The sequence below is a fragment of the Isoptericola sp. b408 genome (assembly GCF_030588085.1).
GTDB classification, from domain to species: Bacteria; Actinomycetota; Actinomycetes; order Actinomycetales; family Cellulomonadaceae; genus Isoptericola; species Isoptericola sediminis.
The window spans coordinates 55,923-164,898 of sequence record NZ_JAUQYQ010000005.1; the positions used below are offsets into that span (position 1 = coordinate 55,923).

The following is a 108,976-nucleotide window of genomic DNA, read 5'->3' on the forward strand; positions in this document are numbered from 1 at the left end:
CGGCGGGGTGACGTTCCTGTCCCTGGAGGACGAGACCGGGCTGCTCAACGTCATCTGCACCCCCGGGCTGTGGCGCCGGTTCCGCACCGTGGCGCGCGGCGCCCCGGCGCTCGTGGTACGCGGACAGGTGGAGCAGGCCGACGGCGCGGTCAACCTGCTCGCCGAGCACCTGGCGCCGCTGCGCCTGCCGGTCACGACCCGGTCGCGCGACTTCCGCTGACAGCGCTCGGCGCCGGTCCGCCCGCCGCCTCAGGCGAGCGGCACCACGACGCAGACCTCGAAGGTGCCCCGGGCCCGCCGCAGCAGGTAGCGCACCCGCCGGCTGGAGCGTTCCGCGGCCAGCTCGTCGCGCAGGCTCCAGCGCACCTCGACCCACAGCAGCGCCCAGCCCAGCTCGGCGGAGTCGGTGACCTGGGGCACCAGCGCGACGGCGTCCCCCGGGTCCGGCGCCCCGGCGTGCTCGCGCAGCATGTCGTGCACCCGCTCCGGGGTCGACAGCGCCACCGTCTCCTCGGCGAGCACCAGCACGGCGGTCGCGTCGAACCGGTCGGCGACCGCCTCCAGGTCGCCGGAACCCAGTGCCAGGCCCTGCTCGACGAAGTAGGTGCGCAGCGCCTCGTGGTCGTAGTCGCCGGTGTCGGTCGCCATCTGCCCACGGTAGGCCGGGTGCCGGGTCCACACGAGCCGACCGCCACGGCACGGCCCGGCGGCCGACCTTTTGACACGACCGGTCCGGTCACGTACTGACTGGAGGGTGCGCGTGCTCGCCCCGTCGGCCCTGACGGCGCGGGCACGCTGCGTGCATGAGACGCCACGATCCCGGGACGACCCGGGAGAAGGGAGACCCATGACCGCCATGGTCGAGACCACGACCGACCTCTACCCGAGCCGTCTGGCCCAGCCCGGCGCGTTCGTCGAGCGTCAGCACCCCACGGTGTGGGGCACGGCCGAGGACGGCCCGTTCGACGCCGACACCCTCGCGGCGCACGAGCAGCGGGGCTTCACCGTCCTCGAGGACTTCATCACCCCCGACGAGGTGACCCGGTACAGCGCGGAGCTGAGCCGGCTGTCCTCGGACGATTCGCTGCGGGGCGACCCGCGGGTCGTCACCGAGAAGAGCTCCGGCGAGGTCCGCTCCGTCTTCGAGGTCACGAGGCTCAGCCAGCAGATCGACGCGCTCGCCCGGGACCCGCGGCTGCTCGACCGTGCCCGCCAGCTGCTCGGCTCGGACGTGTACCTGCACCAGACGCGCGTCAACTACATGCCCGGCTACAAGGGCGCCGGCTTCTACTGGCACTCGGACTTCGAGACCTGGCACGCCGAGGACGGCATGCCGGCCCCGCGCGCCGTGAGCTGCTCGATCGCGCTGACGCCCAACTACCCGTACAACGGCGGCCTGATGGTCATGCCGGGCTCGCACGGCACCTACGTGCCGTGCGTAGGCGAGACCCCGGAGAACTACCACCAGGACTCCCTCAAGGAGCAGCGGATCGGCGTGCCCTCCGAGGACGCCATCACCGAGCTCGCCCGGAGGTACGGCATCGACCAGTTCACCGGTGCGGCCGGCTCGGCGCTCTGGTTCGACGCGAACATCATGCACGGGTCCGGCAACAACATCACGCCGTTCCCGCGGTCGAACATCTTCCTGGTGTTCAACAGCGTCGAGAACGCGCTCACCGAGCCGTACAGCGCGCCCGCGCCGCGGCCCGAGCACATCGGCAGCCGCGACACCACGCCGCTGCGGTAGTCCGGGAGCCGGGCTGGGCCGGGCAACACGGTGCCCGGCCCAGGTCGGCCGCCGGTCTGCCGGCCCGAGCGCCGGTGCGCTCGCAGCGCACCGGCGCCCGGTGCCGTCACCAGGCCTGCGCCAGCAGGTCGGCGAACACCTCGTCGGCGTCCACCGCGAGCCCGCGCGCGGCGAACCAGCGGCAGACCGTGCGGCAGTCGCGGTGCAGCAGCTCGGGGCCCGCAGGGTTGGCCACGAGGTCCACGACCTGGGGCACGTCGATGACGACGATGCGCCCGGCGTCGACCAGCACGTTGTACGGCGACAGGTCCCCGTGCGCCCAGCCGAGCCGGGCCAGCACGCTCATCGTGGCCAGCAGCTGCTCGAACCAGTCGGCGAGCTCGTCCGGGGCCGGTCGGCTGCGGTCCAGCCGCGGCGCCGCGACCGCCGTGCCGTCGTCGTCGACCGTGCCGACGAACTCCATGAGCACCTCGGTGCCGTCGACCTGCACCGGGTAGGGCACGGCCGCCCCCGCGTCCCACAGCCTGCTCAGCGTGGTGAACTCGGCGTCGGCCCACTGGGTCGCGCGCACGGCGCGCCCCCACGCCGAGCGGCGGTCCTCGACGGCGCGCTGGTCGCGCGTGCGGCGCACGCGGCGTCCGTCGGTGTAGGTGCTGTCGCGGTGGAACTGGCGGTGCTCGGGGGTGCGGTACCGCTTGGCGGCCAGGAGCGAGGCCTGGCCGGGGTCGGCGGGCACGGCACGTTCGACGAGGAAGACGTCGGCCTCCTTGCCGGTCTTGAGGACGCCGAGCTCGGTGTCCAGGGCGGCGGCCGCGGTGACGACCCAGTCGGGTCGTGGCGCCGGGCCGCGCTGACCCTTGGCGACGGTCGGCCAGGTCGACCAGCGCTGGTCCGGGCCGGGGCCGTCGTGGTCGGCGGTGGTCAGGGAGAGGGAGAGGTTCGGGGGCACGGAAGGATCCTTCGGGTGGTGAGGGCACGAACGGTCCGGTGGGTCAGGGTCATCGCTCGGCCTCCTTCCGTGTCGGCCCGCGCAGGTCGCGGGTGCGTGCTCTGGCGCGTGCGGTGCCAGTCTGGGCCCGCCGGCGCGCGGGACGCACGGGATTTTCCGCGGCCTAGACTTGCACGGTGCGTCTGCTGTTTGCCGGAACCCCCGAACCCGCCGTGCCCGCCCTGCGGGCCCTGATCGACTCCGACCACGAGGTCGTCGCCGTGCTGACCCGCGCCGACGCCCGCGCCGGCCGCGGTCGCCGGCTGGTGCCCAGCCCCGTGCGCGTCGCCGCGGAGGAGGCCGGCATCGAGGTCATCACCGACGTCCCGCGCGGGGAGGAGTTCGTCGCCCGGCTGCGCGCCCTCGAGGTGGACGCCGCCCCCGTGGTCGCCTACGGCCACCTGCTGCGCCCCGACGTGCTCGCCGTGCCCCGGCTGGGCTGGGTCAACCTGCACTTCTCCGTGCTGCCCGCCTGGCGCGGTGCCGCCCCCGTCCAGCACGCGGTGCTGGCCGGCGACGACGTCACCGGCGCCACCACGTTCCTGCTCGACGACGGCATGGACACCGGCCCGGTGCTGGGCACCTCCACCGAGACGATCCGACCCAGCGACACCTCCGGCGACCTGCTCGGGCGTCTGGCCACCTCCGGCGCGGGGCTGCTCGTGGCCACCCTGGACGCCCTGGAGGCCGGCACCCTGTCCCCGCAGCCGCAGAGCCCCGACGGCGCCTCCTACGCCCCCAAGATCACCGCCGAGGACGCCCTGGTGCGCTGGGACGACCCGGCGCTCGCGGTCGACCGGCGCGTGCGGGCGGTCACCCCCGCGCCGGGGGCGTGGACGACGCTGCCCGCGTCCGAGGAGGGCACGCCGGGTGCCCGGCTCGGCCTGGGCCCGGTGCGCCCGCGACCCGACGTGGTCGACCTCGCCCCCGGCCAGGTGCGGGCCGGCAAGTCCGAGGTGCTGGTGGGCACCGCCACCCATGCCGTCGAGCTGGGCGAGGTGCGGCCCGTGGGCAAGAAGCCCATGGGCGCGGCCGACTGGGCGCGCGGCGCCGGACGGGACGTCGTCGAGTCCGGCGCCCCGCTGGGTGGTGCCCGATGAGCGAGGACCGTCGCGACGAGCGCCGCAACCCCCGGGGACGTCAGCGGGGGGCCGCCCGCTCCCGCGGGCAGGGCCACCGCAGCGCCCAGGCGCCCTCCGAGCGCCGCCGACGCACCGACCCGGCGCGCACCGCCGCCTACGACGTGCTGCGCGAGGTCGACACCTCCGACGCCTACGCCAACCTCGTGCTGCCCCCGCTGCTGCGCGAGCGCGGCCTGAGCGGGCGCGACGCCGGGTTCGCCACCGAGCTCGCCTACGGCACCCTGCGCCTGCGCGGGCGCTACGACGCGATCCTGGCGCGCTGCGTCAGCCGCCCGCTGGACCGCCTCGACACCGAGGTGCTCGACGTGCTGCGCCTGGGCGCCCACCAGCTGCTCGGCATGCGGGTGCCCGCCCACGCCGCGGTCTCCGAGACGGTCGCCCTGTGCCGCGACCGGGTCGGCGCCGGACCCGCCCAGATGGTCAACGCCGTGCTGCGTGCCGTGGGTCGCCGCCCGCTGGACGAGTGGCTCGACGAGCTGCGCGCCGACGCTCCCGACGCCGTCACGGCCCTGGCGCAGGTCGGCTCGCACCCGGTGTGGGTCACCCGCGCCCTGCGCGAGGCCCTGCACGGGTCCGGGCGCGACGTCGGCGAGATCGGCGACCTGCTCGACGCGGACAACACGCCCCCGCGGGTGACCCTCGTCGCCCGGCCCGGGCTCGTGGACGCCGACGCCCTGGCCGACGGCGCCGGGCACGACGTGCGCCTCGAGGCGGGCCGCTGGGCCCCCACCGCGCGGGTGCTCGGCGCCGGCACCGACCCCGCCGACGTGCCCGCCGTCGCCGACGGGCGGGCCGGCGTCCAGGACGAGGGCAGCCAGCTCGTCACCCTCGCCCTGGCGGCCGCCCCCCTGGAGGGGCCCGACGCGCGCTGGCTCGACCTGTGCGCCGGCCCCGGGGGCAAGGCGGCCCTGCTGGCCGCGCTCGCCGCGCAGCGCGACGCCCGCCTGGTCGCCAACGAGGTCCAGCCGCACCGGGCGCGCCTGGTGCGCCGCGGGCTGCGGGCCGTGCCCGAGGGGGTCGTGGAGCAGGTGCGCACCGGGGACGGACGCGAGATGGGCTCCGAGGAGCCCGGCGCCTACGACCGCGTGCTCGTCGACGCCCCCTGCACCGGCCTGGGGGCGCTGCGCCGGCGTCCCGAGTCGCGCTGGCGACGCACCCCCGCCGACCTCGGGGTGCTCACCCGGCTGCAGGGCGAGCTGCTCGACTCCGCCGTGGACGCCGTCCGGCCCGGGGGAGTGGTCGCCTACGTGACCTGCTCGCCGCACCTGGCCGAGACGCGGCTCGTGGTCGACGACGTGCTGCGCCGCCGCGACGACGTCACCCGCCTGGACGCCCGCGCCGCCGTGCGTGACGTGCTCGTCCCGGGGGCGCAGATCGACCTCGGGCCCGACGACGGCGGCGCGGGCGGGCTCGACGTCCAGCTGTGGCCGCACGTGCACGGCACGGACGCGATGCACCTGACGCTGCTGCGCCGGACCGGCTGACCGGGACCGGCGTCAGCCGTCGACGGGCGTTCGTCGACGTCGTACCAGGCCGGTGACGGCAGCCGGGACGAGGATGGCCGTCACCACGAGGCCGGTCGCCGCCAGGACGGCCGCGGACCGCTCGGACGTCCCCCACACGCCCGCGCCGGCCTGGGCGACCAGGGAGGGGTCCTCGGGGTCGACGACCACGTCCAGGATCTCGTCCCGGGCCGGTACGCCGTGCCAGTGGCTCAGCATCGCCCGCTCGTACCCCTCGACGTCCACGACGAGCCGGTGGCCGACCGGTCCCGCCCAGTCGGCGTGGACGACCGTCGCGTGGGCGGGAACACCCTGCAGCTCCAGAGTGCGCGACCGCTCCCACGTGGCCACCACGAACCCTGTCGCCGCCACGGTGACGTCAGCGGAACGACGAGCAACGCGATCACGGTGCGCGTGACGGGGGCGTGCTGGGCGTGACGGGCGATGTGCCCCAGCACGTCGGTACGCCACCAGCCACGGCGTCGGCATGACCAGAGCACCGAGACGCCGTACCCGGAGGGGAACCAGAGGATCAGCGCCAGCACGTCGAGGGCCGTGACGAGGAGGATCTCCGCGTCCACCAGGGGCTCGTCCACGGCGATCGCCCGGGCGGGGTCGTCGGGGTCGTAGACGACGTCGAGGACCGATCCTTCCCGCTTCCCTCCGGGCGGGTGCGCGATGCGCACGGTTCCGCCGGTACCGTGGAGCAGCTCGACCGTCACGGCCCCGACGAGGTCCCGGCGCCCGCCCTCCACGTGCACGACGCGTGCCCGGGACTCGACACCGTCCTGCGCGAGCGCGATCCGCGTACCGACGTGGTCGACGGACAGACCTGCCAGCACGAGCGAGAAGATGGTCATGAGGGCCAGGACCAGGGCGATGTGCCCCGTGGAGCTCGCCTCGACCCTGCGGAACGCCTGCTGCCACCGGGCCGGCGGGGGATGATGACCGGCGTGGTTCATCGGATTCTTCCGGGGCTGCCAGTCGGGATGTGTCCTGCGTGCCAACGGTCCGCCTCCCCGGAGTGTGTCGCCGCAAGGTAGCGCAGACGCGGCCCAAGACGCCAGGTATTCCTTGCACAGCGAGGGATGTCGGGATACTCTGACAGAAAGGTCCGTCAGAGAAACCTGACATCGGAGGCGACATGACCACCACCGACCGCTGGACCCGCGCCCGCGGCGCCCGTGACCTCGGTCGCTTCGTGCAGCAGGCCCGCAAACGCCGCGGACTCAGCCAGGCTGCGCTCGCGGACGAGCTCGGCCTGACGCGCCAGTACGTCTCCGAGGTCGAGTCGGGTGTCGGGAACCTCTACATCACCCGGCTGTTCGAGATGTTCGACGAGCTCGGCATCGACGTCCGGCTCGAGGAGCGGGGCACGGATGACCGCGTCTGAGCTCGACGCCTGGCTCTACGGCAGCCGCGTCGGCCGGTTCTCCGCGCGGGACACCGGCCGGGGCGCCCTGCGCGTGGAGCTGGAGTGGGACGCCGCGGCGATCGACCGCTGGGGATACGGGTCGCGCGTGCTGTCCCACCTGCTGCCCATGGACGCCGACGCCCCGCCCGCACCGGCCCGTGTGAACGCCTGGCTCGACGGACTGATGCCCGAGGGTCGCGTCCGTGACCACATGGCGATGGACGTCGGTGTCGACCCGGACGATCCGGTCGGCTTCTTCGGCGCCTACGGCGGGGACACCGTCGGGGCGCTCCAGTTCGTCGCCGTGGGCGCGGACCTCCGCAGCGTCGACGGTGATCCCGTACCGCTGGACGAGTCCGGTGTCGCCGACCTGCTGCGCGCGAGCATCGCCCGCGCGGGCGGGACGGCGCGCAGCCAGCGGCTGACGAGCTCGCTGCCGGGCATGGAGCCGAAGATCGGTCTCGTCCGGGACGCCGGCACCTGGTGGCGCGCCGCCCCGGACCGGCCGACCACCCACATCCTCAAGGTCGCCCGGGACGCCGACTCGCCGACTGCGGACCTCGTCGACACCGAGGCGGCGGCGATCGAGCTCGCACGGCGTATCGGCCTCACCACGATCCAGGCGCACGTGGAGACCTTCGAGGACGTGCGCTGCCTCGTGGTGTCCCGGTACGACCGTGTCCCCGACGCCGAGGCACCGGGCGGGCTGCGGCGGATCCACCAGGAGGACGCCGCCCAGGCGCTGGGCATCAACACCCGCGACCCGGAGCGCAAGTTCCAGCACGGACGGACCATCCCGTCGCTGCGGGCGATCGCCCAGGTGCTGCGCGACGACGGCTCCCGCCCGGACCGCCTCCTGGCGCTGACGACGCTCAACCTGGCCCTCGGCAACACCGATGCACACGCCAAGAACATCTCGATGCTGCGCCGCGCGGACGGGACGGTGTCCCTCGCCCCGGCCTACGACATCTCCATGCACCTGCACCACGAGCACGCCTCGCGCGTCTTCGCCATGGACGTGGCGGGCACGCGGGACATGGATGCGATCACCGGCACCGACCTCGTGGACGAGGGGGTCGCGTGGGGGCTGCCGCGTCGCCGGGCGGAGCGGGTCGTCACGACCACGCTGGACGGCCTGCGCACGGCGCTGGGGGAGGTCGACCGCGACGCCCACCCCGGCGTCGGCGAGGCGGCGTGGCGCACCGTCGAGGCCTGCACCGACCGTCTGCGCGCTGACCTGCGCTGACCGATCAGTGCAGCGTGCGCTGCATCAGCATCGTGCTGACGTCGCGTCCGTGCTTGCGCCCGACGTCGCGCAGCACCCCGACGACCTCGAACCCGAGGCGACGGTGCAGGGGCACCGACCCGGCACCCGCCGGGTCGTCGGCGACGACCGCGACCACCTGGCGGATGCCGGCCACCGTGCAGGCGTCCAGCAGCGCCGACAGCAGGCGGGTCCCCACGCTGCGCCCCTGCGCGGCCGGTGCCAGGTAGATCGTGTCCTCGACGGTGTGGCGGTAGGCCGCCCGCGGACGCCAGGGTGTCACGTAGGCGTACCCGACGACCGCGCCGTCGAGCTCGGCGACGAGGAAGGGGAGTCCGCCCGCGTCCGCGTCCTCCAGCCGGTCGGACCAGTCGGCGGCGCTCGGCGGGTCCTCCGCGAACGTCACCGCCGTACCGGTCACGTACGGCGCGAAGATCGCGGCGACCGCCGGGAGGTCGGCCGGGACCGCGCGCCGGATCCGGGGACGGTCCACCGCACCGGGCGGCCCGTCGCCGGGGGAGGGGAGTGGTGCCACGGGGCGAGCGTAGACCGACCGCGGCCTAGGCTGAGGCCATGCCTGCACTGATCAACCCGAGCATCCTGTCCGCCGACTTCGCCAACCTCGAGCGTGACCTGCATGCCATCGCGACGGCGGACGCCGCCCACGTCGACGTCATGGACTACCACTTCGTGCCGAACCTGACGCTCGGCCTGCCGGTGTTCGAGCGGCTGGTGCAGGTCTCGCCGGTGCCCGTCGACGGCCACCTGATGATCGCGGACCCCGACCGGTGGGCGCCCGCCTACGCCGAGGCCGGCGCGGCGTCGGTCACCTTCCACGCCGAGGCGGCACAGGCCCCGGTGCGGCTGGCGCGCGAGCTGCGACGCCTGGGAGCCCGCGCCGGGGTGGCGCTGCGCCCGGCGACGCCGGTGGAGCCGTACCTCGACCTGCTCGCCGAGGTGGACATGATCCTCGTCATGACCGTCGAACCGGGCTTCGGCGGCCAGTCCTTCATCGAGGGCACGCTGCCCAAGATCCGCCGCGCGCGGCGCGCGATCAGCGAGCAGGACCTCGATGTGCACATCCAGGTCGACGGGGGAGTGTCCCGCGACACGATCGAGCGGGCGGCCGAGGCGGGGGCGAACGTCTTCGTGGCGGGCTCCGCGGTGTACGGCGCCGAGGACGTCCCGGGGGAGATCGAGACCTTGCGGGCGATGGCCGAGCGCCACGTGCACTGAGCGGCACGGAGCCGGGGCGGCGAGCGAGGTCGGCGCCGTCATCGCTCCCACAAAAATAGTGTGCCAAGCACCGAACGGTGATCAGATCGACGTCCGCACCACGGACCCCAGCAGCGAGGACGCGAGGGTCTCCGTCTACGCTGGGGATCGTGAAGACCTTCGACTCCCTGTTCGCCGAGCTGTCCGCCAAGGCCGAGTCCCGTCCCGCCGGGTCGGGGACCGTCGCGCAGCTGGACGCCGGCGTCCATGCGATCGGCAAGAAGATCGTGGAGGAGGCCGCCGAGGTGTGGATGGCCGCCGAGCACGAGTCGGACGAGGCGGCCGCCGAGGAGATCTCCCAGCTGCTCTACCACCTGCAGGTCCTGATGCTGGCCAAGGGGCTCACGCTGGAGGACGTCTACGACCATCTCTGAGCGCTCGGTCGTTCCCGGCCCGGCGCGCTCCGACGTCTCCACCGATCCAGACCAGAACGAGGTAACCCGTTGCTCCGCATCGCCGTCCCCAACAAGGGGTCACTGTCCACACCCGCCACCGACATGCTGCGCGAGGCCGGGTACCGCCAGCGTCGCGACGGCCGTGAGCTCGTGCTCACCGACGCCGACAACGACGTCGAGTTCTTCTTCCTGCGCCCGCGGGACGTCGCCGTCTACGTCGGCGCCGGCACCGTCGACGTCGGTATCACCGGCCGCGACCTGCTGCTCGACTCGGGCGCCGCGGCGGTCGAGCACCTTCCGCTCGGCTTCGCAGGGTCGACGTTCCGCTACGCCGCACCGGCCGGGACCATCACACAGGTGGAGGACATCGCCGGCAAGCGCGTCGCCTCGTCCTACACCCGGTTGGTCGCCGACCACCTGGCACGCAAGGGTGTCGAGCCCTCGGCGATCGTGCACCTCGACGGTGCGGTGGAGAGCTCGGTCCGGCTCGGCGTCGCGGACGTCATCGCCGACGTCGTCGAGACCGGGACGACGCTGCGCGCCGCCGGCATGGAGGTGTTCGGCGAGCCGATCCTGCGGTCCGAGGCCGTGATGATCCGCCACGCCGACGCATCGGAGCCCGCCGGGCTCGACGTCCTCACACGACGCCTCCAGGGCGTGATCACCGCCCGGGAGTACGTCCTGCTGGACTACGACGTGCCGATGGAGCTCCTCGACGCCGCGGTGGCGGTGACCCCGGGCTTCGAGTCGCCCACGGTGTCCCCGCTGCACAACGGCCAGTCGGCCGCCGTGCGGTCGATGGTCCGCCGGGCGGACACCAACCGCGTCATGGACGTGCTCTACGAGGTGGGGGCGCGCGGCATCCTCGTCACGTCCATCCACGCCTGCCGCCTCTAGACGATGGTCGACGACGGCACCGGTCGGGAGTTCCGCACGTTCCGCCCGCTCTGGGCGAGGGTGGCGGTCGTCGTGACCGGTGCCGTCGCGGCGGGCGGCAGCCTGCTCGTCGGGCTCTTCGCCCCCACGGGCGTGCTGCTGGGCGACGGGACCAGGCTGTCCTTCGTCGTCTTCGCCGCGTTCGTCGTGTGGCTGCTGTGGCGCCTGGGAGGCGTGCACGCCCGTCCGGACGACGACGGCCTCACGGTGCGCAACGTCGTGCGGACCCGACGGGTCACCTGGCCCGAGATCGTCGCGGTGCGGATGACGACGAACGACTCCTGGGTGGTGCTCGACCTGGCCGACGGCGGCACCCTCGCCGTCATGGCGATCCAGCGCGCCGACGGCGAGCGGGGGATGGCCGAGGCCCGTCGGCTGCAGTCTCTCGTGCAGCGCCTGGGCGAGGCGCCCGACGTCGACTGACGCCGGGCGCCCCGTGCTCAGGCGGTGTGGGCGGGGTGCCGCTCGCTGCGCGGGGCACGACCCTGCGGTGCGCCCTTGTCCGGGGCGATGCGCAGCTGGCGGCCGGCGACGTTGGCCCGGCCGATCTTGTTCATGGCCGCGTCGTCGAGCGGCTTGGTGATGTCGACGAGCGAGAAGCTGCCGAAGATGTCGATCTTGCCGATGTCCGCGCCGCGCAGACCGCCCTCGTTGGTCAGCGCCCCGACGATGCCGCGGGGCTGGGCGCCGTGCGCGTGGCCGACCGCGACCCGGTACCGGGTGCCCTCGGCGGGGCGCCGGATGCCGCGGGACCGGTCCTCACGACGGTCGGCCCGGGGGTGGCGGTGCGTGCGGTCGCCGTCACGGTCCGACCGCTCGGCACGCTTCGTCTCCCGCGTGCGTCCGCCGCGGACCTCGGCGCGCTCCTTCTCGTGCTCGGCCTGAGCGGCCAGGTGCTGCGGCCCGTCGTCTCCCACCGCGAGCGCCAGCAGGGCTGCGGCGACCTGGGTGGGGTCGGGGGTGGTGCCGTCCTCGCCGGGGGTGAGGTGCTGGGTGAGCAGCTCGGTGTACAGGTCGAGGCGGCCGGCCTCGAGCCGGGTGGGCACCGTGGACAGGATGGTGCCGGCCCGGTGGGCGGAGACGTCGCGGGGCGAGGGGATCTCGGCCTCGGTGAGCCTGGTGCGGATGGTGCGCTCGATGTGCTTGAGCTTGCCGCGCTCGTGGGGGGTGACGAAGGACAGGGCCTTGCCGGTGCGGCCGGCGCGACCGGTGCGGCCGATGCGGTGCACGTAGGCCTCGGCCTCGCGGGGCAGGTCGAAGTTGACGACGAGTCCGATGCGGTCGACGTCCAGGCCACGGGCGGCGACGTCGGTGGCGACGAGCACGTCGAGGGAGCCGTTGCGCAGGCGCTCGACGATCTTCTCGCGCTCCTTCTGGGCGACGTCGCCGGAGATGGTGGCGGCGGAGACGCCGCGCTCGACGAGGGCGACGCCGACCTCCTCGGCGGCGGCGCGGGTGCGGGTGAAGACGATGGTGGCGTCGGCGTCGGAGGTGGCCAGGACGCGGACCAGCGAGCCGACCTTGTGCCGGAAGGGCACGACGGCGTAGGTCTGCTCGACGGTGGTGACGGTGCTGGACTGCCGGCTGACGGCGATCTGCACCGGGTCGGTCATGTGGGTGTCGGCGACGTGGCGGATCGCGGCCGGCATGGTGGCGGAGAACAGGGCCACCTGCCGCTCGGCGGGCGCCTGGCCGAAGATCTTCTCGACGTCCTCCGCGAAGCCCATGCGCAGCATCTCGTCGGCCTCGTCGAGGACGAGGAACTTCACGTCCTCGAGGGTGAGAGCGGAACGCTCCATGTGGTCCATGACGCGCCCGGGGGTGCCGACGACGACGTGCACGCCGTCGCGCAGGGCGCGCTGCTGCGGCTGGTAGGGGGCGCCGCCGTAGACGGGCAGGACGTGGACGCCGGGCAGGTGGGCGGCGAAGGACTCGACGGCCTCGGCGACCTGCATGGCGAGCTCGCGGGTGGGGGCGAGCACGAGCGCCTGGACGCGGCCCCGGGCGACGTCGGCCGCGGGGTCGAGCGCGGCGAGCAGCGGCAGGCCGAAGGCGGCGGTCTTGCCGGTACCGGTCTGGGCGACACCGGTGATGTCGCGTCCGGCCAGCAGGGCGGGGATGGCCTCGGCCTGGATGGGGGAGGGCGTGGTGAAGCCGAGGTCGTCGACGGCGCGCTGGAGCGGGTCGGGCAGGCCGAGCTCGCTGAACGCGGGCTGCACGTCGGTGGGCAGGGTGGAGTCAGGGGTGCTCATGGGGTTTGACCATTCGTCGGGTGCGGGGGAGTCCTGCGTCGCCGTGGCGGCGAGGCGGTCGCTCTGTCCCGTACACACACCTGCCCCGCCGCTGGTGGCGGGGCCCTTGAACACGCGGGAGGACGACGAACTCCGAGGGAATGCCCCCATGCTACGGGGCGTGCGGTCACCGGGGGAGGGCGGGGCCCGGTGAGTTTGCCCACTACGTCGTGGACGGGCCGCGGGTGCGTAGGATGTGCGAGGTAGCAGCCCGGTGGACGCAGGCGGTGAACGTGCAGGCAGGTGGGCAGGCCGACTCGGCGGTCTGGACGGTCCCGAACGTCGTCAGCATGCTTCGTCTGGCGCTGGTGCCCGTGTTCGCCGTCCTGATCGTCGTGGGCGAGGACGTGTGGGCGCTGGTGGTCCTCGCCGTGTCGGGCGCGACGGACTGGCTGGACGGCGTCCTGGCGCGACGGCTGAACCAGGTCACCAAGCTGGGCCAGATGCTGGACCCCGCGGCGGACCGGTTGTTCATCCTCGTGACGCTGATCGGCCTGACCTGGCGCGGCGTCATCCCGTGGTGGGTGCTGGCGGTCATCGTGGCGCGCGACGTGATGCTCGCGTTCCTGGTGCGCCCGCTGGCCCGGCGTGGGTACGGTCCGGTGCCGGTCACGTTCGTCGGCAAGGCCGGCACGTTCGCGCTGCTGTACGCCTTCCCGCTGCTGCTCCTGGCGGCGATGCCGGGCGGCGTCGGTGCGGTGGCGCACGTGATCGGCTGGGCGTTCGCCTGGTGGGGCATCGGGCTGTACTGGCTGGCCGGCTTCCAGTACGTGCGGCACGTGCGCCGACTGGTGACCGACGACCGTGGTGAGGCGCAGACGGAAGGTGCGGCATGAACGTGGCGACGGGTCGGCGCCCGGACGAGTCGATGACGCTCCTGGTCGAGGTGATGGAGAGCCCGCTGGACGCGGGGTACGCCCAGGCGGCACGTCGCCGCGCGGCGGGGGAGCGGAGGCACCGGTCCACGCTGGCGCTGCTCGGGCTGCTGGCGGTGCTGCTCGGGCTGATGACGGTCGCTGCCGCCCAGCAGCTGCGAGCGCCCGTGGAGGGTGTCTCGGCGCGCGAGGTGCTCCAGGAGGAGATCCTCGCGCGGCAGGCGACCGCCGAGGACCTGCGGGAGCGCTCGGCGGCGCTGTCGGCGGAGATCACCGCACTGAACGAGGAGACGTTGGCCGCCCAGGACTCGGAGCTCGTGGACCGGCTGCGCCTGGACGGGGTGACCACCGGGTCGGTGGCGGTCTCGGGGCCGGGACTCGTGGTGACCCTGAGCGACGGCGCGGTGGGGACCGCCCAGGACGGTTCGGCGACGTCGGCGCCGGTGCAGGCGATCGACCTGCAGCGGGTCGTCAACGCGCTGTGGGCGTCCGGCGCGGAGGCGATCAGCGTCGGCGGGGAGCGGCTGACGTCGGTGTCGGCGATCCGGCACGCCGGCCAGGCGATCATGGTGGATCTCGTGCCGCTGCCCGGGCCGAGCTACGCGGTCGAGGCGATCGGTGACCCGGAGGCGATGCAGACCGCGTACGCTCGGACCGACGCGCCGGCGTACACGCAGCTCCTGTCGTCGCAGTACGGCATCGGGTCCTCGCTGGAGACCGCCGACTCGTTGGAGCTCGCCGGGGTGGGCAGCCAGCTGTTGCGGTATGCGGAGCCGGTGGAGGCGGACGTGAGTCCGGACGAAGACCAGGAGGGGAACCCATGATCGCCGTCGTCGGGCTCGTGATCGGCGTGGCCGCCGGTCTGCTGCTGGAGCCGACCGTGCCCGTGGCGCTGCAGCCGTACCTGCCCATCGCGGTGGTGGCGGCGCTGGACGCGTTGTTCGGTGGCCTGCGCGCGAAGCTGGACGGGCTGTTCGACGACAAGGTCTTCGTGGTGTCGTTCCTGTCCAACGTGCTGGTCGCGGCGTTCATCGTGTTCCTGGGCGATCAGCTCGGTGTCGGTTCGCAGCTGTCGACGGCCGTGGTGGTCGTGCTGGGCATCCGCATCTTCTCCAACGCGGCCTCGATCCGCCGGCACCTGTTCAAGGCATGAGGATGAACGACGACGAGCGCACGGACTCCCCGGACCGGACGCCGGGCGAGGACGACACCGCACCGCTGACGCCGCCGGACGCGGCCGCGGAGCCGCCCGCGCCGGGGGGCGGGGACGTCGAGCCGACGCCGGTCGCCGAGCACCCCGACGAGCCGGTCGGGGAGACGGCACCGCTCGAGGAAGCGACCCCGCTCGGCGAGGGCCTCGACGAGCCGACGCCGCTCGAGGAACCGGCACACCCGGACCTGCCCACGGACGCCTCCGGGGAGTCCGCGAGCGGCCACGGGGCGCGCGTCGCGGCGGACCCCCTGGACCTGTCGGTCCCCGTCGAGCAGCTCGACACCGGCGACGAGCCGGTGCCGGGCCACGGGGCGGCCGCGGCCGAGGACCCCGCCCCGGGGACGGGCGAGACCGACGACGGCGCGCACCGGACGCCGGAGCCGGTGCACACCGGCCCGTTCCCCCCGACGGGTGCCCAGGCCCTCCCCAGCCGTGCCGACGACGAACCGGCCGGCTCCGCCCCGAAGGGCACCGGTGCGCACGAACCGCCCCCGGCGACCGGCTGGCGGGCGCTGGGTCAGATGCTGCGCCCGCGGGGCACCCGCTCGCAGCTGCTGGTCGCGCTGCTGCTCGCCGCGCTCGGGTTCGCGCTCGTGGTCCAGGTGCAGCAGTCCGCCCAGGACCCGCTGTCCTCGGCGCGCCAGGACGACCTGGTGCGTCTGCTGGACGAGGTGACCCAGCGCTCGGAGCAGCTCGGCGACGAGGTGCGCGAGCTGACGGAGACCCGGGACGAGCTCGCCTCCGGTTCCGGGCAGGCGCAGGCGGCGCTCGAGCTGGCGGAGGAGCGGGCGACGTCCGAGGGCATCCTGTCCGGCAGGCTCCCCGCGGTGGGGCCCGGTCTGGAGATCGTCATCAGCGACCCCGACCGGGTGCTGGCGGCCTCGAAGATGTTCAACATGCTCGAGGAGCTGCGCAACGCCGGGGCGGAGGTCATCGCGGTCAACGACGTCCGCCTGGTGACCTCGACCTGGTTCCTGGACGGCGCGAGCGGCATCATCGTCGACGACCAGCTCATCGAGCCGCCGTACCGCTGGCAGGTCATCGGTGACCCCGCCACCCTGACACCCGCGCTGGAGATCCCCGGCGGCGCCCTCGCCGCGGTGCGCAACGACGGGGCCGACGCCCGCACGGAGGAACGGGACGAGGTCCTGATCGACGCCGTCCGCGTGCCCAGCGAACCCGAGTACGCCACCCCGAGGCGCCCCGCGGAGTAGACCGCGGTCGGAACCTCACGAAGGCTGCTTCCCGACGCAGGTGGTGAGAAGGTAGGTTGAGCGGACGACGGCGCACGTCGCCCGCGTGATTCAGCAGGAGGACGAATGACGGACCCGCGCTCCACGCCGCGCCACGAGGCCGGCGCGGACACCACCGCGCATCTCGGTCGGATCGGTGGTTCCACCGAGGAGCAGACCCCGCGCGTCCCGCTGACCGCGGAGGAGTCGGCCGCCGTGTCCGCGCTGCCGCGACACTCCGCCCTGCTCGTGGTCCAGTACGGGTCGGGTGCCGTCGGCGAACGGTTCCTGCTGGACACCGACCGCGCCGTGGCCGGACGCAGCGAGCACGCCGACATCTTCCTCGACGACGTCACCGTGTCGCGCAAGCACGCGGAGTTCGTCCGCGAGGGCGACCGCTTCGTGGTGCGCGACATCGGCTCGCTCAACGGCACGTACCTCAACCGCGAGCGCATCGACGCGGCGGTCCTGACCACGGGCGACGAGGTCCAGATCGGCAAGTTCCGGATGTCCTTCCACGCCAGCCCGCAGGCGCCGCGGGACCTGCAGGCGCCGGCATCGTGACGGCCGGTTCCGGGGCGGCCTCGGCTTCGGAGCCCGACGCGCCGGAACCCTGGCCGCGGGGGATCTCCCGCCACGCGGGCATGCGGATCTCCGACGTGCTCAACCACCTGCGGGGCGACTTCCCGCACGTGTCCCACTCCAAGCTGCGGTTCCTGGAGGACCAGGGCCTGATCACCCCGGTGCGGACACCGGCGGGCTACCGCCAGTACAGCCCCGCGGACGTCGAGCGGCTGCGGTTCGTGCTGTCGGAGCAGCGGGACTCCTACCTGCCGCTGAAGGTCATCAAGGAACGCCTGGCCGCGATGGACGCGGGGGAGCCCGCGCCCGGTCCGTCGCCGCGCCCGGCACCGGACGGTCCGGGCGAGGACTCGCGGCGACGCTGGACCGTGGAGTCGGTCGCCGGCACGACGGGCACGAGCGTCGAGTTCGTCGAGTCCCTGGTCACGGCCGGGGTGCTGCAGCCCAGCGGCGACACCCTGGACGGGTCGGCGGCCGAGGTGGTGCGCATCGTGCAGCGCCTGACCGAGCACGGCATCGAGCCGCGGCACCTGCGTCCGCTGCGTGCCTCCGCCGCCCGCCACGTGGCGCTCGTCGACCAGGCGGTGGCCCCGTACCGCAGCCACCAGAACGGCAACGGCGGCACGGTCGCCGGGGAGCTCGCCGCCGAGCTGGGCGACCTGCTGGCCCGGCTGCACACCACCTGGATCCGCCAGGGCACCGACGGCACCGTCTAGCCGGCCCGGCACGCGCGGGTGGGCCCACGTCGTCGTACCGTGGACAAGGTGGGAAGAGACGAGGGCGCCGAGGCGCCCATGGTGCCCGTCGAGGTGCTCGGGGTGCGTCAGCAGCAGAACGACCAGGAGATCGTCGTGCTGCTGCTGGACACCTCCGCGGAGCTCGCCGTCCCGATCGTCATCGGTGCCCGCGAGGCGTCCGCCATCGCCATGGCGCAGGCGGGGGTCGCCACGCCGCGCCCCATGACGCACGACCTGCTGCGCGACCTGCTCACCGCCGTGGGGGTCGAGCTCGAGCGGGTGGAGATCGTCGCCCTGGACGGCGGCATCTTCTTCGCCGAGCTGGTGCTGTCCAACGGCACCCGCCTGGACTCGCGGGCCTCGGACGCGATCGCCCTGGCCGTGCGCACCGGCAGCCCCGTGCTGTGCTCGGCCGAGGTGGTCGCCGCGGCCGGCGTCGAGATCGTCGACCTCGCTCAGCAGCGCGAGGTGGAGAAGTTCCGCGACTTCCTCGACCACGTGAACCCGGAGGACTTCACCAACCCCGAGTCGGGCGACGACGTCGAGGACGGCGGCAGCCCCGACACGCCCCCTTGACCCTCACCTCGACGGTGAGGGTTCGCGCGTATCCTCGACAGCACCCGTCGGCCGCGACCGCAGGTCGCGGCTCGGCACCGCCCCGCGACACGCCACGTCCCGCGAAGGCGACGTCGTTGACGATCCCCCGGGGCCGCCATAGCGTGGAAGCGACAACTCAGGAGGCACAGTGGACAGCAGCAGCGAGGCCAGCGCTTCGGTCGGTGTCACCCCGGCGGGCGCCCAGGGCCTCCTGTTCGGCGCGAACCTCACGGAGCAGGACGCCGGGACCGGGTACCGGGGGACGACGGCGTGCCGCGTCGTCGGGATCACCTACCGGCAGCTGGACTACTGGGCCCGCACCGGTCTGGTGGAGCCGTCGATCCGCGCCGCCACCGGGTCCGGCACGCACCGTCTCTACAGCTTCCGCGACGTGCTCGTGCTCAAGATCGTCAAGCGGCTGCTCGACACCGGCGTCTCCCTGCAGCAGATCCGCAGCGCGGTGACGCACCTGCGGGAGCGCGGGGTGGAGGATCTCGCGCAGATCACCCTGATGAGCGACGGCGCGTCCGTCTACGAGTGCACCTCGCCGGACGAGGTCGTCGACCTCGTCCAGGGCGGTCAGGGCGTGTTCGGCATCGCGGTCGGCCGCGTGTGGCGCGAGATCGAGGGCACCCTGTCCCAGATGCCGACGGAGTCCCTCGAGGACCACGACCCGGAGGGCGTGCACGCCGACGACGAGCTCGCCGCCCGACGCCGGGCCCGCACCGCGGGCTGAGACATCGACCGGCGGGACCGCCGGCAGGGTCCGGCCGGGGCGAGCGGCGCGGCTCAGAGCAGGGGCTCGAGCGGCTCCAGGGCGCGCTCGGCGACCTTGTTGACGAAGGAACGGCCCAACCACTCCTCGTAGGTCAGCTCGCGCGCGTTGGACTCGTCCATCCGGAAGATGTCCTCGAGCCGGCCCGCCAGGCCCCGGTCGACGATGTCGAGGTTGATCTCGTAGTTGCCCGTGAGGCTCAGCCGGTCGATGTTGGCCGTGCCGACCGTGGCCCACCGTCCGTCGATCGTGGCCGTCTTGGCGTGCACCATCGCACCCTGGTAGAGCATGATCCGCACGCCGCCGCGCAGCAGCTTGGTGTAGCGGCCCCGGGCCAGCCAGTCCGCGAGCGCGTGGTTGGACCGTTCGGGCACCAGCACGCGCACGTCGACGCCGCGGGCGGCGGCGGCGAGCAGCGCGCGCAGGATGTCGCGGTCCGGGATGAAGTAGGCCTGGGTGATGTAGATGTGGCTGGTGGCGCGGTCGATGGCGTCGAGGTAGATGCCCCGGATGGGGAACACGAGGTCGCTGGGGGCGTTGCGGGCGGCGCGCAGGGCGGGCTGCCAGTGCTCGGCGCCGACGTCCTGCAGCACGGGGTGCTTCGGGCCGCGCCACCGGTTCCAGAAGTCGACGAAGGCGTTGCGCAGCTCCCACACGGCCGGGCCGTCGATGCGCACGTGGGTGTCGCGCCACTGGGTGGCGTACACGTCACCGATGTTGTAGCCGCCGACGAACCCGACCCGGTCGTCCACGACGAGGATCTTGCGGTGGTCCCGCCCGGACTTGCGGATGTTGAGCGTGAGCAGCCCGGCCCGCACGACCGGGAAGCGCAGCACGTGCACCTGCGGCGGGAACACGTAGAAGGAGGGGGGCACGACGAGGTTCGCGAAGCCGTCGTAGATGACGTAGACCTCCACGCCGCGTTCGCACGCGTCGGCGATGGCCTGCTTGAAACGTTCGCCGATCCGGTCGCCCTTCCAGATGTAGGACTCCAGCAGGACCGTGTGCTCGGCCGACTCGATGGCCTCGAGCATCGCGTCGTACAGGTCGGCGCCGTAGGTGTACAGCGTGGCGTGCGACCCCTCGACGTCCGTCGTCGTCGGTTCCGCGGTGGGGAACTTGGCGTCCAGCGGATGGCGTTGACCGCGGATCTTGTCGATCGTCATCACGGCCGCGCCCGCGGTCAGCGGGATCGCGGCGGCGACGGCCGCGGCACGGCCGGCCAGGCGCAGGACCCTGCGCCAGTCGACGTGGACGTCGATGGGGAGCGTGGAACGGAAGGAACCATCGGGCACAGGGTCACCGTAGCGACGACTCCGGCGATCTGCGCGGCGAGCCGCTCGCCGCGGTCGGCGGTGTGCCCTGCAACGACGTCGCCAGGGGGTGGGTGCGCAGGGCGGCGGCGAGCTCGCCGTCGATGCGGTCGAGGTAGACGTCGGTGGTCGCGATCGAGGAGTGGCCGAGCAGCTCGGCGACGACCTTGACGTCCCACCCGTCGGCCACGAGGAGCGTCGCGGTGGTGTGGCGCAGGGCGTGCGGGGTCGTGGGTCGCCGGTAGGGCTCGGGCATCCGGGCCACGGCGCGCGCCAGCAGGGCCCGCACCGCCTGGGTGTCCAGCCGTCGGCCGCGCCAGGACAGCAGCAGGGCGCCCTGGGCGTCGGCGTCGTCGGGGCGGCGGGCGGCCAGCCGGGGGCGCAGGGTGCCCAGGTAGGTCTCCAGGGCGTCGGCCAGCGGCGGGCTGAGCGCGACCGTGCGGGTGCTGCCGCCCTTGCCGAGGATGCGCCAGCTCGTCTGGTCGGGTTCGCGCACGAAGTCCGCGACGTCGGCGCGCACCAGCTCCGAGACGCGGGGGCCGAGCACGATCAGCAGCGCCACGACGAGCCGGTCACGGTCGGCGAGCGCCTGGTCGGCCCGCGTCGGCGGTGCGGTGGTGGCGGCGTCCGGGTGGACGGTGCCGAGCAGGGCCTGGGCGGCGGACGCGGACAGGGCGGTGCGCTGGACGCGCAGGCGTTCGCGGACCTTGGCCGGGGGAGCGGCCCACTGCATCGGGTCGGCCTGGACCCAGCACTGCCGGGTGGCGTGGGAGAAGAAGCGGGTCACGGACTGGCGGAACCGGTTGACGGTGGCGGTGGAGCGGCCGGGGCCGGCCTTGCGGGCGGGGTCGGTGTACCGGCCGTCGGGGCCGGCCTGGTAGCGCACCAGGGCGTCGTCGACGTCCTCTCCGGTGACGTCGTCCAGGACCCGGTCCGGGCCGAGCAGCTCGACGAGCTCGCGCACGTCGCGACGGTAGGAGCGTTCGGTGGCGGCGGAGAGCACGCCCCGCACCGTCTCCACACGGACGGCGGCGAGGTAGCGGTCGCCGGCGTCGGCGACGGTGACCCGTTCGGGGCGGGGTGGGGCGACCACGGCTGCAGAGGATCCTTTCGCTGCGTGACCTGCGACGACCCCGTGAGACTAGTGCCGGGCTCCGACACCGCCACGGGTGTCCCGCGCGGGGGCGGACGTGCTTGGATGCCCGTGATGCCCCACATGTCGGTGAAAGCCCGGTTGATCACTCTTCTCGTGGCTGTGGTGGCCCTCGCCGTCACCTTGTCGTCGCCCGGGCACCCCGGGCCGGTCCCGTACGCCGAGGGGTTGGTCGAGCGTGTCGACGTGGGCGACGTCCAACCGTGGCCGGACTCGGTGCAGGGCGCGCCGGTGGACGTCGCCGACGCGGTGGTGGTCGGGAGGTTCACCGCGCAGGTGCTGCTGGTCGGATTCTTCGACCAGCGCGAGCTCGCCGACGTGGCCGACGAGCTCGTCGCCGTCGAGCGTGTCGCGCTGTTCCTGAACCGTCCGGTGTTCACCGAGCGCTCCGGCTGGGCCGTCAGCCTGGACTGGAGCCTGCTGGGGGAGGTGTCCGCGGACGAGGCGGTGACGTGGCCGGTGCTGGACGCGGCGCGCGCGGCGGAGGAGGAGCGCCGCGACGGGGAGGCGCTCCCGCCCCAGCGGCAGGGCAGGACGCCGGGGAGCCTCCCGGTCGACGTGTTCACGCTGGAGGATCTGCGCTCCGGAGCCGGGTGAGGGGTTCGACGTCAGGACGGTCGACGGTCGCGCATCTCGGCACAGACCACTGTGTTGCCCTATACACAATGGTTTGGGCCTCATGTCCGTTTCATGATAGCGCGGACGGCCCGGTGGTGCCCGACGTCACTGGGCCGGCGGCGCGCGGGGGTGTCCGGGGGTGACGCCCGGTGCTAGCGTCCGGCGCAGAGTCCGCGACCAGGACTCCCGGACGAGGGGTGCCGTACCCGGAGCGCGACAAGACGGCATCGGGGAGTGGTGGTCATGTCCTGGATCCTGCTGGTGGTCTCCGGCGTGCTGGAGGCCGTGTGGGCGACCGCGCTGGAGCGCTCCGAGGGCTTCTCGCGCCCGGTGCCGTCGATCGTCTTCGCCGTCTCGCTGACCGCCAGCATGGCGGGCCTGGCGTTCGCGCTGCGTGAGCTGCCGGTCGGCACGGCCTACGCCGTCTGGGTCGGCATCGGCGCCACGCTGACCGCCGGGTACGCGATGTTCACCGGCGCCGAGCCGGTCACCGTCGTGCGCGTCCTGCTGATCCTGGGGATCGTCGGCTGCGTCGCCGGCCTGAAGTTCGCCGGCCACTGACGTCGGTGACAGAACGCCGGCAGGAGGGGACCGGCTCCCGTGCCGCGGGCCGGCTCCCTTCGCTCAAAATGACATAATGTACATTATCGGCCCCTTACCGGATCGGCCGGACGACCGCTGCGAGCCCCCGAGATCCGCGCCTCTCGTGCTGGCTAGCCTGGTGCGCGTGACCCTCCGCCCACGTCGGGACGCCGACCTGCCCGAGCTCGTCGAGCGGCTCGACGAGACCCACCGGCTCGACCGGTACCCGGTGCGCCCCGCCAGCGTCCGCGTCGGCTGGCTCACCGCGCACGACGGGCCCGCGTTCGTGGCGCTCGTGGCCGGACGCCCGGTCGGCCACGTCGCCGTCCATGGCCACGGTCCGTGCGAGATCGTGCGCTTCTTCGTCGCGCCGACGGCACGAGGCCGTGGTCTGGCGGGTGCGCTGCTCGACCGTGCCGTCACCGCGGCGCGGCTGCGGTGCGACGACGTCGTGCTGCAGGTCATGGAGCACAGCACCGCCGCGATCGCGTTCTACGAACGGCACGGCTGGCGACGCACCGGTGCGTCCACCATGGACTGGGACGACGCAGGCCGGTCCTGCCACTGGTACACGGCGCCGTGACCGGCTCCCGGCCGCGGCCGGCCGGGCGGGGGTGACACGTGCCCCTGCCGGCCCCGGCGCCGATCTTTCATGACACGGCGTCCTCTCCCCCGGGATCCGGACAGAAATTCTGTGAATTCTCCCAATTGACGCTCAATTTACGTGAGATTGATGCGCAGGAAGCATTCACCTGATATTCAGGTTCTGCAGTCCGTCCAGCACGATGACGTCGTCGGAGGTAGCAGAATGCCAGGCAAACGGATCATCAGCGGGGCCGCGGCGGCCGCGCTCGTCGGAGGGCTCCTCGTCGGAGGGGCTTCAGTGGCCGGGGCGCACCCCGGCCACGACTTCACCGGAGACAGCAAGCCGCTCAAGGAGCGCTACTTCGACAACGGCGTCGTCGGCGACGTCAGCCCCGGCGGGGTGCCCATGGAGGCGATGTCGGGCGAACGGTGCGAGGACGGCATGGCGGCCGACCTCTTCCCCTGCCAGAAGGTCGACCTCGCCTCGTTCACCCCGTTGCAGGACCTCGGCGCGACCCACCTCAACGACATCTGGGGCTGGGAGGACGACGAGACCGGCATGCAGGTGGCCATCGTCGGCACCTTCGAGGGCACCGCGTTCGTCGACGTGACCGACGGGGAGAACCCGGTCCTGCTCGGCACGCTGGGAGCCGTGAACCCGGACGACTCCGGGAACATCTGGGGTGACGTGCGGGTGTTCGAGGACACCGCCTACATCGTCACCGAGTCGTTCGACATCAGCACCTACGACCGTGCCACGGGCTACCTGGAGGGCAACGGCATCCAGATCGTCGACCTGACCCAGTTCCGTGGTGCGACCGGCGAGATGGAGGTCGTCGAGGAACCGCGGATCACCGACTTCACGCAGAGCCACAACGTCTCGATCAACACCGACACGGGCCGGCTCTACGTGGTCGGCGCGGTCTACTCGGTGAAGAACGAGTGCGCCGTCGATCCCCCGGCCGGGTACCCGGCCGTGTACAGCGGCAGCGGTGGCGCGATCGTCTACGACCTCAACGGCGACCCGACCTCCCCGACCCTGGTCGGCTGCCTCAACGACGACGGGTACTCCCACGACATCCAGTGCGTGGTCTACCACGGCCCCGACGAGGACTACCAGGGCCGTGAGGTCTGCATCGGCTCCAACGAGGACACCGTCACGCTGTACGACGTCACGGACATCGACGACCCCGTCGTGCTGTCCCGCCTGCCCTACGACGCCGCGGCCTACACCCACCAGGGCTGGCTCAGCGAGGACCACCGGTTCTTCTTCCTCGGCGACGAGATCGACGAGCTGGCGGGCACCGTCAGCGAGCGCACCACCTACATCTGGGACTTCACCGACCTGGACGACGCCGAGCTCATCGGCATGCACAGCGACGGCAACACCTCGATCGACCACAACATGTTCGTCAAGGACGGGCTGCTGTACCAGTCGAACTACACCTCGGGCCTGTGGATCTACGACGCCTGGAAGGCCGAGCAGGGCCGGGTGACGTCGCGCGGCTTCTTCGACGTCTTCCCCTCGGACGACCGCACCGACTTCTTCGGCACCTGGGGCAACTACCCCTACTTCGGTGACGGGAAGGTCGTCGTGACCAGCAGCGACGAGGGTCTCTTCGTCCTGCAGTCGCGGGCGAAGAGCTCCTCGCAGAACAACGGCATGAAGCCTGCGATGTAGCAGGCACGCTGAACGAGCGTCGCGCGGGTCGGACCGGTCACGGTCCGGCCCGCGCGGTCGTTCCACCCGCACCTCTCCCCCGGCGGCCGCGACGGCGAAAGGTCGGATCCCGGACCAAGGTCCCGGCCGGGAGGGACGAACGCGGGTACCGCTGCATGCGCCGCACTCCTAGCGTGGACGGTGTCCGTCGGGGCGCCTCCACGAGGAGGCGCCCGGCGGGCACGGGACCGGGGAGAGCCACATGCGTACCGTCGTCGTCACGGGGTCCGCGTCCGGGATCGGGCGCGCGACCAGAGATCTGCTGCAGTCGCGCGGGCACCGGGTGATCGGGGTGGACGTGCACGACGCGGACGTCGTCGCCGACCTGTCGACCACGGACGGTCGCGCGCGGCTGGTCGAGGGCGTCCGCGAGCTGGGCGACGGACGCCTCGACGCCGTCGTCGCCAACGCGGGCCTGGCCCACGAGTCCCCGGCGACCGTGGCGGTCGACTTCTTCGGTGCCGTGGCGACGCTGGACGGGCTGCGCGACCTGCTGACGGGTTCCACGGCGCCGCGCGCCGCCGCCACCGCCTCGATGGCGGGGCTGCTCGGCGCGGACGACGAGCTCGTCGAGCGGTGCCTCGCCGGCGACGAACCCGCGGCGCTGGAGCGAGCCGAGCATCTCGTGACGTCCGGGCGGGGCGGCATGCTCTACCCGAGCGCCAAGAGGGCGCTGTGCCGGTGGGTCCGGCGGCACGCCGCGACGCCCGAGTGGGCCGGCGCCGGCATCCCGCTGAACGCCATCGCCCCGGGCATCGTGCGGACGCCGATGGTCGCGGACCTCATCGCGACGCCGGAGCAGCGTGACGCGATGGCGCAGGCGGTCCCCATGCCGTTGAACGGCTACATGGACCCCGAGGTCCCGGCACGACTGCTGGCCTGGCTCGTCGACGAGGAGAACTCGCACCTGTGCGGACAGGTCGTCTTCGTCGACGGTGGCTCCGACGTCGTCCTGCGCGGCGACACCACCTGGTAGCGAGAGAGGGCATCACCATGACCAAGGACGACAGCACGGGCGCCGTCACGCCGGCGTCGGACAACCCGGCGGCCGCCACGGTACGCCGCACCTGGGAGGACATGACCCGGGACCTCGGTGCGCTGTGGCCCGCACGGTGGGACTGGCCGTTCGGCGAGGGGACGTCGCCCCGCGACACGTCCCCCGTGAGCGGGTTCCCGCTGCGGGTCGAGGAGTTCCGTGAGGACGGCGACCTCGTGGTCCGCGCGGAGATCCCGGGCATCGACCCGGACGAGGACGTCGAGGTCACCGTCGACAACGGCGTGCTGAGGATCTCGGCGCACCGCGAGGAGCGCACCCGCCAGGAGGGCGACGAGTTCCGCAGCGAGTTCCGGTACGGCAGCTTCGAGCGCCGCATCCGGCTGCCGCAGGGCGCGGACGTCGCAGACGTGGCCGCCACCTACCGCGACGGTGTGCTCGAGGTGCGTCTCCCCCTGCCGGCGGAGCGTCCTGAGACCCGGTCGGTCCCCGTTCAGCGCACCTGACCCGCGGCGGTCCGACGCAGCGCCTGCTGCGCGCGGGCCAGCGTCCGGGCGACCTCGTCGTCCGGACGGGCACCGAGGACCGCGAACGCGACGATCTGCAACGGGATCGTCCCGCGGAACGCGTCGGCCCGGCGCACGGTGCCGGGGTCCGCGAGCGCCTCGACGTGCGGCCACAGGCCGAACGAGGTCGCGACGGTGGCGACGTCCTCGGCGGGGTCCTCCCGGGCGGTGAGGTCCCAGTCGATCACTCCGCTGACGCGGTCGCCCGACCACAGGACGTTGCTCGCCCCGAGGTCGCCGTGGTTGAGCGCGCGGGGGGCGTCCTCGAGGGCGGCGAGGGCGTCGATCCGGTGCTGGGCGTCGGCGCGCAGGTCGGCGTCCAGCAGGGGCACGACGCGCTCGCGCAGGGTCTGCTCCCAGGCCTCTCCCCCGCAGAACGCCCGTCGTGGTGCCAGGTGCTCGGTGACGGGCGCGGTGTCGACGGCGTGCACGGCGTCCAGCAGCTCGCGCAGCACGCCCGGGTCCGGCGTGGCGGCCGGTGCCGTGCTGCCGTGGAGGCGCCGGGTGGCGACGGCGGTGTAGCCGTCGATCTCGACGGCCTCGCCGAGCGACCGCGGCACGGCGAACGGCAGGTCGGGCAGCGCGTCCACGAGGCGTCGGGCCCGCAGCACCTCTCCCCCGGCCTGGCGCTGCCGGGCGACGCGCACGGCGACCCGGTCGGTGAGCGCGACGACGGTGGCCGAGCCGTGCTCGACCCAGGTGACCTCGGTGCCGGGCGGTTCGTCGGCGGCCGCGAGCGCCGCGGTGGCCAGGGCCTCGAGGGTGGTGCGCGGGGGGCGCGGGTAGCGGGTCTCCCAGGTCATGGCGTCAGGTCGGGGTGCGGGTCAGGCGGATCTCGGTGACGCCGTCGTCGTCGACGGTGTCGGCCCCGTCGGGGGTGAAGCCCTGCTTGCGGTAGAACGCCTGGGCGCGGGGGTTGGGGTCGGCGACCCACAGCGCGGCGGCCTCGTCGGGGGCGAGGACGGCGTGCAGCAGGTCGGTCCCGGCGCCGGAGCCGTGGTGGGCGGCGTCGAGGTAGAGCACGTACAGCTCCCGGGCCCAGGCGGCGTCCTCGTCGCGGGGGATGCCGGCCAGCGCGATGCCGACGACCTCCCCGTCGGCGGTGGCGACGGCGGTGCGGTGGCCGCGGTCCTCCGGGGCGGTCAGCACCTGGTCCCACAGCCGCTGGCGGGCGGGCACGAAGCCGGGGTCGTCGAGCACCCGGTCGGGCATCAGCCCGCGGTAGGTCTGCTGCCAGCAGCGCACGTGCACGCGGGCCATGGCGGGGGCGTCGGCGGGGACCGGGGGGCGGACGGTGAGCGCGGGTCCGGGGACGGGCATGCGTCATGCTCCCACGTAGTCGGCCAGGTGCTTCCCGGTCAGCGTGGCGCGGGCGGCGACGAGGTCGGCGGGGGTGCCCTCGAAGACCACGGTGCCGCCGTCGTGCCCGGCGCCGGGGCCGAGGTCGATGATGCGGTCGGCGTGCGCCATGACGGCCTGGTGATGCTCGATGACCACGACGGTCCTGCCGGCGTCGACGAGGCGGTCCAGCAGGGCCAACAGGTGGGCGACGTCCGCCAGGTGCAGGCCGGTGGTGGGTTCGTCCAGCACGAGCACGCCGCCGTCGTCGCCCATGCGCATCGCGAGCCTCAGGCGCTGGCGCTCGCCCCCGGACAGGGTGTTCAGCGGCTGGCCGAGCCGCAGGTAGCCGAGCCCGACGTCGTGCAGGTGTCCCAGGATCGTGCGGGCCGCGGGGACCTCGGCGTCGGTGGTGCCGAAGAAGTCGTGGGCCTGCGCCACGGAGAGGTCCAGGACGTCGGCGATGTTCTTGCCGCCCAGGGTGTACTCCAGGACGGCGGCCTGGAACCGGCGGCCGCCGCACTCCTCGCAGACGGTCTCGACGGTCTCCATGAAGCCGAGCTCGGTGTAGATGCGGCCGTTGCCCTGGCAGGTGGGGCAGGCGCCCTCGGAGTTGGCGCTGAACAGCGCGGGCTTGACGCCGTTCGCCTTCGCGAAGGCCTTGCGCACCGGGTCGAGCAGCCCGGTGTAGGTGGCGGGGTTGGACCGGCGCGAGCCCTTGATGGAGCCCTGGTCGACGACGACGACGCCCTCGCGCCCGGCGAGGTTGCCGTGGATCAGCGAGCTCTTGCCGGACCCGGCCACGCCGGTGACCACGGTGAGCACCCCGGTGGGGACGTCGACGTCGACGGCGCGCAGGTTGTTCTGCCTCGCCCCGCGGATCTCCAGCGCCCCGGTGGGTTCGCGCACGGTGTCCTTGAGGCGGGTGCGGTCGTCGAGGTGGCGGCCCGTGAGGGTGTCGGCGGCGCGCAGCCCGGCCACGTCGCCCTCGTAGGTGATCGTCCCGCCGTCGCTGCCGGCGCCGGGGCCGAGGTCGACGACGTGGTCGGCGATGGCGATGGTCTCGGGCTTGTGCTCGACCACGAGCACGGTGTTGCCCTTGTCCCGCAGGTCCTCGAGCAGGGTGTTCATGCGGGCGATGTCGTGCGGGTGCAGGCCGATGGTGGGCTCGTCGAACACGTAGGTGACGTCGGTCAGGGCGGAGCCGAGGTGGCGGATCATCTTGACCCGTTGCGCCTCTCCCCCGGACAGCGTGCCCGCGGGTCGGTCCAGGGAGAGGTAGCCCAGGCCGATCGCGACGAAGGCGTCGAACAGGCGCGCCAGGTTGGCCACCAGCGGCGCGACGCCCGGGTCGTCGACCTCGCGCACCCAGTCGGCGGCGTCGGTGATCTGCATCCGGGCGACCTCGGCGATGTTCCTGCCGTGCACGGTGGCCGAGCGGGCGGCGTCGTTCAGGCGGCTCCCCTCGCAGGCGGGGCAGGGCGCGAACACGGCGGCACGCTCGACGAAGCGGCGCACGTGCGGCTGCAGCGCGTCGGGGTCCTTGGAGAAGATCGACTCGCGCAGCTTGGGGATGAGCCCCTGGTAGGTCATGTTCATGCCCAGGGCCTTGATCTTGCCCTTGTCCCGGTACAGGAAGTCGTGGCGCTCGGTGGCGGTGTAGTCCTTGATCGGCTTGTCGCCGTCGAGGAACCCGGACTCGGAGAACCCGCGCACCATCCAGCCGTCGGCCTTGTAGCCGGGCACGAGGATCGCGCCGTCGTTCAGCGACCGCGACTCGTCGACGATGACGGACAGGTCGAGGTCGGAGACGGTGCCGCGGCCCTCGCACTCGGGGCACATGCCGCCGAGATAGACGGCCTCGCGCACGATCTTGGTCGTGGTGCCCCCGCCGGCGGCCTCGGTGCGCATCACCCCGGAGGCGCGTGAGGTGGGCACGTTGAAGCTGAACGCGGCGGGCGGGCCGACGTACGGGTCCCCGGCGCGGCTGAACAGGTGGCGCAGCATGGCGTGGGCGTCGGTGACCGTGCCCACGGTGGAGCGCGCGTTGGCGCCCAGGCGCTCCTGGTCCACGACGATCGCCGTGGTGACGCCCTCGAGCTCGTCGACGTCGGGGCGGGGCAGGGACGCCATGAACCCCTGCAGGAACGTCGGGTAGGTCTCGTCGATGAGGCGGCGCGACTCGGCGGCGATCGTGGCGAACACCAGCGAGCTCTTGCCGGACCCGGACACGCCGGTGAACACGGTCAGGCGGCGCTTGGGCAGCTCGACGGACACCTCGCGCAGGTTGTTCTCCCGCGCGCCGACCACCCGGATGCGGTCGTGGCGGTCGGCCGGGTGCACCGCGGCGCCGGGCGCCGGGCGCGGGGTCGTGGTGGTCATCGCGCCGGCCCGACCTCGTCGATGCGGACCATGTTCCCGGCCGGGTCGCGGAACGCGCAGTCGCGCACGCCCCACGGCTGCTCGGCCGGCTCGGACACGACCTCGGCCGCGGCGCCGGCGACCCGGGCGAAGGTCGCGTCCAGGTCGGTGGTGGCCAGGATGATCGACTGGTAGGCACCCTTGGCCATCAGCTCGGCGATGGTGCGGCGCTCGTCGTCGGTGATGCCCGGGTCGGCGGCCGGCGGGGCCAGGACCAGACGCACGCCCCGCTGGGTCGGCGACATGAGCGTCAGCCAGCGCATGTCCCCCGAGCCGACGTCCTGGACGAGCTCGAAGCCGAGCAGGTCGCGGTAGAACGCCAGCGACGCCTCGGGGTTGGTGTGCGGCAGGAACGTGGTGTGAATGGCGATGTCCATGCCGACCACGCTAGGCATCACCGGGGGGCGACGCTTCTCGATTCCTGATCGGTCGGCGCACCTGCTTGGTCACGCAGGACGGCAGCTCGGCCGCTCCGGCGGTGCGGGCCCGACGCCGGTACTCCCCCGGCGGCATCCCCACCAGCTCGGTGAACCGCGTGGTGAACGTGCCCAGCGAGGACGCGCCGACGGCGAAGCACACCTCGGTCACGCTCAGGTCGCCGCGGCGCAGCAGCGCCATGGCCCGCTCCACCCGGCGGGTCATCAGGTACCGGTACGGCGGTTCGCCGAAGGTCTCGGCGAACCGGCGGCTGAGGTGCCCGGCGGACATGCCGACGCCGGCCGCGAGCGCCGTCACGTCCAGGGGTCGGGCGTGCTCGCGGTCGATGCGGTCGCGCACGCGGCGCAGCAGCACCAGGTCGTGCAGGTGCTGGTCGTGGGCGCTGCGGGCCATGGCCCCGATGGTGCCACCGTCGGGGCGGGTGTGCGCGGCACGGGCGGCTCAGTAGCCGGTGTAGCGCCCGGGCCGGTGGTTGAGCGCCACCAGGAAGTTCAGCAGCACCGCCCCGAGCGCGGACAGCAGCACCGTGGTGGCGGGCACGGCCGCGAACGCGGACAGCACCACGGCGGTGTCCAGCACCATCAGGACGTACCCGGCGCGCCAGCCGAGGCGGTCCTGGGCGATGAGGGCGGCGATCATGAAGCCGCCGAGGCTGGAGCGGTGCCGGAACAGGATGAGCAGGCCGACCCCGCACAGGATGTTGCCGGCCAGCACCGCGTACAGCGGGGGCAGGTCGAGGGTCCCGAACACGAGCGGGTGCAGCTGGGACAGGCCGGCGACCAGCGCGATGGACAGGCCGGTGCGCAGGGTGAAGTCCCAGCCCTTCTTGCGGATGGCCAGCAGGAAGAACGGCAGGTTCACGGCGGCGAACAGCACGCCGAAGGGCACCGGGGCGACGTAGCTGACCAGCAGCGACAGCCCGGCGGTGCCGCCGGTGACCGCCGAGACCGAGCGGAGCAGGAACAGCCCGAGGGAGACCACGAAGGTGCCGGTCAGGATGCCGAGGGCGTCCTCGACCGGGGAGTGCTTGACCCCGGCGGGGGCGACGGGCTGGTCGGCGGGGGCGGGCGGTGTGGCGGTCATCGGCGGGTCGGGTCCTCGTGGGTCCGGTGCGGCGGGCGGGGCACGGGGTCGCCGTGCGCGTGCCATGGTGCCACGTCGCCGGTGCGCCGAGGGTGACGGCCGGGCCGCCTCAGGGGGAAGGCGGTCCGGCCGTCGGGGTCGCCGGGCGCGGGAGGGGAGGTGCGCCCGGCGGGCTGCGCGGTCCTCAGGCGCGCATGTCCATCACGACGCGGCCGTCGATGGCGCCGGCGAGCATCTCGTCGAAGATGTCGTTGACCTCGCCCAGGGGCCGCACCGTGTAGGTGGGCTCGACCTGGCCGCGGGCGAAGAAGTCCAGCGCCTCGGCCATGTCGGCGCGGGTGCCGACGATGGAGCCGCGCACGGTCAGGCCGAACAGGACGGTGGAGAAGATGTCCAGGCCGAACTCCTCCGGCGGCAGGCCCACCAGCGCCACGGTGCCGCCGCGGCGCAGCCCGCCGACGGCCTGGCCGAAGGCCTTGCCGGCCACCGCGGTGACCAGGCCGCCGTGCGCTCCCCCGCCGGTGATGTCGACGATGCGGGCGGCGGGGTCGTCGGTGGTGGCGGCGTTGACGGTGGCCTCGGCGCCGTGCCGGCGGGCCAGGGCGAGCTTGTCGTCGGCGACGTCGACGGCCAGCACGCGCATGCCCATGGCGCGGGCGTACTGCACGGCGAGGTGGCCCAGTCCCCCGATGCCGGAGATCAGCACCCACTGCCCGGGGCGCACCTCGGACTGCTTGAGGCCCTTGTAGACGGTCACCCCGGCGCACAGGATGGGGGCGGCGGCGGCCAGGTCGACGCCGGTTGGGATGATCGGGGCGTAGCGGGCGTCGACGAGCATGTACTGCCCGAAGGAGCCGTCCACGCTGTAGCCGCCGTTGGTCTGGTCCGGGCAGAGGGTCTCGCGCCCGGTCTGGCAGAACTCGCACTGGCCGCACGCGCTCCACAGCCAGGCGTTGCCCACGGTGTCGCCGACGGCGAGGCGGGTGACGTCCTCGGCCACGGCCACGACCTCCCCCACGCCCTCGTGGCCGGGCACGAACGGCGGGGCGGGCTTGACCGGCCAGTCACCGTGCGCGGCGTGCAGGTCGGTGTGGCACACGCCCGAGTAGAGCACCTTCACCAGCGCCTGGCCGGGGCCGGGCTGCGGGAGGTCGACGTCGGTGACCTCCAGCGGGGCGCGGAACGCGGTGACGACGGCTGCCTTCATGCTCATGGTGACCTCCTGGGTCCGTGTGGTAATACCATGCTACGCCTTGTGGTCGGACCTCACCGCCGCCGGCGATGTGGCGTGCGTCATCCCTGGCCTGCGGGCATCAGTTGCTGTAGAGTAACGGTTACTGATGAGCAACATTGTTGATCCCCACAGCGCGCTCGACGCCCTCGGCGACCCGACCCGGCGGCAGATCGTCGAGCGCCTGCGGCACGGACCCCTCCCGGTCGGCGACCTGGCCGCCGCGCTGCCCGTCGGGCGCCCCGCGGTGAGCAAGCACCTGCGGGTGCTGGCCGACGCCGGCCTGGTGCGGCACACCGCGGTCGGCACCCGCCACCTGTACTCCCTGGCCCCCGCCGGCCCGGACGCCGTGCGCTCCTGGCTGGCCGCGCAGTGGGGCGGGGTGCTGGAGGCGTTCGCCGACCACGTCGAGCACACCGAGCACAGGAGTCAGCCATGAGCGTCGAACCGAGCCTCGCACCCGTCGAGTGCGAGGTCCTCGTCCCCTGTCCCCCGGCGCGGGCCTACCGCCTGTTCGTCGACGACCTCGGCACCTGGTGGCCGCTGGGAACGCACAGCGTCTTCGGGGCCGAGGGCACCGTGGCCGTGACCGACGGCCGCCTGGTCGAGACCGGCCCGGACGGGGCCACCGCCGTGTGGGGCACGATCACCGAGGCCGTCGAACCCGAGGTGCTGGAGTTCACCTGGCACCCCGGCGCGGACCCCGACACCGCGACCCTGGTGCGGGTCACCTTCGCCGCGGCCGGGCCGGGCGGCACCCGCGTGCGGCTGGTGCACACCGGCTGGCAGGCCCGGCCCGACGGCGCCGCGGCCCGCGCGGGCTACGACCGCGGCTGGCCGGGGGTGCTGGACGCGCTGGCCGCGGCCGCCTGAACCGGCCGGCCGGTGCCGTCGCCACCGGCCCGCCCGCGCGCGTCGGCGTCGAGGCGGGCGCGCAGGTGGGCCGCCAGGCGCACGGACGCCTCGATCTCCGCGCGCCGGATCGAGACCGACTCGACGTTGAAGCCGTACGGGATGCGGTGCCGCGTGCAGAACTGGGCCAGGTCCTCGGCGATGGCGACGCACTGGTCGTAGCTGGTGGAAAGCGGGTCGTCGGTGTGCCGCAGGTCGTTGCGCATCCAGCCCGGCACGTGCACGCCCAGCCACTCCAGGAACGCCAGCGTGCGCGCCGAGCCGCACACGGACAGCGTGAACACCACCGGCACCGTGGCGGTGCCCGCGTCGCCGCAGGCGTAGTGGTAGTCCGAGACCATCGACTTGGCGGCGCCCACGTCGTAGACGACCTGGGTGACGAAGAAGCTCACGCCGGCGGCCTGCTTGGCGCGCATGCGCTCGTGCTCGTCCCCGCGCGAGGCGTGCCGCTCGGGGATCGCCACCCCGCCCAGCGGCAGGTCCGGGGCGTGCTCGCGGCGCAGCCGCTGGGCCTGGGACAGCGTGGTGCGCACCGCGGCGTCCGAGGAGGAGGCCCCCACCAGCACGGTGCGCACCCGCTGCGGGTCCTGGGCGGCGAACCAGTCCGCGAGCGCCGCCGGGTCGTGCTTGCCGGCGCTGCGGTAGACGATCACCGGCCGGTCCCAGGCCTGCAGGTGCCGGGCGTGGAAGTCGCCGGGGTCCAGGGTGGGCAGGTACGGGAACGGCCGCTCGGCGCTGGTGCGGTCGGACTCGTCGTCGATGTCGTAGATGACCAGGGCGTCCAGGCCGAGCCCGCGCAGCCGGGCGCAGGTGCGGTCGGCGATGCGCTGGGCCTCGGCGGGCTCGGTCGAGCGCCGCGGCGGCGTGATCGCGAACAGCAGCCAGGGGCGCGGCGGGTCGGGGGCGGCCATGCGTCCACGCTAGCCGCGCCCGCGCCGGGGTGCCGGGCGGTGCGGCACTTCTGCCGATCAATGTCACTCTTCTGCCTGCCTGGTGCTGACAAGTGGCGCGCCCGGCGTATAAGTTGAGCGGACGTACACAATGTCGTCCGCGCAAGGGAGCGCCATGACCACCTCGACCCGTCCTCGCCGCCTCGTCTCCGCGCTGGCCACGTCCGCCGTCGCCGTCGGGCTCTGCTCGGCGGCCACCGCCCCGGCCGCGGCCGCCGAGCCCGGGCTGGAGGAGATCCTCGTCGTCGGCAAGACCCTCGGGTTCCGGCACTCGCACATCGACGAGACCACCCACGCCCTGATCGACCTCGGTGCCGAGCACGGCTACGAGGTCGACGTGTGGGACCCGCCCAACGACTCCGGCGGCTGGTGGGGGCCTGGCTCGCCCGGCCAGCCGGACCTGACGATGGACAGCACGCCGTTCACGACCGCCGCGGACCTGGCCCGCTACGACTCGATCGTGTTCGTCTCCCCGGTGGACAACACCAACAACCTCGACCCCGCCCAGCCCCGGCTGCTGGACGAGACCGAGCTCGCCGCCCTGCAGGGCTACGTCCACGCCGGTGGCGGCGTGGTCGGCCTGCACGCCGCCACCGACACCATGCACACCTCGAGCTGGTTCACCCGGCTCATCGGCGGCGGGGCACGGTTCGCCGGGCACCCGCGCCAGCAGACCGCCACCATGCGCGTGGAGAACCCGACCCACCCCTCGATGACAGACGTGCCCGCCACCTGGGAGCGCTGGGACGAGTGGTACAACTACACGCTCAACCCGCGCGGCGAGGTCCAGGTGCTCATGACCCTGGACGAGGACACCTACGACGGCGGCACGATGGGCGACGACCACCCCATCGCGTGGTGCCAGAACTTCGAGGGGGGCCGCTCCTGGCACCAGGGCGCCGGGCACGTCGACGAGGCGTGGTCGGACCCGACGTTCCTGACCTCGGTGCTGCGCGGCATCCGGTGGACGGCCGGGACGGTCAGCGGCGGCGGCGACTGCGTCACCTTCGGCGAGGTCGACGCCCTGGTGGCCGACCTGCCCGCCGCCACGGCGCGCGACCGGGTCGCCGTGGACCAGCTCGAGCGGCGGCTCGCCACCGCGCGGGCGCAGGCCGAGGCCGGCGAGCACGGCGCCGCGGTGCGCACGCTGCGCCCGGCCACGGCCCTGGCCGACGCGCTCGTGGCCGACGGCGCCACCGCCGGGCACCTGTCCGGCAAGGTCGCCGACCTGGTCACCTGGCAGCAGGCCCTCGCCACGACGTCCTGACCCGCCGCCCGCCGGCGCCCCGCACCCTGGGCGGGGTGCGGGGCGCCGGCGCGGTCAGTCGCCGGCCGCGACGGTGCGCACCGCCTCGGCCACGGACTCGGCCACCCGGTGGTCGAACACCCCGGGGATGACGAAGGCGCTGTTGAGCTCGTCGTCGGCGACCACCCCGGCGATCGCCAGCGCGGCCACGCGCATCAGCTCGTCGGTGATCTCGGTGGCGCCGGAGTCCAGCAGGCCGCGGAACAGCCCGGGGAAGGCCAGCACGTTGTTGATCTGGTTGGGGTGGTCCGAGCGGCCGGTGGCCACCACGGTGGCGTGCTCGGAGGCGGCCACCGGGTCGACCTCGGGGGTGGGGTTGGCCAGCGCGAACACGATCGCGTCGTCGGCCATGCGGGCGATGTCGGCGCCGGTGAGGATGTCCCCGGCGGAGACGCCGATGAACACGTCGGCACCGGCCAGCCCGTCGCGCAGGGAGCCGGTGAACCCCTCGGGGTTGGTGTGCTCGGCGATCCAGGCGCGGTGCGGGTCGCCGTGCTCCTCGCCGGGGTGCAGCGCCCCGGTGCGCCCGAAGGCGACGATGTGCCGGGCGCCCTGGGCGCGCAGCAGCCGGATGATGGCGTTGCCGGCCGCGCCCACCCCGGAGACGACCACGCGCACCTGGGAGATGTGCTTGTCCACCACCTTCAGGGCGTTGACCAGGGCCGCCAGCACCACGATCGCGGTGCCGTGCTGGTCGTCGTGGAAGACGGGGATGTCCAGCTCGGCGCGCAGCCGGGCCTCGATCTCGAAGCAGCGCGGGGCGGCGATGTCCTCGAGGTTCACCCCGCCGTACACCGGGGCGAGCGCCTTGACGATCGCCACGATCTCGTCGGTGTCGGTGGTGTCCAGGCACACGGGCCAGGCGTCCACCCCGCCGAACTGCTTGAACAGCGCCGCCTTGCCCTCCATCACCGGCAGCGCCGCGGCTGGGCCGATGTCGCCCAGGCCGAGCACCGCCGTGCCGTCGGTGACCACCGCGACGGTGTTGCGCTTGATCGTCAGCCGGCGCGCGTCCTCGGGGTTGTCGGCGATGGCGGTGCACACCCGCGCCACGCCCGGGGTGTAGGCGCGCGACAGGTCGCGCCGGGTGGTGATCGGGGACTTGACCGCCACCTCGATCTTGCCGCCCAGGTGCAGCAGGAACGTCGAGTCCGACCACTTGAGCACGTGCACGCCCTCGAGCTCCTCGAGCCGCGCCGCGATCCGGTCGCCGTGCTCGGCGTCGACGGTGTCGCAGGTCAGGTCCACGACCAGGCCGTGCGCGGTGGAGTGGGCGACGTCGACGCCGGTCACCGCCGCCCCGGTGTCCGCGACCGCGGCGACCACGGTGCTCGAGGCCCGCTGGGAGGCCGGGACCTGCACGCGCAGGGTGATGGTGTAGCTGGGGCTGGGCAGGGCCACGGTGCTTCCTTCCGCGACGGCCACGGTGCCGCCGGGTCGAGGTCGGGTCGGGGCCACAGTATGGCGCGCCCGCCACCCCGGCGCGCACCCCCGTCCCGCGGGTCGATATCGTGCCCCGATGACGTGCGAGCCGCAGGGACCCGACCCCGCCGTCCGCGACGTCGTGGCCGGCTGGCTCGGACCCGTCCGCGTCGTGGCCGCCCACTCCCGGGGATCGACCGGCACCGGCGTGTGGCAGGTGCGGGCCGCCGACGGCACCCTGGCGGCGGTCAGGCGCTACCGCGACGTGGACGGGCGTTTCGGGCGCGAGCTGGCCGCGCACACCGAGGTCCTGGACGACCTGACCGGCCAGGACCGCTTCCCCCGCCTGCTCGGCGCCGACCGCGAGCAGCGCCTGCTCGCGCTCGGCTGGCTGCCGGGGCGCCCGGCCGAGGGGCACCCCGCCGCGGAGCGGCCCGAGACCTACCGGCAGGCCGGGATGCTGCTGGCCCGGCTGCACGCGACCGGGTCGCGCGTGGACGGCGACTGGGAGGCCGCCCAGGACGCCCGCACGCTCGCCCTGCTCGACGACGACCACCGCATCGCGCCCGCCGCGGTGGCCGCGCTGCGCCGCGCGATCGCCGCGCACGAGCACCCGCCGGTGCGCGTGGTGCCCACCCACGGCGACTTCGTGCCCCGCCGCTGGCTGCTCGACGACGCCGGACTGCTGCGCGTGGTCGGCTTCGGGCGGTACGGGTGGCGCCCGCCGGTGGCCGACCTGGCCCGCCTGGACGCCCGGGAGCTCACCGGTCGGGCCGACCTGCGCGCCGCCGTCGTCGAGGGCTACGGCGCCGACCCCTTCCACGGCCCGACCTGGCGCCGGGCGCGGCTGCGCGAGGCGGTCCGCACCGCCGTGCGGGCCCACCGGGCCGGGGCGCGCGCCCTGGAGGCCCGCGGCCACCGGCTCATCGACGCGGCGCTCGCCGACGCCGCGGCCGACGCGCCGGCGGCCGCCTGCTGAGGCTCAGCGCCAGCCGAGCTGCGGGGCCACGTGCCGCACCACGTTCTCGATGACGTGGGCGTTGTAGTCCACCCCGAGCTGGTTGGGCACCGTCAGCAGCAGGGTGTCCGCGGCCGCGACCGCCGTGTCCCCGGCGAGGTCCGCCACGACCTGGTCGACCTCCCCGGCGTAGGTCTTGCCGAACCGCGCCCGGCCGCCCTCGAGCATGCCCACCTGGTCGGTGGAGCGCGTCTCCAGGCCGAAGTAGGCGCGGTCGCGGTCGTCGGTGATCGGGAAGACCGACCGGGACACCGACACCCGCGGGGCGTGCGCGTGCCCGGCCGCGGCCCAGGCGTCGCGGAACCGCCGGATCTGCTCGGCCTGCAGCTCGTGGAACGGCACGCCCGTGTCCTCGGTCAGCAGCGTCGAGCTCATGAGGTGCATGCCCTGGGCCGCCGCCCACTCGGCCGTCGCCCGCGAGCCCGCACCCCACCAGATGCGCTCGCGCAGGCCCGGCGCGTGCGGCTCCAGGCGCAGCAGGCCCGGCGGGTTGGGGAACATCGGGCGCGGGTTCGGCTCGGCGAACCCCTGGCCGGACAGCAGCTCCAGGAACCGGGCGGTGTGCCGGCGGGCCATGTCCGCGTCCGACTCCCCCGGCGCCGGGACGTGCTCGAAGTGCCGGTAGCCCTCGATGACCTGCTCCGGGCTGCCGCGCGAGATCCCCAGCTGCAGCCGCCCGCCGGCGATGAGGTCCGCCGCCCCGGCGTCCTCGACCATGTAGGCGGGGTTCTCGTAGCGCATGTCGATCACCCCCGTGCCGATCTCGATGCGGCGCGTGCGCGCCCCCACGGCCGCCAGCAGCGGGAACGGGCTGGCCAGCTGGCGGGCGAAGTGGTGCACCCGGAAGTAGGCGCCGTCGGCACCCAGCTCCTCGGCCGCCTCGGCCAGCTCGATCGACTGCGCGAGCACGTCCGCCGCGCTGCGGGTGGCCGAGGACGGGTGGTCGGTCCAGTGGCCGAAGGACAGGAAACCGATGTGCTTCATGTCCATGACAACCGATGGACCGGCGCGGCATTCCCGGGTGCGATCCGCCCCCACCCCTCCTAGCGTGGGGTCATGCTGCTCGCCCACGACGTCACCGGCACCGGTCCGCACGCCCTCCTGCTGCACGCCGGGGTCGCCGACCGGCACATGTGGGACCCCGTCATGACGGGTCTGAGCCAGGTCTTCCGCGTCCTGCGGCCCGACCTGCGCGGCTTCGGCGAGACCCCGCTGCCCGCCGAGGACTACGTCGACGCCGACGACGTGGCCGAGGTCATGGACGCCTGCGGCATCGAGGACGCCGTCGTGGTCGGCAACAGCCTCGGCGCGCGCGTGGCCCTCGAGCTCGCGAGCCGCCACCCCGACCGCGTGCGCGAGCTCGTGCTCATCTCCCCCGCCTACCCCGACCTGCCGCCGAGCGCCGCCCTGCGCGACTTCATCGCCCACGAGGAGACGCTGCTGGACGCCGGGGACCTGGACGCCGCCGTGGCGCTCAACGTCGACACCTGGCTGGGGCCCGACGCCGACGACGAGACCCGGGCCGCGCTGGCACGCATGCAGCACCGCGCCTTCGACATCCAGCTCGCCGCCGAGACCGACGCCCACGCCCGCGGCGCCGCCGCCGGCACCCCGCGACCCGTCGACGTCGACCTGCACCGCATCCACGTGCCCACCCTCGTGGTCACCGGCGGCCACGACATGGACCACTTCCGGGCCGTGGCCGCGCGCCTGGTCGAGTCCATCCCCGGCGCCGAGCTGCTCGCCCTGGACTGGGCCGGGCACCTGCCCACCCTGGAGAACCCCGACGCCATCGAGCCGCTGCTGCTGGACGTGCTGCGCGACGACCCCACCGTGCACGCTCCCTGAGACTCCCCGCGCCGCCGTCACACCCGCGCAACACGCGCCAGGGATGATGGCCTGCGTGAACATCGCCGTCGACTCCCCCGCCCGCGCGGACGTGCGCGCCCTGCTCGAGGAGCACCTCGCCGAGATGCACGCCACCTCCCCGCCGGAGTCCGTGCACGCCCTCGACCCGGTGGCGCTCGCGGGCCCGGCCGTGACGTTCCTGACCGCGCGCAGCGACGAGACCGGGCAGCTGCTCGGCTGCGGGGCGCTCAGCGAGCTCGACCCGGGTCCGGGCGGGCACGGGGAGATCAAGTCGATGCGCACCGCCCGCGGGGCGCGCGGGCTCGGGGTCGCCACCCGCCTGCTGGGCGAGCTGATGACCCTGGCCGCCGAGCGCGGGTACACCCGCGTGAGCCTGGAGACCGGCGCCGAGGACTTCTTCGCCCCGGCCCGGCGCATCTACACCCGGCACGGGTTCGTCGAGTGCGAGCCGTTCGCCACTTACGTGCCGGACCCGAACAGCGTTTTCATGACGTTCGCCTTGCCTGTCCCGCCTCCTGAGGACGGTCGCTGAACGGCGGCGTGCCGCCGTCGCGGCCCGGCAGCGGGCCGATAGCGTCAGGCGTATGCCGACGATCACCGGTTCCGCCGACCGGACCCGCACCCCGCAGGTCGGGGACGAGCGGGAGACGCTGCTGAGCATGCTCGCCTTCCAGCGCGACACGATCCGGTGGAAGTGCTCCGGGCTGAGTTCCGAACAGCTCGCCCAGCGGCATGCCCCGAGCGCGCTCACCCTCGGCGGTCTGCTCAAGCACCTGGCCGTCGTCGAGGCGGGCTGGGTCAACCTGACCTTCGCCGGCGGTGTGGAGGCGCCGTCCTGGCTCGACCAGTGGCAGCGCGAGAACGAGGGCTGGACATTCACCACGGCCGCGGCAGACTCCCCGGCGCAGCTGTTCGCCTGGCTCGACGAGTCGCAGCGCGTCACCGAGCAGATCGTGGCCAGCGCGGCAGGGCTCGACGTCCTCGCGGTGAACCCACCCGAGGGCGAGGGGCCGTACTCGCTGCGGTGGATCCTGCTGCACCTGGTCCAGGAGTACGCCCGGCACCTGGGGCACGCCGACCTGATCCGCGAGGCGATCGACGGCTCCGTGGGCGTCTAGGACCGGGCTGACCACCGGTCGGCGTTTCGCCCCCGGCCGCACACGGCGCGCCGCTAGCGTGGAAGTCGGCCCGTCGAGAGGTGGCAGCGTGGACGAGACGTTCGACCACGTCAACGGTCTGCCCTACTACGACCGCCAGGGGCGGCGGATCTCCCATGCGGAATGGCTCGACCACATGGCGGACTTCGAGTTCAGGGGGGTGGCCTTCGACGCGCTCGGCCGCTACCAGGTGTCGACCGTGTGGCTGGGCACCGACAACTGGCGCGGACTGCCCGTCGCGCGCCCGCTGATCTTCGAGACCATGGTCTTCCCGGTGCTCAAGCCGTCCCTCCCCGGCGTCAGGGGGCCGGACTACGGACCACCGTGCACGACACGGCGGTACGCCACCGAGGCCGAGGCGCTCGCCGGGCACGACCAGATCCTCGCGGAGTTCCGCATCCTGCGGGCCATGGAGGACGACCTCGCCGCCGAGCCCTGAGCAACTCGCACCGACCCTTGTCCTCCACGGCGTCGCCGCAGGTCATCGCCGTGACCGGGCCAGTAGGCTCCCCCCCATGGCCTACACCGAGAAGCGCACCGGAGCCGGCGGCACGACGTCGTACGTAGGGCGCTTCCGCATCGACGGCCGTCTGCGCAGCACCCGGGCGTTCCGGGCCCGACGTGACGCGCTGGCCGAGGCCCGCCGGGCCGAGGAGGCGGGCAAGCGCGGGGACTGGGTCGACCCGCGGTCCGGCACGCTGACCGTGGCCGAGTGGTTCGAGGCCTGGCAGGCCGCCCGCGCCGACCGCGCCCCGCGCACCCTGGAGTCCGAGCGCGAACGGTTCCGGACCCTGGTCGCCCCCGCCTTCGGCCAGGAGCCGCTGCGCCGGGTGACGCACGACGACGTCGCCCGGTGGGCGGTCGAGATGCGCCCGCACGGGGCCGCCGAGCCGGCCTCCCCCGCCCGGCGTCGTGACGCGGTGCGACTGCTGGTGGCGCTGCTGGACGCCGCGGTGGACGCCCGCCGACTGACGGCCAACCCGGCCCGCACCCCCTCGGGGCGCGTGCCGTCCCTGCCGCGCGCGCCCAAGACCAAGCCGCACCGGTACCTGTCCCACGAACAGCTGCGCCGCGCGGCCGACGCGACCGCCTCCGCCCCGGCGCGCACGCTGGTGCTGCTGGCCGGGCTGACCGGGCTGCGCTGGGGCGAGGTCTCGGCCCTGCGCACCGGGGACGTGGACCTGCTGCGGCGACGCGTCACCATCGAACGCGCCTACACCCGCCTGGACGACGGCACCCTGCTGCTCGGCAGCACCAAGACCCACGCGCGCCGCGAGGTGCCGGTCCCGAGCGTGCTGGAGCCCCAGCTCGCCGAGCGGCTCGGCGGCCGCCCGGGCACCGCGCTGCTGTTCACCGCGCGCGACGGCGGCCCGCTGCGCCGCGAGTCCTTCGACCGGCACGCCTTCCGCCCGGCCGTGCGCGCCGCCGGCACCGCGGTGAGCACGCTCCAGGAGCTGCTCGGGCTGCCCGCCACCGGGATCTACGACACGACCACCCTGACCGCCGTGCGCCGGGTCCAGGCCGATCAGGACCTGCCGGTCACCGGCGTCGTGGACGCCGCCACCTGGGCGGTGCTGGTCGAGGCCGACCGCACCCGCCGCGACGGCCTGACCCGCGGCCAGAAGATCGCCCGCACCCGGCGCCTGGAGGCCGTGGCCCGCGTCACCCTGCGCGCCGGCGCCGAGGACTTCGCCCCGCTGACCCTGCACGACCTGCGGCACACCGCCGCCTCGTTGGCCATCGCCAGCGGCGCGAGCGTCAAGGCCGTCCAGCGCATGCTCGGCCACGAGTCCCCCGTCCTGACCCTGCGCACCTACGCGGGGCTGTTCGAGGACGACCTCGACCGCCTCGGCGAGTCGATGTCCGCGCAGTTCGCCGCGCACGACCCGGCAGACACTGCTCACGATGTGCTCACCGATGGTGCAGATGCACCGTTTGGGGTGGTTCACCTGACCGCCCGCGCAGCGCGCTGAACTGCGCAAACGCTCTCCGTACGGCATCCCCGCGCATTCTTGCGCACCCGCTTTGGAAAAGCGGGTGTCGGTAGTTGGTCAGGAGGAGTAGCGGTAGGATCGCATGATGACTACTCCTCCTCCGGTCCTCTCGTCCGTCACACCCTCCGAGGACGACGACCGCCCGGCGGACGACGCCGCCGACGCTCCCCCGGCACCGGTCACCGCCCGGGAGCGGGTGTTCGCCGCGGCCGACGCACTGCTGGCGGATGACGAGCCGGTGACGGTCAGCACCGTGCGCGACCGGGCGGGGTGCTCCAACGCCACGGCCACCACCCACCTGCGCGCCTGGCGGACGCAGCGCGCCGAGGACGCCGCCGACGCGGCGCGCCTGCCCGACCTGCCGCGGTCGGTCGAGCTGCTGGTCGAGCGCGGGGTCGCCGGCCTCTGGGGCGAGGCGGTGCGACGGGCGCGCGACGAGCACGCCGAGGAGACCGCGACGCTGCAGGAGCGTGCGGCCTCGGCGCGTGAGGACGCCGACCGGCTGGCCCGCGCCGCCGACACCGCGGCCGCCGAGCGGGACGAGGCCCGCGCCGACCTCGCCGAGGCACGGGCCGAGACCCAGCGGCTGCGGAACCTCCTGGACGAGGCCGGGCTCGCCCGCGAGCAGGCGGCCGCCGCGGCGCGTCGGGCCGAGGGTCAGGCCGAGGAGCTGCGTGCCGAGCTGGCACGGGCGCACGCCGAGACCGTGGCGCTGCGCGAGGACCTCACCGCCGCGGTGGACGCCCGCGCGGCCGCGGCCGAGCAGCGCGCCGAGGCGCGCGCCGCGCTGAGCGGCGTCCAGGAGACGCTGGCCGAGGCCCGCTCCGCGCTGGAGTCGGTGCGCGGCGAGCACCAGCGCGGCGAGGACGAGCGGGCCCGTCTGGCCGCCGAGCTCACCGCGGCCCGGTCCGCGAGCGACCGGCTCGAGGGCGAGGCCGCCCGGCTGCGCGACGAGCTGGCCGCGGCCCGGTCCCGCGCGGACGACGCCGCCCGCGACGGGGCGGCCCAGGCGGCGGCCCGGGCGCGGGCCGAGGGCGAGCTCGCCGGGCTGCGCGCGTCGGCGACCGCGGCGGAGGGGACGGGGACCCCGGACACCCCGGAGGCGACGGCCTGAGCCGACGCCTCCGGGGGCTCAGTACCAGCCGCCGCGGGTGTGCTGGAAGATCAGGTTCGTCTCGGTCAGCGCCACCCCGGGGTTGGCCGAGAGGTTCTCGATGACGAACTCGTTGAGCACGTCCGTGTCCGGGGCGGTGACGTGCACGAAGAAGTCGTGGGCGCCGCCCAGCAGGTAGACGTCCAGCACACCCGGCAGCCTCGCCAGCTCGCGGGCGAACGCCGGCAGGTGCGACCGCGCCGCCCCCTGCATGCGCACGGCGATGACGGCCTGCAGGGGCCGGCCCGCCAGCGCCGGGTCGACGTCGGCGTGGAAGCCGCGGATGACCCCCTCGTCGCGCAGGCGCCGCACCCGCGTCAGGCACGTCGACGGCGCGATCCCCACCTGCGCGGCCAGGGCGTTGTTCGGCACGCGGGCGTCCTCGGCGAGCGCCGCGAGCAGCCGGTGGTCGATCGCGTCCAGGCGCACCGCCGCGCGGGCGCGCCGCTCCAGACCCGGTGCGGCCTCGGGCCGGGACCGAACATCCTGCGAACGAGATGTGCGCGACGCCCGCGTGGACGAAGAACTCGATGCCATCCATCGACAGTACCGAAGAAACCGCCGATCTGACCGCGCACACCGAACGGAGGCGGCACACTGGTGGTGAGCGCCGTCACATCCGGTCGGCGCGTCCGCGCTCGCGACCCGAGCCGACCGAGAGGGCCACGATGGACGTCGCCGTCCCGAAGGAAGTCAAGAACCACGAAGACCGCGTCGCCATCACCCCGGCCGGCGTGCACGAGCTGGTCACGCGCGGACACACCGTGCACGTCCAGGCCGGTGCCGGCCTCGGCGCCGGGATCACCGACGCCCAGTACGCCGAGGAGGGCGCCCGCATCGTCGAGGGCGCCGCCGCGACCTGGGCGGCCGGCGAGATGGTGCTCAAGGTCAAGGAACCCGTCGCCGAGGAGTACCACCTCCTGCGCGAGGACCAGCTGCTGTTCACCTACCTGCACCTCGCCGCGGACAAGGCCCTCACCGAGGAGCTGCTCGCCCGGCGCGTCACCTCCGTGGCCTACGAGACCGTCCAGCACGCCGACGGCTTCCTGCCGCTGCTGGCCCCGATGTCCGAGGTCGCGGGCCGGCTCGCCACCCAGGTCGGGGCGGCCACCCTGCAGAACGCCGCCGGCGGCCGCGGGGTGCTGCTCGGCGGTGTGCCCGGCGTGCCGGCCGCGCAGGTCGTCATCATCGGTGCCGGCACCTCGGGGATGAACGCCGCCCGCATCGCCGTGGGCATGGGCGCCCACGTCACCCTGCTGGACACCAACGTCGACGTGCTGCGCGCCGCGGACCGCGAGTTCGCCGGCCGCGTGCAGACCCTGACGTCCAACCGGCTCAGCCTGCGCCAGGCCGTGCTCGAGGCCGACCTGGTCATCGGCGCCGTCCTGCTGCCCGGCGCCAAGGCCCCCGTCCTGGTGCCCAACGAGCTCGTGGCCCAGATGCGGCCCGGTGCGGTGCTGGTCGACATCGCGATCGACCAGGGCGGCTGCTTCGCGGACTCGCGGCCCACGACCCACGACCAGCCCACCTACCCGGTGCACGACACCGTGTTCTACTGCGTGGCCAACATGCCCGGCGCCGTGCCGCGCACCTCCACCTACGCCCTGACCAACGTCACGCTGCCCTACGCCGTGGCGCTCGCGGACTCGGGCTGGCGCGAGGCGCTGCGCGCCGACGCCGCGCTCGCGCGCGGGCTCAACACCCACGCCGGTCACATCACGCACGCGGGGGTCGCCCAGGCCCACGGCCTGGACCACCGCGAGGTCGCCGGGGTGCTGTGAGCCGACCCCGCCGCGGATCGACGCCCGCGCCCGGCACCGCCGGTCGCGGGCGTCCGCGCGCTCCGGCGGCGCTCGTCCTGGCCGGCGTCGTGCTGGCCGGGTGCCAGCCGGCCGGACCGGACGACGGCGACGGCGCCCCGTCCTCCGCGACGACGGCGGACGCCCAGCGCCACCCGGACGTGCTGGAGGTGGTGGCCGACTGCTCGGGCGAGACCTGCGACCTCGAGGTCACGATGAGCTCGCCGTACGACACCCCCGAGCGGTACGCTGACGGCTGGCGGGTGCTGACCCCCGACGGCACCGAGCTGGCGGTGCACACGCTGGCCCACGACCACGCCGGCGAGCAGCCGTTCACGCGCACCCAGCGCGGCGTCGAGATCCCGCGGGAGGTCGAGGCGGTCGTCGTCGAGGGGCGCGACCAGGTCCACGGCTTCGGCGGGCGGACCGTGACGGTGACCCTGCCCGACCGCTGAGCCCGCGCGCCGACGTCGTTCCTGGTCAGGCGTCCGGGAAGCCCTGCGGGTTGGCCTGCTGCCAGCGCCAGGTGTCGGCGCACATGTCGTCGATCGTCTTGTGCGCACGCCAGCCCAGCTCGGTGTGCGCCCGCGTGGGGTCGGCCCAGAACGCCGGCAGGTCACCGGCGCGGCGCGGACCGATCTCGTAGGGCAGCTCGCGGCCGGTCGCGCGCTCGAAGGCGTGCAGCATCTGCAGCACCGAGGTGCCGGTGCCGGTGCCGAGGTTGAACGCCCGCACCGGCTCGACCATCGCGTCGAGGTGCTCCAGGGCGGCCACGTGCCCGGCGGCGAGGTCCTCGACGTGCAGGTAGTCGCGCTCGCAGGTGCCGTCCGCGGTCGGGTAGTCGTCGCCGAACACCGTCAGGCGCTCGCGGCGGCCCACCGCCACCTGGGCGATGAACGGCATGAGGTTGTTCGGGATGCCCTGGGGGTCCTCGCCGATCTGGCCCGACGGGTGGGCGCCGACGGGGTTGAAGTAGCGCAGCAGCGCCACCCGCAGCCCGTCGGTGGCGGCGGCGACGTCGGTCATGATGCGCTCGATCATGACCTTCGTCTGCCCGTACGGCGAGGAGGAGGACAGGTGCTCGTAGTCCTCGACGTACGGCACCGGGGCGTGCTCGCCGTAGACGGTCGCCGAGGAGGAGAACACCAGCCGGTGCACGTCGTGGCGGCGCATCGCCTCCAGCAGCGACAGCGTGGAGTCGATGTTGTTGCGGTAGTACGCCAGCGGCTTGGCCACGGACTCCCCCACCGCCTTGAACCCGGCGAAGTGCACGACCGCGTCGAAGGTCTCGTGCGCGAACAGCCGCTCGGTCTTCTCGGCGTCGGTCAGGTCGATCGCGTGCACCGGCACGTGCCGGCCGGACAGGGCCTCCAGCCGGCCGATGACGCTCGGCTTGGCGTTGGAGAAGTCGTCGACCACGACGACGTCGTGGCCGGAGGCCAGCAGGGACAGGACCGTGTGGGAACCGATGTAGCCGGCTCCGCCGGAGACCAGGACGCGCATGGGCCCGAGCGTACCCGGACCTGCGCGTCCGCCCCGACGGCGGACCGGTCAGGAGCCGCCGAGCAGCTCGGCGAAGTCGGGGGTGTCGCCGAACGGGTCGTCCTGCGGGCCCGCGGCCGGGCGGGCGCCCACGGCCTCGGCGAGCTCGCGGCCCGCCCGCGCGATGCGGCGCGGCAGGGCGCCGTCGTCGTCCTGGCCGGCCCAGTCGTCGGTGGCCGCGAAGACCGCGGTGGGCACCACCTGGGCGCGCAGGTAGGTCAGCAGCGGGCGCATCGAGTAGTCCAGCGCCAGGGAGTGCCGCGCGGTGCCGCCGGTCGCCCCGAGCAGCACCGGCGTCCCGGTCAGGGCGTCGGGGTCGACGATGTCGAGGAACGACTTGAACAGCCCCGAGTAGGTCGTGGTGAACAGCGGGCTGACCAGGACCAGGCCGTCGGCGTTCGTGACGGTGTCCAGGGCGTCGGCGAGGTCGCCGGCGGGGAACCGGGTCAGCATCGCGTCGACGATGGCGTGCGCGTGCTCGCGCAGCTCGACGACCTCGACGTCGACCTCGTGCCCGGCGGCGCGCAGCTCGTCGGCGGCGGCGCCGGCCAGCCGGTCGGCGAGCAGCCGGGTCGAGGACGGCTGGGACAGCCCCGCGGTGACGACCGCGAGGGTGCGGCGGGTGCTCATCGGAGGACCTCCTCGGCTCGGGTGCCGGTCACGGCGTCGCCGCCGTCGCCGACGTGCGTGGCGCCGGAGCGGCCGGCCGTGCGGGCGGCGGCGACGCGTTCGGCGTGGGTGGGCGGGTTCAGCGGCACGTCCTCGGCGGGCCGCTTGGCCTCGACGATCGTGCGCAGCGCGGGCACGATCTCCTCGGCCAGCAGGTCGATCTGCTCCAGGACGGTCTTCAGGGGCAGGCCGGCGTGGTCGATGAGGAACATCTGGCGCTGGTAGTAGCCGACGTCCTCGACGAACGCGCCGTAGCGGTCGATGACCTGCTGGGGCGAGCCGACGGTCAGCGGCGTCTGGGCGGAGAAGTCCTCCAGGCTCGGGCCGTGGCCGTAGACCGGCGCGACGTCGAAGTAGGGGCGGAACTCGCGCACCGCGTCCTGGGAGTTCTTGCGCACGAACACCTGGCCGCCCAGGCCCACGATCGCCTGGTCGGCACGCCCGTGGCCGTGGTGCTCGTAGCGCTGGCGGTAGAACCGCACCATCTGCTTGGTGTGGTGCATGGGCCAGAAGATGTTGTTGTGCAGGAACCCGTCGCCGTAGTAGGCGGCCTGCTCGGCGATCTCCGGGGACCGGATGGAGCCGTGCCAGACGAACGGCGGCACCCCGTCCAAGGGCCGCGGGGTGGAGGTGAAGCCCTGCAGCGGGGTGCGGAACTGCCCGCTCCAGTCCACGACGTCCTCGGTCCACAGCCGGCGCAGCAGCGCGTAGTTCTCGATCGCGAGCGGGATGCCGTTGCGGATGTCCTGGCCGAACCAGGGGTAGACGGGACCGGTGTTGCCGCGGCCCATCATCAGGTCCATGCGGCCGTCGGAGACGACCTGGAGCATCGCGTACTCCTCGGCCAGGCGCACCGGGTCGTTGGTGGTGATCAGGGTGGTGGCCGTGGACAGCGTGATGTTCTCGGTGACGCCGGCCAGGTAGCCGAGCAGCGTGGTGGGGCTCGAGGCCACGAACGGCGGGTTGTGGTGCTCGCCGGTGGCGAAGACGTCCAGGCCCGCGGCGTCGGCGTGCCGGGCGATGGTCAGCATCGAGCGCACCCGCTCGGTGTCGTCCGGGGTGCGGCCGGTGGTGGGGTCCGTCGTGACGTCCGAGACGGAGAAGATGCCGAACTGCACGTTGCACTCCTGTCGGTCCTCTGCATGCGTTTGCATGCACTCGCGCCAACCCGTCGGTGCCGTCGATTGTTCCCGGCGCACGCCCCGCCCGGGTGACGTCACCCACACCAGGGTGCCGCACAAGGCTCTCGACTTGCGAGCGGGGGCGGTCCTCGCCACATTGGGTCCCGTCGCCGGACCCGGAACCCGAGGAGCCGGTACGCTTCACCGGACCTTCACGCCCGGGCGGAACAACCGCCGTCGGCGGCGCGTTGGATCCCACGGCCCCCTGAAACCCGACCTGTGGAGGACGACATGCCCGACCGCTCTCTGCGTGGCATGAGCATCGGCAGCAAGAGCATGGAGTCCGACGAGGGCGTGGACTTCGCCCCGCGATTCCAGGCGCACTACGACTGCCCCAACGGCCACACCATCATCCTGCCGTTCTCCACCGACGCCGAGGTTCCCCCGATCTGGGAGTGCCAGTGCGGTGGGGAGGCCCTGCTGCGGGACGCGGAGCGTCCTGACGCCAAGCCGACCAAGCCGCAGCGCACCCACTGGGACATGCTGCTCGAGCGCCGCACCGTCTCCGAGCTCGAGGAGCTCCTCGACGAGCGGCTCGAGCTGCTGCGCGCCGGCAAGCTGCGCCGCTCGGCCTGACGTCGGCCGGCCCGGCGCCCGGCTCGACACGCACGATCAAGGGCGGCCCTCCCGCGGGAGGGCCGCCCTTCGTCGTGCCCGGCACCGCCGGTCGGGCGGGCGCCGGGGCGCGGTCAGGGGCGCCGCCGCCCGCCGGGCAGCAGCCGGCGCAGCTGGCGGCCGCGGTGCGCCAGGCCCCACGCGGTCACCTTCGTCAGCGCCTCGACCACGATCGCCCGCGACATCTTCGACTCCCCCACCGTGCGCTCGACGAACGTGATCGGCACCTCGGCGACGGTGCCGCCGCCGCGCAGCACCCGCCAGGTCATGTCCACCTGGAAGCAGTAGCCGTGCGACTCCACGGCGGCCAGGTCGATCGCCCGCAGCGTGTCCGCCCGGAAGGCGCGGAACCCCCCGGTGGCGTCCCGCACGGCCACGCCCAGCAGCAGCCGCACGTAGGTGTTGCCGCCGCGGGAGAGCAGCTGGCGGTGCCACGGCCAGTTCACGACCCGGCCCCCGGGCACCCAGCGCGAGCCGAGCACCAGACCGGGGGCGTCGGGGTCCGCCGCACGGTCCAGCAGCCGTGACAGCTCCTCGGGCCGGTGGGAGCCGTCGGCGTCCATCTCGCACAGCACGTCGTAGCCGCGCCCGAGCCCCCAGCCGAACCCGGCGACGTAGGCCGCGCCGAGCCCGCCCTTGCCGGTGCGGTGCAGCACGTGCACTCGTGGGTCCCGGGCCGCGACCTCCTCGGCCCATCGCCCGGTGCCGTCCGGCGAGGCGTCGTCGACCACCAGCACGTCCACGTCCGGCTGCGCGGTGCGCAGCCGTTCCAGCGTGCCCGGCAGCGACTCGCGTTCGTCGTACGTGGGGATGATGACCAGCGTGCTCACGACTCTCCTCCCGCGCGACGGCGGCTGACGAGGGCCGAGACCGCACCGGCGGCCACGAGCAGCACGGCCGCGGCCTCCACGACGATCCCCGGCCCCTCCCCGGCGCGCACCGCCGGGGTCATGGTGGTGCGCAGCGGCAGCTCCGCCACGAGCTGGTCGGCGGTGAACAGGTCGGTCGCCGCCACCAGCGTGCCGTCCGGTGCCACGACGCCCGAGACCCCCACGGTGGAGATCTGCACCGCCGCGCGACCGGTGGTCATCGCCTGCATGCGGGTCATGGCCAGCTGCTGGGTGGACTCCGCGGTGTACCCGAACGAGGCGTTGTTCGTCGGGACCACCAGCACCTGCGCACCGCGCCGCACCGCGTCCCGCACGATCTCGTCGTAGGCGACCTCGAAGCAGATCGCCGTGGCCATCGGCACCGTGGGCCCGTCCGGGCGCGGCAGGTCGACCACGGCCGGCTCGGTGCCCGCCAGCATGTCGTTGGTGACCCGGTCCACCTGGGCCGAGAACAGCCGCACGAACCCGCGCAGCGGGATGTACTCCCCGAACGGGGCCGGGTGCTGCTTGGCGTACCGGTCGATCACCCCGGCCCCCGGCTGCCACAGCAGGGACACGTTGTACCGGCCACCGGTCTCGGGGTACTCCTGGGCGCCCACCAGGATCGGGGCACCCACCCGCGCCGCGGTCGCGTCGAGCGCCGCGGCGACGTCGTCGGCCTCCTGCGGGTCCAGGTCCGATCCGTTCTCCGGCCACAGCACCACGTCGAGGTCGAGGTCGCGGCCGGCCAGCGCGTCGGTGCCGTCCAGGTGGTTGGTCAGCACCTCGGCCCGGTTGGCGAACGACCCCAGGCCGGGTTCGGCCACGTTGCCCTGCACCGCGCCGGCCCGCAGCACGGGGCCCGGTCCCTCGTGGGTGGCCGTGCCCGCGTCCACCACGACCGTGTCCAGGTCCGCGGTCGCCACCGGCTCCGGCGGCACGGGGCCGGCCGGCAGCGGCAGCGCCGCCGGCGCCACCGCCAGGACCACCGCGCCGAGCACGCCGGCCCCGGCACCCAGCAGCGCCGGCCGCACCGCACGACCCGCCCGCCGGGCACGGACCGCCGCCAGCACCCGGCCCGCGGCCACCGCACCGAGCACCCCGACCAGCGCCACCAGCAACGAGACCGCGACCGTGCCGCCCAGCCAGGCCGCCCGTCCGGTCGGGGCGTCCACCATCGTCCAGGCCAGCCGGCCCCACGGGAAGCCGCCGAACGGCACCTGCGAGCGGGCCTGCTCCACCCCGACGAACAGCACCGCGAACGCCGCCGCGTGCCCGAGCGTGCGCAGCACCGCGGTCGCGGCGGACGCGCCCGGGTCCGGCAGGGCCAGCGCCGGCCAGCGGCGCGCCCACGTCCACACCGCCCCCAGCAGCGCCCAGAACGCCGCCTGCAGGGTGGCCAGCGCCAGCCACGGCACGGTGTCCGTGGCGAAGTTCGCCCACCAGATGTGCGGCAACCAGAACGACCAGCCGGCCACCAGCCCCACCAGCGCGTTCCACGCGGCCGCGCGCCGGCCCGTGCGGCGCCAGGCCGCGAACAGCAGGCCCACCGCCACGAACGCCGCCGGCCAGGCCCCCACGTCGGGGAAAGCGGTCCACAGCACCACCCCGGCGGCGACGCCCAGCAGCAGCGTCGCCGACCGCGACGTCATCCAGGACGCCGGCGCGGCGGAGGCGCTCGCGGACGCGGGGGACGGGGCGGGATCGGTCACGGTGCTCATCCGCTCAGCCGTCGAGCACGTCGTGCAGCACGACGCCGTCCCGCACGGTGCGCAGGCACTGCGGGGCCGGCGCGTCCTCGGACAGGTCCGGCAGCAGCGGCTGGCCGGCACGCGCCTCGGGGTTCCACTGCGACAGCCGGCCCGGCGCGGACTGCACGGCCAGCGACCCGGTGCGCCACACCGCCAGGTGCGCCGGTGCACCGACGCGCAGCTCGCCGGCACCGGTGTGGTCCAGCCCGGCCAGGCGCCAGCCGCCGCGGGAGTGGGCGCGGAACGCCGAGCGGGCGCTGACCCGCTGGGAGGGGTCCGCGTGCCCGATCGCCGCGCGGACCGCCTGCCAGGGGTCCAGCGGGGTCACCGGACTGTCGGACCCGAACGCGATCGGCACCCCCGCCCCGGCCAGGTCCGCGAACGGCGACAGGTTCGCCGCGCGCGGCCCGCCGAGCCGCGTGGTGTACATGCCGTCCGGGCCGCCCCAGGTCGAGTCGTACGCCGGCTGGATCGACAGCCCCATGCCGTACAGCAGCAGCGAGGCCAGGGCCGCGGCGTCCACGAACAGGGCGTGCTCGATGCGGTGGTGCCCGCCGCGCAGCGTGGCGGCGTCCGCGCGGCCCACCGCGACCTCCAGCCCCTCGACGAGCTCGTCCATGGCCCGGTCGCCCACGACGTGCAGGCCGCCCTGGACCCCGGCGGCCGAGCAGGCCAGCAGGTGGGTGGCGATCTGGTCGGCCGACAGGTACAGCCGGCCGGTGCGCTCGCGGGCCTCCGACGGCAGGTCCGTGTAGGGCGAGGTCAGGGCCGCGGTGCGCGAACCGAGGGTGCCGTCCACGGTCAGGTCCCCGCCGATGCCGGTCAGGAACGGCAGCTCGGCCAGCAGCGCCCGGGCGTCCTCGGGACCGGTGCACAGCTCGGCGCGGTAGGCGGTCACGTGCGGCAGCCGCTGGTCGGGGTCGGCGGCGAGCGACATCAGCGCGGTCAGGCCCTCGCGGGTGTCCACGTGCGGGGTGCTCATCTCGTGCACGGCCACGATGCCGCGCGCGGCGGCCTGCGACAGCGCCTCGCGGTACAGCGTCTCGCGTCGCGCGGGGTCCAGGTCGTGCACGGCGGCGCGGGCGCTCGCGTACGCCTGCCCGCCGACGAGCCCGGTGCCGTCCCAGTCCGGGGTGCGGTCCAGGCCGGTGCGGGCGGCGAGCGAGGACGAGGCCAGCGCGCTGTGTCCGTCGACGCGCACCGCGAGCGTGGGCCGTCCCCCGGTGGCGGCGTCCAGCTCGCTCAGCCAGGGGGCGCGACCTTCGGGCCAGGCGCCCTCGTCCCACCCGAGGGCGAGCAGGATCTGCTGCCCGCCGGGGTCGGCGGCGTCCAGGTCGCGGGCGGCGGCCGCCAGGCGGTCCAGGGCGGCGGCCAGGCTGTGGCCGCCGGCGGCCGGGGACAGGTCGACGCCCGCGGCGGTCAGCCCCGTCTCGAGGGCGTGCACGTGGGCGTCGACGAACCCGGGAGTGACCAGCGCGCCGTCGAGGTCGACGACCTCGTCGGCACGGGCGGCCAGACCGGCGGCGGTGTCCTCGGCGCCGAGCCAGGCCACCACCCCGTCGTCGACGAGCAGGGCCTCGGCGAACGGGTCCGCGGCCGAGTGGACGACACCGTTGCGGTACAGGGTGGAGGTCACGGCCGAAAGCCTAGGGCACCGCGGGGGTGCCCCGGGGAACCGGCGGCCCGGGATCAGACCGTGGAGTGCGCCACGACACCGCGCAGCACCGCGTCCTGGGCGGCCCGCGCCCGGCCCCGCAGCGGCGGCCCGGCGGCCGCGGCGAGCTGGTCGAGCACGTCGACGACCTGCTTGCACCAGCGCACGAAGTCACCCGCCGCGATGTCGGTGCCGCGCAGCACCGTGTCGAGGCTGGCGCCCGAGGCCCACTGGTGCACGGGGGCGGTCAGCGCGGTGTCCAGGGTGCCGGTCACCTCCAGGCGATGGGCGGCCTCCAGCTCGGTGACACGGGCCCACACGGCGGCGGTCGCGTCCACGGCGTCGGCGAGCCGGCGCCCCGGCACCCCCGCCAGACCGGTCTGGGCCTCCTCACGCCGCCCGGCGTACACCACCACCGACACGGCGGCGGCCAGCTCGGCGGGTCGCAGCTCGTCCCACACGCCCTGGCGCAGGCACTCGGCCAGCAGCAGGTCGTCCTCGGCGTACAGCCGGCCCAGCCGGCGTCCGGACTCGGTGACCTGCAGCCCGTCGTCGCCGCGGTGCAGGTAGTCCAGCTCGGTCAGCACGTCGCAGATCCGGTCGAACGTGCGGGCGATGGACCCGGTGCGGCCCTCGATGCGCCGGACCAGCGCGTCCTGCTCGCGGGCGAGCGTCTCGGCGCGCTGGGCCCACCGCAGGTGGTCCTCCCGCTCCGGGCAGCCGTGGACCGGGTGGGCGCGCAGGTCGCCGCGCAGCCGCTGCAGCTCGCGGTCGGAGGCGACGTCACCGCCCCGCTCGCGCGCGTCGCGCCCGGCCGGGTCGTTACCGGGGGCGGACCGCTCCCCCAGCGCGTTGCGCAGGCTGGAGGCCAGGTCCCGCCGGTCGGCGGGCCGGCGGGAGTTGAAGCTCTTCGGGATGCGCACACGGGTCACGGTGCGCACCCCGTCGGGGGTGTCGGCGACGGTGAGCTTCTTGACCTGCCGCTCCTGGGTCAGCACCGTCGGGCGCGGCCCGTCGAAGCCGCCCTCGTCGCCGCCGGGGTCCAGCACGACCACGAAGCCGCGCCGCCGACCCGACGGCACCTCGGCGACGTCGCCACGCCGCAGCCGCGACAGCGAGTCGATCGCGTCGGCGCGGCGCGCCCCCTTGGCGGCGCGGGACAGCTCCTTCTCCCGGGCGGTGATGGCCCGCCGGATCGTGAGGTAGCCCTCGACGTCGCCGTGCTCGCAGTGCGCGGCGCCGCGGTAGCCCTCCAGCGCCTCGGCGTGCGCCTGGGCCTGCTTGGCCAGGTCGACCACGCCCCGGTCGGCCTGGAACTGCGCGAAGCTGGTCTCCAGCACCTCGCGGGCACGTTCGGCGCCGACCTGGCCGACGAGGTTGACCGCCATGTTGTACGTCGGGCGGAAGCTGGAGCGCAGCGGGTACAGCCGGCGCGACGCGAGCCCGGCCAGGGCCACCGGGTCCAGGCCCACGTGGTCGACGACGACGGCGTGGCCCTCGACGTCGATGCCGCGCCGTCCGGCGCGTCCGGTCAGCTGGGTGTACTCCCCCGGCGTGATGGGCTGGTGGGCGGTGCCGTCGAACTTCACCAGCTTTTCCAGCACCACCGACCGGGCGGGCATGTTGATGCCGAGCGCGAGCGTCTCGGTGGCGAACACGACCTTGACCAGCCCGCGGGCGAACAGCTCCTCGACGGTCTCCTTGAACACCGGCAGCAGCCCGGCGTGGTGGGCGGCCACGCCCCGTGCCAGCGCGTGCTGCCACTGCCAGAAGCCCAGCACCTCCAGGTCCTCGGGCGGCACGGTGACCGTGCGCTCCTCGATCACCCGGCGGATCTCGGCCTCCTCCTCGGCGTTGGTCAGGCGCAGCCCGGCGCGCAGGCACTGCTCGACGGCGCCCTCGCAGCCGGCGCGGGAGAAGATGAAGTAGATCGCCGGCAGCAGGGCGTCCTCGTCGAGCGCCTCGACCACGGCGTACCGGCGCGGCACGCGGCGCTGCGGGACCACGCCCTGGTCGCCGCCGCGCCCGCCGCGACCGCGGTAGCCGCGGTCCCCGCGGCCACGGCGTCGGGCGCCCGGCGCGGACCCGGCGCGGCCGTGCGTGCGGAACAGCCGGGCCAGGTCGGGGTCGATCGGCGGGTTGGTGCCGGGGTCGGTGGGGTCGACGTGCCCCGCGTACAGGTCGAACAGGCGCGGGTGCCCGCGCGGCTCGTCCGGGGCGGTGATGACGTGCTGCCACAGCGGCACCGGGCGGTGCTCGCTGACCACCACGGCGGTGTCGCCGCGCACGGTGGCGAGCCAGTCGCCGAACTCCTCGGCGTTGGACACCGTCGCCGACAGCGAGACGAGCTGGACGTGGTCGGGCAGGTGGATGATGACCTCCTCCCACACCGGGCCGCGGAACCGGTCGGCGAGGTAGTGCACCTCGTCCATCACCACGTAGGCCAGCCCCTCCAGCGTGGTCGAGCCGGCGTAGAGCATGTTGCGCAGCACCTCGGTGGTCATCACGACCACCGGCGCGTCGCCGTTGATGGAGGTGTCGCCGGTCAGCAGCCCGACGGCGTCGACGCCGTGCCGGTCGACGAGGTCGTGGTACTTCTGGTTGCTCAGCGCCTTGATGGGCGTGGTGTAGAAGGTCTTGCCGCCGCGGGCGAGCGCCAGGTGCACGGCGAACTCGCCGACCACGGTCTTGCCGGCGCCGGTGGGGGCCGCCACCAGGACGCCGCGGCCGCGCTCCAGGGCGGCGCAGGCCTCGGCCTGGAAGTCGTCGAGCTCGAAGTCGACCAGGGAGCGGAACCGGCCGAGCTCCCCGGCCTCGGCCCGCGCGCGGGCCGAGCGGGCCCGGGCGGCGGCGTAACGTTCGGCGGGGCTGGGTACTGCCGTCATGCCGTCAGCCTACGGCTCAGGCCGAGGTCAGCACCTGCAGCGCCCCGGGCACCGCGCGGGCGGTCAGGGGCAGCGCGGACAGCGCCTCCCCGTCGCCGTGGGCCACCGGCCAGACGGTGCCGGGCTCGGCGTCCGGGCCGGGGCTGATCGTCACCGCCCGGGCGCGCAGCACGTGCACGTCGCGCCGGCGGACGTGGGTGCCGGCGTACATGAACGGGAAGATGCTCGCCGCGGCAGCCCGGGAGGTGATCGGCGCCACGAGCACGTCGAGCAGCCCGTCGTCGACCCGCGCGTGCGGGGTGACGCGGATGCCGCCGCCGATGCGGTCGACGTTGGCGGCGGTGACCATCGCGGCACGCCCCTGCCAGGTCGGGCGGCCCGGGTCGCCGGCCAGCGCCAGCCCGCCGTCGTCGACGACGTCGGTGAGCTCCAGGCGGTAGTCCCACGCCCGGAACCGGGCCAGCTCGGCCAGGGCGGCCACGGTGTAGCGAGCGGGACCGCGCGGGTGCCGCATCCGCAGCGCCCGGGCGCTGACGGCGGCGTCCAGCCCGGCCGAGACCGCGCCGGCCACCCAGCGCGGGGGGTCGTGCGGGCCGGTGACCTCGATGGCGTCCACGGCGCGGCGGGTGCCGTGCTCCAGGGCCGCCACGACGTGGTCGACGGCGTCCAGCGGGTCGTCGGGCAGCCCGAGCACGGCGGCGAAGTCGTTGCCGGTCCCCACCGGCACCACCCCGAGCGGGGTGCCGGTGCCCGCGGTCGCGCCCGCTCCCAGGTGGACCATGCCGTCGCCGCCGACCACCACCAGGGCCTCCAGGTCGTGCCGGGCGGCCAGGCGCGCGGCCGTCGCCGCCCCGTCGGGGCCGGACAGGTCGCTGACCCGGTGCCCCGCCCGCCGCAGCCGGTCGGTGGCCACCGTGGCGATCACGCGGCCGCGGCCCGCCCCGGCGGTGGGGTTGACCACCAGCCCGACGTGGTGGGCGCCGGTCCGTGCCGCGGCGCTCACTCGACGGGGGCGACGCGGCGCCGGTCGACGCGGCGGTCGTGCACGAAGCAGATCCCGGTCGCCACGAAGTACAGCGCGGCGATGGGCAGCGCGATCCCGAACATGCTCAGCACGTCCATGGTCGGGGTGACGATCGCGGCGAAGAGGAACGAGACGAGGATCGCCCAGCGCCAGCCCGCGAGCCAGGTGCGCGCGCGCACGAGGCCCATCAGGTTGAGCACCACCATGAACACCGGCACCAGGAACGCGATGCCGCACGCCAGGATCAGGCGCATCACGAAGCTGAGGTAGAGCTGGGCGCCGATGAGGTTCGAGCCGCCCTCGGGCACGAAGTCGTTGAGGACCTCGACCACGAACGGCAGCACCGACCAGGCCAGCAGCGCCCCGGCCAGGAACATCGGCACCGCCGCGGTCAGGAACCCGAAGACGTAGCGGCGCTCGGAGCGGGTCAGACCCGGGGTGATGAACGCGAAGACCTGGTACAGCCACCAGGGGCTGGAGACGATCACTGCCAGGAACAGCGAGACCTTGACCCGCATGTCGATCGCGGTGGCCACGCCGTCGAAGTTCAGCCCGATCAGCGCGCCGCGCCGGTCCGCCGCCATCTCCAGGGGACGCATCAGCGCGTCCAGCAGCGGGTCGTACAGGATCCAGCCGACGATCGCGCCGAGCAGCAGGCCGATCGCGATGCGCACGATCCGCCGCCGCGCCTCGACCAGGTGCTCGCGCAGCGGCATCCGCCCCTCGGGATCCCGGGGGGTTCGAGCCATCAGCCCGCTCTCAGGACTGGTGCGGGTCGGGACGACCCGAGCCCTGCGCCGGGGCCTCGCCCTGCGGCGGCTGCGCCGACGACGCCGACGGGGCGCCGTCCTGCGCACCGGTGCCCTGCGTCGTGGTGCCCGACGCGGTGGACCGCGAGGTCGTGGTGTCGTTGTCGTCGTCGTCCTCGCCCAGGTCCTTGATCTCCTTCTTGAAGATCTTCAGCGACGAACCGACGCTGCGGGCCACGTCCGGCAGACGGTTGGCCCCGAACAGCAGCACGACCAGCAGGATCAGCGCGATGATCACAGCCGGGTTGCGGAAGATACCCACGGACTTCAACTCCCAGGACGTTCGGACGTGCCGCGACCGGCACGCAAGCCCAGTGTAGGCCGACACCGGTGTGCGACGGAACACACGCCCGCCCCGCGGCGCCGGTCAGGGGTGCCGGTCAGCGCGGCGCTCGGCCTGCCGGCGTTCCAGCCAGGTGCTCTCGGACCAGGTGCGCCACACCGCGGCCTGGTCCACGCGTCGCCGGTCGCGCCGCTCCCAGCGGTCCCGCCGCAGCTGCTCGCGCCGCGCCCGCAGCACCGCACGGTCCTCGAACATCGTCGCCGTGATCCGCGGCGGGTCGGCCTGCGCGGCCGCGGCCGCCGCCCCGACACGCTCCGCCGCCTCGCCCCACGTGCTGCCCGCCTCCGCGGCGGTGCGCAGCAGCGCGAGCCCGGTGCGCACCACGCGCCAGGCCAGCCACGCCAGGAACACCACGGCGGCCAGCGCCAGCACGGTCCAGATCCAACCCCACACGCCCGCCAGCCTAGCCCTCGTCGTAGGCGGCCAGCGCCTCCCGCGCCGCCGCGGCCACCTCCGCGGCCACCTGCGGCGGCTCCACCGCCAGCACGTCCACCGCGTGGGTGAGCAGCAGCCGGCGCAGCCACGCCGGGTTCGTCACCCGCAGCCGCACCTCGAACGACCCGTCGGCCAGGTCCGTGACCTCCTCGACCGGCACCTCCTCGGCCACCCAGCGCGCCGCCGAGCGCCAGCGCACCCGCGCCTCACGCGCCCGCCCGGCGGCGTCCGCGACCACCTGCGCGGCCACGTCCACGTCGGCGTCCGTCCCGCGCGCCTCCACCGGCACGTCCAGCAGCTCGGCGCCCAGCACCCGGTCCACCCGGAAGGTGCGCCGCCCCCCGGCGCGGTGGCACCAGCCCACCAGGTAGGTCGCCCCCGACTGCGTCAGCAGCCGCCACGGGTCCACGTCCCGCTCGCTGGTGACGTCCGCCGCGTCCACGTACCGCAGCCGCACCCGGCGCCCGGCCGCCAGCGCCTGCGACAGCACCCCCAGCGTCGCCACGTCCTCCGGGCCGCCCAGGCGCACGTCCACGGCGCTCGCGGCCTCGCCGGTGGCGGCGGTGAGCTTGTCCAGCGCGCCGGTGACCACGGCCGCCCGGGCCGGGTCGGCCTGCACGGCGGGGGTGGTGCTCATGGCGCGCAGGGCGGCCACGAGCGCGACGGCCTCCCGGGTGCCCAGCCGCAGGGGGCGGGTCAGGCCACGGGACTGGGTGAGGCTGACCAGCCCCTCCTCCAGGGAGAACGCGTCGAAGTCGATGAGGTCGTCGGGCATGTAGCCGGGCGTGCCGGAGACCCACAGGGCGTCGATGTCCTCGCGCAGCCGGGCCGGGGTGACGCCGAACCGGTGGGCGAGCTCCTCGACGTCGACCGGGCCGGCGCCGTCGAGGTAGGCGACGATGCCCAGCAGGCGCACCAGCCGGTCGTCGGCGCGTTCAGCCACGGTCGGCCTCCTCCTCCGGGCGCGTGGACAGGGCGGCGGCGGCCCGCAGCCGGCGCAGCACCTCGGCGCGCAGGTCGGGCGGGTCCAGCACGACCACGGCCGCGCCGTAGCCCGCGACCTCGTCGGCGAAGGTCGTCAGGCTGCCGTAGGGCACCGTGACCAGGTCCCGCCCGGCAGGAGCCGCCGGGGTGCCGGGACGCGCGACCGCCGGGACGGTGTCCGCCGCCCGGGCGCGCAGCGCGGTGGCGCGCTCGGGCACCACCGCGAGCAGCGCGGTGCTGTCGTGGCGCACGCGGGCGCCCAGGGCCGCGTCGACGTCCACCCGGTCGGGCAGCTCGTAGGCGTGCGGCGTCGCGCCGAGGCGGACCCGGCCCTCGATGCGCGAGAGCCGGAAGACGCGTTCGGCGTCCCGGTCGCGGTCGTGGCCCACCAGGTACCAGCCACCGCCGCGGGCGGCGATGCGCCACGGCTCGACCTGCCGGGTGCGCACCTGCCCGGTGGAGGCGGCGCGGTAGCGGAAGCTGACGACCCGCCGTTCGGAGATCGCCTCCAGCAGCGGCCCGTAGGCGTCGCCGGCAGCCCGCACCCGGGGTGTCAGCCCGGCCACCGCGTCCCCGACGGCGTCGCCGGCGCCGGCGGCGGCGAGCTTGGTCATCGCCCGCGACATGTCGGTGCGCAGCGTCTTGTCGGACCACAGCTGGGCGGCCAGGGCGACCACCCCCAGCTCGGCCGGGGTGAGGTCGACCGCGCCCAGGGCGTAGGCCTCGTTGTCGATGCGGTAGCCGACCTCGTCGCTGTGCCCGCTGCCCTCGACCGTGACGATCGGCACCCCGAGCGCACGCAACGTGTCCTTGTCCCGCTCGAACATCCGCTCGAACGCCTCGGTCGAGGCCGCGGCGTCGTAGCCGTGCACGCCCGCGCGGACCTGCTGCTTCGTCATCGCCGCCGAGGTGTTCACCAGCGCGATGACGAGGTTGAGCAGCCGCTCGTCGGGTCGTGTCGGCGGCCCGCCCGCCGCGATCTCACCAGCCATCGGCCACCACGCTATCCCCCGGTACGCTCGGGCGGGTGACGACAGGGCCGACGCAGCACCGAACCGCAGCCGACCACGTGACCTGGCGCACCGGCGTCGTGACCGCCACCGGACGGTCGTGGCCCGGCGCCGCGGAGCTGCGCGTGCGGCTCGACGACCCGCTGCCCGCGGGTCCCGACGACGGGACGCCGCCGCGCGAGGTGCGGGCGCTGGCCTACACCACGCTCGTCGGCACGCCCGCCGTCGGCGACCCGGTCGCGCTGAACGTCTCGGCCCTGGCCCGCGGCCTGGGTACCGGCGGGTACGCCCTCGTGGTCGCCCCCACCGACGCCGCCGCGCTGCCGGGCGACCCCGCCCCCGGTCCGGGTCACCTGGTCAAGGCCCGCTACACGCCCCTGCAGGCCCTCGTGCTGGGCGTCGACGAGCAGGAGTCGGCCCACCACGAGCTGCTGCGCGACGCCGACGACCTCGACGGCACACCCGTCGTCGTCGCCGACCTGCACTCCGCGCTGCCGGCGGTCGTGGCCGGGGCCCGCCACGCCGCCGAGCAGGCCGGCCGCCCCGCCCCCCGCGTCGCCTACGTGATGACCGACGGCGGCGCCCTGCCCGCCGCCTTCTCGCGCACCGTCGCCGCGCTGCGCGACACCGGATGGCTGGCCGCCACCATCACCGTCGGGCAGGCCTTCGGCGGCGACCACGAGGCCGTCACCGTGCACACCGGGCTGCTCGCCGCCCGTCACGTCGTCGGCGCCGACCTCGTCGTCGTCGCCCAGGGCCCCGGCAACCTCGGCACCGGCACCCGGTGGGGGTTCTCCGGGGTGGCCGCCGGGGACGCCCTCAACGCCGTGGCCACGCTCGGCGGGACCCCCGTCGCCTCGCTGCGCGTCTCCGGCGCCGACCCGCGCGACCGGCACCTGGGCGTCTCGCACCACTCGCTGACCGCCTACGGCCGGGTCGCGCTCGCCCCCGCCGACGTCGTCGTGCCGCACCCCAGCGCCGCGCTCGAGGACCGGCCCGGCTGGGGTGCCGGGCTCACCCGCCGCCTCCACGACCAGGCCCGCACCCTCGCGGACCGCCACCGCCTCGTGGACGTCGACGCGGACACCGACCTGCTCGACGCGCTCGACCGCTCCCCGGCCCGGCTGTCCACGATGGGGCGCGGGCTGCACGACGACCCCGCCGCCTTCGTCGCCGTGGCTGCCGCCGGCCGGCACGCCCAGCAGGTCGCATGAACCGCCCGCACCCGGGCGGCCGGCCGCTGCTGCTGACCGGCCTCGCGGCCCTCGTCGTCCTCGGCGCCGCCACCGCCACCCCCTGGCAGGTCCGGATGCCCACGGCCCTGGCCGGGCTCGGCGGCCTCGACCTGCCCGACGGGCCCACCCCCAGCGTCGTGCCCTCGCCCGTCGAGGACCTGCAGACCACCGAACCCGACGACTCCCTGCTCACCGTCCTGCTGCTGGTCGGCGCCGCCGTCGCGTTCCTCCTGCTCGCCCTCGTCGCCCGTCGCGTCCTCACCATGCTGCAGGCCGCCCCACCCGCCCCCCAGGACCCCGACCAGCCCGCGGCCGGCGCCGCGCTGGCCGGCACCGAGGCGCCCTCCGTCCCCCTGCCCGCGCTCGACGACGCCGTCACCCGCGCCCTCGGCCGTCTGGAGGACGCCCGCACGCCCCACGACGCCGTCGTCGCCGCCTGGGTCGCCCTCGAAGACGCTGCGGCCCAGCACGGCACTCCCCGCGACCCCGCCCAGACCCCCACCGAGTACACCCAGGACCTCCTCGCGCGCACCCCCGCACCGCCCGCCGAGGTCACCACCCTGCGCAGGCTGTACCAGCAGGCACGCTTCGCCGACCACCCCACCACCGACGCCCAGGTCGACGACGCCCGCGCCGCCCTGACCCGCATCGCCCGGCGACTGGCCACCGCCCCCACCGCGGACCGCACCCCGTGACCCGCCGGTACCTGCCGGCCGCCCTCGCCGTCGCCGCCGCGCTGCTCCTCGCCCTCAGCGACACCCTCGACCCCGTGCACGCCGTCCTGCTGCCCGCCGCGCTGCTCGCCCTGCGGCAGGCGTGGGCCGCGCTCGACGACGGCGACCACGCCGACTGGCCGCCCCCGCCCACCGAGGAACGCCACGGCGCCCGCCGCGACGTCTCCGACCTCGCCTGGGCCGCCTTCACCCGCAACGGCCGCGTCTCCCCCCGGGTCACGCGTCGCGTCCGCGAGCTCGCGGCGCACCGGCTCCGGGCCCGCGGCATCGACCCGCACGACCCCGACCGGTACGACGACGCCGCCGCCCTGCTCGGCGCCGACACCCTCGCCGGCCTCCTCTCCCCCGAGCCGCCCACCGCCCGCACCCTGCACCGCTGGCTCGACGACCTCGACCGCCTCACCACCGACGCACCACCATCCGGAAGGCCCACCCGATGACCGACACCCCCGCCGCCCTGCCCGTCCCGGCCGTCGCCGCCCACGCCGACGCCGTCCTCGACGAGATCGGCACCGCCGTCGTCGGCATGCGCGACGCCCTCGAGCTGGCGCTCGCGGCGGTGCTGGCGGGCGGGCACGTGCTCTTCGAGGACGTGCCAGGGCTCGGCAAGACCCTCGCGGCGCGTTCGCTCGCGACCGCCCTCGGTCTCGACTTCGCGCGTCTGCAGTGCACGCCCGACCTGCTGCCCAGCGACGTGACCGGCTCCAGCGTCTTCGACCCGGCGACGCGCGAGTTCGTGTTCCGGCCGGGCCCGGTCTTCACCGGCCTGTTCCTCGCGGACGAGATCAACCGGACGGCCCCCAAGACGCAGTCGGCGCTGCTGGAGGCGATGGCCGAGCGCCAGGTGTCGGTGGACGGCGTGACCCGGCCGCTGCCGGCCCCGTTCCACGTCGTGGCGACGTCCAACCCGGTCGAGTACGAGGGCACCTACCCGCTGCCCGAGGCGCAGCTCGACCGGTTCATGGTGCGGCTCGCCGTCGGCTACCCGGGTGCCGCGCAGGAGCGCGACGTCCTGCTGCGTCGCGTGGCCCGTCGGCAGGAGGCGGCCGAGGTCGGTCGCGTCGTCGACGCGGACACCGTCCGGGCCATGCAGGCCGGCGTCGAGGCCGTCGCCGTCGACGAGGACGTCGTCGACTACTGCGTGGCGCTGACGGCCGCGACCCGCGCCCACCCGGCGCTGGAGGTCGGCGCCTCCCCGCGCGGTTCGCAGAACCTGCTGCTCATGGCGCGTGCCGTGGCGGTGCTGGACGGCCGTGACTACACGCTGCCGGAGGACGTGAAGCGGGTCGCCGTCCCGGTCCTCGCGCACCGGCTGACGCTGACCCCCATGGCGTGGGCGGCCGCGACCCGCCCCGAGGACGTCGTGCGCGAGCTGCTGGCCTCCGTGCCCGGTCCGGCGACCGTCGGAGCCGCGCGGTGACCTTCGGGGCGACCCTCCGCGACCGCGCGCTGGACCGAGGGGCACGGACCGGGGCCGAACCGGTGTGGCGCCGGACGCCCACGGCGGTCCTCGGGACCGTGGTGGGCGTCGTCGTGCTCGGTGCGGGGCTCCTCGCCGGGCGCGCTGACGTCGCCGCGTTCGGTGTGCCGCTGCTGCTGTCCGGAACCTGGGGCGGCCGTCCCGGCGCGCCCCGGGGAGACGCGCCCGACCGACCCACCGCGGCGACGGTGGTCTCGCCCGAGGAGCCCACCGCACCCGGTGAGATCCGGGCGACGGTCCGTCTCGACCCTCCCTCCGGCGCCGAGCTCGTCGTGCTGCGCGCCGCGGCCCCGGGGCACGAGTCGACGGATCTCGTGGTCGCGGCAGACCGGGCAGAGATCGTGCTGCGCTCCGCGACCGTGCGCACCGGGCCGCAGCCGACGTTCGTCGTGGACCTGCGCGGCTACGGTCCCGGCGGGACGACGGCGGAGGACCCGGTGCGGACGGCTGGCGCGACCCGTCTCGTGCTGCCCACGGCGGTCCCGCTCGGGCGGGTGCCGCTGCCCCCGCGGATGCGAGGGCTCACCGGGCCGCACACGTCCCGGCGGCTCGGCGCCGGGGACGAGCTGCGCGACGTCCACCCCTTCACCCCGGGTGACCGGCTCCGTCGCATCGACTGGCGCACGACCGCGCGTCGGTCACCGGACCTCGACGAGCTGTCCGTGCGCCGCACGTACGCGACCGCGGAGGCCACGACGATGCTCGTGGTCGACTCCCGGGACGACGTGGGTCCCGACCTGCGCACCTGGCGCGGCCAGGGTGAGCAACGGGTCGACGAGGCGACGTCGTTGGACCTGGCCCGGCAGGCCGCCGCGTCCGTCGCCCGCGCCGTGGTCGACGCCGGGGACCGGGTGGGGCTGCAGGACCTGGGACGTCGTCGTCGACCGCTGCCGCCCGCGGCCGGACGCCGGCACCTGCGCAGGATCCTGCACGGCCTGGCGATGACCAGCCCGCTGGGGAGCCCCGCACGACGCCTGCGTCCCCCTCAGCTCCCGGCCGACGCCGTGGTGTTCCTCTTCTCGACCGTGCTGGACGACGAGCCGGTGGTGCTGGCGCGCACCTGGCGCGAGCAGGGGCACCGTGTGGTGCTGGTCGACACGCTGCCGGCGCTGCGGCCGGTCACCGAGCCGCACATGCAGATCGCCTGGCGCGTGACCTCGATGGAGCGGGAGGACAGGCTCCGCCAGCTGGTCGCCGAGGGCACGCCCGTGGTGCCGTGGCGGGCGACGGAGCGGACGCGCGCCGCGGCCAGGTTCGAGGCCCTGGTCAAGGCCTCCGAGCGCCACCACAGCGCGCACGTCCACCGGGCGCAGGTCGCCGGGGGTGCGGTATGACGCTGCGCGCGGAGCTCCAGGACTGGCGGCACCGGCGCCACGACCGTCCGATGCCCACCGTGCAGGTGGAGCACGGCACCGCCGTGCGCGGCGTGTGGTTGCGGATCGCCGCGGCGTGCGCCGCGACGGGGCTCCTGCTCCTGACCGCCGCTCGCACCGACGTGATCCTCGAGCTCGCGCTCGTGGGCGCGGGGTCGGTCGGGGGGTGGTCGCTGGTGCGCCCGGGCCGCGTGCCGGCCCATCTCGCGGTCGTCGTCAGCGCGCTCCTCCTGCTCGGTTCGCGGTCGGCGCCTTTCGACCCCGCCGTCCTCTGGCTGCTCCCGGCGGCCCTCCTGACGGTGCGTCTGGGGTGGTGGGCCGAGCACGTCGCGGGGGGAACCCTGGTCGAGGTCGCGGCGCTGCGCGGGACGGTCGGTCGTGACCTGCTGATCGTCGCCGTGTCGACGGTGGTCGCCGCCGTGGCATGGGCCGCCACCGCCTGGACCGCTGGTGCCCTGCTGGTGCTGGGGGGCCTCGCACTCGTCGTCCTGGCCTGGTGGACTCTGCCACGATGGACGCCGTGAGCAGCCTCGAGATCCGTCCCTACCGATCGTCCGACCGCTCGGCCGTGGCCGAGATCTGCGTCCGGACGGCTGCCGGCGGGGGTGACGCCCGGGGCGTCTACTCCGACGACTCGCTCATGCCCGACGTCTACGCCCTCCCCTACGTCGAGCACGCCCCGGACCTCGCGTTCGTGGTCGTCGACCGCGACGCCGACGGGACCACCGACCCGCTGGTCGTGGACGACGGACGGCTGATCGGCTACGTCCTCGGGACACCGGACACCACGGCGTTCGTCGACTGGTGGCGTCAGGAGTGGACGCCGTCGTTCCGGGCACGCCATCCGGAGGTCGGCGACGTCACCGCTGCGGCACCCGGGTACACCGAGGAGGCCCTGTGGCGGGACGGCACGGACCCCGAGCGGATGACCCGCGGTCTCGACCCGGCCGACCTGCGCACGTACCCGGCGCACCTGCACATCGACCTGGTCCCCGAGGCCCAGGGACGTGGCCTGGGCCGACGGCTGGTGCGCACGCTGTGCGACGCCCTCGCGGCGCGCGGCGCCCCCGGCGTGCACCTCTCCTACGACCCGGCCAACACCGGCGCCCGCGCGTTCTACGACCGGTTGGGCTTCGTCGAGCTCAGCTCCTCGACCCCGCACCTGCCCGTCCTGGGTCTCCCGACCGGGCGGGGCTGACCCTGGTTCTCCGGGCTTGGTGACCGCTTCCGCGGTCGGTGGGCTTGGCGTTGGTGCTTGGCACACTATTTTTCTGGGAGTGTGATACCGGGATCGGGGATCCCCGCGTCCACCCAGGCGCGCCGCACCTGCTCGAAACGGGTCGGCAGCGGAGGCCGCGTCGCCCCGAGGCGCGCGTTCGTCCGATGGACGAACCGCCTCCACGAGAGCACCAGCCCCTGCTTCGTGATCGGCAGTCCGCTCGAGACCGTGGTGCCGTTGTCGTGCGTGTGGTGCACGGTCAGCAGCAGCGCGCGGGGTATGGAGCCCTCCAGCTCGGCGGCCAGCTCGGTCCGCACGACGGCCCAGTGCCGGAGCACCACGACGACCTCGCCCGGCACGCGGTGACGACGGGGGGTGCGATGCTTCCCGTGGCGCACGACGACGCGCCCCTCCCCCGGCACGCGGGCCCCGGCCACGCGCCCTCGGCCGGCCAGCACGTCGGGCCCCAGGTCGAGGTCCTCGACACGCACCCGCAGCAGGTCGCCGTAGCGCGCACCGGTGCTCCGCGTCAGGCCGGCGACGACCGCGAGCCGCACCGTCTCGGGCTTGGCCTCCGGTCGCAGGGCCTCGACGGCCAGCTCGCGCCAGACCCAGTCCGCCTCCTCGAGCGAGACGGTCGGCCGCGGGTACCGGGTCGGGGCGCGATGGTCGGTGGTCTCCGGAGTCATGGGTTCAGTCTGCCGCTTGGCACACTTTTTCATCCCCGCTGGTCTCGGCGTGTCCACGATCCGCGGGCGGCCAGCGCACCAGGGCCAGCACTCCCAGCGCGAGCACGCCGCCCGCCACGGCGAACGCGAGGCCGCGAGAGGTCGTCGTGACGAGCGCTCCGAGGGCGAGCGCCGCCCCGGCTCCGCCGGCCTGCAGGACCATCGAGTTCACCGACAGGGCCGTGGCGCGCTCCCGGGACGACACGGCGCGGTGCGTCAGGTCGTCGAGCAGCGGCCCGCCGACGCCGAGCAGCAGGTAGAAGGCGACGAACGCCGCGGCCGCTACTCCCGCGACCGGGATCCCGACCGCGGCCAGGGCGCCCGCCGCGAGGACCGCCGACACCGCGACCGCCCGGGGCGACGACCGCGCGAGGCGAGCAGCGGCGGGGGCCAGCGCCGCCCCCGCCGCGGAGGCGCAGAACCCCGCCGTGACGAGGGCGGCGTAGGGGGCGGCCGCGCTCGACGCCCCGCCGAGCAGCGCGGCGGCGGCCGCCGGCGCGAGGAGCTCGATCCCCGCCAGCGCGAACCCGAGCACCACCATGAACGAGGCGATGCGGCGCAAGGGTGCACGGGACGCAGCCAGCACGACCCCACGGACGACCGTCCGCGGGACGTCCGCGACCAGGTCGCGTGGCCGGCAGGCGCCGTTCGGGCGGACCTCGCGCACCCAGGCCACGACCAGCACGAGGTGCACGAGCCCGACGGCCGCGGCGACGAGGAACGGCGTCGACAGGGCGACCACCACCGTCCCGGCGGTGGGCCACGGGGAGACGGCCACGAGGACACCCCCGACCAGCGCGCCCCCGCCGAGCCCGAGCGACTCGGCGGCGCCGGCCCGTCCGAGCGCGGGTCGCAGGTCGGCCTGCGCGTCGAGCTCCTCCGCGCGGTCGACGTACCAGGCCTGCAACGGTCCGGAGTCGAGGGCGCGCGCGACACCGAGCAGCACCGAGGCCGTCCCCAGCACGAGCAGGGAGGTGCCCGTCGCATAGAGCACCGAGGCGGCCACGGACAGCACCGAGGCGGCCACGAGCACGGGGCGCCGGCCGACGACGTCCGCCATCCCGCCCGTCGGCAGCTCGAGGACCAGCGTGGTGACGCTGTACAGCGCGACGAGCAGACCGACGGCGGCGAGGTCGAGACCGCGCTGCTGGAGCAGCAGGACCATGACGGGCACGATCAGCCCGGTGGGGAACCACCGCAGGAAGGCCAGCGCCACGAACCGCCGCCGCACGGCCACCAGGGCGTCGGGCCGCACCCCGGGCGCGATCACCGGTGCGCCTCGCCGGCGCCGGGACCACCGGGGTAGGCGTAGGCGAAGAGACGGACGGCGCGGGCACCCTCCGGACGCGCGGCCGGGTCGGCGTCCCGCTCCTCGTACGGCGCGAAGAGGTCGTAGAGGCCCTGCGTGACCCGCTCCAGCTCCGCGGGGGTCAGCCACGCCACCACGTCGGTGGACAACGCCGCTCGCCGCCACGGCTCGGGTTCCGCGGCCCGCCGCCGCCGGAACCGCCGCCAGGCGTCGAACCGGAACTCGTCGACGGCCTCGTCCAGCGCGACCCGGGCAGCCACGCCCGCCGGACCGTCCTCGTCCCAGGTGATGCCCTCGTCCCGCGCACGCCAGGGTCGTTCGCGGCCGTGCCCGCCGTCCGCCCGGAACACGTGCCCGTACTTCTCGAGCTGGCGCAGGTGGTACGAGCAGTTCGCCGGGGTCTCCCCCAACCGTTCGGCGCACTGCGTGGCCGTCAGCGGCCCTTCGGCGAGGAGGTCGATGATGGCGAACCGCACCGGGTGGGCGAGGGCGCGCAGCTCCCGGGGGTCGGAGATCTTCCGCACGGGGAACGGCGGGACGAGCTTCCCGTTCCCGGGCGGGGGCACCGAGGGTGGTGTCGAGGGCGTCTCCATGTATCGAAAGTATTCTTTCGAAAGAGTTCTTGCAAGTGTAGGATGGGGGTGTGCCCGCTCCTCTGCCCCGCACCCTCGCCGATCCCGTCGACCACGAGCTGGTGATCAAGAAGTCGCGGTTCCTCGCCCACCTCGCGCCGGTGGCGTCCGAGACCGAGGCCGACGCCGTGATCGCGGCGGTCCGCAAGCAGCACTGGGACGCCCGCCACCACTGCGTGGCCATGGTGCTGGGCACGCACGCGGACTCCCAGCGCTCCTCCGACGACGGCGAACCGTCCGGCACGGCGGGCGTCCCGATGCTGGAGGTGCTGCGCCACCGCCGCCTGACCGACGTGGTGGCCGTGGTCACCCGCTACTTCGGCGGGGTCCTGCTGGGTGCCGGCGGGCTGGTGCGCGCCTACTCCGCGGCCGTGGCGGGAGCGGTCGACGCCGCCGACGCCGGGGGCGGCATCCTGGAGCGCCGCACGGTGCGCGAGGTCTCCGTGGACGCCCCGCACGCCGATGCCGGCCGCATCGACCACCTGCTGCGCGACTGGAGCGCCGCGCACGGCGCTGTCGTGGACGACCCCGAGTACGCGGAGGTCGCACGACTGCGGCTGCTCGTCCCGCCGACCGAGCTGGAGACGCTCGACGCCGAGCTCGCCGCCGCGTCCGCCGGACGGCTGCGGGCCACCGTGGGTGCCGAGCGGATCGTCGACGTCCCGGCGCACGGCTGACGCGCACCCGGCGCCGGGCCGCCCCGGGTCAGGCCTGCACGCCGTCCGCGGTGATCGTCGCCCCGTCGGGGACGGTGCCCGCGTCGCCGTCCGGTTCCGGCAGCATCGCGTCGCCCACGACGGTGACGTCCGCACCGAACGTCCAGTCGCCGGCCACGGCGAGGCCGTCGGCGCCGCGCAGCGACGGCGGCCCGGCGGCGAAGCGCTCGTCGAACGCGCCGATCGTCTTGTAGGTCTTCGAGAGCTGGACCAGGGGCGCGGGGACCGTGGCCTCCAGGCGGAAGTCGTCGGTGAGGTCGTACACGTCCGAGCGCAGCAGCAGCAGGTCGTTGGTGGTCTTCACCGGCAGGAACCGCTCCCGGCCGACCTCGATGGCGGTGGCGCCGTCGAAGACCGCGACCGCCGCGCCCATCGCCGACTCGATCTGGACCACCTCGGGAGAGTCGCCGTCGGTGGGGTCGACCGTCTTGGCGTTGCGGATCAGCGGCAGCTCGAGCACTCCCCCGGTCCGGTCCAGCTCGGCAGCCAGCGCCTCCAGGTCGAACCACAGGTTGTTGGTGTGGAAGTACCGGTGGCGCGACGCGTCGAGGAAGGCGTCCATGTCGTCCGGGTGCGTCTGCGCGGTCTCGCGCTGGATGATCCGGCCGTCCGAGCGGCGCACCACCAGCTGACCCCCCTTGACGTCGGCCGGTGTCTTCAGGCACATCTCGGCCGCGTACGGGGCGCCCGACCGGGCGAACCACGCAGCGATCTCCCCGTCGGGCGTCGCCCCGAGGTTGTCGGAGTTGGACACCGACGCGTACCGGAAGCCCGCCTCGAGCAGGGCGTGGACCACGCCGCCGGCGTGCAGCGCCGGGTACAGGTCGCCGTGCCCCGGCGGGCACCACTCCATCGCCGGGTCGGCGGGCCACTCCACCGGCTCGAGCGTGTCGGCCCGCAGCTTCGGCTCACGGTTCTGCAGGAAGTCGAGCGGCAGGCCGTCGACGGCGAGGTCGCCGTAGGGAGCCAGCGCCGCGAGCGTGTCGTCCTGCGTCCGGAAGGAGTTCATGAGCACCAGCGGCAGCCGTGCGCCCGTGGCCCGCCGGGCGGCTCGCACCTGGCCGACGATGACGTCGAGGAAGCTCATCGAGCGTCCCTCCGCGTCGCGACGGACCTCCAGCAGGGACTTGGCGCGGTCCATGCCCATCGAGGTGCCGAGACCCCCGTTCAGCTTGATGATCGCGGTGCGACCCAGCGCCTCGGCGGCCTCCTGCGGCGTCACGTCGAGGTCGGCGTGGCGGCTCAGGTCGGTCAACGGCTCGACGTCGTCCTCGCGGACGAGACCCGTGGCGCCCTCCTCCAGCAGCCGGTAGAACCGGGTGAAGGTGTCGATCGCGGCGGTGGCCACACCCGCCGCGCGCATCTTGTCCTGTGCCAGCTGGAGTCCACGATCGCTCATGCCAGGAACCCTAGCCGCCAGGGGCGCCGAGCGCGTGGGCGGGTCGTGGTGGGGTCCTCACAGGAAGGGGTCGGGATCCCCCGCGCCCTCGCGGACGACCTCCGGCGTCGGGCCGGAGAAGTCCACCACCGTCGTGGGAGCGGCGGTCACCTCACCGGACTCGACGACGAGATCGACGTCACTGTCCAGCTCCTCGGCGACCTGCCATCCCTCGGTCATGGCCTCCTCCTCGCCCGGCAGGATGAGCGTCGAGCTGAGCAGCGGCTCGCCGAGCTCGCGCAGGATCTCCTGCACCAGCCGCGAGTCGGGGATGCGCACCCCCACGGTCTTCTTCTTGGGGTGCGCGAGCCGCCGGGGCACCTCCGACGTCGCCGGGAGCACGAAGGTGTAGGGACCGGGCGTGGCGGCCTTGATCGCCCGGAACTCGGCGGTGTCGAGACGGACGAGCTGGCCCATCTGGGCGAAGTCGGAGCACACGAGCGTGAAGTGGTGCTTGGCGTCCAGACGCCGGATGCGCCGGATCCGCTCCGCGCCGTCGTGCTGCCCGATGCGGCAGCCGAGCGCGTAGCCGGAGTCGGTCGGGTAGGCGATGAGCGCCCCGTCCCGCAGGGCGTCCACGACCTGCCGGACCAGTCGCGGCTGCGGGTCCACCGGATGGATGTCGACGATGCGCGCCATCGGGCCAGGTTACGCCGCGGCACCGGCCGCGTCGCACGTCAACGCGCGCAGCAGCTCCTCCTCGCGCGCGTTGCCCCCGCTGCACACCACCCCCACGCGCCGTCCGGCGAACCGGTCGGGAAAGGACAGCACCGCGGCCAGCGCCGCGGCGCCCGCGCCCTCGGCGACCGTGCGCGCCGCGGTGAGGTAGGCGTGCTGGGCCTCGGTGATCGCCTCGTCGTCCACGAGCAGGAAGTCGGCCAGGTGCCGGAGCAGCACCGTCTGGGTCAGGGCGAAGCCGCACCCGACCGCCAGCCCCTCGGCGCGGGTCCTCACGGGCCGGGTCCGCAACGCACCGGACCGCCAGGAGTCGTGCGCGGCCGGGGCGGCGGACGACTGCACGCCGACGACCTCGACGTGCGGCGCGAGCGCCGCCGTGACCAGGCAGGCGGCCGCGGCACCCGAGCCGCCGCCGACCGGCACGACGAGCGTGTCCAGGTCGGGTGCCTGCTCCAGCAGCTCGACGGTCGCCGTGGCGACCCCGGCCACGAGCTCCGGCTCGTCCCCCGCGCTGACGAGCCGCGCCCCGCGCCGGTCCGCGATGCTCCGGGCGTGCACGGCGGCCTCGCCGAGGTCCGCACCGTGCAGGACGACCTCGGCACCTCGGTCGCGCACGGCGCGTTCCTTGACCGGGTTGGGGTCCCGCGGCATCACGATCGTGCACGGCACGCCCGCCGCGGCGGAGGCGTAGGCCAGCGCCTGGGCGTGGTTGCCGGTGGAGTAGGCCACGACGCCGTGCTCGATCCCGCGACCTCGACGCACGAGGTTGAGGGCGCCCCGCACCTTGAAGGCACCGGTGTGCTGCAGGTTCTCGTGCTTGACGACGACGGACGTCCCCGCCGACCCACGGGCCCGGACACGCCGGTCGAGCTCGGGGTAGGCGGTGGTCGGCGTCGTCACCACGAGCCCCTCGAGCCGCTGCCGCGCGGCCCGCACGTCGTCGATGGTCGGCGGTGCTGGTGCCATGTGCACCATCGTCCGCCGCACCGTCCCATCGGTCCAATGCCTGTCTTCGCAGCTTTGGATCGCAACCATCGATGAATCACTCGTAGGCTGGTGGCATGACGGACGTCCCTCCTCCCCCGGCACAGCTCGACCTGACCCGGCTCCGGGTGCTGGCCGCCGTCGCCCGCACGGGTTCGGTGACCGCGGCCGCCCGGGACCTGCACTACGCCCAGCCCTCGGTGAGCCACCACCTGGCCCGGCTGGAGGCGGAGGCGGGCCTGCCCCTGCTGGAACGCGTCGGCCGCGGCGTCCGCCTCACCGAGGCGGGCCAGCTCCTGGCGGATCGCGCGGAGGAGATCATCGCCCGCGTCGAGGGCGCCCAGCGCGAGCTGGACGCCCTGGCCGGGCTGCGGGCCGGACGCGCGCGCCTGGCCGCCTTCCCGTCCGCCCTCGCCACGCTCGTGCCCGAGGCGGTCAGCAGGCTCCGCGAGGCCCACCCGGGCCTCGGCGTCAGTCTCGTCGAGGCGGAGCCACCGGAGGCCGTCGCCGCGCTGCGCGCCGGTGAGGTGGACGTGGCACTCGTGTTCGAGCACCAGGACATCACCGGCGAGCGCTCGGTCCAGGACCCGTCGCCGTTCACCGCGACACCGGTGCTCGACGACCAGGTCCACCTCGTCACGCGCACGGCGGACGGCGGAGCCCCCGCCCCCGAGGGCCCCGCCGACGGGTGGACGCCGCTGCGCCCGTTCGCGGACGCCGCGTGGATCGCCGGCTGCGAGCGCTGCCGCGCCGACCTGGTCGCACGGTGCGCCGTCGCCGGCTACGCGCCCCGGATCGCGTTCGAGACCGACGACTACGTCGCGGTGCAGGCGCTGGTCGCCGCCGGGGCGGGGGTCAGCCTGCTGCCGGGTCTGGCGCTGCGCGCCCACCGCCACCCGGACGTCGACACGGCGGTGCTGCCGGGAGCGCGCCGCGCCGTCCGCGCCCTGACCGTCGGCGAGCCGTCGCCGCCGGTGCGGGCGCTGGTGGACCAGCTCGTCGCGATCGGGGCGTCCGCACCCGCCCCGGCCTGACCTGCCGTCTCAGGCCACGGAGTCGCGCCACGCGGCCTGCATCGCCGCGTAGCGTCCGCCGGCGGCCACCAGGTCCGCCGGTGCGCCGTCCTCCAGGACGCGACCGTGCTCGAGCACGAGCACCCGGTCGGCGATGTCCACCGTGGAGAGCCGGTGGGCGATGATGATCGCGGTCCGGTCGGCCAGAAGGGTCTGCAGGCCACGCTGCACCAGCCGCTCGCCCGGGATGTCGAGCGAGCTGGTCGCCTCGTCGAGGACCAGCACCGCGGGGTCCGCGAGGAAGGCCCGCGCGAAGCTGAGCAGCTGGCGCTGCCCGGACGACACGCGGCCGCCGCGCTTGTTGACGTCGGTGTCGTAGCCCTCGGGCAGGCTCGTCACGAACTCGTGCACACCGACGGCGCGTGCCGCCGCCTCGACCTCCGCGTCGGTGGCGTCCGGCCTCCCCAGGGCGATGTTCTCCCGCACCGACCCGCTGAACAGGTAGGCCTCCTGGGTGACCATGACGACGGCACGGCGCAGGTCGGTGCCGGAGACGTCGCGGACGTCCACGCCGTCCAGCAGCACCCGTCCCGCGCTGGCGTCGTAGAACCGCGTGACGAGCTTGGCGAGGGTGGACTTGCCGGCACCGGTGGACCCGACCAGGGCGACGGTCTGACCGGCCGGGATCGTCAGGTCCAGCCGGGGCAGCACCACCGGGCCGTCCCCGTAGCCGAAGGTGACGTCCTGCAGGCGGATCTCGCCGCGCGGTGACGGCAGGGGTGTGGGGTCGGACGGCTCGACGACGGTGGGTTCCTCGGCGAGCAGGCCGGACACCTTCTCGAGCGCGGCGACGGCCGACTGCAGCGCGTTGTAGAACATGCCGAGCTGCTGGATGGGCTGGAAGAACCGCTTCACGTACAGCAGGACGGCGACGAGCGCGCCGACGTCCAGGGAGCCCTCGACCACGCGCCATCCGCCGTAGGCGAGGGCGGCGGCGACCGTCAGGTTCCCGATGAGCACCAGTCCCGGCTGGTACCGGCCGTTGACCCCGAAGATCCGCAGGTTCGCGTCGCGGTACTGCTCGCCGAGCCGGCCGTACTCGGCGTCGTCGGTGGCCTCCCTGCGGAAGGCCTGGACCGCGCGCATGCCGGTCATGGTCTCGACGAACTTCACGATCAGCCGTGCCGAGGCGGTGCGCTGCTCGCGGTAGGACTGCTGCGAGCGGCGCTGGAACCAGCGCGTCAGGAGCCAGGCCGGCACGAGGGCCGCCAGGAGCACCAGCCCCGAGCGCCAGTCGACGTAGAAGAGCGCGCCGGCGGTGAAGACCATGAGCATCAGCGACGAGACCACGCCGGTCAGCCCGCCGTCGAACAGCTCGCGCAACGCCTCCAGGTCGGAGGTCTGGCGGCTGATCACCCGGCCCGACGTGTACGACTCGTGGAACTCCAGGGAGAGCCGCTGGGTGTGCCGGAAGACGCGGCGGCGCAGCTCGAGCAGGACGCTCTGGGCGACCCGGGCCGCGGCACGCACGTAGGCGCCCGCGCACAGCCCGCCGAGCACGGCCGCCAGCACGTAGATGCCGCCGACGAGGACCAGCCGGGTCGGGTCGCCCTCGCGCAGGGCGGGCAGCGCCGTGTCGATCGCGGCCTGGACCAGCAACGGCCCGGAGACCTGGGCCAGCGTGCTGATCACCACGAGCGCGCCGGCCCCGGCGAGCGCCCCGGCGCGGGGGCGCAGGAGCTGGCCGAGCAGGTGCAGCGAGCGGCGCCGCACGGCCCGGGAGGTGCCCCGGTCGAGGTCGGTGGCGTCGTCGGCCCGCGCGTCGGTGGGGCGCAGACGTCCGGTGGCCGCGGTCATCGCGCCTCCTGGGTCACGTCGGTCTCGTGCTCGTGGGCCACCCAGTCCTCCTCGAGCGAGGCGACGACGTAGCGGTAGTGGGGGTCGCGGGCGAGCAGCTCGCGGTGGGTGCCCACCGCGCTGATGCGGCCGCCGGACAGGACGGCGACCCGGTCCGCGAGCGCGACCGTCGAGGGACGGTGGGCGATGACGAGGCTCGTGGTGCCCGCCAGCACCTCGCGCAGCCCGCGGGTGACGGCCTCCTCGGTGGTGACGTCGAGTGCGGACAGCGGGTCGTCCAGGACGAGGACGCGGGGCCGGGCCGCGATGGCGCGGGCCAGGGCCAGGCGTTGCCGCTGCCCGCCGGACAGCGACAGGCCCTCCTCGCCGATCCGGGTGTCGACACCCTGGGGCAGGTCGTGGACGAACCCGGCCCGGGCGACGTCGAGGGAGCTGTGCAGCAGCCGCTCCCGCTCAGGCGCGGGCAGGGAGTCGTCGACACCGAGCAGGACGTTCTCGCGGACGGTGGTGGAGAACAGCGTCGGCTCCTCGAAGGCGACGGCGACCGCGCGACGCAGGTCGTGGCGACGCAGGTCGCGCACGTCGATGCCGTCGAGGCGGACGGACCCGGTGGTCACGTCGTGGAGACGGGGCAGGAGCATCGCCAGCGTCGACTTGCCGGAGCCCGTGAGCCCGACGAGCGCGGTCGTGGTGCCGGCCGGCAGGTCGAGGTCGACGCCGTCCAGGACCGGGGGCTCGTCGGCCTCGTGGCGGAAGGTCACGTCACGCAGCGTGACGTCACCGCGCACGGTGCCGAGCTCACGGGGCTCGGCGGGGTCCGTCAGCGGGTTCGCGGTCTCGACGACCTCGAAGAAGCGGTCGACGGCGGTCCGCGCGTTGAGCGTCATGGACAGGGTCATGCCGAGGTCGACGACGGGACCGTTGATGACGGCGGCGGTGAGGAAGAAGGCGGCCAGGGCCCCGACGGTGAGCTGCCCCTCGGCGGCCGACCAGACGCCGAGGACGAGGCAGACCGCCAGGGTGGCCTCGGGGATGAGGTGCAGGGCGGTGGTGACCGTCGCCTGGTTGCCGGCCTTGCGGATCTCGGTGCGACGCAGCTGCTCGGCCTGTCCCGTGAAGGACTCCAGGGCGTCGCCCCCGCGCCCGAAGGCCTTGAGCACCCGGATGCCGTGCACGGACTCCTCGACGGTGTTGGCGAGGTCGCCGGACTGGTCCTGGGACGTCCGGGCGATGACGCGGTACCGGCGCGAGAAGCGGTAGGCGATGACGACGACGGGGACCGCGCCGACGAGGTAGACGAGCCCCAGCCATCCCGCCGTGGCGACCAGCACGGCGATGCCGACGACGACGGTGATCGTGCTGACCACCAGCTGCAGGAGCCCGAAGACCAGCCAGCGGCGCAGCAGCCCCAGGTCGGTCATGGAGCGGCTGAGCAGCTGGCCACCGGCCCACCGGTCGTGGAAGGCGGCGGGCAGCTGGAGCAGGTGACGGAACAGCGTGGTGCGCAGCGCCGCCTCGACCCGCGTGCCGGGGTACATCACGAGCGTGCGGCGCAGGAGGATCAGTCCGGCCTCCAGCAGCCCGAGGGCGAGCACGGCCAGCGTGGGCCACAGCAGCGCCGCAGGGTCGCCGGCCGCCGCGCCGGCGGCCAACGGACCCTCGACGAGCACCTGCAGCACGCGCGGGATCGCGAGGGCCGCCAGGCTGGCACCGAGCGCCGCGACCAGCCCGGCGACGAGGCGCGGCAGCGCGGGACGGACGGTGGGCAGCAACCGGCGCAGGGAGGCGAGGGTGCTCAGGTCGGACCCCGCCGGGACGGACGGGCTGGCGGGGCGGTCGGCGCGCGCGGTGGGGGGCATCGAATCGATTCTCGCACCACCCACCGACACGGTTGCTCCGGGCACTCCGGTGCGGGCCTACCCTGGGCCCGTGGTCCGCTTCGACGACGAGCACTGGGACGCCTACAACGCCCGGCAGGGCACGCGGCCGGTCCGTGACCTGTGCCGACGGCTCCTCGGCCACGCCGGTCCCGGCGCGGGCCGGCTCGCGCTGGACGTGGGGGCCGGCGCCGGGGTCGAGACAGCGGCGCTGGTGAGCCACGGGTGGCGGGTGCTGGCGATCGACCCGGCGCCGTCGACGGTCGCCCGGGTCACGGCGGCGGTGCCGCCCGGGCACCGGCACGCGCTCCGGGTCCGACGGGTCGGCGTCGGTGCCGCGCTGCCGCTGCCCGGCCTCGACCTGGTGCACGCCTCCTTCGCCCTGCCGTTCGTGCCCCCGGAGGAGTTCCCGGACGTCTGGCACGGCCTGCGGTCCGCGCTGCGCCCGGGCGGCTGGTGCGGGGTCACGTTCTTCGGCCCACGGGACCAGTGGGCCTGCGCACCGGGTCTCGCCGACCGGCTGACGTTCCACGACCGCGCCGCGGTCGACGAGGTGTTCGCCGGGTGGGAGACGGTCGAGGTCACCGAGCACGAGTCCGACGGCACCTCCTTCGGCGGCCCGAAGCACTGGCACACGATCGAGGTCGTGGCCCGCCGACCGGCGTCCGGTCAGACGTCGACGGGCACGCGCTGAGCCACCGGACCCCATCCCCCGCCGACGGGTTCGGCCCCGGCGGCCACGACGACGTCGCGCAGGGCCGCGAAGTGGTCCACCGGCCCGCGCCCCCGGCCGACGCCGAGGTCACCGGCGCCGGTCAGGGCCGACGTCAGCCACGCCTTGGTGCCCATCAGCGCACGGCGCCAGTCCCCCTCGCGCACGTACCGCGTCGCCAGCCCGGAGGACAACGAGCAGCCGGTCCCGTGCGTGTGCCGGGTGCCCACGCGGACGCCGTCGACCTGCTGCACGTCACCGCCCGGCCCGACGAGCGCGTCCGGGGCCTGGTCACCGGCCAGGTGACCGCCCTTGACCAGGACACGGACCTGCCACCGCGCCGCCAGCCGCGCGCCCTGGGCGAGGGCCGCCGACCAGTCCCCGGCGCACGGTTCGCCGAGCAGCACGCCCAGCTCGGGCAGGTTCGGGGTGACCACGTCGCAGCGCGCCAGCAGGCCGCGGACGGCCTCCTCCCCCGCCGGGTCCAGGAGCCGGTCGCCCGAGGTGGCCACCATCACCGGGTCGAGCACCACCGGCACCGACGCGGGGGTACGGCGCAGCCAGTCGGCCAGGACCGCGGCGACCTCGGCGGTCGCCAGCATGCCGATCTTGACGGCGTCGACGGCCACGTCGTCCGACACCGCCGCGAGCTGCGCCGCCAGGAACTCCGGCGGCGGCACGTGCACGGCACGGACCCCGCACGTGTTCTGGGCGGTCAGCGCCGTCACGGCCGCCATGCCGTAGCCGCCGGCGGCACCGATCGACTTCAGGTCGGCCTGCACGCCGGCCCCGCCGGACGGGTCGGAACCCGCCACCGCGAGCACCCGCGGCACGGGACCGCGGGGGGTTGCGGTGACCGGCTGGTGCGGCGCGTTCGTCGTCATCGGCGACATCCCTTCGTCAGTGCGAGCTGCTTCAGGTTCGACGGGTGTGATCTCAGCGCCCCGACGGGCGCACCCCGTGTCGGTTCCTCACCGTAGTAGCCCCCGGCGCCGTGGGGCGACGGGGGCTACGGGGGCAGGGGCGCACCGGCGTGCCGACGAACGGTGGTGCCGGCTCAGGACCGCGGGATGACCTGGTCCAGCGCGTCCTCGAGGGAGACGACGCCGACCAGCAGGTCGCCGTCCATCACCACGGCGAGCTGCACGCTCTCGCGGCGCATGCCCGACAACGCCTCGTGGACCGGCATCCGGGGGCGCACCACGTAGGCCGGTCGGGCGAGGTCGCGGGCGAGGCGGTCGGAGGGCTCCAGCAGCGTGTCGCGCACGTGCACGATGCCGGGCGGGCCGTCACCGGTGTCGACGAGGATGCGCAGGTGGCCGCTGCGTCGGGCGGCCTCCTGCACGGCGGCCACGTCGGCGTCGGCGGGCACCGCCGTGGGTGCCGCCTCGGCGCTGACGAACGAGGACACCTCGCGCGTGCTCAGGTCGAGCGCACCGGCCAGCGGGCCGCTGAGCGCGTCGTCGAGCGCCCCCTCCTTCGTGGAGTGGTCGACCAGGTGACGGATCGTGTCGGCGTCCTGCCCCCCGACGGCCGCCCGGTCCACCGGTTCGACGCCGGTCGCGGCCACCAGCCTGTTCGCCATCCGGTTGATCCAGCCCAGCAGCGGCCGGAACACCCAGATGAACGCGCGTGCCGGGGGTGCGATGAGCATCGCCGAGCGCTCCGGGTGGGTGATCGCCCAGGACTTCGGCGCCATCTCCCCCAGGACCAGGTGCAGGAAGGTCACCACGAGCAGGGACAGCAGGAACGCGGCCGTGTCGGCGAGCCAGTACGGGGCGCCGACCGCCTCGAGCCCGGGGCCGAGCCAGGCGTCCAGGGCCGGCTTGGTCACGGCGCCCAGCGCGAAGGTGCAGGCGGTGATCCCGAGCTGGGCCCCCGCGAGCATGACGGTCAGCTCGTTGGTCGCCCGCAGCGCGGAGCGGGCCGCGCCGCTGGACGGCGCCATCTCCTCCAGCCGGTGCCGGCGCGCGCCGATCAGCGCGAACTCGATGATCACGAAGAAGCCGCTCGCCACGAGGAGCGCCGTCGTCACGGCCAGCACGATCCACGGGTTCGTCATCGCCGGTCCCCCTCGCTCTCGAGGTCGCCGCTCGCGACGTCCCCGTTCTCGTGCCCCTCGTCCTCGGCCGGTGCCTCGACCTCGTGCAAGGTCACCCGGAGCTGGGACGGGACGTAGCGGTCCACGGAGAGCACCTCGATGCTCAGCCGGCGCCGCACCTGCTCGTGCAGGGCGAGCTCGACCGCTTCGGTCGCGAGCTCGATGGTCACGGTCTCCCCGACCTCCGGCAGGTTGCCGTGCTCGGCGATCACCAGTCCGGACATCGTCTCGTAGTCGCCGCGGGGCAGATCGTGGTCGAGGACCCGCTCGGCCTCGTCCAGGTGGACGTCCCCGCCCATGCGCCAGGTCGCCTCGCCCTCCGGCTCGACGACCTCGGCCTGCTCGACGTCGTGCTCGTCGGTGATCTCCCCGGCCACCTCCTCGGCGAGGTCCTCCACGGTGAGGATGCCGGCGAACCCGCCGTACTCGTCGATGACGCAGGCCAGCTCGTCGCGGCGCGCCGTGAGCTCGGCGAGCGCGTCCGGCAGCAGCATGAGGGTCGGCAGGACGGTCGCCGGCTGCATGATGTCGCCGACCGGGGTGTCATGCGCCTCACCGGCGGCCAGCACGTCGAGCAGGTGCACGACACCGACCGGCTCGTCCTCGTCGGAGATCACCGGGTACCGCGTGTGGGCCTGCGCCATGGCGGCCCGGGCCTCGCCGACGGTGTCGTCGGGGTGCAGCGTGTCGACCCGGGCGCGCGGCACCATGGCGTGCTCGACGTCGCGCTGCGGGAAGTCGAGGATCCGGTCCAGCATCATCGACAGGTCCTCGGGCAGGTCACCGCTGTGGCGCGAGTCGGCGACGATGTGCTCCAGGTCGCGGGCGGTCGCGCTGGAGTCGACGTCGTCCACCGGCTCGATGCCCACCAGGCGCAGCAGCCCGTTCGCTGCGCGGTCGAACACCGTGATCAGCCAGCCGAAGGCGGCCAGGTAGATCCGGGTCGAGCGGGCGAGCCGCCGCGCCAACGGGTCGGGCGCGGCGATCGCGAGGTTCTTGGGGAACAGCTCGCCGAAGATCATCTGGGCCACGGTCGACAGCGCGAGCGCCCCGACGGTGCCGACCGCCACGCTCACGCCCGCCGGGACGCCGACGACGCCGAAGATCTCACCGAGGGACTCCCCGACGAGCGGTTCGGCCACGTACCCGATGAGCAGACCGGTCACGGTGATGCCCAGCTGGGCACCCGAGAGCATGAAGGACGTGCGCCGCGTGACCGCCAACGCGTCGGCGGCGCTGCGGTCCCCGGCCTCCGCCTGGGCGCCGAGCCGGGACCGGTCGACCGACATGTAGGCGAACTCCTGGGCGACGAAGTACCCGTTGAACGCGATGACGACGGCGATGACCACGATCCCGAGGAGCAGGGTGGCGACGGTGATCAGCACCGGTCACCCCCGGAGGGTCGGCACGACGGACGATGACGATGGTGCCCGTCTGCTGGACCAGCAGGGTTGTTCACGAGTTCTCTCACGCCTCCCAGCGGCTGTCGTCCCGGGATCGTATCCCGGGACGACAGGGTCGGCCACGCCGACGACGGCCGCTGCGCCGCTGCAGGTCAGCGGCCCGGGGACAGCCGCGGGTTCGACAGCGCCAGGCGCAGCACGTTGGCCGCGGTGCGCTGCAGCTCGCCGAGCGTGACGCCGTCGGCGGCCGCCAGGGAGGCCAGCAGCGACCCGTCCCCGTGCCGGTCGTCACGCCCCCACGCACCGGGCATGTGGACGTCCACCTGGGCGCGCACGCGGTAGGCGTCGTTGGTCACGGCCGGGAAGTCGGGGTCGACGGCCTCCCGCATCCACCAGTCGGTCATCACCGCGCCGTCGAAGCCCCACTCGCCGCGCAGGATCGTGGTGACCAGGTCGTGGTGGTAGTGACCCCAGACGCCGTTGATCTTGTTGTACGAGGTCATGAGGGTGCGCGGCGCCGACTCGGCGACGCAGATCTCGAACCCCCGCAGGTAGATCTCCCGCAGCGCCCGCTCCGAGACACGGGAGTCGTTGTACTCCCGGTTGTCCTCCTGGTTGTTGGCGGCGAAGTGCTTGGGGCAGGCCGCCAGCCCCTCGGACTGGATGCCGCGCACCGTGGCGGCCGCCATCCGGCCCGTGAGCAGCGGGTCCTCGGAGAAGTACTCGAAGTTGCGGCCGCAGAGCGGGTCGCGCTGGATGTTCATCCCCGGCGAGAGCAGGATGTCCGACCCCTTCGCCGCCATCTCGACGGCCAGCAGCGCGTTCAGCGTCGTGACCAGCTCGGGGTTCCAGGTCGAGGCCAGGGCGGTGCCGCTGGGCAGCAGCGCGGTGTGCGTGGCCAGGCGGATCCCGGCCGGACCGTCCGTCGTGGTCAGCGCCGGGACGCCCTTGGCCCGCAGGGACTCGACGGTGCCGGCGAGCGCGCCGGCGTTGCCCGGCGCGCCGAGGCTCGAGTCCATCGTGAAGTCGCCCCGCGACAGCGCTTCGAGCTCGTCGTCGTCGAGCTGGGCCACGAACTCGTCGAGCGACGCGTCCCCCGCGGCGACGTCGGCCAGCGTGACACCGCGGTCCCCGGTGCGCTCGACGGGCGCGGGCAGCGCACCGAGCACGCGGTCCCGACGCGAGACCGTCGCCTCCGGGACCGTCTCGCGTGCCGCCCGGACCTCACCGCCCTCCGTGCGGGCGACGACGCGTTCGAAGGCGTGCCCGGGTGCGACGGCGCCGGCCTCGGTGACCTGCCGCACCACCCGCAGCTCCGCGACGTGCGCACCGCCGCACGGCACGGCGGTGCGCACGTCGGTGCCCACGAGGACCTCGTAGCGGCCGGCCTCCAGGACGTAGGCCGACCGGTGGCCCGTCGCGCCGGTATCGTCGTAGGCCGCCAGGTCGTCGAGGCGGAAACGCAGCTCGAGCGTCTCGGACTCGCCGGGCGCCAGCTCGCGGGTCTTGCCGAAGGCGGCCAGGTGCCGGGCCGGGCGGCCGAGGGCGCCCTGCGGGGCACGGACGTAGGCCTGGACGACCTCGGTGCCGCGGTGCACGCCGTGGGTGTTCGTGACGCGTGCTCGCACCACGACCTCGCCGTCGCGGGTGTCGACCTCCTCGGCGCGGACGTCGAAGCTCGCGTAGGTCAGGCCGTAGCCGAACGGGAACAGCACGTGCTCGGGGGCGAAGGTCTCGAACCATCGGTAGCCGACGTAGACGTCCTCGACGTACTCGTTGTGGTCGTGACCGCCGAAGTGTCCGGCGCTCGGGTAGCGGTCGTACGCGGTCGCGATCGTCGCGGTGAGCTTGCCCCCGGCGGGCACCGCACCGGTGAGCACGTCGGCCACGGCCCGCCCGGACTCCATGCCGCCCTGCCAGGCCAGCAGCACGGCGTCGAGGTCGTACTCCTGCGTCCAGGCCAGGTCGACCACGTTGCCCGTGTCGACGACGACCACGGTCCGCTCGAACGCCGCGCTGGCGTGGGAGAGCAGTGCCCGCTCGTCGGCGGTCAGGTAGTAGCCGCCCTCCTCGAGCGCCTGCTCGCGTGCCTCGCCCGCCGCGCGCCCGATGACGACGACGGCGGTGGAGGCGCGGTCGGCGGCCGCCGCGACCTCGTCCGCGGTCAGCGGCATCTCCGGGTGCGACCGCGGCCAGGTGCCCCAGGCCGGCTCCGGGTCGACCGGGTGGTCCGCGCACCAGGCCGCGTACCGCTCGGCCAGCGCCTCGTCCACCCGCAGGTCGGTCGCCTGCAGAGCATCGATCAGGTTCCACGTGTACGGCGGGCGCACGTCGCCGCCGGAGCCGTAGCCCACCATGAAGTAGTCGCGCTGCACCCGGCCGAGGACCGCGATGGTAGCGCTCTCAGCCAGCGGGAGCGTCTCGTTCCGGTTCGTCAGCAGCACGATGCCCTCGGCCGCCGCGCGCCGGCACGTCTCCCCCATGCCCTCCGGGATCCACGTGTCCGTGGACTGCAGCTGTACCCGTCCCTGGGCGAGCTGGTCCGTGCTGTCGATCTGGCCGATACCTGCGCCTCGTTGATTCACCCGAACACTGTACGCGCCGCGTGCGAGCGCGGACGTCCGGGCCGTCCGGCGCACCGGACGTCCGCCCCGGCCGCCGGGGGCGGGTCCCGGACCGCTCCGGGACCCGCCCGCGGCGCGTGTCAGCCGTCGACGACGGAGACCGTCACGTCGATGTTCCCCCGGGTGGCGTTGGAGTAGGGGCACACCCTCTCCGCGGCGTCCGCGAGCGCCCGGGCGTCCTGCGCAGGCAGGTCGGGCACGACGACCTCGAGCTCGACAGCCAGGCCGAAGCCGCCGTCGCCGTCCGCCCCGATGTGCACGCGGGCGCCGACCGAGGTGTCGGTCAGGCGGATCTTCCGCTGCCTCGCGACGCTCTGCAGCGCCGAGTGGAAGCAGGCGGCGTACCCGGCGGCGAAGAGCTGCTCGGGGTTCGACCCGTCACCCGAGCCGCCGAGGTCCTTCGGGACGGCCATGTCGAGGTCGACGCGGCCGTCGTCGGTGCGGACGCGGCCGTCGCGGCCGGCGCCGGTGGAGAGGGCTTCGGCGGTGTAGCCGATGTTCTGCAGCACGGAGCGTTCCCTTCGTTCGGACTCACCGCGCCCGGTCAGGCGTCGGCGTGCAGGGCCAGGTAGTCGTTGGCCTCGCGCAGCCGGGCGAGCAGGTCGCCCGCGGCGGCGCGGTCGGGCGGCAGGCGTTCGGCCAGGCAGCGCTGGACGTCGCCCAGCTCCCCGTGCAGGTCGTCCCCGGCCGCGGTCAGCGCGACCGTGACCACGCGTTCGTCGTCCCGGCTCCGCTCCCGGCGCACGACCCCCCGCGCCTCGAGCCGCTTGACCAGCGGGGACAACGTCCCCGAGTCCAGGTCCAGCAGCCGTCCGAGCTCGCCGACGGTGAGGGGCTCGCCGTGGTTCGCGCCGAGCATCTCGACGACGAGGTACTGGGTGTAGCTCAGTCGCCACGGGGCGAGGAGGTCGGCGTAGAGCCGCCCGATGCGTCGCTCGAGCGAGTACACGGCGAAGCACAGCAACGGGTCGAGGGCCTTCGAGGCGCCGACGTCTGGCATGCGTTCATGGTTGCACGCAATTCTATTGCGCACAACTGAGTATGGCCAACGGTCCCCGGAGAGCTCTCGTCAGGGCCGACGGCCCCGGTCAGGGCTACCGTGGAGACATGACCACCCGGCTGCGCGCCGTCGTCCACGGCAGGGTCCAGGGCGTCGGGTTCCGCGACGCCACGGCCCGGGTGGCCGAGCGCGCCGGGGTGGCCGGTCAGGTCGCCAACCTGCCCGACGGCACCGTCGAGGTCGAGCTGGAGGGCGACGAGGGCGCGGTCGGGTCCGTGGTGGAGTACCTGCACCACGGCCCGCCCGCCGCCGCCGTCTCGAGCGTGCGGGTCACGGACCTGGAGCCCCGCGGGGACACCGTCTTCCGGATCCGGTGACGCGCGGCCGTGACGCCTCAGTCGAAGTAGTGCGGGACGTCGATGGGCCCGCCCTGCGCGGCGAACTCGGCGTGCACCGACTCGCGCAACGAGGCGTCCCCCAGGTAGTCGAGCGCGGTGGCGGCCAGTCCCGCCGCGCCGTCGACCGCGGCCCGGACCGCGGCGGGGCCGCCGGCGGCCTCCGCGAACTCCACCGTGTGCAGCGCCACGTCGGGGTCCGCGACCTGGACGAGCGGGTGGATGCCGGGGATGCGGAAGCTGACGTTGCCGAAGTCGGTGGACGCCGCCAGCGTCTCGGACACCACGCCGCCGGGCAGCACGTCCCGGCCCCGCCGACGCTGCGCCGCGACCCACCGCCGGGTCAGGGCCTGGTTCGTGCGCACCGGCAGCGAGGGATGGGCGCCGTCGTCCCAGGCGATGTCGACCTCGGTGCCGGTCATGAGCGCGGCGCCGCGTGCGACGTCGTCGAGCCGCCGGGAGAGGTCGCGCAGGGTGTCCGGGTACTTCGAGCGGGCGTACAGGTGCATCACCGCCCGGTCCGGGACGATGCTCGGCCGGGTCCCGCCCTCGACGATCGTGGCGTGCACGCGGTCGACCGGCGGGAGCTGCTGCCGCAGCAGCCCGATGCCGGTGTAGGCGAGGTTGGCCGCGTCCAGGGCGTTGCGCCCCATGAAGGGCTGCGCCGAGGCGTGCGCGCTGCGTCCGGTGAACGTCCAGGTGAGCAGGCGGCGGCCGAGCCAGACCTGGTCGGCCACGTCCACGCCGTAGGGGTGCAGCATGATCGCGGCGTCCAGGTCCTCGAACGCGCCTGCCCGCGCCAGCACCTCCTTGCCGCTGTGCCCCTCCTCGGCGGGCGTGCCCAGCAGGACGACCCGCCCGGCCGGCGCGTCGGGCGCGGCCAGGGCCTCGTGCAGGGCCAGGAACGCGCCGACCGCGGCGGCCGCGATGACGTTGTGCCCGCAGGCGTGGCCGATGCCGGGCAGGGCGTCGTACTCCGCCAGGACCGCGATCGCCGGGCCGTCGGCGGGCCGCCCGGTCCCGGCGCGGAACGCCGTCTCGACGCCGTGCACGCCGGTGGCGGCCTCGACGCCGTGCCGGGCCAGGACCTCGACCAGCAGCCGTGCGCTGGCGTGCTCGGCGAACGCGGTCTCGGGGTGCGCGTGCAGGGTCCGGACGATCTCGGCGAGCTCCGGCTCCAGGGCCGAGGCCGCGGCCTCCGCCGCGGCGACCAGGTCCTCCGGGGCTCCCCCGGCGGCGGCCCCCGGGGGCCCGGCAGCCAGCGCCGCCTCCCGGCGGTCGTCGGTCTCGGCGGCGAGATGGTCGAGGTAGGCCGTGCTCGGCCGGTTCGGCGCTGGCATGCGGCCATCGTACGGAGGCGTCGGCCCGGTGCACGCGGCTACGCGCCGAGCCCGCCCCGCGTGCGGGGAGCCGGGCCGCGACCCGTCGCGCGCCCGGGTGCGCGCTGCCAGGATGACGGGATGCACCGTCGACTCGGCCTCAAGCTCACCCAGGACGCCCCGGTCACCGCGTTCGCGGACGTGTGGCGCACGGCCGACGACGCCGGGTTCGACCACGTGTGGGTGATGGACCACATCGCCTCCCTCGGCCCCGACCCGGGACGCCCCGTCTTCGACGCCTGGGCGATGCAGGCCGCGATGGCGACCCTGACCTCACGCGTGCGCATCGGCTGCATGGTCTCGGGCAACTCGTACCGGCACCCCGGGATGCTCGCCAAGCTCGCCACGACGGTCGACCACCTCTCGGGCGGGCGCCTGGAGTTCGGGATCGGCGCCGGGTGGAACGAGCGCGAGCACACCATGTACGGGCTGGACCTCGGGGACGTGGGCACCCGGATGGACCGCCTCGAGGAGGCGCTCGTCGTCATCCGCTCGCTGTGGGGGCGGCCGACCACGACGTTCCACGGCGAGCACTACCGCCTCACCGACGCCGTCGCCGAGCCGAAACCCCTGCAGCGGCCGCACCCGCCGATCTGGGTCGGCGGGTCCGGCCCCCGCCGCACGCTGCGGCTGGTGGCGCGGTACGCCGACGTGTGGAACGACACCGAGAGCAGCCCGGAGCGGATCGGTGAGCTCAGCGAGGTGCTGGCGCGGCACTGCGACGACGTGGGCCGCGACCCGGCCGAGATCCGTCGCACCGTCCAGCTGCGCCTGCGTCAGCACGACCTGGCGGACCTGCCGGCGCTCGTGGCGGCCTACGAGGCCGTCGGGGTCAGCGAGTTCGTGATCGTGCTGCCGTCCGACGGGGACGTGCGTCCGCACCTGGACGCCGTGGTCGACGCGCTCCCCCGGCTCCGGTCCGCCGGCTGACCCCGGTCGAGGCCGGGCGGCGGGCCTCGACGAGGTGTCGCGTCGAGGCCCGCCGCAAGAGGGTCGTACCGACGGGCGTGCTCAGTCGTGCACCGACGCGGCGACGAGCCAGGCGGTCAGCAGCACGACCACGACCATGAAGCCCGTCTCGTGCCCCGCGCCGCGCTGCAGCAGGCTGGCGGCCTTGTGGGCCCGCCGGGCCCCGTGACCCGGCGCCTGCAGCAGCGGCACCACACGGAAGTGCTGGTAGGCACCGATCGCGGCGACCACCGCCACCACCGCGACCTTGGCCAGCAGGAACAGCCCCCAGCTCGTCTCCCACAGCTGGGAGGGTCGGTCGAGGATCTCCACCGTCAGCGCCACCCCGGCGAGGCCGACCAGCGCGATCGACCCCGTGGCCAGCACCGCGAAGCGGCTGCCCAGCAGTCCGGCGTCCAGGGGGCGGGCGTCCCGGCGGCGGCGGCGCAGGACGACGCCGACCATGACGACGCCCCCCACCCACGCGGCGGCCGCGAGCAGGTGCGTGACGTCGGTGGTCACGACCAGCCAGTGCGGCCCGACGCTGCGGCTGTGCCCGTCCAGCACGATGCCGGTGCCGAGCAGCAGGGCACCCACCACGGCCAGCCACGACCCGGCGAGCGTGCGCCGTGCGCCGACCAGCACGGCCAGGGCGCCTGCGGCCTGCAGACCGAGCACGAGCGCCGTGTCGCCGGTCAGGGCGTCGCGCAGGGCCGACGGTGTCCAGGCGGCGCTGATCTCGCCCTGGGCCACCACGACGGCCCGGGCCGCGAGGCGCAGCGGGACGGCCACGAGCGCGAGCAGACCGACCCAGCGCACGGCGGTGAGCACCGTGGGCACGTCCTCGCGGTCGCGCCCGCGCAGGACGAGCGCCGCGAACAGCAGCCCGCCTCCGGCCACGAGCGCACCCCACAGGACGGCGGCACCGGCGAGGCGGGACACCACGGCGGCGAACCCCGCCGCCGTCTCGTCGTCCTCCTCGGCAGCGGTCACGCCCGCGTCCGTGTCCGGCGCGGGTTCGGGCGACGGCTCCTCGGAGGCGTCCGGCTCGGCCGGCTCCTGCGCGGGCGCGGCCCCGGTGACGGCGAACACCACGGTCCCGTCCAGCGGGTGGCCGTCCTCGGCGGCCACGTTCCAGTCGACCGTGTACTCCCCGTCCGTGAGCGGCTCGGCGGGGGTCGCGGTCAGCACGGTGCCGTCGTCGGACTGCGTGACCTCGACGGGCACGGCACCGTCCGGGCCGGTGACCTCCACGGCTTCGCCCAGCGGGGTGACCGGCAGCGTGTAGGTGAGCACGACCTCCTCGACCGGGCCCTGCGCGGTCGAGCCGTCGGCGGGTTCGGCGGTGTCGAGCTTGGTGTGCGCCGAGGCGGGTCCGGCCCCGGCGAGCAGGAGCAGCAGGGCGAGCAGGAACCCGCCGACGAGGGTACGGGCGCGCGTCATGAGGACTCCTCGGGGTCGGAGGAGGCGGCCGCGAGCAGGTCGGCCATCTGCTCGATCTCGGCGGTCTGGGCGGCGCCCATCCCGGCCGCCAGCTCGACCATCTCGGTCGACGAGCCGTCGGTCACGACGCGGTCGGCCATCTGCACGCCGTGCTCGTGGTGCACCGTCATCTGCCGCAGGAACACCTCCTGCAGCTCGTCGGCGGGCACGGCCTCGAGGTCCTGCGCAGTGATCTCGGGCACGGTGTCGTCGACCCGCTCGAGCTCGCGGGCGCCGAGCCAGTCGTTCATCCGGGTGTTCTCCTGGCTCTGGGAGCCGGCGACGGAGCGCGCGAGGTCGCGCACCTCGGCGTCGACGCCGTCGGCCTGCAGCAGCGCCTGCGACATCGCGATCGCGTCGACGTGGTGCGGGATCATCATCTGCGCGAACATCACGTCCACGCGGTTGTGGTCGTCGGGGGCGGTGGGTCCGTCGGCCGCACAGGCCGACACGGTCAGGGTGAGGGCGGCGCCGAGCGCCGCCGCGGTGCTCCGGGCGGTCATGAGGTCCTTCTGCGGGGTCGGTCGCGAGGCCGGGTTCACCGGCACGTGGGGTCGGCGCGGTCGTCGTCGACGACCGCGCCCTCACGTGCGCGAGATGCCCAGGACGACGGGTTCGGGCGTGCCCGGCACGCGCGCGGTGCGCGGGAGCGCCGGCAGGAGCGCGCTCGCCGGGGCGGGCGCCCAGACCGCCCGGCCGGCGGGCCGGGGTCGCAACCGCCGCAGGGCCAGCAGGGTCAGGGCGGCCAGGAGGGTGCAGGCGACGAGCGTCTCGTGGTCGTGGTCGTTCGTCGGGCTTCCGTGGCCGGCCGGCGAGGCCGCCGTGCGCGGGGCGTCCGCGGCGTGGTCGTGTCCCCCGGGCTCCGCGAGCGCACCGGCGGTCTGGTGGACGCCGTCACCGGGACCGTGCACGTGGCCGGACGACCCGGACGGCTGGTGCGAGACGAGCAGCAGCGCGAGCGCCACCACGAGCAGGCAGACGCCCGCCCACAGCGCGAGGGCGCGCAGCGGGACGCTGCGGCGCGACGCGACCGGTGCCGTTCTCGTCATGCCCCCGATCCTACGCGGACGCGCCGAGCAGCCCGGCGGTGATCCCCAGCAGCAGGCTCGTCGCGGCGGCCGTGTGCAGGACGACCACCGCGGGGCGCGGGACGGTCCCCCGCCGGGGGCGGGTGGACGTCACCGCCCGGAAGGCGGGGGCGACCCAGCGCAGGTAGTAGAACAGGCTCGCCACGGAGTTGACCGCCGCGAGCACGACGAGCCAGGCGTACCCGCCGTCGGCCGCGGTGGTGAACGCGCCGAGCTTGCCCAGGAACACGGCCGTGGGCGGGGTGCCGACCAGACCGAGCAGGCACACCACGAGACTGACCAGCAACCACGGGCGACCCGTGACCCCGGCGGCCCACCCGACCAGCGTGGTGCGGCGCGGCACGACGGCCACGGCGGCGAAGGCGCCGATGTTGGTCACGGCGTAGGCGGCGAGGTACAGCCGCAGCGCCGGGGCGGCGAGCTCGACCGTGCCGGCCACCGCGACGATCATCAGCAGGTAGCCGACCTGGCTGATCGTCGAGTACGCGAGCAGCCGCTGCAGCGAGGTCTGCCAGAACGCCGCGAGGTTGCCCAGCGTCATGCTCGCCGCCGCGACGAGTGCCACGCCGAGCGCCAGGCCCGCCGGGGTCTCGGCGAACGGGCCGGCGACGAGACGGAACGCGGCGGCGACGGCGCCGATCTTCGGGACCGTGGAGATCAGCGCGGCCACCGCGGGGCTCGCACCGTCGACGGCGTCGGGCACCCAGAAGTGCACGGGGACGGCACCGGCCTTGAACAGCACGGCGGCCAGCAGGCCGAGGGCGGCGAGCGCCGCGACGGCGGGAGCCGCGGCCGGCAGCGACGCCGAGACGGCGGCGTAGCCGGTGCGGCCGGTGCCGAGGACCAGAGCGGCCGCGCCGACCAGCAGGACCACCCCCACCAGGGCGCTGAGCAGGTAGTACTTCAACGCCGCCTCGGTGCCGCGGGCGTCCTTGCGGAAGGCGGTCAGCGTGTACGCGGGGACGCTCGCCAGCAGGTAGGCCGCCACGAGCAGCAGGGCGTCGGTGGTCGCGGCGAGGGCGTCGGCGCCGAGGGCGACGAGCAGCGTGAGCACGTAGGCCTCGGTCTCGCGCGGGTGACCCGCCAGCTCGGTGCGCAGCAGCACGACCACGGCCGCCGTGGCCGCCGCCACCGCGAGGCGCACCACGCCCGTGGTCGCGTCCACCGTCCAGGTGCCGCTGAAGACCGTCCGCACGGGGTCGCCGAGCACGGCGGCCGCCGCGGCCGCGCTCACCAGGCAGCCGACGACGGCGATCCAGGCCACGCGTCGCTGGGCACGCTGCGGCGTCCACAGCCCGACCAGCAGGCCGCCGACGGCGGCGGCGAGCAGCGCGGCCTCGGGCAGCAGCGCGAGGGCGTCCTGGGCCGTCATCCGCGCCTCACCGGGCCACCAGCGCGACGAGGCCGTCGGCCGCCGGGCCGACGACGTCGACGAGCACCCAGGGCAGCAGCCCGACGGCGACGCTGAGCCCGAGCAGGGGCACCACGGCCACCCGTTCGACGGTGGTCACGTCCCCGAGCCCGCCGGCGTCGACCCCGTCGGGCACCCGCAGGTCTCCGGTCAGCAACCGCTGCAGCGCCCGCAGGAACAGGCCGGCGGTGAGCAGGATGCCCACCACCGCGACCACCACGGCCACGGGGACGGCCGCGAGCGACCCGGCGAAGATCTGGAACTCGGCCACGAAGCCGGACAGGCCGGGCAGCCCGAGCGAGCCGAAGGCGGCCACGGCGAACAGGACGGCGAACCCGGGCAGGGCGCGCGCGAGACCGCCCCACCGGGCGAAGGCGTACGTCCCACCCCGCGTCCACAGCATCCCCGCGACGAGGAACAGGGCGCCGGTGAGCAGGCCGTGGCTGACCATCTGCACGACGGCGCCGGTCGCCGCGACACCGGCCGCGGCGGCGGGGCCGGACCCGTCCGCGCCGTCCCGGGCGAGCACCCCGACGGCGCCCAGCCCGAGCAGGACGTACCCCATGTGGTTGACGGAGGTGTAGGCGATCATCCGCTTCAGGTCGTCCTGGGCCAGGGCCACCAGCGCGCCCCACAGCACGCTGACCACACCGATCACCACGATCCACGTGCCCCAGCGCTGCCAGGCGTCCGGCAGCGTGGGCATGGCGATCCGCACGAACCCGAAGGTGCCGAGCTTCAGCAGCACACCGGCCAGGACCGCGGACCCCTCCGCCGGGGCGTCGGTGTGCGCGGGCGGCAGCCACGTGTGGAACGGGACCAGGGGCGTCTTGACCGCGAGCCCCACGACCAGGGCGAGCAGCACCCAGGACGCGGTCCCGCTCTGACCGGCCCACGGCGGGTCCTCGACGAGCCGCACGATGTCGAAGGTGCGCGGCTCGCTGCCGAGGAACAGCCCGATGAAACCCAGGAGCAGCGCCAGCGATCCCAGGAACGTGTACAGGAAGAAGGTCAGGGCGCTGCGGCGGCGGTCGCCGTGGCCCCACCCGGCGATGACGAAGTACATCGCCACGATCGACAGGTCGAAGAACAGGAAGAACAGGATCAGGTCGAGCGCCGCGAACGTGCCCAGGCAGGTCGTCTGGAGCAGCAGGAACAGGGCCGCGTGGCTGCGCGGCCGCGGGGTGCCGCGCAGCGACCACACCGCGCAGCACCAGAACAGCACGGCGGTCAGGGCCAGCAGCGGCAACGACAGCCCGTCGACGCCCACGTGGTAGGAGGCGTCGACCGTCGGGATCCAGCGCAGCTTGACGTCGTACTGGAACCCGCCACCGGGGTCGAACCCCCACCAGAGCCAGGCGACCAGCCCGACCACCACCGAGGACGTGGCCACCCACGCCCAGGACGCGGTCCGGTCCGGGACACGGGCCGCCACCAGGACGAGCCCGGCGAGCGCCGGGAGCAGGACGAGGACGGTCAGGAGCACGAGGTCACCTCACGAGGAGCAGCAGGAGCAGCAGCAGGCCGAGACCGGCCGCCGCCTGGGCGTAGTACTGGTGCAGCAGTCCGGTCTGCAGGCGCCGCGCGGCGTGCCCGGCCCGTGCCACGCCGGAGGCGACGTCGCGCACGGCGCCGTCGACGCGGCGGTCGTCCAGGACCGCCGCACGGCGGGCACCGGCCACCGCGAGCCCGGCGGTGCGCCGCACCGCGCGATGGATCCCGGAGTCGTCGAGGACGGCGACCCGCCCGGCCAGCCGCGGGACCGCCCTCGCCACGGCGTGGACGGAGCGGTCCAGACCGCCGTCCACCCGGTCGACCCGGCGCGCCAGGGCGCGGACACCGCGGCCGACCGTCACGAGCAGCGCGGGCATGGCCCACCACGACGTCAGCGGTGCGCGCTCGGCGACCCGTACCAGGGCGGGGCGCCACAGCACCACGGCCGCCACGACGACGGCGAGCCCGCCGGAGAGCACCAGTGCGCCGGGCGTGGGGGCGGGTCCGGGCTGCGCGCCGAGGACCCGGGCGGCGCCGTCGCGAACGACGGGAAGGGCGAACGCCCCCAGGCCCACCGCGGCCGCGGCGAGCGCCAGCGCGGCGGCGACCGCCGGACGCGGTGCGCGGGAGCCGTCGCCCGGGTGCCGCGGGGCGAGCACCACCGCGACGATCTTCGCGGCGTAGGCGGCGGACAGCGCGCCGGCCACCAGGGCCACGACGTGCAGCACGGCGCCGCCGGCCAGGTGCGCCTCCTCCGCCCCGGCCAGGATCTCGTCCTTGGTCACCCACAGCGACAGCGGTGGGACACCGGCCAGGGCCGCCGCCGCGGCGACCGACGCGGCCCCGACGAGCGGGTACCGGCGGCCGGCGCCACGCAGCTCGGCCAGCGCCCGCGTGCCGAGCGCACCGAGCCAGATGCCGGCCGCCACGAACAGCCCGGCCTTCACCGCCGCGTGCGCGACCAGGTGCTCGACGCCACCGAGCAGCCCGGGACCGGCGCCGGCGGCCCACGCCCCGGCGGCCAGGACGACGAACCCCATCTGCGCCGCGGTGCTCGCGGCCAGCAGCTGCTTGAGGTCGGTCTGCGCCACGGCGACGAGTCCGAGCGCCAGCGCCGTCGCGGCCCCGACCCAGGCCACCACCGGGGCGGCGCCGTCGGCCAGGGCAGGGCCGAGTCGCAGGAGCAGGTAGCCGCCGGCCGCGACCATGGTGGCCGAGTGCAGCAGCGCCGAGACCGGGCTGGGACCCTGCATCGCGGCGGACAGCCAGCCGGACAGCGGCAGCTGGGCCGACTTGCCGAGCGCGGCCACGACGACGCCGGTCGTCGCCACCGCCGCCCAGGGCGCCGGCAGCCCCTCGAGGCCGGACAGGCCCAGGCTGCCGCTGCCGGCGAGCACGGCACCGGCGGCGACGTACAGGCCGAGGTCAGCGGCCCGGGTGGTCAGCAGCGCCGTCGTACCCGCGGACGTCCGTCCCGCCAGCCGCCACCGGAAGCCGATGAGGGCGTAGGAGGTCGCCCCCATGACCTCCCAGCCGAGCATCAGCGCCGGGAAGGTCGTCGCCGTGACGGTCAGCTGCATCGCGGCGACGAACAGCAGCCAGTAGCCGAAGAACCGGGCCCGCGAGGTGCGCGCCTCGTGGTCGACCGCGGCGTGCACGGTGACGGTCAGCGCGACGACGGCGACGGTCACCGTGAGCACCGCCGAGAGCCCGTCCACCGCCAGCGCGAGGTCCGCACCGTCGGCGACGGCCGCGGCGCCGCTGCCCAGGAACGGGACCGAGACGGTGGGTCGCCCCGTGGCGGCCACGATCGCGAGAGCCGCGCCGACCAGCCCGATCCCGAGCGCCAGGGGTGCCGCGACCCCGTCCAGCCGGTGCCGCCCGAGCAGCAGTGCCGTCCCGCCGACGGCGGGCAGCAGCACGACCAGCAGCAGGGCGGCGCTCATCCGGCGAGGTCCTCGGCGGCGTCGACCGTGTCGACCTGTCGGGCGCGATAGATCGCCAGGGCGACGGAGAATCCCATCGCCATCTCCACGGCCATGACGACGGTGGCCACGAGCACGAGCACCTGCGCCCCGGGCAGCTGCGGGGTGAGGTAGGCCCAGGCGGCACCGGCGGCCAGGATGACGCCGTTGACCACGAGCTCGAGGCCCATCATGACCATGACGATCGACTGCTGGGACAGCGCGCCGAACAGGCCGGTACCCACGAGGGCGGCGGCGACGGTCAGCACGACCTGCAGGGTGACCTCGGTCATCGGGGCAGCCCTCCGCGCACGGGGTCGTCGGGGTCGCGTTCCAGGTCGGCCCCGAGCCGGTCGTAGCGTCCGCGGTGCGTGGCCAGCGCGATGCCCGCGACCATGGTGGCGAGCAGGACGACCCCCACCACGATCATCACGAGCATGTAGTCCCCCATGATCGCCTCGCCGACCTGGACGGTCGCGTTCGCGGGCCGGGGTCCGGGCCGGTCGGGCCAGTCGACGGTCCACACCCCGACCGTCAGCACGACGAACGCCACGACCCCCGCCGCGATCGAGCCCCGGGTGTTGTGCACCATGGTCATGGGCATGAGCCCGGCGGGGTTCATCATCAGCATGATCATGAACACCGCCATGATCGCCATCTCGATGGTCATCATCAGGATGGTCAGCAGCCCGAGGTAGGCCAGGTCCATCAGGAGCAGCGCGGCGCCGGTGGCGAGGAAGGACGCGAGCAGGGAGAACGTCGCGCGCGCCATGGAGTCGACGACGAACACCAGCACCCCGGTGCACACCGCCACGGCGCCGAGGACGGCCAGGAGCAGCAGCTCGGTCATCGGTAGAAACCTCCCAGCACGAGCACCGCCGCCACGGCGGACTGCACGACGGTGGCCGGCAGCAGCACCACCCAGGCGACATCGGCGAACCGTTCGGGGCGCACGACCGGCCAGCGCCGCCCCACCCCGACCAGCAGAGCCATGACGGCGAGCGTCTTCAGGGCGTACCAGACCGGGCCGGGCAGTCCTGGCCCGTCCTCGCCCCCGAGGAACCATGCCGCGGCGGTGGCGGCGGCGACGCCGAGGAAGGTCGCACGGCCGACCTGGACCAGGAGCCGGTCGACGCCGGAGGTCTCGGCCAGCACTCCCCCGGCGACGTCGGCCCCGGCGGGGGCGCCGAACGGCCCCCAGAAGGCGAAGGCCGCCGCGCCGATCAGGAAGACGACGAACGCCACCGGCATGGTCCACAGGAACCAGGCCCCGCCGGCCTGGGCGGTGACGACGTCCGTGGCGCGCAGCGAGCCCGCGCCCACCCCGACCGTGATGATCGCGAACATCAACGGCAGCTCGTAGGCCAGGCCCTGGGCCAGGAACCGGTAGGCGCCCACCAGGGGGTGCACCGCGTTCGGTCCCCAGCCCAGCAGCCAGACCGCGGCCCACAGCAGCGCCTCGGCCGCGTTGAACCACACCAGGTCCGCCGACGTCGAGACCACGCTGCGTCCTCCGAACGGCAGCACCGCGGCCGACATCAGGGCCAGGACGGGCACGGCCGGCACCGCCACCGTGCTGAGCAACCGGTCCGGGGCGATCGTCGTCCGGCGCCGTTCGAGCAGCATCCGGGCACCGTCGCGCACCGGAGCGACGACCACGTCCGCGCGACGCCCGCCCGCCGGGGCGCGGCGTGCCAGGGCGTCCATCACGGCGAGCACGAGCCCGAGCAGCAGCGCCACGGCCACCACGACCGGTCCCGCCCACGGCGAGGTCCAGACGGCCTCAGGCATGTCGGTCCCCCTCGTCGGCGGCCGGTTCGCGCTCCCCCGGCCCCACCTCGACGCTCGCCACCGCGAGCCGGGCGGCGGCGAGCTCGGCGCCCTCCAGCGCCACGGCCACGGCCTGGGGCGGCACCGGCTCGGGCGGGGCGGCGCCGTCGAGGACGTCGCACCAGGTGTGCAGACGGTCGAGGACGTCCGTGCCCTGCGGTGCGGGCAGACCGCGCAGGGACCACCGCAGCCGGCGGGAGCCGCGCAGGTCCCGGGCGAGCCGGCTCACCTGCTCCGACGCCGACGGACGCTGCTGCCCGACGGCGTCCCGGGCGCGGCGGGCGCGGTGCAGGTCGCGCTCGGGTCCGGCGAGGACCAGGACGCGGCACACGGCGTCCAGGGCACGCAGCTGTGCCGGGCGGGGCGCGGCCGTGACGCCGTCCGCCCAGCGCACACCGGCACCGCTCAGCACGTCACCCTGCATGGTGGCCCCCACGACGAGACCGTCCGGGGACCCGGGCAGCCAGGGACCCAGCGTGACGTCCAGGGCCTCGAGCTCCAGGCCGTCGCGGTCGGGGGCCGAGGACGCCATCGGCAGGCCGGCCACCTCCATGTCCCCGTGGCCCCCGTGGCCCCCGTGGCCGTGCTCGTCGTGGTCCTCGTGGTCCTCGTGGTCGGGGCCGTCCGGCTGCGCCCCCCGGCCGATCCACGGGTCGCCGTCGGCGTCGGCCGACCGACGCTGCGCGCCGCGGTCCACCAGCGACGCCGCGGCGGCGTCGAGGCGAGCACCGACCTCCGCGGGCCGATCCACCCGGGTCCGCGCCCGCGGTGCGGGCATCTGCGACCAGAGCACCTCGACGGCGCCGCCGAGCTCGGGACCGGGATCGCCGACGACGACGAGGAGGTCCGCACCCGCCGGTGAGAGTGCCGGCGGCCACCCCCGTCGCAGCAGGGCGGACTCGACCTCCTGCCCGGCCGCGGTCGCTCCCGGGGCGACGACGAGCACGCGGGGCCGCCCCAGCGCGAAGCCCCACAGCCGTGCGCTCAGGCCCATCGCAGCGCTCCTTCGCGCCAGGCGTACACCACACCCACCAGCAGCACCGCCAGGAACCCGAACATCTCCACGACGGACGTCGCCCCCATCTGCGCGACGACGACCGCCCAGGGGTACATGAAGACCATCTCCATGTCGAAGGCGAGGAAGAGCACGCTCACCGCGTACCACCGCACGTGGAACCGTGACACGGCGTGCTGGGTCGGCAGGACCCCGGACTCGAAGGGGAGACTCATCGCGGGCGTCCGGGCCACCGCGAGCGCGGTAGCCGCGCCCCGCAGGCCGAGCAGCAGCAGGGCGATCCCTGCCACGAGTCCCGCCAGGGCCATCCGTGCACTCACCGTCCCGTCGTGGTGGTCGTGTCGGCAGCGCCCATGATGGTGGCCGTGGACCGGCTCGGCATCCCGAGAACCGGGACGCGAGCAGCGGACATAGGCTCGGGACATGGCCCACCGCCGGACGACGCTCGCCCTGCTGCCGGGTTGGTGCGAGACGGGCGGCGTCTTCGAGCGCCTGATCCGCCAGCTCCCGCCGGCGGTCACCCCTCTCGTCGTCGAGCTGTCCACCCCGACCGTCACCGACTGGTCGGTCCCTGCCCTGGCCACCCGCGCCGCCGACGCCCTGACCCGTGCGTCGGTGGACGGACCCACCGTGGCGCTCGGGACCTCCAGCGGCGGCTACGTGGCCCAGCAGCTCGCCGTCGACCGCCCCGACCTGCTGGACGGGCTGGTCCTGGTCGGCGCGCCCGCGGACCTGCGTGGCAGGCCGCCGTTCGCCGAGGACGTCGACCGGCTCACCGACCCGATCGACCCCGAGTGGGTCCGGGACTCCCTGGCCTGGTACGGCACGGGCACGGCGATCGACCCGGCCTTCCTCACGGCACGTGCCGCCGAGGCCGCCGACCTGGGCGCCGACGTCTGGCAGGCGTCGCTCCAGGGGTTGACCGAGTCGACGCCGCCCCTGCTCACGGGCACGATCGATCTGCCGACGCTGGTCCTGAGCGGGGAGCTGGACGACGTCGTGGGCCCCAGCCACGACCGGATCCTGGCGGCCGTCCCGCGCGCCCGCGGGATCGTCTACGCGGCCACCGGCCACCTGGTGCTCTGGGAGCGGCCGGAGCGGGTCGCGGCCGACGTCGCGGCGTTCCTCGGCGACCTCGACGCGCGGCGGTGAACCGGCTCAGGCGGAGGCGGCGGTGAGGTGCTCGAGCTCGTCCGGTGCGAGCTCGAGCGTCATGGACGCCAGCAGGGCGTCGAGCTGCTCGGTGTGGCGGGCGGAGGCGATCGGCGCGACGACGGTCGGCCGCGAGCGCAGCCAGGCGAGGGCCACCGAGGCCACCGGCACGTCGTGCGTGGCGGCGAGGTCGTCCAGCACGGCCAGCACACGCCGTCCGCGCTCGTCGAGGTAGCGCGACGCGCGCCCGGCCCGCGGGCTGTCCGGCGCGACGCCGTCACGGTAGGCGCCCGTGAGGAACCCCGAGGCCAGCGCCGAGTACGGCAGCACACCCAGACCGTGACGCTGCGCGGCGTCCCGCGACGCGCCCTCGAACCCTCGCTCGACGAGGTTGTAGAGCGGCTGCAGCGCGACGGGCCGGTGCAGCCCCTCGGCCTCGGCGACGGCGAACCACTCGGCGATGCGCTCGGGGGTGTAGTTCGACAGCCCGATCTCGCGGACCAGGCCGTCCTCGACGAGCCGGGAGAACGCCGTGGCGGCCTCGGCGACCGGGGTGTCGGGGTCGTCGGCGTGCGCGTAGTACAGGTCGACGTGGTCGGTGCCGAGCCGCTGCAGGGACGCCTCCGCGGCGGCGCGGACGTTGCCGGCGGACAGCCCCGGGAACCCCGGGTGCCGGGAGACCTTGGTGGCGATCACGACGTCGTCGCGGCGTCCCCCGCGCTCCAGCCAGCGGCCGATCGTGGCCTCGCTCTCGCCGCCGGTGTGCCCCGGTGCCCAGGCGGAGTAGGCGTCGGCGGTGTCGACCATCCGCCCACCGGCCCGGACGAAGGCGTCCAGCACGCCGAAGGACGCGTCGTCGTCGGCCGTCCAGCCGAACACGTTGCCGCCGAGGGCCAGCGGAGCGTTCGCGAGGTCGAGGGAACCGAGATGTGCTGAGATCGTCGACGGAGTCATACGGGAGACAATCGAGGAGGGGCCGCGCGCATTCCGGCGTCGGCCCGACGGGACCCGGGGCGGCGGCGGAGGTGGAGCACATGAGGCACCGGACGACGGACACGACGGCCACGGCACGGCACGACCGGGACGACCGCGTCGTGGACGCCCCGGCAGGCAGGTTCCGGGCGAGCGTCGGCGGCGACGTGCTGCGCGCCGGTGGGATCCGCTACGCCCGTGCCGCGAGGTTCTCGCCGCCCGTGGACGAGCCGCCGGCCGCCGGGACGGTGGACGCCACCGGGTTCTCGCCGTCGTCGCCGCAGAACCCCGACCCGATCGGTCTGGACGTCTTCGGGCCGGACTCGGCGCGCCCGCTGCCCCCGTCGGAGGACTGCCTGCGCCTGACGGTGACCGCCCCGGCGGACGTGCGACCGGGAGAGGGCTTGCCGGTGATCGTCTGGATCCACGGGGGGTCCTACGTCTCGGGTGCCGGTGACGCCATCAGCTACGACCCGTCGGCGCTCGTGCGCGAGCACCGGGTCGTCGTGGTCGCGGTGACCTACCGGCTGGGGGTCCTGGGGTTCCTCGGCGACGACGGCCGCCCCGCCAACCTCGGCCTGCGGGACATGCTGTCCGCGCTGCGCTGGGTGGCCCGCAACGCCGAGGCGTTCGGCGGCGACCCGGCGTCGGTGACCGTCATGGGCGAGTCCGCGGGCGCCGACGCGATCACCCGGCTCATGGTCGCCGACGGCGCCGCGGGACTGTTCCGGCGCGCCGTGGTGCAGAGCCCGCCGCTGGGGATCTCCCGGCGCCGCGCCCAGATGGCCGCCACGATGGCGGCCGAGGTCCGCGGCGTGCCCGACGACGCCGATCTGGACGAGCTCCTCGCCGCCCAGCGACGGGCCGTGCGCCGTGTGCTGCCCCGGTACGGGCTCCGGGCGGCGATGCCCTTCGGTCCCCAGCACGGCTACCCTCCCGTGCCTCCCGAGGAGCACCTCGAGGCGGCGTGGAGCCGCGTCGCGCCGGACGTCGACCTGCTGATCGGGACGAACGCGCGCGAGACGGCACTGTTCGTCGAGGGGGTCCTGCCCCGCACCATGGTGCCCGCCGTGGGACCGGCGCTGCGCGAGGGCGTCGGGCACGGGTTGACCCGCGCCGTCTACGGCCGCGCGGTCGACCAGTTCGTCGAACGGCACCGGCGTGCCGGCGGCCGTGCGGCGCGCTACACCTTCCTGGGCGGCCCGACCGAGCACCCGCTGCGCGCGGCGCACGCCACCGAGCTGCCCCTGCTGCTCGGGGACCCGGAGAGCTGGCGCGGCGTGCCGGTCGTGGCCGGCCGCGACGACGCAGAGCTCGTCGCCAGCGGTCGGCTGCTGCGCGGCGCCTGGGCCCAGTTCGCCCGGACGGGCCGCCCGCCCACGGACATCCCGGGCCTGCTGCGCGTCGACTGACGACAGGCGCGGGTCCGGCCGCCGCCCTCCTGCACCACGTTCCCGCACCGAAAGGCCCTCATGACGTCACGTCCCGCGATCAGTGCTGCCCCTCAGGCTCCGGACTGGGTGCCCGACGCCGTCGCCGCGGCCGGGGCCCGGCTCGTGCCGCTCGGCGCCGAGACCGAGGGGCTGCTGTGGTTCGGGCCCCTGGGTGTGGACGGGCTCGGCCCGGCGCTGTCGGCGGCGCCCGAGGCCCGGTGGGTTCAGCTCCCCTCCGCCGGTGTCGACGCCGGCCTGGAGGCCGGTCTCATCGACTCGACCCGCACGTGGACCTCGGCCAAGGGGTCCTTCGCGGAGCCCGTGGCCGAGCACGCCCTCGCCCTGACCCTCGCCGCGCTGCGCCGCCTGCCCGAGCGGGCCCGCACCCGCTCGTGGGGGCCGGAGTTCGGCCGGACGCTCTACGAGGCCGAGGTGCTCGTGGTCGGAGCCGGCGGGATCGCCCGGTCCTTCCTGGAGCTGCTGGGGCCGTTCCGCACCCGTGCGGTCGTGGTGCGCCGCCGCCCGGAGCCGGTCGACGGCGCCCGGGTCGTGACCTCCGAGAGGTTGCGGGACGAGCTCGGGCGGGCGGACGTCGTCGTGCTCGCCGCCGCACTCACGGACCGCACGCGGGCGATGATCGGGGCCGCCGAGCTCGCGGCGATGCGGCCCGGCGCCGTGCTGGTCAACGTGGCCCGGGGCGCGCTGGTCGACACCGACGCGCTCGTGGCCGCCCTGCGGTCGGGTCAGGTCGGGGCCGCGGGGCTCGACGTCACCGATCCCGAGCCGCTGCCGCCGGGGCACCCGCTGTGGGAGCTGCCGAACGCCCTGGTGACACCGCACACGGCCGACACCCCGGAGATGGTCGACCCGCTGCTGCGCCGACGGGTCGAGGAGAACCTGCACCGCTTCGTGCGGGACGAGCCGATGGTGGGTGTCGTCGATCCGCGGACCGGGTACTGAGACCCCGGGGCGTCACAGCTCCCGGTACCTGCCGGGCGCGTCGGGGCGGGCGAGCCGCACGGCCTCGACGCCGTACCAGGTGAGGCCGATCGCGAAGAGCAGTCGCTGGGCCGCGCCCGCCACGAACGGCATGGTCAGCATCGTCAACGGCAGCACCACGGCGGCCACGAGCGCGACGATGTCCAGGACGCGGATCCAGCCGGGTCGACGTCCCCGGCGGATCGTCACGGCCAGCACGCCGACCATGAAGGCGAACCCGACGGTCGTCGACGCCACCGTGTGCAGGGTGTCCTCGGCCCGGTCCCAGGCGGCGCTGTACCAGGGGCTGTGGGAGAACACCGCGACACCGAACATCCCGGCGCCGTAGACCGCGTGCGCGCCGCGCCCCCACGGACCCCACGCCTCCCCCGCGCGCGCGGCCTCGACCAGCACCGCGAGCCCGAGCAGCACGAACCCCGTGCGCGCCACCCAGGCACCCGGCACCCCTTGTCCCGCGGACTCGCTCACCGAGTGCCGCACGACGTCGTAGGAGTCGGGGACGGCCAGCGGGGCGAGGGCCAGGCACAGCAGAGCAGCACCGAGCAGGACCAGCACCGTCACCGCCGAGGATCGACTCACGACCTCACGATCTCATCGTCGCGCCGGTCGGGCGCGACGTCGTGACGCCGGGTGAAGTCCGCGCGGGCGTGGGCCGCCCCGCGAGCGTGCGCCCGCCGACCTGCCTACGTTCGACCCGGTGACGCAGGAGCAGGCTCGACGGCGAGTCCGCCCGGTCACCCGACCCCCAGGAGGTTCCGAGATGAAGAAGCTCGCTGTCGGCGCTGCCACGCTCGCCCTGCTCGCCGCTCCCCTCGCCGCCGCCCCGGCCGCCGCCGCGGGGCACGGACCGCACCCGTCCTGCTGGGGCCAGGCCTCGGCCGTGTTCGCCCAGATGCAGATGATGGGCGAGCACTCGTCGTCGTTCGCCACCCCACGTGTGGGGCTGCGCAACCTGGCCCGCTCCGCGCTCGGCGAGGACGCCACCATGGCCGACCTCGGGGTGTTCGTCGCCGATGAGCTCGGGCTGTCCATCGACGCCTGCATGTGACCTGCGGTGGCGCCCGGGGACGGTCGACCCCCGGGCGCCCTGGGAACATCGTCACACCGGTCGGGGGCCGGTCAGCACGGTGTCGTGACCTACCCTCGGGCCATGGCCACCTTCTCCTCCGTCACGCGTCCGCACGTGCTCTCGGCGATCGCCGAGCACGACGACCGCGGTGCCACCGCGTTCCTCAGGCTCTACGGGTTCACCCCGACCCCGGGGGTCACGCTGACGCACGAGGGCCGGACCTACGACGCCACGGCCCTGCTCGCCGTCGCGCACCGCTACGCGACCGGACGGGCCGCCCTGCCCGAGGAGATGACCGGGGGCAAGGTCGCCGTGGGCACGCTGCTGAGCAAGCGCGGGTTCGACGTCACGGGCGCCCCGTCCTCCCGGACGACCGCACGCCGCACGACGGCCTCCCGGCCCGCCACGCCTCGCAAGGCTCCCGAGCCGGAGAAGCCCACCCCCGTGTGCCCGTCGTGCTTCATGGCCCTGCCCGCGACGGGGGTCTGCGACAGCTGCGGGTGAGCCCTCTCACCCGTCGGTGACGGGTGTGGCGCGACGCCCCGATTGTTACGGTGGGGGGTATCTGGACGACGCCCCCTGACGCCGGAGACGATGCGCACATGACGTGGCTCTACCTGGCACTGCTCGTGCTCGGTGCCACGCTGCTCGGCGTCACGGCCGTGCGCGTGCTCGTCGGCGGCCTCCGCCCCCCGCACCGCGCCCGCCCGGACGACACGCCCGCCGCGCCCGCGAGACCGCGGGCCGCGACCTCGACGGCGCGAGAGATCCTCGACGAGCGGTACGCCGCCGGCGAGCTGAGCACCGAGGAGTACGACCACCGACGCCGGGTCCTGGAGCGCTGATGGAGCCCATCAGCCGGCGCACCGCGTTGACCCTCGGCGGGCTGGGGCTCGTCAGCGCCACCGTGGGGGGCGTGGGTCTCTGGCGCGAGCTGAGCACCACCGGCACGACCTCGGGAGCGACGGGCGAGACCCTCCGCGCCCCCGAGGTCGTGCGCAGCACCGACGGCGTGCTCGACGTCCGGCTGGAGGCGGCCCGCGGGACCCACGAGATCGCCGGACGACGGGCCACCACCCTGGCGTACAACGGCGGTGTTCCCGGTCCGACCCTGCGGGTGCGCGCCGGGGACACGGTGCGCGTCGAGCTCGTCAACAGCACGGACGAGACGACCAACCTCCACGTGCACGGCCTGCACGTCTCGCCCGAGGGCACCGCGGACAACGTCTTCCTCGCCGTCGAGCCCGGCGGGTCCCAGCAGTACGAGTACATGCTGCCCGCCGATCACCCGGCCGGGACGTACTGGTACCACCCGCACCACCACGGCACCGTCGCGGACCAGCTGTTCGGGGGCCTCTACGGCGCCATCGTCGTCGAGGAGGACGACGCGCTCCCCGTCACCCGCGAGCGCACCCTGGTGATCGCCGACATCACCCTGGACGGCGCCGGAGCCGTCGCGGCGCCCTCGGCGCCGGAGCGCATGATGGGACGTGAGGGTGAGCTGCTCCTCGTCAACGGGCAGCGGCGCCCTCGCCTGCGGGCGGCGGCCGGGGAACGCGAGCGCTGGCGGATCGTCAACGCCTGCGCCTCCCGGTACCTGGACCTGAGCCTGGCCGGTCAGAGCGTCCGGGTGATCGGGCGTGACGGCCCGCGGTCCACGGGCATGCCGTCGCTGGACGACGCCGTGCTCGCCCCCGGCAACCGCCTCGACCTCGTCGTGGACATGCGCGAGGGCACCGGTGAGCTGGTCGCCGCTCCGTTCGACCGCGGCGGGCCGATGGGTCGGATGATGGGCGGGGGCACGGGCGCCGGAGGCGACGACCCCGTCGTGGTGGCCGACCTCGCCGTCGCCGCCGGCCCGGGGGCGGACCTCGGCCCGCTGCCGCCCGCCCCCGCACCGCGCGACCTCCGCGGCGCGCCGGTCGACCGGCGCCGCACCCTCCGGTTCGCGATGGGGAGGGGCGGCACGATGGCCGGGGACGGCGGCCGGTTCACCATCGACGGGCGGACCTTCGACCCCGAGCGCGTCGACCAGCAGGTGAGGCTGGGCACGGTCGAGGAGTGGACCATCGTCAACGACAGCCCGATGAACCACCCCTTCCACCTGCACGTCTGGCCGATGCAGGTGGTCACCGCCGCCGGCGTCGACCCCCCGGCCCCGCTCTGGCTCGACGTGGTCGACGTCCCGGCCGGGCAGAGCGTGACCGTGCGGGTGCCGTTCGAGGACTTCGGCGGACGCACCGTGTACCACTGCCACATCCTCGATCACGAGGACCTGGGAATGATGGGCGTCGTCACCGCCCGGTGACGCCGACAGGAGGGAGAGAGCCATGATGGGCGACGGATTCGGCATGGGATGGATGTGGCTCGTGTGGCCGCTGATCGTCGTCGGCGTGGTGCTGGTGGTGCTGGCGGTGGTGCTGGCCGTCCGGAGCAGCGGGAACTCTCGAGGCGGCGGCCAGGCACCTCCCGCGACGCCGGGGCGCCCGCCGAGCCGGGCCGAGGAGATCCTCGACGAGCGGTACGCCCGTGGTGAGCTCACCGACGAGGAGTACCAGGACCGCCGCCGGCGCCTGCGGGACGGCACCGAGCGCTGATCCCGGCGTGATCACACCAGGCGGTGCTCGTAGGCGTAGGCGACGGCCGCCGCGCGCGACCCGACGTCGAGCTTGGCGAAGATGTTCGACAGGTGCCGCGCCACCGTCTTGACCGACAGCACCAGCTCGGCCGCGATCTCGGCGTTGGTGTACCCCTCGGCGACCAGGCACAGCACCTCGACCTCCCGGGCGCTCAGACCGCCGGGCCGCTCCTCCCCGGGCAGCAGCGCGGCCACCTGGGCCGAGGCGGGCATCGCGCCCAGCTCGGCGAAGGTCC

General features: G+C 74.7%; 118 protein-coding genes and 2 riboswitches (2 of these 120 only partly in view). Of the genes, 57 read left to right on the forward strand and 61 right to left on the reverse strand.

The window, feature by feature from the left end; translation table 11 throughout:
• On the forward strand, window positions 1–220 hold the 3' portion of the coding sequence (locus tag Q6347_RS13810) for an error-prone DNA polymerase (protein ID WP_304607655.1). 3,335 nt of this gene lie to the left of the window's left edge; only the last 220 of its 3,555 coding nucleotides appear in the window; the start codon falls outside the window, past its left edge; the stop codon is at window positions 218–220.
• Between the two features lie 29 nt (window positions 221–249).
• Here the strand turns inward: Q6347_RS13810 and Q6347_RS13815 are convergent, their stop codons facing one another.
• Complete coding sequence (locus tag Q6347_RS13815; protein WP_171245831.1) at window positions 250–648, reverse strand: hypothetical protein; 399 nt, start codon at window positions 646–648, stop codon at window positions 250–252.
• A 199-nt stretch (window positions 649–847) separates the two neighbouring features.
• On the opposite strand from Q6347_RS13815, the gene thpD reads away from it, so the two are divergent.
• Entirely contained in the window at window positions 848–1,747 is a 900-nt protein-coding gene (thpD, locus tag Q6347_RS13820; RefSeq protein ID WP_304607656.1) for an ectoine hydroxylase, read from the forward strand.
• A gap of 106 nt (window positions 1,748–1,853) precedes the next feature.
• On the opposite strand, the gene Q6347_RS13825 is transcribed toward thpD, so the two are convergent.
• Window positions 1,854–2,696: a serine protein kinase RIO gene (locus tag Q6347_RS13825; RefSeq protein WP_304607657.1), complete on the reverse strand. Its 843-nt coding sequence runs from the start codon at window positions 2,694–2,696 to the stop codon at window positions 1,854–1,856.
• Between the two features lie 176 nt (window positions 2,697–2,872).
• On the opposite strand from Q6347_RS13825, the gene fmt reads away from it, so the two are divergent.
• Together fmt and Q6347_RS13835 are read left to right on the forward strand one after the other, a co-directional pair.
• Entirely contained in the window at window positions 2,873–3,835 is a 963-nt protein-coding gene (fmt, locus tag Q6347_RS13830; RefSeq protein WP_304607658.1) for a methionyl-tRNA formyltransferase, read from the forward strand.
• Window positions 3,832–5,361 carry an RsmB/NOP family class I SAM-dependent RNA methyltransferase gene (locus tag Q6347_RS13835; protein WP_304607659.1) on the forward strand — a complete coding sequence of 510 codons (1,530 nt, stop codon included), beginning with the start codon at window positions 3,832–3,834 and terminating at the stop codon, window positions 5,359–5,361. Before fmt ends, Q6347_RS13835 begins: the two co-directional genes overlap by 4 nt.
• A gap of 12 nt (window positions 5,362–5,373) precedes the next feature.
• On the opposite strand, the gene Q6347_RS13840 is transcribed toward Q6347_RS13835, so the two are convergent.
• Entirely contained in the window at window positions 5,374–5,598 is a 225-nt protein-coding gene (locus tag Q6347_RS13840) for a hypothetical protein (RefSeq protein WP_304607660.1), read from the reverse strand.
• Window positions 5,592–6,341, reverse strand: a complete 750-nt coding sequence (locus tag Q6347_RS13845; protein ID WP_304607661.1) for a DUF3592 domain-containing protein — start codon at window positions 6,339–6,341, stop codon at window positions 5,592–5,594. The genes Q6347_RS13840 and Q6347_RS13845 overlap by 7 nt, the downstream gene beginning before the upstream one ends.
• A gap of 182 nt (window positions 6,342–6,523) precedes the next feature.
• Here Q6347_RS13845 and Q6347_RS13850 point away from each other — a divergent pair, with 182 nt between their 5' ends.
• Together Q6347_RS13850 and Q6347_RS13855 are read left to right on the forward strand one after the other, a co-directional pair.
• Window positions 6,524–6,772, forward strand: a complete 249-nt coding sequence (locus Q6347_RS13850) for a helix-turn-helix transcriptional regulator (protein ID WP_304607662.1) — start codon at window positions 6,524–6,526, stop codon at window positions 6,770–6,772.
• Window positions 6,759–8,039: a type II toxin-antitoxin system HipA family toxin gene (locus Q6347_RS13855; protein WP_304607663.1), complete on the forward strand. Its 1,281-nt coding sequence runs from the start codon at window positions 6,759–6,761 to the stop codon at window positions 8,037–8,039. The genes Q6347_RS13850 and Q6347_RS13855 overlap by 14 nt, the downstream gene beginning before the upstream one ends.
• A gap of 4 nt (window positions 8,040–8,043) precedes the next feature.
• On the opposite strand, the gene Q6347_RS13860 is transcribed toward Q6347_RS13855, so the two are convergent.
• On the reverse strand, window positions 8,044–8,592 hold the full coding sequence (locus Q6347_RS13860; protein WP_304607664.1) for a GNAT family N-acetyltransferase: 549 nt from the start codon (window positions 8,590–8,592) through the stop codon (window positions 8,044–8,046).
• Between the two features lie 38 nt (window positions 8,593–8,630).
• Between Q6347_RS13860 and rpe the strand changes: the two genes are divergently transcribed.
• From rpe to Q6347_RS13880, 4 genes are all read left to right on the forward strand, one after another.
• Window positions 8,631–9,293 (forward strand): ribulose-phosphate 3-epimerase, encoded by a 663-nt coding sequence (rpe, locus tag Q6347_RS13865; protein WP_171245822.1) that lies wholly within the window; start codon window positions 8,631–8,633, stop codon window positions 9,291–9,293.
• A 149-nt stretch (window positions 9,294–9,442) separates the two neighbouring features.
• A complete protein-coding gene (locus tag Q6347_RS13870; protein WP_171245821.1) occupies window positions 9,443–9,706 on the forward strand; it encodes a phosphoribosyl-ATP diphosphatase in 264 nt (87 codons plus the stop codon).
• Between the two features lie 69 nt (window positions 9,707–9,775).
• Entirely contained in the window at window positions 9,776–10,624 is an 849-nt protein-coding gene (hisG, locus tag Q6347_RS13875; protein WP_304607665.1) for an ATP phosphoribosyltransferase, read from the forward strand.
• A gap of 3 nt (window positions 10,625–10,627) precedes the next feature.
• Complete coding sequence (locus tag Q6347_RS13880) at window positions 10,628–11,086, forward strand: PH domain-containing protein (protein ID WP_304603873.1); 459 nt, start codon at window positions 10,628–10,630, stop codon at window positions 11,084–11,086.
• Window positions 11,087–11,103: 17 nt separating this feature from the next.
• Here the strand turns inward: Q6347_RS13880 and Q6347_RS13885 are convergent, their stop codons facing one another.
• Window positions 11,104–12,915 carry a DEAD/DEAH box helicase gene (locus tag Q6347_RS13885; protein ID WP_304603874.1) on the reverse strand — a complete coding sequence of 604 codons (1,812 nt, stop codon included), beginning with the start codon at window positions 12,913–12,915 and terminating at the stop codon, window positions 11,104–11,106.
• 272 nt (window positions 12,916–13,187) lie between these two features.
• Between Q6347_RS13885 and Q6347_RS13890 the strand changes: the two genes are divergently transcribed.
• The 8 genes from Q6347_RS13890 to Q6347_RS13925 all read left to right on the forward strand — a co-directional run bounded on the left by Q6347_RS13890 (window position 13,188) and on the right by Q6347_RS13925 (window position 18,926).
• Window positions 13,188–13,790: a CDP-alcohol phosphatidyltransferase family protein gene (locus tag Q6347_RS13890; protein WP_304604444.1), complete on the forward strand. Its 603-nt coding sequence runs from the start codon at window positions 13,188–13,190 to the stop codon at window positions 13,788–13,790.
• Complete coding sequence (locus tag Q6347_RS13895) at window positions 13,787–14,653, forward strand: DUF881 domain-containing protein (RefSeq protein ID WP_304603875.1); 867 nt, start codon at window positions 13,787–13,789, stop codon at window positions 14,651–14,653. Before Q6347_RS13890 ends, Q6347_RS13895 begins: the two co-directional genes overlap by 4 nt.
• Window positions 14,650–14,982, forward strand: a complete 333-nt coding sequence (locus Q6347_RS13900; protein ID WP_171245815.1) for a small basic family protein — start codon at window positions 14,650–14,652, stop codon at window positions 14,980–14,982. The genes Q6347_RS13895 and Q6347_RS13900 overlap by 4 nt, the downstream gene beginning before the upstream one ends.
• 2 nt (window positions 14,983–14,984) lie before the next feature.
• The gene (locus Q6347_RS13905) at window positions 14,985–16,256 is read left to right on the forward strand and encodes a DUF881 domain-containing protein (protein ID WP_304603876.1); all 1,272 of its coding nucleotides are present in this window, start codon (window positions 14,985–14,987) and stop codon (window positions 16,254–16,256) included.
• 105 nt (window positions 16,257–16,361) lie between these two features.
• Window positions 16,362–16,838: an FHA domain-containing protein gene (locus Q6347_RS13910; RefSeq protein ID WP_171245814.1), complete on the forward strand. Its 477-nt coding sequence runs from the start codon at window positions 16,362–16,364 to the stop codon at window positions 16,836–16,838.
• A gap of 80 nt (window positions 16,839–16,918) precedes the next feature.
• A complete protein-coding gene (locus tag Q6347_RS13915; protein WP_304607666.1) occupies window positions 16,919–17,572 on the forward strand; it encodes a MerR family transcriptional regulator in 654 nt (217 codons plus the stop codon).
• Between the two features lie 78 nt (window positions 17,573–17,650).
• Window positions 17,651–18,169 carry a bifunctional nuclease family protein gene (locus Q6347_RS13920; protein ID WP_304604445.1) on the forward strand — a complete coding sequence of 173 codons (519 nt, stop codon included), beginning with the start codon at window positions 17,651–17,653 and terminating at the stop codon, window positions 18,167–18,169.
• Window positions 18,170–18,338: 169 nt separating this feature from the next.
• The gene (locus tag Q6347_RS13925) at window positions 18,339–18,926 is read left to right on the forward strand and encodes a MerR family transcriptional regulator (protein WP_304607667.1); all 588 of its coding nucleotides are present in this window, start codon (window positions 18,339–18,341) and stop codon (window positions 18,924–18,926) included.
• Between the two features lie 53 nt (window positions 18,927–18,979).
• Here the strand turns inward: Q6347_RS13925 and Q6347_RS13930 are convergent, their stop codons facing one another.
• Together Q6347_RS13930 and Q6347_RS13935 are read right to left on the reverse strand one after the other, a co-directional pair.
• Window positions 18,980–20,260: a phosphatidylserine/phosphatidylglycerophosphate/cardiolipin synthase family protein gene (locus tag Q6347_RS13930; RefSeq protein ID WP_304603879.1), complete on the reverse strand. Its 1,281-nt coding sequence runs from the start codon at window positions 20,258–20,260 to the stop codon at window positions 18,980–18,982.
• A gap of 4 nt (window positions 20,261–20,264) precedes the next feature.
• The gene (locus Q6347_RS13935) at window positions 20,265–21,371 is read right to left on the reverse strand and encodes a tyrosine-type recombinase/integrase (RefSeq protein ID WP_304607668.1); all 1,107 of its coding nucleotides are present in this window, start codon (window positions 21,369–21,371) and stop codon (window positions 20,265–20,267) included.
• Between the two features lie 123 nt (window positions 21,372–21,494).
• Between Q6347_RS13935 and Q6347_RS13940 the strand changes: the two genes are divergently transcribed.
• The 6 genes from Q6347_RS13940 (at window position 21,495) to Q6347_RS13965 (ending at window position 26,436) form a co-directional block, all read left to right on the forward strand.
• Window positions 21,495–22,028 (forward strand): hypothetical protein, encoded by a 534-nt coding sequence (locus Q6347_RS13940; protein ID WP_304607669.1) that lies wholly within the window; start codon window positions 21,495–21,497, stop codon window positions 22,026–22,028.
• A gap of 185 nt (window positions 22,029–22,213) precedes the next feature.
• A riboswitch (guanidine-III (ykkC-III) riboswitch) is annotated at window positions 22,214–22,280 on the forward strand.
• Between the two features lie 12 nt (window positions 22,281–22,292).
• Window positions 22,293–22,610, forward strand: a complete 318-nt coding sequence (locus Q6347_RS13945) for a multidrug efflux SMR transporter (RefSeq protein ID WP_304603882.1) — start codon at window positions 22,293–22,295, stop codon at window positions 22,608–22,610.
• 166 nt (window positions 22,611–22,776) lie between these two features.
• Window positions 22,777–23,214 carry a GNAT family N-acetyltransferase gene (locus tag Q6347_RS13950; RefSeq protein ID WP_304607670.1) on the forward strand — a complete coding sequence of 146 codons (438 nt, stop codon included), beginning with the start codon at window positions 22,777–22,779 and terminating at the stop codon, window positions 23,212–23,214.
• Between the two features lie 225 nt (window positions 23,215–23,439).
• On the forward strand, window positions 23,440–24,897 hold the full coding sequence (locus tag Q6347_RS13955) for a choice-of-anchor B family protein (RefSeq protein WP_304607671.1): 1,458 nt from the start codon (window positions 23,440–23,442) through the stop codon (window positions 24,895–24,897).
• Between the two features lie 241 nt (window positions 24,898–25,138).
• The gene (locus Q6347_RS13960) at window positions 25,139–25,912 is read left to right on the forward strand and encodes an SDR family oxidoreductase (protein ID WP_304603885.1); all 774 of its coding nucleotides are present in this window, start codon (window positions 25,139–25,141) and stop codon (window positions 25,910–25,912) included.
• Window positions 25,913–25,929: 17 nt separating this feature from the next.
• On the forward strand, window positions 25,930–26,436 hold the full coding sequence (locus Q6347_RS13965) for an Hsp20/alpha crystallin family protein (RefSeq protein ID WP_246246260.1): 507 nt from the start codon (window positions 25,930–25,932) through the stop codon (window positions 26,434–26,436).
• Here Q6347_RS13965 and Q6347_RS13970 read toward each other — a convergent pair.
• The 7 genes from Q6347_RS13970 to adhP all read right to left on the reverse strand — a co-directional run bounded on the left by Q6347_RS13970 (window position 26,424) and on the right by adhP (window position 32,989).
• Entirely contained in the window at window positions 26,424–27,299 is an 876-nt protein-coding gene (locus Q6347_RS13970; RefSeq protein WP_304607672.1) for a phosphotransferase, read from the reverse strand. The genes Q6347_RS13965 and Q6347_RS13970 overlap by 13 nt on opposite strands.
• 4 nt (window positions 27,300–27,303) lie before the next feature.
• Complete coding sequence (locus Q6347_RS13975) at window positions 27,304–27,816, reverse strand: GNAT family N-acetyltransferase (protein ID WP_304607673.1); 513 nt, start codon at window positions 27,814–27,816, stop codon at window positions 27,304–27,306.
• Between the two features lie 3 nt (window positions 27,817–27,819).
• Complete coding sequence (locus Q6347_RS13980; RefSeq protein WP_304607674.1) at window positions 27,820–30,216, reverse strand: excinuclease ABC subunit UvrA; 2,397 nt, start codon at window positions 30,214–30,216, stop codon at window positions 27,820–27,822.
• Entirely contained in the window at window positions 30,213–30,632 is a 420-nt protein-coding gene (locus Q6347_RS13985; protein WP_304603889.1) for a VOC family protein, read from the reverse strand. Before Q6347_RS13985 ends, Q6347_RS13980 begins: the two co-directional genes overlap by 4 nt.
• A 10-nt stretch (window positions 30,633–30,642) precedes the next feature.
• Complete coding sequence (locus Q6347_RS13990) at window positions 30,643–31,086, reverse strand: helix-turn-helix transcriptional regulator (RefSeq protein WP_171245802.1); 444 nt, start codon at window positions 31,084–31,086, stop codon at window positions 30,643–30,645.
• A gap of 48 nt (window positions 31,087–31,134) precedes the next feature.
• Entirely contained in the window at window positions 31,135–31,776 is a 642-nt protein-coding gene (locus Q6347_RS13995) for a YitT family protein (protein WP_171245801.1), read from the reverse strand.
• Window positions 31,777–31,960: 184 nt separating this feature from the next.
• Window positions 31,961–32,989 carry an alcohol dehydrogenase AdhP gene (gene adhP, locus Q6347_RS14000; protein ID WP_304607675.1) on the reverse strand — a complete coding sequence of 343 codons (1,029 nt, stop codon included), beginning with the start codon at window positions 32,987–32,989 and terminating at the stop codon, window positions 31,961–31,963.
• Between the two features lie 127 nt (window positions 32,990–33,116).
• On the opposite strand from adhP, the gene Q6347_RS14005 reads away from it, so the two are divergent.
• Both Q6347_RS14005 and Q6347_RS14010 read left to right on the forward strand, forming a co-directional pair.
• Window positions 33,117–33,446 carry a helix-turn-helix transcriptional regulator gene (locus tag Q6347_RS14005; protein WP_304603890.1) on the forward strand — a complete coding sequence of 110 codons (330 nt, stop codon included), beginning with the start codon at window positions 33,117–33,119 and terminating at the stop codon, window positions 33,444–33,446.
• On the forward strand, window positions 33,443–33,880 hold the full coding sequence (locus Q6347_RS14010) for an SRPBCC domain-containing protein (protein WP_304603891.1): 438 nt from the start codon (window positions 33,443–33,445) through the stop codon (window positions 33,878–33,880). The genes Q6347_RS14005 and Q6347_RS14010 overlap by 4 nt, the downstream gene beginning before the upstream one ends.
• Here the strand turns inward: Q6347_RS14010 and Q6347_RS14015 are convergent.
• Window positions 33,829–34,830: a methylenetetrahydrofolate reductase gene (locus tag Q6347_RS14015; RefSeq protein WP_304607676.1), complete on the reverse strand. Its 1,002-nt coding sequence runs from the start codon at window positions 34,828–34,830 to the stop codon at window positions 33,829–33,831. The two genes, Q6347_RS14010 and Q6347_RS14015, sit on opposite strands and share 52 nt — an antisense overlap.
• A gap of 154 nt (window positions 34,831–34,984) precedes the next feature.
• Here Q6347_RS14015 and Q6347_RS14020 point away from each other — a divergent pair, with 154 nt between their 5' ends.
• Complete coding sequence (locus tag Q6347_RS14020) at window positions 34,985–36,136, forward strand: ThuA domain-containing protein (RefSeq protein WP_304607677.1); 1,152 nt, start codon at window positions 34,985–34,987, stop codon at window positions 36,134–36,136.
• A gap of 54 nt (window positions 36,137–36,190) precedes the next feature.
• Here Q6347_RS14020 and Q6347_RS14025 read toward each other — a convergent pair whose 3' ends face one another.
• The gene (locus Q6347_RS14025) at window positions 36,191–37,576 is read right to left on the reverse strand and encodes an NAD-dependent malic enzyme (protein WP_304607678.1); all 1,386 of its coding nucleotides are present in this window, start codon (window positions 37,574–37,576) and stop codon (window positions 36,191–36,193) included.
• Window positions 37,577–37,694: 118 nt separating this feature from the next.
• Here Q6347_RS14025 and Q6347_RS14030 point away from each other — a divergent pair, with 118 nt between their 5' ends.
• Entirely contained in the window at window positions 37,695–38,576 is an 882-nt protein-coding gene (locus Q6347_RS14030) for an aminoglycoside phosphotransferase family protein (protein WP_304603895.1), read from the forward strand.
• Between the two features lie 3 nt (window positions 38,577–38,579).
• On the opposite strand, the gene Q6347_RS14035 is transcribed toward Q6347_RS14030, so the two are convergent.
• Window positions 38,580–39,599: an LLM class flavin-dependent oxidoreductase gene (locus tag Q6347_RS14035; RefSeq protein WP_304604446.1), complete on the reverse strand. Its 1,020-nt coding sequence runs from the start codon at window positions 39,597–39,599 to the stop codon at window positions 38,580–38,582.
• Between the two features lie 72 nt (window positions 39,600–39,671).
• Here Q6347_RS14035 and Q6347_RS14040 point away from each other — a divergent pair, with 72 nt between their 5' ends.
• The 6 genes from Q6347_RS14040 to Q6347_RS14065 all read left to right on the forward strand — a co-directional run bounded on the left by Q6347_RS14040 (window position 39,672) and on the right by Q6347_RS14065 (window position 44,749).
• Window positions 39,672–40,463 carry an alpha/beta fold hydrolase gene (locus Q6347_RS14040; RefSeq protein ID WP_304603896.1) on the forward strand — a complete coding sequence of 264 codons (792 nt, stop codon included), beginning with the start codon at window positions 39,672–39,674 and terminating at the stop codon, window positions 40,461–40,463.
• 46 nt (window positions 40,464–40,509) lie between these two features.
• A complete protein-coding gene (locus tag Q6347_RS14045) occupies window positions 40,510–41,016 on the forward strand; it encodes a GNAT family N-acetyltransferase (RefSeq protein ID WP_304604447.1) in 507 nt (168 codons plus the stop codon).
• 52 nt (window positions 41,017–41,068) lie between these two features.
• Window positions 41,069–41,602 (forward strand): DinB family protein, encoded by a 534-nt coding sequence (locus tag Q6347_RS14050; protein ID WP_304603897.1) that lies wholly within the window; start codon window positions 41,069–41,071, stop codon window positions 41,600–41,602.
• An 88-nt stretch (window positions 41,603–41,690) separates the two neighbouring features.
• The gene (locus Q6347_RS14055; protein ID WP_304603898.1) at window positions 41,691–42,080 is read left to right on the forward strand and encodes a hypothetical protein; all 390 of its coding nucleotides are present in this window, start codon (window positions 41,691–41,693) and stop codon (window positions 42,078–42,080) included.
• 76 nt (window positions 42,081–42,156) lie between these two features.
• A complete protein-coding gene (locus Q6347_RS14060) occupies window positions 42,157–43,614 on the forward strand; it encodes a tyrosine-type recombinase/integrase (protein ID WP_304603899.1) in 1,458 nt (485 codons plus the stop codon).
• Window positions 43,615–43,720: 106 nt separating this feature from the next.
• Window positions 43,721–44,749 carry a DNA-binding protein gene (locus Q6347_RS14065; protein ID WP_304607679.1) on the forward strand — a complete coding sequence of 343 codons (1,029 nt, stop codon included), beginning with the start codon at window positions 43,721–43,723 and terminating at the stop codon, window positions 44,747–44,749.
• 18 nt (window positions 44,750–44,767) lie between these two features.
• On the opposite strand, the gene Q6347_RS14070 is transcribed toward Q6347_RS14065, so the two are convergent.
• Window positions 44,768–45,325, reverse strand: a complete 558-nt coding sequence (locus Q6347_RS14070) for an Lrp/AsnC family transcriptional regulator (RefSeq protein ID WP_304607680.1) — start codon at window positions 45,323–45,325, stop codon at window positions 44,768–44,770.
• A 131-nt stretch (window positions 45,326–45,456) separates the two neighbouring features.
• On the opposite strand from Q6347_RS14070, the gene ald reads away from it, so the two are divergent.
• Window positions 45,457–46,569: an alanine dehydrogenase gene (gene ald, locus Q6347_RS14075; protein WP_304607681.1), complete on the forward strand. Its 1,113-nt coding sequence runs from the start codon at window positions 45,457–45,459 to the stop codon at window positions 46,567–46,569.
• On the forward strand, window positions 46,566–47,042 hold the full coding sequence (locus Q6347_RS14080; protein WP_304603903.1) for a hypothetical protein: 477 nt from the start codon (window positions 46,566–46,568) through the stop codon (window positions 47,040–47,042). The genes ald and Q6347_RS14080 overlap by 4 nt, the downstream gene beginning before the upstream one ends.
• Before the next feature lie 25 nt (window positions 47,043–47,067).
• On the opposite strand, the gene galE is transcribed toward Q6347_RS14080, so the two are convergent.
• From galE to Q6347_RS14095, 3 genes are read right to left on the reverse strand one after another with little or no spacing between them, the layout of a single operon-like run.
• A complete protein-coding gene (galE, locus tag Q6347_RS14085) occupies window positions 47,068–48,090 on the reverse strand; it encodes a UDP-glucose 4-epimerase GalE (RefSeq protein ID WP_304603904.1) in 1,023 nt (340 codons plus the stop codon).
• A 48-nt stretch (window positions 48,091–48,138) separates the two neighbouring features.
• Window positions 48,139–48,759: an FMN reductase gene (locus tag Q6347_RS14090; protein ID WP_171245785.1), complete on the reverse strand. Its 621-nt coding sequence runs from the start codon at window positions 48,757–48,759 to the stop codon at window positions 48,139–48,141.
• Window positions 48,756–49,916, reverse strand: a complete 1,161-nt coding sequence (locus Q6347_RS14095) for an LLM class flavin-dependent oxidoreductase (protein WP_171245784.1) — start codon at window positions 49,914–49,916, stop codon at window positions 48,756–48,758. Before Q6347_RS14095 ends, Q6347_RS14090 begins: the two co-directional genes overlap by 4 nt.
• A 294-nt stretch (window positions 49,917–50,210) precedes the next feature.
• Between Q6347_RS14095 and Q6347_RS14100 the strand changes: the two genes are divergently transcribed.
• Window positions 50,211–50,555, forward strand: coding sequence for an RNA polymerase-binding protein RbpA (locus Q6347_RS14100; protein ID WP_171245783.1), 345 nt, complete (start codon window positions 50,211–50,213; stop codon window positions 50,553–50,555).
• Window positions 50,556–50,668: 113 nt separating this feature from the next.
• Here the strand turns inward: Q6347_RS14100 and Q6347_RS14105 are convergent, their stop codons facing one another.
• The 10 genes from Q6347_RS14105 to Q6347_RS14150 form a co-directional block, all read right to left on the reverse strand.
• A complete protein-coding gene (locus Q6347_RS14105; protein WP_304603905.1) occupies window positions 50,669–51,424 on the reverse strand; it encodes a polyprenol monophosphomannose synthase in 756 nt (251 codons plus the stop codon).
• Window positions 51,421–53,184 (reverse strand): apolipoprotein N-acyltransferase, encoded by a 1,764-nt coding sequence (lnt, locus tag Q6347_RS14110; protein WP_304607682.1) that lies wholly within the window; start codon window positions 53,182–53,184, stop codon window positions 51,421–51,423. The genes Q6347_RS14105 and lnt overlap by 4 nt, the downstream gene beginning before the upstream one ends.
• Before the next feature lie 4 nt (window positions 53,185–53,188).
• Window positions 53,189–54,850 carry an amidohydrolase gene (locus tag Q6347_RS14115; RefSeq protein ID WP_304607683.1) on the reverse strand — a complete coding sequence of 554 codons (1,662 nt, stop codon included), beginning with the start codon at window positions 54,848–54,850 and terminating at the stop codon, window positions 53,189–53,191.
• A 53-nt stretch (window positions 54,851–54,903) separates the two neighbouring features.
• The gene (locus tag Q6347_RS14120) at window positions 54,904–57,753 is read right to left on the reverse strand and encodes an RNA helicase (protein ID WP_304607684.1); all 2,850 of its coding nucleotides are present in this window, start codon (window positions 57,751–57,753) and stop codon (window positions 54,904–54,906) included.
• A 16-nt stretch (window positions 57,754–57,769) separates the two neighbouring features.
• Window positions 57,770–58,756 (reverse strand): diacylglycerol kinase family protein, encoded by a 987-nt coding sequence (locus Q6347_RS14125; RefSeq protein ID WP_304607685.1) that lies wholly within the window; start codon window positions 58,754–58,756, stop codon window positions 57,770–57,772.
• Complete coding sequence (gene tatC / locus Q6347_RS14130; protein WP_343035560.1) at window positions 58,753–59,526, reverse strand: twin-arginine translocase subunit TatC; 774 nt, start codon at window positions 59,524–59,526, stop codon at window positions 58,753–58,755. Before tatC ends, Q6347_RS14125 begins: the two co-directional genes overlap by 4 nt.
• A 10-nt stretch (window positions 59,527–59,536) precedes the next feature.
• Complete coding sequence (locus tag Q6347_RS14135) at window positions 59,537–59,848, reverse strand: twin-arginine translocase TatA/TatE family subunit (RefSeq protein ID WP_171245777.1); 312 nt, start codon at window positions 59,846–59,848, stop codon at window positions 59,537–59,539.
• A 105-nt stretch (window positions 59,849–59,953) separates the two neighbouring features.
• On the reverse strand, window positions 59,954–60,322 hold the full coding sequence (locus Q6347_RS14140; protein WP_304603910.1) for a hypothetical protein: 369 nt from the start codon (window positions 60,320–60,322) through the stop codon (window positions 59,954–59,956).
• 10 nt (window positions 60,323–60,332) lie between these two features.
• A complete protein-coding gene (locus Q6347_RS14145) occupies window positions 60,333–61,307 on the reverse strand; it encodes a YafY family protein (RefSeq protein WP_304607686.1) in 975 nt (324 codons plus the stop codon).
• The gene (locus Q6347_RS14150; RefSeq protein ID WP_304603911.1) at window positions 61,300–62,340 is read right to left on the reverse strand and encodes a YafY family protein; all 1,041 of its coding nucleotides are present in this window, start codon (window positions 62,338–62,340) and stop codon (window positions 61,300–61,302) included. Before Q6347_RS14150 ends, Q6347_RS14145 begins: the two co-directional genes overlap by 8 nt.
• Window positions 62,341–62,375: 35 nt before the next feature.
• Here Q6347_RS14150 and Q6347_RS14155 point away from each other — a divergent pair, with 35 nt between their 5' ends.
• The 7 genes from Q6347_RS14155 to Q6347_RS14185 are packed head-to-tail and all read left to right on the forward strand — an operon-like array spanning window position 62,376 to window position 68,378.
• A complete protein-coding gene (locus tag Q6347_RS14155; RefSeq protein WP_304603912.1) occupies window positions 62,376–63,572 on the forward strand; it encodes a DUF3866 family protein in 1,197 nt (398 codons plus the stop codon).
• Window positions 63,569–64,288: a DUF4129 domain-containing protein gene (locus Q6347_RS14160; RefSeq protein WP_304603913.1), complete on the forward strand. Its 720-nt coding sequence runs from the start codon at window positions 63,569–63,571 to the stop codon at window positions 64,286–64,288. Before Q6347_RS14155 ends, Q6347_RS14160 begins: the two co-directional genes overlap by 4 nt.
• Window positions 64,285–64,767, forward strand: a complete 483-nt coding sequence (locus tag Q6347_RS14165) for a hypothetical protein (protein WP_304603914.1) — start codon at window positions 64,285–64,287, stop codon at window positions 64,765–64,767. Before Q6347_RS14160 ends, Q6347_RS14165 begins: the two co-directional genes overlap by 4 nt.
• Window positions 64,764–65,747, forward strand: a complete 984-nt coding sequence (locus Q6347_RS14170; protein ID WP_304607687.1) for a MoxR family ATPase — start codon at window positions 64,764–64,766, stop codon at window positions 65,745–65,747. Before Q6347_RS14165 ends, Q6347_RS14170 begins: the two co-directional genes overlap by 4 nt.
• Complete coding sequence (locus Q6347_RS14175; protein ID WP_304607688.1) at window positions 65,744–67,141, forward strand: DUF58 domain-containing protein; 1,398 nt, start codon at window positions 65,744–65,746, stop codon at window positions 67,139–67,141. Before Q6347_RS14170 ends, Q6347_RS14175 begins: the two co-directional genes overlap by 4 nt.
• Complete coding sequence (locus Q6347_RS14180; protein WP_304607689.1) at window positions 67,138–67,704, forward strand: hypothetical protein; 567 nt, start codon at window positions 67,138–67,140, stop codon at window positions 67,702–67,704. Before Q6347_RS14175 ends, Q6347_RS14180 begins: the two co-directional genes overlap by 4 nt.
• Window positions 67,692–68,378, forward strand: a complete 687-nt coding sequence (locus Q6347_RS14185; protein ID WP_369810861.1) for a GNAT family N-acetyltransferase — start codon at window positions 67,692–67,694, stop codon at window positions 68,376–68,378. The genes Q6347_RS14180 and Q6347_RS14185 overlap by 13 nt, the downstream gene beginning before the upstream one ends.
• A 65-nt stretch (window positions 68,379–68,443) precedes the next feature.
• Here Q6347_RS14185 and Q6347_RS14190 read toward each other — a convergent pair whose 3' ends face one another.
• The 3 genes from Q6347_RS14190 to Q6347_RS14200 are packed head-to-tail and all read right to left on the reverse strand — an operon-like array spanning window position 68,444 to window position 71,029.
• On the reverse strand, window positions 68,444–69,088 hold the full coding sequence (locus Q6347_RS14190; protein ID WP_304607691.1) for a hypothetical protein: 645 nt from the start codon (window positions 69,086–69,088) through the stop codon (window positions 68,444–68,446).
• A 4-nt stretch (window positions 69,089–69,092) separates the two neighbouring features.
• A complete protein-coding gene (locus Q6347_RS14195; RefSeq protein ID WP_304607692.1) occupies window positions 69,093–70,397 on the reverse strand; it encodes an MFS transporter in 1,305 nt (434 codons plus the stop codon).
• Window positions 70,394–71,029, reverse strand: a complete 636-nt coding sequence (locus tag Q6347_RS14200) for a transcriptional regulator (protein ID WP_304607693.1) — start codon at window positions 71,027–71,029, stop codon at window positions 70,394–70,396. Before Q6347_RS14200 ends, Q6347_RS14195 begins: the two co-directional genes overlap by 4 nt.
• A gap of 50 nt (window positions 71,030–71,079) precedes the next feature.
• On the opposite strand from Q6347_RS14200, the gene Q6347_RS14205 reads away from it, so the two are divergent.
• Entirely contained in the window at window positions 71,080–71,745 is a 666-nt protein-coding gene (locus Q6347_RS14205; RefSeq protein ID WP_304607694.1) for a YigZ family protein, read from the forward strand.
• Window positions 71,746–71,773: 28 nt separating this feature from the next.
• Here Q6347_RS14205 and Q6347_RS14210 read toward each other — a convergent pair whose 3' ends face one another.
• Genes Q6347_RS14210 through Q6347_RS14220 form a run of 3 tightly spaced genes read right to left on the reverse strand, consistent with a single transcriptional unit; the run spans window position 71,774 to window position 74,866 of the window.
• Window positions 71,774–73,183 carry a UTP--glucose-1-phosphate uridylyltransferase gene (locus Q6347_RS14210; protein ID WP_304607695.1) on the reverse strand — a complete coding sequence of 470 codons (1,410 nt, stop codon included), beginning with the start codon at window positions 73,181–73,183 and terminating at the stop codon, window positions 71,774–71,776.
• A 57-nt stretch (window positions 73,184–73,240) separates the two neighbouring features.
• On the reverse strand, window positions 73,241–73,861 hold the full coding sequence (locus Q6347_RS14215; protein ID WP_304603922.1) for an L-threonylcarbamoyladenylate synthase: 621 nt from the start codon (window positions 73,859–73,861) through the stop codon (window positions 73,241–73,243).
• 9 nt (window positions 73,862–73,870) lie between these two features.
• A complete protein-coding gene (locus Q6347_RS14220) occupies window positions 73,871–74,866 on the reverse strand; it encodes a threonine/serine dehydratase (protein ID WP_304603923.1) in 996 nt (331 codons plus the stop codon).
• A 95-nt stretch (window positions 74,867–74,961) separates the two neighbouring features.
• Here Q6347_RS14220 and Q6347_RS14225 point away from each other — a divergent pair, with 95 nt between their 5' ends.
• Window positions 74,962–75,918 carry a LysR family transcriptional regulator gene (locus Q6347_RS14225; RefSeq protein ID WP_304603924.1) on the forward strand — a complete coding sequence of 319 codons (957 nt, stop codon included), beginning with the start codon at window positions 74,962–74,964 and terminating at the stop codon, window positions 75,916–75,918.
• Between the two features lie 9 nt (window positions 75,919–75,927).
• Here the strand turns inward: Q6347_RS14225 and Q6347_RS14230 are convergent, their stop codons facing one another.
• Window positions 75,928–77,754, reverse strand: a complete 1,827-nt coding sequence (locus Q6347_RS14230) for an ABC transporter ATP-binding protein (protein ID WP_304603925.1) — start codon at window positions 77,752–77,754, stop codon at window positions 75,928–75,930.
• Window positions 77,751–79,613, reverse strand: a complete 1,863-nt coding sequence (locus tag Q6347_RS14235; RefSeq protein WP_304603926.1) for an ABC transporter ATP-binding protein — start codon at window positions 79,611–79,613, stop codon at window positions 77,751–77,753. The genes Q6347_RS14230 and Q6347_RS14235 overlap by 4 nt, the downstream gene beginning before the upstream one ends.
• A 70-nt stretch (window positions 79,614–79,683) precedes the next feature.
• Here Q6347_RS14235 and Q6347_RS14240 point away from each other — a divergent pair, with 70 nt between their 5' ends.
• Window positions 79,684–80,325, forward strand: coding sequence for a class I SAM-dependent methyltransferase (locus Q6347_RS14240; RefSeq protein WP_304603927.1), 642 nt, complete (start codon window positions 79,684–79,686; stop codon window positions 80,323–80,325).
• Here Q6347_RS14240 and thiD read toward each other — a convergent pair.
• The 6 genes from thiD to Q6347_RS14270 form a co-directional block, all read right to left on the reverse strand.
• A complete protein-coding gene (gene thiD / locus Q6347_RS14245) occupies window positions 80,301–81,227 on the reverse strand; it encodes a bifunctional hydroxymethylpyrimidine kinase/phosphomethylpyrimidine kinase (RefSeq protein WP_369810862.1) in 927 nt (308 codons plus the stop codon). The two genes, Q6347_RS14240 and thiD, sit on opposite strands and share 25 nt — an antisense overlap.
• Window positions 81,219–81,314, reverse strand: a riboswitch (TPP riboswitch). Its footprint overlaps the gene before it by 9 nt.
• Window positions 81,315–81,400: 86 nt before the next feature.
• Window positions 81,401–82,405, reverse strand: coding sequence for a hemolysin family protein (locus Q6347_RS14250; protein ID WP_304603928.1), 1,005 nt, complete (start codon window positions 82,403–82,405; stop codon window positions 81,401–81,403).
• The gene (locus Q6347_RS14255) at window positions 82,402–83,829 is read right to left on the reverse strand and encodes a hemolysin family protein (protein WP_304603929.1); all 1,428 of its coding nucleotides are present in this window, start codon (window positions 83,827–83,829) and stop codon (window positions 82,402–82,404) included. The genes Q6347_RS14250 and Q6347_RS14255 overlap by 4 nt, the downstream gene beginning before the upstream one ends.
• 170 nt (window positions 83,830–83,999) lie before the next feature.
• Window positions 84,000–86,432 (reverse strand): glycoside hydrolase family 3 protein, encoded by a 2,433-nt coding sequence (locus Q6347_RS14260; RefSeq protein WP_304607696.1) that lies wholly within the window; start codon window positions 86,430–86,432, stop codon window positions 84,000–84,002.
• A gap of 119 nt (window positions 86,433–86,551) precedes the next feature.
• Window positions 86,552–86,980, reverse strand: a complete 429-nt coding sequence (locus Q6347_RS14265) for an organic hydroperoxide resistance protein (RefSeq protein ID WP_369810863.1) — start codon at window positions 86,978–86,980, stop codon at window positions 86,552–86,554.
• A gap of 35 nt (window positions 86,981–87,015) precedes the next feature.
• The gene (locus Q6347_RS14270) at window positions 87,016–87,471 is read right to left on the reverse strand and encodes a MarR family winged helix-turn-helix transcriptional regulator (RefSeq protein ID WP_304603931.1); all 456 of its coding nucleotides are present in this window, start codon (window positions 87,469–87,471) and stop codon (window positions 87,016–87,018) included.
• A gap of 107 nt (window positions 87,472–87,578) precedes the next feature.
• Between Q6347_RS14270 and Q6347_RS14275 the strand changes: the two genes are divergently transcribed.
• Entirely contained in the window at window positions 87,579–87,848 is a 270-nt protein-coding gene (locus tag Q6347_RS14275) for an acylphosphatase (protein ID WP_171245754.1), read from the forward strand.
• Between the two features lie 17 nt (window positions 87,849–87,865).
• Here Q6347_RS14275 and Q6347_RS14280 read toward each other — a convergent pair whose 3' ends face one another.
• On the reverse strand, window positions 87,866–89,206 hold the full coding sequence (locus tag Q6347_RS14280; RefSeq protein ID WP_304607697.1) for an amidohydrolase: 1,341 nt from the start codon (window positions 89,204–89,206) through the stop codon (window positions 87,866–87,868).
• Window positions 89,207–89,326: 120 nt separating this feature from the next.
• On the opposite strand from Q6347_RS14280, the gene Q6347_RS14285 reads away from it, so the two are divergent.
• Window positions 89,327–90,175: an LLM class F420-dependent oxidoreductase gene (locus tag Q6347_RS14285; RefSeq protein WP_304603933.1), complete on the forward strand. Its 849-nt coding sequence runs from the start codon at window positions 89,327–89,329 to the stop codon at window positions 90,173–90,175.
• An 81-nt stretch (window positions 90,176–90,256) separates the two neighbouring features.
• On the opposite strand, the gene Q6347_RS14290 is transcribed toward Q6347_RS14285, so the two are convergent.
• From Q6347_RS14290 to Q6347_RS14340, 11 genes are all read right to left on the reverse strand, one after another.
• Window positions 90,257–91,636 carry a copper resistance CopC/CopD family protein gene (locus Q6347_RS14290; RefSeq protein WP_304603934.1) on the reverse strand — a complete coding sequence of 460 codons (1,380 nt, stop codon included), beginning with the start codon at window positions 91,634–91,636 and terminating at the stop codon, window positions 90,257–90,259.
• Complete coding sequence (locus Q6347_RS14295) at window positions 91,633–92,178, reverse strand: DUF305 domain-containing protein (RefSeq protein WP_304607698.1); 546 nt, start codon at window positions 92,176–92,178, stop codon at window positions 91,633–91,635. The genes Q6347_RS14290 and Q6347_RS14295 overlap by 4 nt, the downstream gene beginning before the upstream one ends.
• Before the next feature lie 81 nt (window positions 92,179–92,259).
• A complete protein-coding gene (locus Q6347_RS14300; protein WP_304603936.1) occupies window positions 92,260–92,724 on the reverse strand; it encodes a hypothetical protein in 465 nt (154 codons plus the stop codon).
• Window positions 92,725–92,734: 10 nt separating this feature from the next.
• Window positions 92,735–94,135 (reverse strand): NADH-quinone oxidoreductase subunit N, encoded by a 1,401-nt coding sequence (locus Q6347_RS14305; protein ID WP_304607699.1) that lies wholly within the window; start codon window positions 94,133–94,135, stop codon window positions 92,735–92,737.
• Window positions 94,136–94,142: 7 nt separating this feature from the next.
• Complete coding sequence (locus Q6347_RS14310) at window positions 94,143–95,660, reverse strand: NuoM family protein (protein WP_304603938.1); 1,518 nt, start codon at window positions 95,658–95,660, stop codon at window positions 94,143–94,145.
• 4 nt (window positions 95,661–95,664) lie between these two features.
• A complete protein-coding gene (locus Q6347_RS14315; RefSeq protein WP_304607700.1) occupies window positions 95,665–97,614 on the reverse strand; it encodes a proton-conducting transporter membrane subunit in 1,950 nt (649 codons plus the stop codon).
• Window positions 97,611–97,925 carry an NADH-quinone oxidoreductase subunit K gene (locus Q6347_RS14320; protein ID WP_304603940.1) on the reverse strand — a complete coding sequence of 105 codons (315 nt, stop codon included), beginning with the start codon at window positions 97,923–97,925 and terminating at the stop codon, window positions 97,611–97,613. Before Q6347_RS14320 ends, Q6347_RS14315 begins: the two co-directional genes overlap by 4 nt.
• The gene (locus tag Q6347_RS14325; RefSeq protein ID WP_304607701.1) at window positions 97,922–98,482 is read right to left on the reverse strand and encodes an NADH-quinone oxidoreductase subunit J; all 561 of its coding nucleotides are present in this window, start codon (window positions 98,480–98,482) and stop codon (window positions 97,922–97,924) included. The genes Q6347_RS14320 and Q6347_RS14325 overlap by 4 nt, the downstream gene beginning before the upstream one ends.
• Window positions 98,479–99,423 carry an NADH-quinone oxidoreductase subunit H gene (locus tag Q6347_RS14330; protein ID WP_304607702.1) on the reverse strand — a complete coding sequence of 315 codons (945 nt, stop codon included), beginning with the start codon at window positions 99,421–99,423 and terminating at the stop codon, window positions 98,479–98,481. The genes Q6347_RS14325 and Q6347_RS14330 overlap by 4 nt, the downstream gene beginning before the upstream one ends.
• Entirely contained in the window at window positions 99,416–100,456 is a 1,041-nt protein-coding gene (locus Q6347_RS14335; RefSeq protein WP_304607703.1) for a hypothetical protein, read from the reverse strand. The genes Q6347_RS14330 and Q6347_RS14335 overlap by 8 nt, the downstream gene beginning before the upstream one ends.
• Entirely contained in the window at window positions 100,447–100,797 is a 351-nt protein-coding gene (locus Q6347_RS14340; RefSeq protein ID WP_304603944.1) for an NADH-quinone oxidoreductase subunit A, read from the reverse strand. Before Q6347_RS14340 ends, Q6347_RS14335 begins: the two co-directional genes overlap by 10 nt.
• Window positions 100,798–100,900: 103 nt before the next feature.
• On the opposite strand from Q6347_RS14340, the gene Q6347_RS14345 reads away from it, so the two are divergent.
• Window positions 100,901–101,629: an alpha/beta fold hydrolase gene (locus Q6347_RS14345; protein WP_304607704.1), complete on the forward strand. Its 729-nt coding sequence runs from the start codon at window positions 100,901–100,903 to the stop codon at window positions 101,627–101,629.
• A gap of 6 nt (window positions 101,630–101,635) precedes the next feature.
• Here Q6347_RS14345 and Q6347_RS14350 read toward each other — a convergent pair whose 3' ends face one another.
• The gene (locus Q6347_RS14350) at window positions 101,636–102,583 is read right to left on the reverse strand and encodes an aldo/keto reductase (RefSeq protein ID WP_304607705.1); all 948 of its coding nucleotides are present in this window, start codon (window positions 102,581–102,583) and stop codon (window positions 101,636–101,638) included.
• Window positions 102,584–102,663: 80 nt separating this feature from the next.
• Between Q6347_RS14350 and Q6347_RS14355 the strand changes: the two genes are divergently transcribed.
• Window positions 102,664–104,013, forward strand: a complete 1,350-nt coding sequence (locus tag Q6347_RS14355; RefSeq protein WP_171245738.1) for a carboxylesterase family protein — start codon at window positions 102,664–102,666, stop codon at window positions 104,011–104,013.
• 60 nt (window positions 104,014–104,073) lie between these two features.
• Entirely contained in the window at window positions 104,074–104,994 is a 921-nt protein-coding gene (locus Q6347_RS14360) for an NAD(P)-dependent oxidoreductase (RefSeq protein ID WP_304607706.1), read from the forward strand.
• Window positions 104,995–105,006: 12 nt separating this feature from the next.
• Here Q6347_RS14360 and Q6347_RS14365 read toward each other — a convergent pair whose 3' ends face one another.
• Window positions 105,007–105,612 (reverse strand): DUF998 domain-containing protein, encoded by a 606-nt coding sequence (locus Q6347_RS14365; RefSeq protein ID WP_171245736.1) that lies wholly within the window; start codon window positions 105,610–105,612, stop codon window positions 105,007–105,009.
• Between the two features lie 181 nt (window positions 105,613–105,793).
• Between Q6347_RS14365 and Q6347_RS14370 the strand changes: the two genes are divergently transcribed.
• The 5 genes from Q6347_RS14370 (at window position 105,794) to Q6347_RS14390 (ending at window position 108,699) form a co-directional block, all read left to right on the forward strand.
• Window positions 105,794–106,081, forward strand: coding sequence for a hypothetical protein (locus Q6347_RS14370; protein WP_171245735.1), 288 nt, complete (start codon window positions 105,794–105,796; stop codon window positions 106,079–106,081).
• A gap of 102 nt (window positions 106,082–106,183) precedes the next feature.
• Complete coding sequence (locus tag Q6347_RS14375) at window positions 106,184–106,606, forward strand: hypothetical protein (RefSeq protein WP_304607707.1); 423 nt, start codon at window positions 106,184–106,186, stop codon at window positions 106,604–106,606.
• A gap of 98 nt (window positions 106,607–106,704) precedes the next feature.
• Window positions 106,705–106,947, forward strand: a complete 243-nt coding sequence (locus Q6347_RS14380) for an SHOCT domain-containing protein (RefSeq protein ID WP_304603949.1) — start codon at window positions 106,705–106,707, stop codon at window positions 106,945–106,947.
• Window positions 106,947–108,410 carry a multicopper oxidase family protein gene (locus Q6347_RS14385; RefSeq protein ID WP_304607708.1) on the forward strand — a complete coding sequence of 488 codons (1,464 nt, stop codon included), beginning with the start codon at window positions 106,947–106,949 and terminating at the stop codon, window positions 108,408–108,410. The genes Q6347_RS14380 and Q6347_RS14385 overlap by 1 nt, the downstream gene beginning before the upstream one ends.
• A gap of 22 nt (window positions 108,411–108,432) precedes the next feature.
• On the forward strand, window positions 108,433–108,699 hold the full coding sequence (locus Q6347_RS14390) for an SHOCT domain-containing protein (RefSeq protein ID WP_304603951.1): 267 nt from the start codon (window positions 108,433–108,435) through the stop codon (window positions 108,697–108,699).
• Between the two features lie 11 nt (window positions 108,700–108,710).
• Here the strand turns inward: Q6347_RS14390 and Q6347_RS14395 are convergent, their stop codons facing one another.
• A protein-coding gene (locus tag Q6347_RS14395) for a LuxR family transcriptional regulator (RefSeq protein WP_304607709.1) crosses the window boundary here: on the reverse strand, window positions 108,711–108,976 show its 3' portion. It continues 1,363 nt past the right edge of the window; 266 of the gene's 1,629 nt are visible here — the last part of the coding sequence; its start codon lies beyond the right edge, outside the window — the gene reads right to left on this strand; it ends in the stop codon at window positions 108,711–108,713.

Bases quoted from the DNA above. Each gene is read 5' to 3' on its own strand.
- Q6347_RS13815 (WP_171245831.1), bottom strand. From the start codon at position 648: ATGGCGACCGACACCGGCGACTACGACCACGAGGCGCTGCGCACCTAC.
- thpD (WP_304607656.1), top strand. From the start codon at position 848: ATGACCGCCATGGTCGAGACCACGACCGACCTCTACCCGAGCCGTCTG.
- Q6347_RS13835 (WP_304607659.1), top strand. From the start codon at position 3,832: ATGAGCGAGGACCGTCGCGACGAGCGCCGCAACCCCCGGGGACGTCAG.
- Q6347_RS13840 (WP_304607660.1), bottom strand. From the start codon at position 5,598: ATGCTGAGCCACTGGCACGGCGTACCGGCCCGGGACGAGATCCTGGAC.
- Q6347_RS13845 (WP_304607661.1), bottom strand. From the start codon at position 6,341: ATGAACCACGCCGGTCATCATCCCCCGCCGGCCCGGTGGCAGCAGGCG.
- Q6347_RS13850 (WP_304607662.1), top strand. From the start codon at position 6,524: ATGACCACCACCGACCGCTGGACCCGCGCCCGCGGCGCCCGTGACCTC.
- Q6347_RS13855 (WP_304607663.1), top strand. From the start codon at position 6,759: ATGACCGCGTCTGAGCTCGACGCCTGGCTCTACGGCAGCCGCGTCGGC.
- rpe (WP_171245822.1), top strand. From the start codon at position 8,631: ATGCCTGCACTGATCAACCCGAGCATCCTGTCCGCCGACTTCGCCAAC.
- Q6347_RS13880 (WP_304603873.1), top strand. From the start codon at position 10,628: ATGGTCGACGACGGCACCGGTCGGGAGTTCCGCACGTTCCGCCCGCTC.
- Q6347_RS13885 (WP_304603874.1), bottom strand. From the start codon at position 12,915: ATGAGCACCCCTGACTCCACCCTGCCCACCGACGTGCAGCCCGCGTTC.
- Q6347_RS13895 (WP_304603875.1), top strand. From the start codon at position 13,787: ATGAACGTGGCGACGGGTCGGCGCCCGGACGAGTCGATGACGCTCCTG.
- Q6347_RS13900 (WP_171245815.1), top strand. From the start codon at position 14,650: ATGATCGCCGTCGTCGGGCTCGTGATCGGCGTGGCCGCCGGTCTGCTG.
- Q6347_RS13905 (WP_304603876.1), top strand. From the start codon at position 14,985: ATGAACGACGACGAGCGCACGGACTCCCCGGACCGGACGCCGGGCGAG.
- Q6347_RS13910 (WP_171245814.1), top strand. From the start codon at position 16,362: ATGACGGACCCGCGCTCCACGCCGCGCCACGAGGCCGGCGCGGACACC.
- Q6347_RS13915 (WP_304607666.1), top strand. From the start codon at position 16,919: ATGCGGATCTCCGACGTGCTCAACCACCTGCGGGGCGACTTCCCGCAC.
- Q6347_RS13920 (WP_304604445.1), top strand. From the start codon at position 17,651: ATGGTGCCCGTCGAGGTGCTCGGGGTGCGTCAGCAGCAGAACGACCAG.
- Q6347_RS13940 (WP_304607669.1), top strand. From the start codon at position 21,495: ATGTCGGTGAAAGCCCGGTTGATCACTCTTCTCGTGGCTGTGGTGGCC.
- Q6347_RS13945 (WP_304603882.1), top strand. From the start codon at position 22,293: ATGTCCTGGATCCTGCTGGTGGTCTCCGGCGTGCTGGAGGCCGTGTGG.
- Q6347_RS13955 (WP_304607671.1), top strand. From the start codon at position 23,440: ATGCCAGGCAAACGGATCATCAGCGGGGCCGCGGCGGCCGCGCTCGTC.
- Q6347_RS13960 (WP_304603885.1), top strand. From the start codon at position 25,139: ATGCGTACCGTCGTCGTCACGGGGTCCGCGTCCGGGATCGGGCGCGCG.
- Q6347_RS13965 (WP_246246260.1), top strand. From the start codon at position 25,930: ATGACCAAGGACGACAGCACGGGCGCCGTCACGCCGGCGTCGGACAAC.
- Q6347_RS13970 (WP_304607672.1), bottom strand. From the start codon at position 27,299: ATGACCTGGGAGACCCGCTACCCGCGCCCCCCGCGCACCACCCTCGAG.
- Q6347_RS13975 (WP_304607673.1), bottom strand. From the start codon at position 27,816: ATGCCCGTCCCCGGACCCGCGCTCACCGTCCGCCCCCCGGTCCCCGCC.
- Q6347_RS13980 (WP_304607674.1), bottom strand. From the start codon at position 30,216: ATGACCACCACGACCCCGCGCCCGGCGCCCGGCGCCGCGGTGCACCCG.
- Q6347_RS13985 (WP_304603889.1), bottom strand. From the start codon at position 30,632: ATGGACATCGCCATTCACACCACGTTCCTGCCGCACACCAACCCCGAG.
- Q6347_RS13990 (WP_171245802.1), bottom strand. From the start codon at position 31,086: ATGGCCCGCAGCGCCCACGACCAGCACCTGCACGACCTGGTGCTGCTG.
- Q6347_RS13995 (WP_171245801.1), bottom strand. From the start codon at position 31,776: ATGACCGCCACACCGCCCGCCCCCGCCGACCAGCCCGTCGCCCCCGCC.
- adhP (WP_304607675.1), bottom strand. From the start codon at position 32,989: ATGAGCATGAAGGCAGCCGTCGTCACCGCGTTCCGCGCCCCGCTGGAG.
- Q6347_RS14005 (WP_304603890.1), top strand. From the start codon at position 33,117: ATGAGCAACATTGTTGATCCCCACAGCGCGCTCGACGCCCTCGGCGAC.
- Q6347_RS14010 (WP_304603891.1), top strand. From the start codon at position 33,443: ATGAGCGTCGAACCGAGCCTCGCACCCGTCGAGTGCGAGGTCCTCGTC.
- Q6347_RS14015 (WP_304607676.1), bottom strand. From the start codon at position 34,830: ATGGCCGCCCCCGACCCGCCGCGCCCCTGGCTGCTGTTCGCGATCACG.
- Q6347_RS14020 (WP_304607677.1), top strand. From the start codon at position 34,985: ATGACCACCTCGACCCGTCCTCGCCGCCTCGTCTCCGCGCTGGCCACG.
- Q6347_RS14030 (WP_304603895.1), top strand. From the start codon at position 37,695: ATGACGTGCGAGCCGCAGGGACCCGACCCCGCCGTCCGCGACGTCGTG.
- Q6347_RS14035 (WP_304604446.1), bottom strand. From the start codon at position 39,599: ATGAAGCACATCGGTTTCCTGTCCTTCGGCCACTGGACCGACCACCCG.
- Q6347_RS14040 (WP_304603896.1), top strand. From the start codon at position 39,672: ATGCTGCTCGCCCACGACGTCACCGGCACCGGTCCGCACGCCCTCCTG.
- Q6347_RS14045 (WP_304604447.1), top strand. From the start codon at position 40,510: ATGGCCTGCGTGAACATCGCCGTCGACTCCCCCGCCCGCGCGGACGTG.
- Q6347_RS14050 (WP_304603897.1), top strand. From the start codon at position 41,069: ATGCCGACGATCACCGGTTCCGCCGACCGGACCCGCACCCCGCAGGTC.
- Q6347_RS14060 (WP_304603899.1), top strand. From the start codon at position 42,157: ATGGCCTACACCGAGAAGCGCACCGGAGCCGGCGGCACGACGTCGTAC.
- Q6347_RS14065 (WP_304607679.1), top strand. From the start codon at position 43,721: ATGACTACTCCTCCTCCGGTCCTCTCGTCCGTCACACCCTCCGAGGAC.
- Q6347_RS14070 (WP_304607680.1), bottom strand. From the start codon at position 45,325: ATGGCATCGAGTTCTTCGTCCACGCGGGCGTCGCGCACATCTCGTTCG.
- ald (WP_304607681.1), top strand. From the start codon at position 45,457: ATGGACGTCGCCGTCCCGAAGGAAGTCAAGAACCACGAAGACCGCGTC.
- galE (WP_304603904.1), bottom strand. From the start codon at position 48,090: ATGCGCGTCCTGGTCTCCGGCGGAGCCGGCTACATCGGTTCCCACACG.
- Q6347_RS14090 (WP_171245785.1), bottom strand. From the start codon at position 48,759: ATGAGCACCCGCCGCACCCTCGCGGTCGTCACCGCGGGGCTGTCCCAG.
- Q6347_RS14100 (WP_171245783.1), top strand. From the start codon at position 50,211: ATGCCCGACCGCTCTCTGCGTGGCATGAGCATCGGCAGCAAGAGCATG.
- lnt (WP_304607682.1), bottom strand. From the start codon at position 53,184: ATGAGCACCGTGACCGATCCCGCCCCGTCCCCCGCGTCCGCGAGCGCC.
- Q6347_RS14120 (WP_304607684.1), bottom strand. From the start codon at position 57,753: ATGACGGCAGTACCCAGCCCCGCCGAACGTTACGCCGCCGCCCGGGCC.
- tatC (WP_343035560.1), bottom strand. From the start codon at position 59,526: ATGGCTCGAACCCCCCGGGATCCCGAGGGGCGGATGCCGCTGCGCGAG.
- Q6347_RS14150 (WP_304603911.1), bottom strand. From the start codon at position 62,340: ATGGCTGGTGAGATCGCGGCGGGCGGGCCGCCGACACGACCCGACGAG.
- Q6347_RS14160 (WP_304603913.1), top strand. From the start codon at position 63,569: ATGAACCGCCCGCACCCGGGCGGCCGGCCGCTGCTGCTGACCGGCCTC.
- Q6347_RS14170 (WP_304607687.1), top strand. From the start codon at position 64,764: ATGACCGACACCCCCGCCGCCCTGCCCGTCCCGGCCGTCGCCGCCCAC.
- Q6347_RS14180 (WP_304607689.1), top strand. From the start codon at position 67,138: ATGACGCTGCGCGCGGAGCTCCAGGACTGGCGGCACCGGCGCCACGAC.
- Q6347_RS14185 (WP_369810861.1), top strand. From the start codon at position 67,692: ATGGACGCCGTGAGCAGCCTCGAGATCCGTCCCTACCGATCGTCCGAC.
- Q6347_RS14190 (WP_304607691.1), bottom strand. From the start codon at position 69,088: ATGACTCCGGAGACCACCGACCATCGCGCCCCGACCCGGTACCCGCGG.
- Q6347_RS14200 (WP_304607693.1), bottom strand. From the start codon at position 71,029: ATGGAGACGCCCTCGACACCACCCTCGGTGCCCCCGCCCGGGAACGGG.
- Q6347_RS14210 (WP_304607695.1), bottom strand. From the start codon at position 73,183: ATGAGCGATCGTGGACTCCAGCTGGCACAGGACAAGATGCGCGCGGCG.
- Q6347_RS14215 (WP_304603922.1), bottom strand. From the start codon at position 73,861: ATGGCGCGCATCGTCGACATCCATCCGGTGGACCCGCAGCCGCGACTG.
- Q6347_RS14220 (WP_304603923.1), bottom strand. From the start codon at position 74,866: ATGGCACCAGCACCGCCGACCATCGACGACGTGCGGGCCGCGCGGCAG.
- Q6347_RS14225 (WP_304603924.1), top strand. From the start codon at position 74,962: ATGACGGACGTCCCTCCTCCCCCGGCACAGCTCGACCTGACCCGGCTC.
- Q6347_RS14230 (WP_304603925.1), bottom strand. From the start codon at position 77,754: ATGACCGCGGCCACCGGACGTCTGCGCCCCACCGACGCGCGGGCCGAC.
- Q6347_RS14235 (WP_304603926.1), bottom strand. From the start codon at position 79,613: ATGCCCCCCACCGCGCGCGCCGACCGCCCCGCCAGCCCGTCCGTCCCG.
- thiD (WP_369810862.1), bottom strand. From the start codon at position 81,227: ATGACGACGAACGCGCCGCACCAGCCGGTCACCGCAACCCCCCGCGGT.
- Q6347_RS14250 (WP_304603928.1), bottom strand. From the start codon at position 82,405: ATGACGAACCCGTGGATCGTGCTGGCCGTGACGACGGCGCTCCTCGTG.
- Q6347_RS14270 (WP_304603931.1), bottom strand. From the start codon at position 87,471: ATGCCAGACGTCGGCGCCTCGAAGGCCCTCGACCCGTTGCTGTGCTTC.
- Q6347_RS14275 (WP_171245754.1), top strand. From the start codon at position 87,579: ATGACCACCCGGCTGCGCGCCGTCGTCCACGGCAGGGTCCAGGGCGTC.
- Q6347_RS14280 (WP_304607697.1), bottom strand. From the start codon at position 89,206: ATGCCAGCGCCGAACCGGCCGAGCACGGCCTACCTCGACCATCTCGCC.
- Q6347_RS14285 (WP_304603933.1), top strand. From the start codon at position 89,327: ATGCACCGTCGACTCGGCCTCAAGCTCACCCAGGACGCCCCGGTCACC.
- Q6347_RS14290 (WP_304603934.1), bottom strand. From the start codon at position 91,636: ATGACGCGCGCCCGTACCCTCGTCGGCGGGTTCCTGCTCGCCCTGCTG.
- Q6347_RS14295 (WP_304607698.1), bottom strand. From the start codon at position 92,178: ATGACCGCCCGGAGCACCGCGGCGGCGCTCGGCGCCGCCCTCACCCTG.
- Q6347_RS14300 (WP_304603936.1), bottom strand. From the start codon at position 92,724: ATGACGAGAACGGCACCGGTCGCGTCGCGCCGCAGCGTCCCGCTGCGC.
- Q6347_RS14305 (WP_304607699.1), bottom strand. From the start codon at position 94,135: ATGACGGCCCAGGACGCCCTCGCGCTGCTGCCCGAGGCCGCGCTGCTC.
- Q6347_RS14315 (WP_304607700.1), bottom strand. From the start codon at position 97,614: ATGAGCGCCGCCCTGCTGCTGGTCGTGCTGCTGCCCGCCGTCGGCGGG.
- Q6347_RS14320 (WP_304603940.1), bottom strand. From the start codon at position 97,925: ATGACCGAGGTCACCCTGCAGGTCGTGCTGACCGTCGCCGCCGCCCTC.
- Q6347_RS14325 (WP_304607701.1), bottom strand. From the start codon at position 98,482: ATGACCGAGCTGCTGCTCCTGGCCGTCCTCGGCGCCGTGGCGGTGTGC.
- Q6347_RS14330 (WP_304607702.1), bottom strand. From the start codon at position 99,423: ATGCCTGAGGCCGTCTGGACCTCGCCGTGGGCGGGACCGGTCGTGGTG.
- Q6347_RS14335 (WP_304607703.1), bottom strand. From the start codon at position 100,456: ATGGGCCTGAGCGCACGGCTGTGGGGCTTCGCGCTGGGGCGGCCCCGC.
- Q6347_RS14345 (WP_304607704.1), top strand. From the start codon at position 100,901: ATGGCCCACCGCCGGACGACGCTCGCCCTGCTGCCGGGTTGGTGCGAG.
- Q6347_RS14350 (WP_304607705.1), bottom strand. From the start codon at position 102,583: ATGACTCCGTCGACGATCTCAGCACATCTCGGTTCCCTCGACCTCGCG.
- Q6347_RS14355 (WP_171245738.1), top strand. From the start codon at position 102,664: ATGAGGCACCGGACGACGGACACGACGGCCACGGCACGGCACGACCGG.
- Q6347_RS14360 (WP_304607706.1), top strand. From the start codon at position 104,074: ATGACGTCACGTCCCGCGATCAGTGCTGCCCCTCAGGCTCCGGACTGG.
- Q6347_RS14370 (WP_171245735.1), top strand. From the start codon at position 105,794: ATGAAGAAGCTCGCTGTCGGCGCTGCCACGCTCGCCCTGCTCGCCGCT.
- Q6347_RS14375 (WP_304607707.1), top strand. From the start codon at position 106,184: ATGGCCACCTTCTCCTCCGTCACGCGTCCGCACGTGCTCTCGGCGATC.
- Q6347_RS14380 (WP_304603949.1), top strand. From the start codon at position 106,705: ATGACGTGGCTCTACCTGGCACTGCTCGTGCTCGGTGCCACGCTGCTC.
- Q6347_RS14385 (WP_304607708.1), top strand. From the start codon at position 106,947: ATGGAGCCCATCAGCCGGCGCACCGCGTTGACCCTCGGCGGGCTGGGG.
- Q6347_RS14390 (WP_304603951.1), top strand. From the start codon at position 108,433: ATGATGGGCGACGGATTCGGCATGGGATGGATGTGGCTCGTGTGGCCG.